This window comes from Shimia biformata (assembly GCF_016888515.1).
Lineage (GTDB): Bacteria > Pseudomonadota > Alphaproteobacteria > Rhodobacterales > Rhodobacteraceae > Shimia_A > Shimia_A biformata.
In genome coordinates this window covers 903,501-1,016,965 of record NZ_JAFEJK010000001.1, presented here as the reverse complement: position 1 = coordinate 1,016,965, position 113,465 = coordinate 903,501, and the positions used below count along the sequence as shown (strand labels likewise).

Annotated in this window: 111 protein-coding genes and 2 tRNA genes (2 of these 113 cut by a window edge); 46 read left to right on the top strand and 67 right to left on the bottom strand. The window is 60.4% G+C overall.

Features of this window, described 5'->3' with window-relative positions:
- From rpoC to rplJ, 4 genes are all read right to left on the bottom strand, one after another.
- Window positions 1-2,320 carry the 5' portion of a DNA-directed RNA polymerase subunit beta' gene (gene rpoC, locus JQ863_RS04910; protein WP_204113199.1) on the bottom strand. Its footprint begins 1,925 nt before the window's first position, so only the first 2,320 of its 4,245 coding nucleotides appear in the window; the start codon lies at window positions 2,318-2,320; its stop codon lies off the left edge, out of view.
- Window positions 2,321-2,374: 54 nt separating this feature from the next.
- Window positions 2,375-6,511, bottom strand: coding sequence for a DNA-directed RNA polymerase subunit beta (gene rpoB / locus JQ863_RS04905; protein ID WP_204113198.1), 4,137 nt, complete (start codon window positions 6,509-6,511; stop codon window positions 2,375-2,377).
- Window positions 6,512-6,756: 245 nt separating this feature from the next.
- Window positions 6,757-7,140 carry a 50S ribosomal protein L7/L12 gene (gene rplL, locus JQ863_RS04900; protein WP_204113197.1) on the bottom strand — a complete coding sequence of 128 codons (384 nt, stop codon included), beginning with the start codon at window positions 7,138-7,140 and terminating at the stop codon, window positions 6,757-6,759.
- Window positions 7,141-7,212: 72 nt separating this feature from the next.
- Window positions 7,213-7,731, bottom strand: coding sequence for a 50S ribosomal protein L10 (rplJ, locus tag JQ863_RS04895; RefSeq protein WP_204113196.1), 519 nt, complete (start codon window positions 7,729-7,731; stop codon window positions 7,213-7,215).
- 458 nt (window positions 7,732-8,189) lie between these two features.
- Here rplJ and JQ863_RS04890 point away from each other — a divergent pair, with 458 nt between their 5' ends.
- The 3 genes from JQ863_RS04890 to JQ863_RS04880 all read left to right on the top strand — a co-directional run bounded on the left by JQ863_RS04890 (window position 8,190) and on the right by JQ863_RS04880 (window position 10,484).
- Window positions 8,190-9,512, top strand: a complete 1,323-nt coding sequence (locus JQ863_RS04890; RefSeq protein WP_204113195.1) for a metal-dependent hydrolase family protein — start codon at window positions 8,190-8,192, stop codon at window positions 9,510-9,512.
- A 9-nt stretch (window positions 9,513-9,521) separates the two neighbouring features.
- Window positions 9,522-9,920 carry a hypothetical protein gene (locus JQ863_RS04885; RefSeq protein ID WP_204113194.1) on the top strand — a complete coding sequence of 133 codons (399 nt, stop codon included), beginning with the start codon at window positions 9,522-9,524 and terminating at the stop codon, window positions 9,918-9,920.
- A 192-nt stretch (window positions 9,921-10,112) separates the two neighbouring features.
- Window positions 10,113-10,484, top strand: coding sequence for a VOC family protein (locus JQ863_RS04880; RefSeq protein ID WP_204113193.1), 372 nt, complete (start codon window positions 10,113-10,115; stop codon window positions 10,482-10,484).
- A 96-nt stretch (window positions 10,485-10,580) separates the two neighbouring features.
- Here the strand turns inward: JQ863_RS04880 and rplA are convergent, their stop codons facing one another.
- Both rplA and rplK read right to left on the bottom strand, forming a co-directional pair.
- Window positions 10,581-11,279: a 50S ribosomal protein L1 gene (gene rplA / locus JQ863_RS04875; protein WP_204113192.1), complete on the bottom strand. Its 699-nt coding sequence runs from the start codon at window positions 11,277-11,279 to the stop codon at window positions 10,581-10,583.
- Between the two features lies 1 nt (window position 11,280).
- A complete protein-coding gene (rplK, locus tag JQ863_RS04870; RefSeq protein WP_204113191.1) occupies window positions 11,281-11,706 on the bottom strand; it encodes a 50S ribosomal protein L11 in 426 nt (141 codons plus the stop codon).
- A gap of 233 nt (window positions 11,707-11,939) precedes the next feature.
- Here rplK and JQ863_RS04865 point away from each other — a divergent pair, with 233 nt between their 5' ends.
- Window positions 11,940-12,674, top strand: coding sequence for a hypothetical protein (locus JQ863_RS04865; protein ID WP_204113190.1), 735 nt, complete (start codon window positions 11,940-11,942; stop codon window positions 12,672-12,674).
- Between the two features lie 277 nt (window positions 12,675-12,951).
- Here JQ863_RS04865 and JQ863_RS04860 read toward each other — a convergent pair whose 3' ends face one another.
- Window positions 12,952-13,539 carry a methyltransferase family protein gene (locus JQ863_RS04860; protein WP_204113189.1) on the bottom strand — a complete coding sequence of 196 codons (588 nt, stop codon included), beginning with the start codon at window positions 13,537-13,539 and terminating at the stop codon, window positions 12,952-12,954.
- A 204-nt stretch (window positions 13,540-13,743) separates the two neighbouring features.
- Window positions 13,744-14,277, bottom strand: coding sequence for a transcription termination/antitermination protein NusG (gene nusG / locus JQ863_RS04855; RefSeq protein WP_204113188.1), 534 nt, complete (start codon window positions 14,275-14,277; stop codon window positions 13,744-13,746).
- A 273-nt stretch (window positions 14,278-14,550) separates the two neighbouring features.
- Here nusG and JQ863_RS04850 point away from each other — a divergent pair, with 273 nt between their 5' ends.
- A complete protein-coding gene (locus tag JQ863_RS04850; RefSeq protein ID WP_204113187.1) occupies window positions 14,551-15,384 on the top strand; it encodes a glycosyltransferase family A protein in 834 nt (277 codons plus the stop codon).
- A 63-nt stretch (window positions 15,385-15,447) separates the two neighbouring features.
- Here JQ863_RS04850 and secE read toward each other — a convergent pair whose 3' ends face one another.
- The 7 genes from secE to JQ863_RS04815 form a co-directional block, all read right to left on the bottom strand.
- Complete coding sequence (gene secE / locus JQ863_RS04845; protein ID WP_204113186.1) at window positions 15,448-15,645, bottom strand: preprotein translocase subunit SecE; 198 nt, start codon at window positions 15,643-15,645, stop codon at window positions 15,448-15,450.
- 95 nt (window positions 15,646-15,740) lie between these two features.
- Complete coding sequence (locus JQ863_RS04840; protein ID WP_204113185.1) at window positions 15,741-16,196, bottom strand: YolD-like family protein; 456 nt, start codon at window positions 16,194-16,196, stop codon at window positions 15,741-15,743.
- Between the two features lie 266 nt (window positions 16,197-16,462).
- Window positions 16,463-16,954, bottom strand: coding sequence for a hypothetical protein (locus JQ863_RS04835; protein WP_204113184.1), 492 nt, complete (start codon window positions 16,952-16,954; stop codon window positions 16,463-16,465).
- 191 nt (window positions 16,955-17,145) lie between these two features.
- A tRNA-Trp gene (locus JQ863_RS04830) sits at window positions 17,146-17,221 on the bottom strand.
- 79 nt (window positions 17,222-17,300) lie between these two features.
- Entirely contained in the window at window positions 17,301-18,275 is a 975-nt protein-coding gene (locus JQ863_RS04825) for a zinc transporter ZntB (protein ID WP_204113183.1), read from the bottom strand.
- A gap of 87 nt (window positions 18,276-18,362) precedes the next feature.
- A complete protein-coding gene (gene tuf / locus JQ863_RS04820) occupies window positions 18,363-19,538 on the bottom strand; it encodes an elongation factor Tu (RefSeq protein ID WP_204113182.1) in 1,176 nt (391 codons plus the stop codon).
- 193 nt (window positions 19,539-19,731) lie between these two features.
- Window positions 19,732-20,340: a hypothetical protein gene (locus JQ863_RS04815; RefSeq protein ID WP_204113181.1), complete on the bottom strand. Its 609-nt coding sequence runs from the start codon at window positions 20,338-20,340 to the stop codon at window positions 19,732-19,734.
- 108 nt (window positions 20,341-20,448) lie between these two features.
- Between JQ863_RS04815 and JQ863_RS04810 the strand changes: the two genes are divergently transcribed.
- The 5 genes from JQ863_RS04810 to JQ863_RS04790 all read left to right on the top strand — a co-directional run bounded on the left by JQ863_RS04810 (window position 20,449) and on the right by JQ863_RS04790 (window position 24,528).
- Window positions 20,449-21,816, top strand: coding sequence for a cytochrome P450 (locus JQ863_RS04810; protein WP_204113180.1), 1,368 nt, complete (start codon window positions 20,449-20,451; stop codon window positions 21,814-21,816).
- A 68-nt stretch (window positions 21,817-21,884) separates the two neighbouring features.
- A complete protein-coding gene (gene ispH / locus JQ863_RS04805) occupies window positions 21,885-22,844 on the top strand; it encodes a 4-hydroxy-3-methylbut-2-enyl diphosphate reductase (protein ID WP_204113179.1) in 960 nt (319 codons plus the stop codon).
- 10 nt (window positions 22,845-22,854) lie between these two features.
- Window positions 22,855-23,442 carry a class I SAM-dependent DNA methyltransferase gene (locus tag JQ863_RS04800; RefSeq protein WP_204113178.1) on the top strand — a complete coding sequence of 196 codons (588 nt, stop codon included), beginning with the start codon at window positions 22,855-22,857 and terminating at the stop codon, window positions 23,440-23,442.
- Entirely contained in the window at window positions 23,435-23,908 is a 474-nt protein-coding gene (gene rnhA / locus JQ863_RS04795; protein ID WP_204113177.1) for a ribonuclease HI, read from the top strand. The genes JQ863_RS04800 and rnhA overlap by 8 nt, the downstream gene beginning before the upstream one ends.
- Window positions 23,905-24,528 (top strand): trimeric intracellular cation channel family protein, encoded by a 624-nt coding sequence (locus JQ863_RS04790; RefSeq protein ID WP_204113176.1) that lies wholly within the window; start codon window positions 23,905-23,907, stop codon window positions 24,526-24,528. Before rnhA ends, JQ863_RS04790 begins: the two co-directional genes overlap by 4 nt.
- 13 nt (window positions 24,529-24,541) lie before the next feature.
- Here JQ863_RS04790 and JQ863_RS04785 read toward each other — a convergent pair whose 3' ends face one another.
- The 7 genes from JQ863_RS04785 to def (JQ863_RS04755) all read right to left on the bottom strand — a co-directional run bounded on the left by JQ863_RS04785 (window position 24,542) and on the right by def (JQ863_RS04755) (window position 28,645).
- Window positions 24,542-25,531, bottom strand: coding sequence for a glycosyltransferase family 2 protein (locus JQ863_RS04785; protein ID WP_204113175.1), 990 nt, complete (start codon window positions 25,529-25,531; stop codon window positions 24,542-24,544).
- Between the two features lie 214 nt (window positions 25,532-25,745).
- Complete coding sequence (locus JQ863_RS04780) at window positions 25,746-25,982, bottom strand: GlsB/YeaQ/YmgE family stress response membrane protein (protein ID WP_204113174.1); 237 nt, start codon at window positions 25,980-25,982, stop codon at window positions 25,746-25,748.
- Between the two features lie 10 nt (window positions 25,983-25,992).
- On the bottom strand, window positions 25,993-26,229 hold the full coding sequence (locus tag JQ863_RS04775; RefSeq protein WP_204113173.1) for a hypothetical protein: 237 nt from the start codon (window positions 26,227-26,229) through the stop codon (window positions 25,993-25,995).
- Between the two features lie 16 nt (window positions 26,230-26,245).
- Window positions 26,246-27,151 carry a methionyl-tRNA formyltransferase gene (fmt, locus tag JQ863_RS04770; RefSeq protein WP_204113172.1) on the bottom strand — a complete coding sequence of 302 codons (906 nt, stop codon included), beginning with the start codon at window positions 27,149-27,151 and terminating at the stop codon, window positions 26,246-26,248.
- Window positions 27,148-27,642 carry a peptide deformylase gene (gene def / locus JQ863_RS04765; protein WP_204113171.1) on the bottom strand — a complete coding sequence of 165 codons (495 nt, stop codon included), beginning with the start codon at window positions 27,640-27,642 and terminating at the stop codon, window positions 27,148-27,150. The genes fmt and def (JQ863_RS04765) overlap by 4 nt, the downstream gene beginning before the upstream one ends.
- Window positions 27,639-28,136: a peptide deformylase gene (gene def, locus JQ863_RS04760; RefSeq protein WP_204113170.1), complete on the bottom strand. Its 498-nt coding sequence runs from the start codon at window positions 28,134-28,136 to the stop codon at window positions 27,639-27,641. Before def (JQ863_RS04760) ends, def (JQ863_RS04765) begins: the two co-directional genes overlap by 4 nt.
- Entirely contained in the window at window positions 28,133-28,645 is a 513-nt protein-coding gene (def, locus tag JQ863_RS04755; RefSeq protein ID WP_204113169.1) for a peptide deformylase, read from the bottom strand. The genes def (JQ863_RS04760) and def (JQ863_RS04755) overlap by 4 nt, the downstream gene beginning before the upstream one ends.
- 123 nt (window positions 28,646-28,768) lie before the next feature.
- On the opposite strand from def (JQ863_RS04755), the gene JQ863_RS04750 reads away from it, so the two are divergent.
- Window positions 28,769-29,944: a MalY/PatB family protein gene (locus JQ863_RS04750; RefSeq protein WP_204113168.1), complete on the top strand. Its 1,176-nt coding sequence runs from the start codon at window positions 28,769-28,771 to the stop codon at window positions 29,942-29,944.
- A gap of 7 nt (window positions 29,945-29,951) precedes the next feature.
- On the opposite strand, the gene JQ863_RS04745 is transcribed toward JQ863_RS04750, so the two are convergent.
- From JQ863_RS04745 to JQ863_RS04730, 4 genes are read right to left on the bottom strand one after another with little or no spacing between them, the layout of a single operon-like run.
- Window positions 29,952-31,994, bottom strand: a complete 2,043-nt coding sequence (locus JQ863_RS04745) for a glutamine amidotransferase (protein WP_204113167.1) — start codon at window positions 31,992-31,994, stop codon at window positions 29,952-29,954.
- On the bottom strand, window positions 31,991-34,735 hold the full coding sequence (locus tag JQ863_RS04740; protein ID WP_204113166.1) for a DUF4159 domain-containing protein: 2,745 nt from the start codon (window positions 34,733-34,735) through the stop codon (window positions 31,991-31,993). Before JQ863_RS04740 ends, JQ863_RS04745 begins: the two co-directional genes overlap by 4 nt.
- Window positions 34,735-35,607: a DUF58 domain-containing protein gene (locus tag JQ863_RS04735; protein WP_204113165.1), complete on the bottom strand. Its 873-nt coding sequence runs from the start codon at window positions 35,605-35,607 to the stop codon at window positions 34,735-34,737. The genes JQ863_RS04740 and JQ863_RS04735 overlap by 1 nt, the downstream gene beginning before the upstream one ends.
- A complete protein-coding gene (locus tag JQ863_RS04730; protein WP_204113164.1) occupies window positions 35,604-36,611 on the bottom strand; it encodes an AAA family ATPase in 1,008 nt (335 codons plus the stop codon). Before JQ863_RS04730 ends, JQ863_RS04735 begins: the two co-directional genes overlap by 4 nt.
- A 66-nt stretch (window positions 36,612-36,677) precedes the next feature.
- Here JQ863_RS04730 and JQ863_RS04725 point away from each other — a divergent pair, with 66 nt between their 5' ends.
- The 3 genes from JQ863_RS04725 to JQ863_RS04715 all read left to right on the top strand — a co-directional run bounded on the left by JQ863_RS04725 (window position 36,678) and on the right by JQ863_RS04715 (window position 38,441).
- On the top strand, window positions 36,678-37,268 hold the full coding sequence (locus tag JQ863_RS04725; RefSeq protein ID WP_204113163.1) for a DUF1285 domain-containing protein: 591 nt from the start codon (window positions 36,678-36,680) through the stop codon (window positions 37,266-37,268).
- 111 nt (window positions 37,269-37,379) lie between these two features.
- Window positions 37,380-38,129 (top strand): hydroxypyruvate isomerase family protein, encoded by a 750-nt coding sequence (locus JQ863_RS04720; RefSeq protein ID WP_239113209.1) that lies wholly within the window; start codon window positions 37,380-37,382, stop codon window positions 38,127-38,129.
- Between the two features lie 66 nt (window positions 38,130-38,195).
- Window positions 38,196-38,441 carry a DUF2798 domain-containing protein gene (locus JQ863_RS04715; protein WP_420826221.1) on the top strand — a complete coding sequence of 82 codons (246 nt, stop codon included), beginning with the start codon at window positions 38,196-38,198 and terminating at the stop codon, window positions 38,439-38,441.
- A gap of 51 nt (window positions 38,442-38,492) precedes the next feature.
- Here the strand turns inward: JQ863_RS04715 and JQ863_RS04710 are convergent, their stop codons facing one another.
- The 8 genes from JQ863_RS04710 to JQ863_RS04675 all read right to left on the bottom strand — a co-directional run bounded on the left by JQ863_RS04710 (window position 38,493) and on the right by JQ863_RS04675 (window position 46,595).
- Window positions 38,493-39,158 (bottom strand): hypothetical protein, encoded by a 666-nt coding sequence (locus tag JQ863_RS04710; protein WP_204113162.1) that lies wholly within the window; start codon window positions 39,156-39,158, stop codon window positions 38,493-38,495.
- Window positions 39,155-39,808: a DUF1523 family protein gene (locus JQ863_RS04705; RefSeq protein ID WP_204113161.1), complete on the bottom strand. Its 654-nt coding sequence runs from the start codon at window positions 39,806-39,808 to the stop codon at window positions 39,155-39,157. The genes JQ863_RS04710 and JQ863_RS04705 overlap by 4 nt, the downstream gene beginning before the upstream one ends.
- Window positions 39,809-39,819: 11 nt before the next feature.
- On the bottom strand, window positions 39,820-40,086 hold the full coding sequence (locus tag JQ863_RS04700) for a hypothetical protein (RefSeq protein WP_204113160.1): 267 nt from the start codon (window positions 40,084-40,086) through the stop codon (window positions 39,820-39,822).
- Between the two features lie 3 nt (window positions 40,087-40,089).
- Window positions 40,090-41,433, bottom strand: a complete 1,344-nt coding sequence (locus JQ863_RS04695) for a DUF6638 family protein (protein ID WP_204113159.1) — start codon at window positions 41,431-41,433, stop codon at window positions 40,090-40,092.
- Between the two features lie 118 nt (window positions 41,434-41,551).
- Window positions 41,552-42,166, bottom strand: coding sequence for a hypothetical protein (locus JQ863_RS04690; protein ID WP_204113158.1), 615 nt, complete (start codon window positions 42,164-42,166; stop codon window positions 41,552-41,554).
- Between the two features lie 95 nt (window positions 42,167-42,261).
- A complete protein-coding gene (locus JQ863_RS04685; RefSeq protein WP_204113157.1) occupies window positions 42,262-44,196 on the bottom strand; it encodes an AAA family ATPase in 1,935 nt (644 codons plus the stop codon).
- A 75-nt stretch (window positions 44,197-44,271) separates the two neighbouring features.
- The gene (locus JQ863_RS04680) at window positions 44,272-45,396 is read right to left on the bottom strand and encodes a hypothetical protein (protein WP_204113156.1); all 1,125 of its coding nucleotides are present in this window, start codon (window positions 45,394-45,396) and stop codon (window positions 44,272-44,274) included.
- Between the two features lie 122 nt (window positions 45,397-45,518).
- Window positions 45,519-46,595: a coiled-coil domain-containing protein gene (locus JQ863_RS04675; RefSeq protein ID WP_204113155.1), complete on the bottom strand. Its 1,077-nt coding sequence runs from the start codon at window positions 46,593-46,595 to the stop codon at window positions 45,519-45,521.
- 223 nt (window positions 46,596-46,818) lie between these two features.
- Between JQ863_RS04675 and JQ863_RS04670 the strand changes: the two genes are divergently transcribed.
- Window positions 46,819-47,601, top strand: a complete 783-nt coding sequence (locus JQ863_RS04670; RefSeq protein WP_204113154.1) for an ion transporter — start codon at window positions 46,819-46,821, stop codon at window positions 47,599-47,601.
- Window positions 47,598-47,948 (top strand): cupin domain-containing protein, encoded by a 351-nt coding sequence (locus tag JQ863_RS04665; protein ID WP_204113153.1) that lies wholly within the window; start codon window positions 47,598-47,600, stop codon window positions 47,946-47,948. The genes JQ863_RS04670 and JQ863_RS04665 overlap by 4 nt, the downstream gene beginning before the upstream one ends.
- A 115-nt stretch (window positions 47,949-48,063) precedes the next feature.
- On the opposite strand, the gene JQ863_RS04660 is transcribed toward JQ863_RS04665, so the two are convergent.
- On the bottom strand, window positions 48,064-49,272 hold the full coding sequence (locus tag JQ863_RS04660) for an aminopeptidase P family protein (RefSeq protein WP_204113152.1): 1,209 nt from the start codon (window positions 49,270-49,272) through the stop codon (window positions 48,064-48,066).
- A gap of 189 nt (window positions 49,273-49,461) precedes the next feature.
- Between JQ863_RS04660 and JQ863_RS04655 the strand changes: the two genes are divergently transcribed.
- On the top strand, window positions 49,462-50,439 hold the full coding sequence (locus tag JQ863_RS04655) for a P1 family peptidase (RefSeq protein ID WP_204113151.1): 978 nt from the start codon (window positions 49,462-49,464) through the stop codon (window positions 50,437-50,439).
- A gap of 14 nt (window positions 50,440-50,453) precedes the next feature.
- On the opposite strand, the gene JQ863_RS04650 is transcribed toward JQ863_RS04655, so the two are convergent.
- A complete protein-coding gene (locus JQ863_RS04650; protein ID WP_204113150.1) occupies window positions 50,454-51,233 on the bottom strand; it encodes an alpha/beta hydrolase in 780 nt (259 codons plus the stop codon).
- A 154-nt stretch (window positions 51,234-51,387) separates the two neighbouring features.
- Between JQ863_RS04650 and JQ863_RS04645 the strand changes: the two genes are divergently transcribed.
- Window positions 51,388-53,559, top strand: a complete 2,172-nt coding sequence (locus tag JQ863_RS04645; protein WP_204113149.1) for an esterase-like activity of phytase family protein — start codon at window positions 51,388-51,390, stop codon at window positions 53,557-53,559.
- A 109-nt stretch (window positions 53,560-53,668) separates the two neighbouring features.
- Here JQ863_RS04645 and JQ863_RS04640 read toward each other — a convergent pair whose 3' ends face one another.
- The 5 genes from JQ863_RS04640 to JQ863_RS04620 form a co-directional block, all read right to left on the bottom strand.
- Window positions 53,669-54,145, bottom strand: coding sequence for an Hsp20 family protein (locus JQ863_RS04640; RefSeq protein WP_204113148.1), 477 nt, complete (start codon window positions 54,143-54,145; stop codon window positions 53,669-53,671).
- A 119-nt stretch (window positions 54,146-54,264) separates the two neighbouring features.
- A complete protein-coding gene (locus JQ863_RS04635) occupies window positions 54,265-54,975 on the bottom strand; it encodes a trypsin-like serine peptidase (protein WP_204113147.1) in 711 nt (236 codons plus the stop codon).
- A 135-nt stretch (window positions 54,976-55,110) separates the two neighbouring features.
- A complete protein-coding gene (gene glcF, locus JQ863_RS04630) occupies window positions 55,111-56,433 on the bottom strand; it encodes a glycolate oxidase subunit GlcF (RefSeq protein WP_204113146.1) in 1,323 nt (440 codons plus the stop codon).
- Between the two features lie 5 nt (window positions 56,434-56,438).
- On the bottom strand, window positions 56,439-57,560 hold the full coding sequence (locus JQ863_RS04625; RefSeq protein ID WP_204115056.1) for an FAD-binding protein: 1,122 nt from the start codon (window positions 57,558-57,560) through the stop codon (window positions 56,439-56,441).
- Between the two features lie 73 nt (window positions 57,561-57,633).
- A complete protein-coding gene (locus JQ863_RS04620; protein WP_204113145.1) occupies window positions 57,634-59,073 on the bottom strand; it encodes an FAD-linked oxidase C-terminal domain-containing protein in 1,440 nt (479 codons plus the stop codon).
- An 85-nt stretch (window positions 59,074-59,158) separates the two neighbouring features.
- On the opposite strand from JQ863_RS04620, the gene JQ863_RS04615 reads away from it, so the two are divergent.
- Complete coding sequence (locus JQ863_RS04615) at window positions 59,159-59,872, top strand: DUF599 domain-containing protein (protein WP_204113144.1); 714 nt, start codon at window positions 59,159-59,161, stop codon at window positions 59,870-59,872.
- A gap of 58 nt (window positions 59,873-59,930) precedes the next feature.
- On the opposite strand, the gene rlmH is transcribed toward JQ863_RS04615, so the two are convergent.
- Together rlmH and rsfS are read right to left on the bottom strand one after the other, a co-directional pair.
- The gene (rlmH, locus tag JQ863_RS04610) at window positions 59,931-60,401 is read right to left on the bottom strand and encodes a 23S rRNA (pseudouridine(1915)-N(3))-methyltransferase RlmH (RefSeq protein WP_204115055.1); all 471 of its coding nucleotides are present in this window, start codon (window positions 60,399-60,401) and stop codon (window positions 59,931-59,933) included.
- A 47-nt stretch (window positions 60,402-60,448) separates the two neighbouring features.
- Window positions 60,449-60,802 (bottom strand): ribosome silencing factor, encoded by a 354-nt coding sequence (gene rsfS, locus JQ863_RS04605; RefSeq protein WP_420826220.1) that lies wholly within the window; start codon window positions 60,800-60,802, stop codon window positions 60,449-60,451.
- Between the two features lie 300 nt (window positions 60,803-61,102).
- Here rsfS and JQ863_RS04600 point away from each other — a divergent pair, with 300 nt between their 5' ends.
- The gene (locus JQ863_RS04600) at window positions 61,103-61,633 is read left to right on the top strand and encodes a hypothetical protein (RefSeq protein WP_204113142.1); all 531 of its coding nucleotides are present in this window, start codon (window positions 61,103-61,105) and stop codon (window positions 61,631-61,633) included.
- Complete coding sequence (locus tag JQ863_RS04595) at window positions 61,633-61,845, top strand: helix-turn-helix domain-containing protein (RefSeq protein WP_204113141.1); 213 nt, start codon at window positions 61,633-61,635, stop codon at window positions 61,843-61,845. Before JQ863_RS04600 ends, JQ863_RS04595 begins: the two co-directional genes overlap by 1 nt.
- Here JQ863_RS04595 and JQ863_RS04590 read toward each other — a convergent pair.
- Window positions 61,836-63,242 (bottom strand): mechanosensitive ion channel family protein, encoded by a 1,407-nt coding sequence (locus JQ863_RS04590; RefSeq protein ID WP_204113140.1) that lies wholly within the window; start codon window positions 63,240-63,242, stop codon window positions 61,836-61,838. The two genes, JQ863_RS04595 and JQ863_RS04590, sit on opposite strands and share 10 nt — an antisense overlap.
- A gap of 290 nt (window positions 63,243-63,532) precedes the next feature.
- On the opposite strand from JQ863_RS04590, the gene leuC reads away from it, so the two are divergent.
- The 4 genes from leuC to JQ863_RS04570 all read left to right on the top strand — a co-directional run bounded on the left by leuC (window position 63,533) and on the right by JQ863_RS04570 (window position 67,775).
- Window positions 63,533-64,939, top strand: coding sequence for a 3-isopropylmalate dehydratase large subunit (leuC, locus tag JQ863_RS04585; protein ID WP_204113139.1), 1,407 nt, complete (start codon window positions 63,533-63,535; stop codon window positions 64,937-64,939).
- 11 nt (window positions 64,940-64,950) lie between these two features.
- Entirely contained in the window at window positions 64,951-65,556 is a 606-nt protein-coding gene (gene leuD, locus JQ863_RS04580; RefSeq protein ID WP_204113138.1) for a 3-isopropylmalate dehydratase small subunit, read from the top strand.
- A 447-nt stretch (window positions 65,557-66,003) separates the two neighbouring features.
- A complete protein-coding gene (locus JQ863_RS04575; protein ID WP_338055485.1) occupies window positions 66,004-66,762 on the top strand; it encodes a hypothetical protein in 759 nt (252 codons plus the stop codon).
- A 59-nt stretch (window positions 66,763-66,821) separates the two neighbouring features.
- A complete protein-coding gene (locus JQ863_RS04570) occupies window positions 66,822-67,775 on the top strand; it encodes an endonuclease/exonuclease/phosphatase family protein (RefSeq protein WP_204115182.1) in 954 nt (317 codons plus the stop codon).
- A gap of 15 nt (window positions 67,776-67,790) precedes the next feature.
- Here the strand turns inward: JQ863_RS04570 and JQ863_RS04565 are convergent, their stop codons facing one another.
- Window positions 67,791-68,693 carry an NAD-dependent epimerase/dehydratase family protein gene (locus JQ863_RS04565; protein WP_204113136.1) on the bottom strand — a complete coding sequence of 301 codons (903 nt, stop codon included), beginning with the start codon at window positions 68,691-68,693 and terminating at the stop codon, window positions 67,791-67,793.
- A 105-nt stretch (window positions 68,694-68,798) separates the two neighbouring features.
- On the opposite strand from JQ863_RS04565, the gene JQ863_RS04560 reads away from it, so the two are divergent.
- The 4 genes from JQ863_RS04560 (at window position 68,799) to JQ863_RS04545 (ending at window position 72,105) form a co-directional block, all read left to right on the top strand.
- Window positions 68,799-69,683 (top strand): LysR family transcriptional regulator, encoded by an 885-nt coding sequence (locus JQ863_RS04560; protein ID WP_204113135.1) that lies wholly within the window; start codon window positions 68,799-68,801, stop codon window positions 69,681-69,683.
- 55 nt (window positions 69,684-69,738) lie between these two features.
- Window positions 69,739-70,845, top strand: coding sequence for a 3-isopropylmalate dehydrogenase (leuB, locus tag JQ863_RS04555; protein ID WP_204113134.1), 1,107 nt, complete (start codon window positions 69,739-69,741; stop codon window positions 70,843-70,845).
- A 137-nt stretch (window positions 70,846-70,982) separates the two neighbouring features.
- A complete protein-coding gene (locus JQ863_RS04550) occupies window positions 70,983-71,960 on the top strand; it encodes a DMT family transporter (protein WP_204113133.1) in 978 nt (325 codons plus the stop codon).
- A 68-nt stretch (window positions 71,961-72,028) separates the two neighbouring features.
- Window positions 72,029-72,105: transfer RNA gene (locus JQ863_RS04545), tRNA-Pro, on the top strand.
- Between the two features lie 178 nt (window positions 72,106-72,283).
- On the opposite strand, the gene JQ863_RS04540 is transcribed toward JQ863_RS04545, so the two are convergent.
- From JQ863_RS04540 to JQ863_RS04520, 5 genes are read right to left on the bottom strand one after another with little or no spacing between them, the layout of a single operon-like run.
- Window positions 72,284-73,030, bottom strand: coding sequence for a sulfite exporter TauE/SafE family protein (locus JQ863_RS04540; protein ID WP_204113132.1), 747 nt, complete (start codon window positions 73,028-73,030; stop codon window positions 72,284-72,286).
- Window positions 73,031-73,042: 12 nt separating this feature from the next.
- Window positions 73,043-74,458, bottom strand: a complete 1,416-nt coding sequence (locus tag JQ863_RS04535; RefSeq protein ID WP_204113131.1) for an aldehyde dehydrogenase family protein — start codon at window positions 74,456-74,458, stop codon at window positions 73,043-73,045.
- A 1-nt stretch (window position 74,459) separates the two neighbouring features.
- Entirely contained in the window at window positions 74,460-75,800 is a 1,341-nt protein-coding gene (locus JQ863_RS04530; protein WP_204113130.1) for a hypothetical protein, read from the bottom strand.
- Entirely contained in the window at window positions 75,797-76,033 is a 237-nt protein-coding gene (locus JQ863_RS04525; protein ID WP_204113129.1) for a hypothetical protein, read from the bottom strand. Before JQ863_RS04525 ends, JQ863_RS04530 begins: the two co-directional genes overlap by 4 nt.
- 22 nt (window positions 76,034-76,055) lie before the next feature.
- Complete coding sequence (locus JQ863_RS04520) at window positions 76,056-76,658, bottom strand: nuclear transport factor 2 family protein (protein ID WP_204113128.1); 603 nt, start codon at window positions 76,656-76,658, stop codon at window positions 76,056-76,058.
- 358 nt (window positions 76,659-77,016) lie between these two features.
- On the opposite strand from JQ863_RS04520, the gene JQ863_RS04515 reads away from it, so the two are divergent.
- The 4 genes from JQ863_RS04515 to JQ863_RS04500 are packed head-to-tail and all read left to right on the top strand — an operon-like array spanning window position 77,017 to window position 80,503.
- Window positions 77,017-78,000, top strand: a complete 984-nt coding sequence (locus tag JQ863_RS04515; protein WP_204113127.1) for a TRAP transporter substrate-binding protein — start codon at window positions 77,017-77,019, stop codon at window positions 77,998-78,000.
- Window positions 78,001-78,007: 7 nt separating this feature from the next.
- Window positions 78,008-78,499: a TRAP transporter small permease gene (locus JQ863_RS04510; RefSeq protein ID WP_204113126.1), complete on the top strand. Its 492-nt coding sequence runs from the start codon at window positions 78,008-78,010 to the stop codon at window positions 78,497-78,499.
- A 4-nt stretch (window positions 78,500-78,503) separates the two neighbouring features.
- On the top strand, window positions 78,504-79,763 hold the full coding sequence (locus JQ863_RS04505; protein WP_239113208.1) for a TRAP transporter large permease: 1,260 nt from the start codon (window positions 78,504-78,506) through the stop codon (window positions 79,761-79,763).
- Between the two features lie 50 nt (window positions 79,764-79,813).
- Window positions 79,814-80,503: a TetR family transcriptional regulator gene (locus JQ863_RS04500; RefSeq protein ID WP_204113125.1), complete on the top strand. Its 690-nt coding sequence runs from the start codon at window positions 79,814-79,816 to the stop codon at window positions 80,501-80,503.
- 52 nt (window positions 80,504-80,555) lie between these two features.
- Here JQ863_RS04500 and JQ863_RS04495 read toward each other — a convergent pair whose 3' ends face one another.
- From JQ863_RS04495 to JQ863_RS04460, 8 genes are all read right to left on the bottom strand, one after another.
- The gene (locus tag JQ863_RS04495) at window positions 80,556-81,482 is read right to left on the bottom strand and encodes a carbohydrate kinase family protein (RefSeq protein ID WP_204113124.1); all 927 of its coding nucleotides are present in this window, start codon (window positions 81,480-81,482) and stop codon (window positions 80,556-80,558) included.
- A gap of 71 nt (window positions 81,483-81,553) precedes the next feature.
- Window positions 81,554-83,023: a mannitol dehydrogenase family protein gene (locus JQ863_RS04490; RefSeq protein ID WP_204113123.1), complete on the bottom strand. Its 1,470-nt coding sequence runs from the start codon at window positions 83,021-83,023 to the stop codon at window positions 81,554-81,556.
- Between the two features lie 23 nt (window positions 83,024-83,046).
- Complete coding sequence (locus JQ863_RS04485) at window positions 83,047-83,817, bottom strand: L-iditol 2-dehydrogenase (RefSeq protein WP_204113122.1); 771 nt, start codon at window positions 83,815-83,817, stop codon at window positions 83,047-83,049.
- On the bottom strand, window positions 83,814-84,818 hold the full coding sequence (locus JQ863_RS04480) for an ABC transporter ATP-binding protein (RefSeq protein ID WP_204113121.1): 1,005 nt from the start codon (window positions 84,816-84,818) through the stop codon (window positions 83,814-83,816). Before JQ863_RS04480 ends, JQ863_RS04485 begins: the two co-directional genes overlap by 4 nt.
- A gap of 11 nt (window positions 84,819-84,829) precedes the next feature.
- Window positions 84,830-85,660, bottom strand: a complete 831-nt coding sequence (locus JQ863_RS04475) for a carbohydrate ABC transporter permease (RefSeq protein WP_204113120.1) — start codon at window positions 85,658-85,660, stop codon at window positions 84,830-84,832.
- A gap of 12 nt (window positions 85,661-85,672) precedes the next feature.
- Entirely contained in the window at window positions 85,673-86,539 is an 867-nt protein-coding gene (locus JQ863_RS04470) for a carbohydrate ABC transporter permease (RefSeq protein ID WP_204113119.1), read from the bottom strand.
- Between the two features lie 118 nt (window positions 86,540-86,657).
- Window positions 86,658-87,962 carry an ABC transporter substrate-binding protein gene (locus tag JQ863_RS04465; RefSeq protein ID WP_204113118.1) on the bottom strand — a complete coding sequence of 435 codons (1,305 nt, stop codon included), beginning with the start codon at window positions 87,960-87,962 and terminating at the stop codon, window positions 86,658-86,660.
- 120 nt (window positions 87,963-88,082) lie between these two features.
- Window positions 88,083-89,114, bottom strand: a complete 1,032-nt coding sequence (locus tag JQ863_RS04460; RefSeq protein WP_204115053.1) for a LacI family DNA-binding transcriptional regulator — start codon at window positions 89,112-89,114, stop codon at window positions 88,083-88,085.
- A 163-nt stretch (window positions 89,115-89,277) separates the two neighbouring features.
- On the opposite strand from JQ863_RS04460, the gene rimM reads away from it, so the two are divergent.
- From rimM to JQ863_RS04435, 5 genes are all read left to right on the top strand, one after another.
- Window positions 89,278-89,781 (top strand): ribosome maturation factor RimM, encoded by a 504-nt coding sequence (gene rimM / locus JQ863_RS04455; protein WP_204113117.1) that lies wholly within the window; start codon window positions 89,278-89,280, stop codon window positions 89,779-89,781.
- A 1-nt stretch (window position 89,782) separates the two neighbouring features.
- Entirely contained in the window at window positions 89,783-90,553 is a 771-nt protein-coding gene (locus JQ863_RS04450; RefSeq protein WP_204113116.1) for a hypothetical protein, read from the top strand.
- Complete coding sequence (locus JQ863_RS04445) at window positions 90,550-91,350, top strand: hypothetical protein (protein ID WP_204113115.1); 801 nt, start codon at window positions 90,550-90,552, stop codon at window positions 91,348-91,350. Before JQ863_RS04450 ends, JQ863_RS04445 begins: the two co-directional genes overlap by 4 nt.
- A 43-nt stretch (window positions 91,351-91,393) precedes the next feature.
- Entirely contained in the window at window positions 91,394-92,209 is an 816-nt protein-coding gene (gene trmD, locus JQ863_RS04440) for a tRNA (guanosine(37)-N1)-methyltransferase TrmD (RefSeq protein WP_204113114.1), read from the top strand.
- A gap of 132 nt (window positions 92,210-92,341) precedes the next feature.
- Window positions 92,342-94,402 carry a cache domain-containing protein gene (locus JQ863_RS04435; RefSeq protein WP_204113113.1) on the top strand — a complete coding sequence of 687 codons (2,061 nt, stop codon included), beginning with the start codon at window positions 92,342-92,344 and terminating at the stop codon, window positions 94,400-94,402.
- 31 nt (window positions 94,403-94,433) lie between these two features.
- Here the strand turns inward: JQ863_RS04435 and JQ863_RS04430 are convergent, their stop codons facing one another.
- Window positions 94,434-95,018: an NAD(P)H-dependent oxidoreductase gene (locus tag JQ863_RS04430; RefSeq protein WP_204113112.1), complete on the bottom strand. Its 585-nt coding sequence runs from the start codon at window positions 95,016-95,018 to the stop codon at window positions 94,434-94,436.
- A gap of 102 nt (window positions 95,019-95,120) precedes the next feature.
- On the opposite strand from JQ863_RS04430, the gene JQ863_RS04425 reads away from it, so the two are divergent.
- The 5 genes from JQ863_RS04425 (at window position 95,121) to JQ863_RS04405 (ending at window position 99,212) form a co-directional block, all read left to right on the top strand.
- Window positions 95,121-95,696, top strand: a complete 576-nt coding sequence (locus JQ863_RS04425) for a TetR/AcrR family transcriptional regulator (protein ID WP_204113111.1) — start codon at window positions 95,121-95,123, stop codon at window positions 95,694-95,696.
- 259 nt (window positions 95,697-95,955) lie between these two features.
- Window positions 95,956-96,330 (top strand): 50S ribosomal protein L19, encoded by a 375-nt coding sequence (rplS, locus tag JQ863_RS04420; protein WP_204113110.1) that lies wholly within the window; start codon window positions 95,956-95,958, stop codon window positions 96,328-96,330.
- A gap of 11 nt (window positions 96,331-96,341) precedes the next feature.
- Window positions 96,342-96,563 carry a 50S ribosomal protein L31 gene (rpmE, locus tag JQ863_RS04415; RefSeq protein ID WP_204113109.1) on the top strand — a complete coding sequence of 74 codons (222 nt, stop codon included), beginning with the start codon at window positions 96,342-96,344 and terminating at the stop codon, window positions 96,561-96,563.
- Window positions 96,564-96,763: 200 nt separating this feature from the next.
- Window positions 96,764-98,038 carry a serine hydrolase domain-containing protein gene (locus tag JQ863_RS04410; RefSeq protein WP_204113108.1) on the top strand — a complete coding sequence of 425 codons (1,275 nt, stop codon included), beginning with the start codon at window positions 96,764-96,766 and terminating at the stop codon, window positions 98,036-98,038.
- A gap of 310 nt (window positions 98,039-98,348) precedes the next feature.
- Window positions 98,349-99,212 (top strand): hypothetical protein, encoded by an 864-nt coding sequence (locus tag JQ863_RS04405; protein ID WP_204113107.1) that lies wholly within the window; start codon window positions 98,349-98,351, stop codon window positions 99,210-99,212.
- Window positions 99,213-99,321: 109 nt separating this feature from the next.
- Here JQ863_RS04405 and JQ863_RS04400 read toward each other — a convergent pair whose 3' ends face one another.
- The 7 genes from JQ863_RS04400 to JQ863_RS04370 form a co-directional block, all read right to left on the bottom strand.
- Window positions 99,322-99,927, bottom strand: coding sequence for an NYN domain-containing protein (locus tag JQ863_RS04400; RefSeq protein WP_204113106.1), 606 nt, complete (start codon window positions 99,925-99,927; stop codon window positions 99,322-99,324).
- 44 nt (window positions 99,928-99,971) lie between these two features.
- Window positions 99,972-101,201, bottom strand: coding sequence for an MFS transporter (locus JQ863_RS04395; RefSeq protein ID WP_204113105.1), 1,230 nt, complete (start codon window positions 101,199-101,201; stop codon window positions 99,972-99,974).
- A 154-nt stretch (window positions 101,202-101,355) separates the two neighbouring features.
- Window positions 101,356-102,762, bottom strand: a complete 1,407-nt coding sequence (locus tag JQ863_RS04390) for a patatin-like phospholipase family protein (RefSeq protein ID WP_204113104.1) — start codon at window positions 102,760-102,762, stop codon at window positions 101,356-101,358.
- A gap of 194 nt (window positions 102,763-102,956) precedes the next feature.
- A complete protein-coding gene (locus JQ863_RS04385) occupies window positions 102,957-103,202 on the bottom strand; it encodes a MoaD/ThiS family protein (RefSeq protein WP_204113103.1) in 246 nt (81 codons plus the stop codon).
- Entirely contained in the window at window positions 103,195-105,495 is a 2,301-nt protein-coding gene (locus JQ863_RS04380) for a xanthine dehydrogenase family protein molybdopterin-binding subunit (protein ID WP_204113102.1), read from the bottom strand. Before JQ863_RS04380 ends, JQ863_RS04385 begins: the two co-directional genes overlap by 8 nt.
- Window positions 105,495-105,974: a (2Fe-2S)-binding protein gene (locus JQ863_RS04375; RefSeq protein WP_204113101.1), complete on the bottom strand. Its 480-nt coding sequence runs from the start codon at window positions 105,972-105,974 to the stop codon at window positions 105,495-105,497. The genes JQ863_RS04380 and JQ863_RS04375 overlap by 1 nt, the downstream gene beginning before the upstream one ends.
- Window positions 105,975-105,978: 4 nt before the next feature.
- On the bottom strand, window positions 105,979-106,836 hold the full coding sequence (locus JQ863_RS04370) for an FAD binding domain-containing protein (RefSeq protein WP_204113100.1): 858 nt from the start codon (window positions 106,834-106,836) through the stop codon (window positions 105,979-105,981).
- Between the two features lie 383 nt (window positions 106,837-107,219).
- Here JQ863_RS04370 and JQ863_RS04365 point away from each other — a divergent pair, with 383 nt between their 5' ends.
- The 3 genes from JQ863_RS04365 (at window position 107,220) to JQ863_RS04355 (ending at window position 113,015) form a co-directional block, all read left to right on the top strand.
- The gene (locus JQ863_RS04365) at window positions 107,220-108,965 is read left to right on the top strand and encodes an autotransporter assembly complex protein TamA (RefSeq protein ID WP_204113099.1); all 1,746 of its coding nucleotides are present in this window, start codon (window positions 107,220-107,222) and stop codon (window positions 108,963-108,965) included.
- The gene (locus JQ863_RS04360) at window positions 108,965-112,489 is read left to right on the top strand and encodes a translocation/assembly module TamB domain-containing protein (RefSeq protein ID WP_204113098.1); all 3,525 of its coding nucleotides are present in this window, start codon (window positions 108,965-108,967) and stop codon (window positions 112,487-112,489) included. Before JQ863_RS04365 ends, JQ863_RS04360 begins: the two co-directional genes overlap by 1 nt.
- A 145-nt stretch (window positions 112,490-112,634) precedes the next feature.
- Window positions 112,635-113,015, top strand: a complete 381-nt coding sequence (locus JQ863_RS04355; RefSeq protein ID WP_239113341.1) for a c-type cytochrome — start codon at window positions 112,635-112,637, stop codon at window positions 113,013-113,015.
- 60 nt (window positions 113,016-113,075) lie between these two features.
- On the opposite strand, the gene JQ863_RS04350 is transcribed toward JQ863_RS04355, so the two are convergent.
- Window positions 113,076-113,465: the 3' portion of a ChrR family anti-sigma-E factor gene (locus tag JQ863_RS04350; protein WP_204113096.1), read on the bottom strand. 249 nt of this gene lie beyond the right edge of the window; only the last 390 of its 639 coding nucleotides appear in the window; its start codon lies beyond the right edge, outside the window — the gene reads right to left on this strand; it ends in the stop codon at window positions 113,076-113,078.

Here is a 113,465-nt window from a genome sequence, read left to right as displayed (position 1 = left end):
GGGTCGAGTTGAAGTATTCAAGAACGGTCAGACCTTCCTTGAAGTTCGAGATGATCGGCGTTTCGATGATGTCGCCGTTCGGCTTCGCCATCAGGCCGCGCATCCCGCCCAGCTGCTTCATCTGCGTGACCGAGCCACGCGCACCGGAGTGAGCCATCATGTAAACCGAGTTCGGCTCCATGACTGCACCATTTTCATCACGGCGGTCCGCCGAAATGGTCGACATCATCGCGTCGGTGACCTTGTCGTTGCACTTCGACCATGCATCGACGACCTTGTTGTATTTTTCACCTTGGGTGATCAGGCCGTCCATGTATTGCTGTTCGAAATCCTTGACCAGGTCGCGGGTCTCATCGACGATCGACCACTTGTTGTCGGGGATCACCATGTCGTCCTTGCCGAACGAGATGCCGGCCTTGAACGCTTCCTTGAAGCCCATGCCCATGATCTGGTCGCAGAAGATGACCGACTCTTTCTGACCGCAGTAGCGATAGACGGTGTCGATGACGTTCTGGACTTCCTTCTTGCGCAGAAGCTTGTTCACCAGTTCGAACGGCGCCTTGGCGTTCTGCGGCAGCAGCGCACCCAGCTTGACGCGGCCCGGCGTGGTCTCGAAGCGCTTGATCACCTCGTTGCCTTCCTCATCAATCTGGGGAATGCGGGCGGTGATCTTGGCATGCAGGTGAACCTCTCCGGCGTTCAGCGCGTGCTCGACCTCTTCGATCGACGAGAACGCCATGCCTTCGCCCTTCATGCCTTCACGCTCGATGGTCACATAGTAGAGACCAAGGATCATGTCCTGCGAAGGAACGATGATCGGCGCGCCGTTGGCGGGCGACAGAACGTTGTTCGTCGACATCATCAACACACGCGCTTCAAGCTGGGCTTCCAGCGAAAGCGGCACGTGCACCGCCATCTGGTCACCGTCAAAGTCGGCGTTAAACGCCGAGCAGACCAGCGGGTGAAGCTGGATCGCTTTGCCTTCGATCAGAACCGGCTCGAATGCCTGGATGCCAAGGCGGTGCAGCGTGGGCGCACGGTTCAGCATCACGGGATGTTCGCGGATCACCTCGTCGAGGATATCCCAAACCTCGGGACGCTCTTTCTCGACCAGTTTCTTCGCCTGCTTGACGGTGCTGGACAGACCCTTGGCCTCAAGCCGCGAGTAGATGAACGGCTTGAAAAGCTCGAGCGCCATCTTCTTGGGCAGACCGCACTGGTGCAACTTCAGCTCAGGACCAGTCACGATGACCGAACGGCCCGAGAAGTCGACGCGCTTACCCAGAAGGTTCTGACGGAAGCGGCCCTGCTTGCCTTTCAGCATGTCGCTGAGCGATTTCAGCGGACGCTTGTTGGCACCGGTGATGACGCGGCCACGGCGACCGTTGTCAAACAGCGCGTCCACCGACTCTTGCAGCATCCGCTTTTCGTTGCGGACGATGATGTCGGGCGCGCGCAGTTCAATCAGGCGCTTCAGACGGTTGTTCCGGTTGATCACACGGCGATAGAGGTCGTTCAGGTCCGAGGTCGCGAACCGGCCGCCATCCAGCGGCACCAGCGGGCGCAGTTCCGGCGGGATCACGGGGATCACGGTCAGAACCATCCACTCGGGACGGTTGCCCGACTCGATGAAGCTTTCGACCACTTTCAGCCGCTTGATGATCTTCTTCGGCTTCAACTCGCCAGTGGCTTCGGCCAGATCCGCGCGCAGCTGTTCGGCTTCCGCCTCAAGGTCGATCTGGGACAGCATCTCGCGGATCGCCTCGGCGCCGATATTGGCGGTGAAGGCGTCCATGCCATAGGCGTCCTGCGCGTCCATATACTCTTCTTCAGTGAGCATCTGGCCATATTGCAGGTCGGTCAGACCGGGTTCGATCACGACGTAGTTTTCGAAATACAGCACGCGTTCCAGATCGCGCAGGGTCATGTCCAGCATCAGGCCGATGCGCGACGGCAGCGACTTGAGGAACCAGATATGCGCGACCGGCGCGGCCAGTTCGATATGGCCCATACGCTCGCGGCGGACCTTTTGCAGCGTGACTTCAACGCCGCATTTTTCGCAGACAACACCGCGATATTTCATGCGCTTGTATTTGCCGCAAAGGCATTCGTAGTCCTTGATCGGGCCAAAGATACGGGCGCAGAACAGGCCGTCACGCTCGGGTTTGAACGTGCGGTAGTTGATGGTCTCGGGCTTCTTGATCTCGCCATAGGACCACGAGAGAATCCGTTCGGGCGATGCCAGCGACACCTTGATCTCGTCAAAGACCTTCGGCGGGGTCATCGGGTTGAACGGGTTGTTTGTCAGTTCCTGGTTCATTTGTGTGTCCTCAAATTCGTGCGGAAGGGATGATGGGGTAAGGGCACAAGGCCCTTACTCGTCCACCTCCGCATCCAGGAGTTCCATGTTCAGGCCGAGGCCGCGGACTTCCTTCACAAGAACGTTGAAGGATTCCGGCACGCCCGCTTCGAAGTTGTCATCGCCCTTGACGATCGACTCATAGACCTTGGTCCGGCCTGCGACGTCGTCCGACTTGACGGTGAGCATCTCTTGCAGCGTGTAGGCCGCGCCATATGCTTCCAGAGCCCAGACTTCCATCTCACCGAAGCGCTGACCACCAAACTGCGCCTTACCACCCAGCGGCTGCTGCGTGACAAGCGAGTAGGGTCCGGTCGAACGCGCGTGGATCTTGTCGTCGACCAGATGGTGCAGTTTCAGCAGGTACTTGATGCCCACGGTGACAGGACGCGCGAATTGCTCACCTGTGCGACCGTCGAACAGAACCGACTGGCCGCTTGTGTCGAACCCGGCACGCACCAGCGCGTCGTTGACATCGGCCTCTTTCGCACCGTCGAAGACCGGGGTTGCAATCGGCACGCCACGGGTGACGTTCGATGCGGCCTCGATCAGGCGGTCCTCGTCCATGTTCGAGATGCCTTCGTCATAGACATCCTCACCATACGCATGGGCCATCGCCTCGCGTACCGGGGTCAGGTCGCCCGAGCGACGGTATTCACCCAGAGCATCGTCGATCTTGATGCCCAGACCGCGTGCGGCCCAACCCATATGGGTTTCAAGGATCTGACCGACGTTCATGCGCGACGGCACGCCCAGCGGGTTCAGACAGAAATCGACCGGGGTCCCGTCGGCGAGGAACGGCATGTCCTCCATCGGCACCACTTTCGAGATCACACCCTTGTTCCCGTGACGACCGGCCATCTTGTCGCCCGGCTGCAGCTTGCGCTTCACGGCGATGAAGACCTTGACCATCTTCATCACGCCCGGCGGCAGGTCGTCGCCGCGGCGGACCTTCTCGACCTTGTCTTCGAAACGATGCTCAAGCGCGCGTTTCTGGACCTCGTACTGTTCGTGCAGGGCCTCGACAATCTGCGCGTCTGCGTCGTCTTCCAGCGCCAGCTGCCACCATTGGCTACGGGGCAGACCGCCCAGTAGTTCCTCGGTGATCTCCGACTTGGCCTTGACGCCTTTCGGACCTTTCGCAGCCACTTTGCCCAGGATCAGACCCTTGAGGCGGGCATAGATGTTGCGGTCAAGGATCGCCAGCTCGTCGTCCCGGTCACGGGCCAGACGTTCGACTTCCTCACGCTCGATCTGCAGCGCACGTTCGTCCTTCTCTACACCGTGACGGTTAAAGACGCGGACCTCGACAACGGTGCCGAAATCTCCCGGCTTGACGCGCAGAGAGGTGTCGCGCACATCCGATGCCTTTTCGCCGAAGATGGCGCGCAGAAGTTTCTCTTCCGGCGTCATCGGGCTTTCGCCCTTCGGAGTGATCTTGCCGACCAGAATGTCGCCCGGCTCAACATCGGCACCGATATAAACGATGCCCGCCTCGTCGAGGTTGCGCAGGGCTTCCTCGCCGACGTTGGGGATGTCGCGGGTGATCTCTTCCGGTCCCAGCTTGGTGTCACGGGCGGCGACTTCGAATTCCTCGATGTGGATCGAGGTAAAGACGTCGTCACGCGCGATACGTTCCGAGATCAGGATCGAGTCTTCGTAGTTGTAGCCGTTCCACGGCATGAAGGCGACGACCACGTTCTTGCCAAGCGCCAGTTCACCCAAATCAGTCGACGGACCATCTGCGATGACCTCGCCTTTCTGGACCGTGTCACCCACCTTCACCAGCGGACGCTGGTTGATACAGGTGTTCTGGTTCGAACGCTGGAACTTGCGCATGCGGTAGATGTCCACACCCGCGTCACCCAGTTCCAGATCTTCGGTTGCCCGGATCACGATACGCTGCGCATCGACCTGGTCGATGATACCAGCGCGTTTTGCCATGATCGCCGCGCCCGAGTCGCGAGCCACGATTTCCTCGATCCCGGTGCCGACCAGCGGCGCCTCGGCCCGCAGAAGCGGAACCGCCTGACGTTGCATGTTCGAGCCCATCAGCGCGCGGTTGGCGTCGTCGTTTTCAAGGAACGGAATGAGCGAAGCCGCAACCGACACCAACTGCTTGGGCGACACGTCGATCAGGTCGACGCTTTCGCGAGGTGCCATGGTGTAGTCACCGGCCTGGCGGGTGTTCACCAGCTCGTTCTCGAAGCGGCCATCGGCATCAAGATGCGCGTTTGCCTGCGCCACGGTGTGACGCATTTCCTCGGTGGCGGACATGTAGTTGACCTCGTCGGTCACCTGGCCGTCCACAACCTTGCGATAAGGAGTTTCGATGAAGCCGTATTTGTTCACGCGGGCAAAGGTCGCCAGCGAGTTGATCAGGCCGATGTTCGGACCTTCCGGCGTTTCAATCGGGCACATCCGGCCATAGTGGGTCGGGTGCACGTCGCGGACCTCAAAACCCGCACGCTCGCGCGTCAGACCGCCCGGCCCAAGCGCCGACAGGCGGCGTTTGTGGGTGACTTCCGACAGCGGGTTGGTCTGGTCCATGAACTGGCTGAGCTGCGACGAGCCGAAGAACTCGCGCACGGCGGCCGCGGCCGGTTTCGCGTTGATCAGGTCCTGCGGCATGACGGTGTCGATTTCGACCGACGACATGCGTTCCTTGATTGCGCGTTCCATGCGCAAGAGACCGACACGGTACTGGTTTTCCATCAACTCACCGACCGAGCGGACACGGCGGTTGCCGAGGTGGTCGATATCGTCCACGTCGCCCTTGCCGTCGCGCAACTCAACCAGCGCCTTGATGCAGGCAATGATGTCTTCCTTGCGCAGGGTGCGCATGGTGTCTTCTGCATCCAGCGCCAAACGCATGTTCATCTTAACCCGGCCAACGGCCGACAGGTCATAGCGTTCGCTGTCAAAGAACAGCGTGTCGAACAGCGCCGAGGCTGCCTCTACGGTGGGCGGTTCACCCGGACGCATGACACGATAGATGTCCATCAACGCGCTTTCGCGGTTGACGTTCTTGTCCGCCGCCATCGTATTGCGGATGTAGGCGCCGACATTGATGTTATCGATATCAAGAACCGGGATGTCGGTGATGCCGGCATCCATCAGCTCTTTCAGCGAACCACCGATGACTTCGCCATCCTTGTCGTATTCCATCGTCAGCTCGTCGCCGGCTTCGACATAGATCGCGCCGGTTTCCTCGTTGATGATGTCCTTGGCGACAAACTTGCCGACGATGTGATCGAACGGCACCAAGAGATCCTTGACCTTGCCCTCGTCGATCAGCGCCTTGACCGCGCGCGGGGTAACCTTCTTGCCCGCCTCGGCAATCACTTCGCCGGTCTTGGCGTCGACCAGATCAAAGGTCGGGCGAGTGCCGCGCACACGCTCGGGGAAGAACTTGGTGACCCAGCCCTTGTTCTTCTTCAGCTTGAAATCGACGGTGTCGTAATAGGCATCCATGATGCCTTCCTGGTCCAGTCCCAGCGCATAAAGCAGGGTGGTCACAGGCAACTTGCGGCGACGGTCGATACGGGCAAAGACGATGTCCTTGGCGTCGAACTCGAAGTCAAGCCACGATCCGCGATAGGGAATGATGCGGCAGGCGAACAGCAGTTTACCGGACGAATGGGTCTTGCCCTTGTCGTGGTCGAAGAACACGCCGGGCGAGCGGTGCATCTGGGACACGATCACGCGCTCGGTGCCGTTCACGACAAAGGTGCCGTTCGGAGTCATCAGGGGCATGTCGCCCATGAACACGTCCTGTTCCTTGATGTCCTTCACGGACTTTGCGCCGGTGTCTTCGTCGACATCGAACACGATCAGGCGCAGGGTCACCTTCAGCGGCGCCGAATAGGTCATGTCGCGCTGTTGGCATTCCTCGACGTCGTATTTCGGCTTTTCAAGCTCGTAGCCGACAAATTCCAGAACACTGGTTTCGTTGAAATCCTTGATCGGGAAGACCGACTGGAACACGCCCTGAATACCTTCGCCATCCGTCGGGACGGTCTGGTCGCCGGATTTCAGGAACAGGTCATAGGACGATTTTTGAACCTCGATGAGGTTCGGCATATCCAGCACTTCACGGATCTTGCCGTAATATTTGCGAAGACGTTTCTGGCCAAGGAAGGTCTGAGCCATGGTCGGTGTCACCTTTCGTTTCTCTTGCGAATGCAAACGCCGTTGGGTCACCGGCCCCGCATCCATTCGAGACGGTCGTGGTTCGATCAATTCCTGGCCACCGTCCCAAGGGTGGCCTCCCGATCCTTGAACCTCGCCTTAGGCAGAGCTTTGATGAAAAGCCCTCTCTGAGACAGGTTCGGCTGGACCCGGTAAAAACCGGATCCAGCCTGATTTTTCCGTCCGGGGACAGTCCCCGGCGACGATTACTTGAGCTCGACTTCGGCGCCAGCTGCTTCCAGCTTGCCTTTGATCTCTTCTGCTTCGTCTTTCGAAACGCCTTCTTTGACAGCCTTGCCGCCGGCTTCGACCAGCTCTTTGGCTTCTTTGAGGCCCAGGCCGGTGATGCCGCGGACTTCTTTGATGACGTTGATTTTCGAAGCGCCAGCCGATTTCAGGATGACGTCAAACTCGGATTTTTCTTCTTCGGCTGCACCGCCGGCGTCACCGCCTGCTGCGCCTGCAACCATGACAGCACCGCCGGCGGCGGGCTCGATGCCATACTCGTCTTTGAGGATGGTTTTCAGTTCTTGTGCTTCCAGCAGGGTCAGACCAACGATCTCTTCTGCCAGTTTTTTCAGATCAGCCATTTTAGACTCTTTCCGTTTTACAAAGTGTGTTCCAACGTCGGGCGTTCACCCATGACGCGGTTCCAGGGTTGCTTACGCAGCCTCTGCCTTTTCCTCGATGGTAGACAGGATGGATGCGATGTTCGAAGCAGGTGCGCCAATGGCGCCAGCGATGTTCGAAGCAGGTGCGCCGATGCAGCCGACGATCGAGGCAATGAGTTCCTCGCGCGAAGGCATTTTCGACACGGCTTCGACGCCGGCACGGTCAAGAGCGTTCTCGCCCATTGCACCGCCAAGGATTTCAAACTTCTTGTTTTCCTTGGCGAAGTCCTCGGCGACCTTGGCTGCTGCCACAGGGTCCTCGGAATAGGTCAGAACGGTCATGCCCGAGAGGTATTGAGCCACACTTTCGCAGGGCTTGCCCTCAAGGGCGATCTTGGCGAGCCTGTTCTTGGCGACGCGAACCGATGCTTCCGCGCCACGGGCGCGGGCGCGAAGGTCCTGCATCTCTGCAACCGTGAGACCGGCGTAGTGGGCTACCACAACGACGCCAGAGCTTTCGAAGATCTGGCCGAGTTCCTCGACCACTTTCTCTTTCTGGGCTCTATCCACAGTTTCACTCCAAATTTGGGAAGCTCACGCCCCCCGGCTCTTATTCACCGGTTTCCCGGCATGAAGTCCGTTTACGGGGCATCGCCAATATCACCCGAGAGCCGAAGCCCGCGGTAAAATCTGGGTCTTTCCCGTCTCAGGCAGGAGATTAAGGGGCAAGCCCCACCCACCGTCTTGGACGAAACGAAACAAAGCGCACGACGAATCGCACGCTTTGCTTCGAGGGTTATTTAGGCGATGGAACACAGGTTTCCAAGGGGTAAAACGACCGCACCAGAATTTTACCGCCCGACGGCGCGCACAGTAAGGAATACACGACCCCGATGTCCAGAGTTTCGACTTGGACACATGCGCCCGAAACGCTAGCTTTGGGCCACCGTCACTTTGCGACACATAAACAGACAGACCATTTGCTGCGACTGCGGGCAAAAAAACGCTTTGTATCACGAGGTATTGATATGAAAACTCTGCTTCTCTCATCGGCTCTGGCACTTCTGGGCCTGTCAGCCTGGGCGGAAGACGCCACATTGATCACGGGGGCCCGCATTTTTGACGGCGTCAACCCCGACCTGATCGAAGGGCAGGACATCCTGATCGAAGATGGGATGATTGCCGCCATCGGCGCGAACCTGGACGTTCCCGCTGACGCGGTCACCATCGACGCCGAAGGCCGGGTGATGACGCCGGGCTTCATCGACATGCACTATCACCTCAGCCTGTGTTCCGTCCCGGTCATGGACATGGCCGGCTCTTACGCACCGGACCTCGACTATATCGGGATCAAGGCCGCCCAGGCCGCAGAGGATGCGCTGATGCGCGGTTTTACCAGCCTTCGTGATGTGGGCGGTGCGTCCTGGGGGGCGAAACTGGCCGCCGACCGCGGCGAGATCGCCGGGCCCCGCGTCTGGCCGTCGCTGCGTGCGATTTCGCAGTTCGGCGGACATGGCGACGCTAACCCCCGCTTCATGAATCCGCGTGAATTCGGCGGGCCGGAAAACAACCTGGAACGGCTGCAATACAGCCGCATCGTCAATGGCCGCGACGACGTTCTGGCCGCGGCGCGGGAAAACCTGAAACGCGGCGCGAGCCAGATCAAGATGCACCTTGCGGGGGGCGTCGGGACCGAGTTTGACCCGATTGACGGACGTCAGTTCATCAAGGAAGAGATCGAAGCCGCCGTCGAGGTCGCCGCCGGATTCGGCACCTATGTCACCGCCCATGTCTACACCGTGGATGGCATCAAACAGGCAATCGAGGCCGGTGTCCGTTCGATCGAACATGGCAACCTGATCGACGAGGAAATCGCGGTCATGATGGCCGAGAATGACATCTGGCTCAGCCCGCAGGTTCTGGTCTATCGCACCTTCTCGCCCGACCTGGGCCCGGTGCGCCTGGCCAAGGGCAAGATGGTCGAGGCCGGGCTGGACAGCATGTTCTCGCTGGCCAAGAAGCACGGGATCAAGATCGCCTTCGGCACGGATGTCGTGGTCAACCCGCAGGCCTGCGCCGATCAGAACAAGGAATTCGCAGCGCGGCTTGACTGGTTCACCCCTGCCGAGATCCTGACCCAGGCCACCGCCAATTCGGGCGAGTTGCTTCAACTGTCCGGGGACCGCAGCCCCTATCCCGGCGTCGTGGGCCAGTTGGTCGAAGGTGCGCATGCCGACCTTTTGCTGATCGACGGCAACCCGCTGGACGACATCTCGATCCTGGAAGACCACGCCAACGTGCTGGATCTGATCATGAAGGGCGGTGTGATTTACAAGAACACGCTGAACTGAAGCTGACCGATGCTTGAACTGCGCACATTGCTGCGTCTGCAAACCGTGTTTGCGGCGCTGTCGCTGGGCTACCTCGTCATCAGCCTGCTGCGGCGGGAAATGACCGGCGAGGCACTCAGCGCCGCGGCCATCGGCCCGTCGATCGCCATGTTCATCGCCTATCTCGGCGTGCTTTACATAGGCAAGATCGGCAAGGTCGACTGGTATCGGTTGGGCATGATCCCGGCGTTGGTGCTGTTTGGCGGCGGCGGCGTGATCGCCAATGTCCTACGCTTCATGGACAGCGGGCTTGAGAACTACGCCTCGAACTCGGCCTTTGCCGTCGCGGTCGCGATCAACGGGTTCGGGACTGTACTGAACTTCATCGCGTTGCTGGGGCTGTTTCGAACCGCCCCCTCCACCGACTGAACACGCGACGGGAAGCTGAAAACCAAAAGGGGGCGCTGACGGGCGCCCCCTTTTTTTTGCACGCGCAGCTCGTATGAGTTTCGCCCCCCCAACCTCTTATGAGAAGCCCATGCCAAGCAAAATGTGCATGACCTTGTGTTTTGACACTCATGCAGCCATTTTGCGCCTTTGTTTGTTTTTTGGGATCAAAACATGATCGGATACACAACCGTTGGAACCAATGATTTCGAACGCGCCCTTCTATTCTATGACGGTCTGTTTGCCGAAATGGATGTGCCGCGTCTTTGGCTGCATGGGGATATGGCCGCTTGGGGCAAGTCGCACAGCGAACTATCTTTCTGCATTACGAGGCCCTTTGACAAAAAGAGCGCCGCGCCGGGCAACGGCACTATGATCGCCCTGCGGATGCCGGATCGGGAAACCGTGATCCGAGTTCACGCAAAGGCCATTGAGTTGGGTGGCACCTGCGAAGGGGCGCCGGGGCCGCGCGGGGAACATGGGTTCTTTGCCGGGTATTTTCGCGATCTCGACGGCAACAAGTTAAATGCCTACGTCCCCGGCTAATCTGACCGCAAAACAAGACCGGAAAACAAAACAAGACCGGAAAACAAAGAGGGCGCCCCAATCGGGACGCCCCTGATTCTTTGCCTGAAACGCAGATTACTGCGCAGCGGCGTTGTCAACCGAGATCGTGACGCCCGGGCCCATGGTCGAGCTCAGCGCGATCTTCTTGACATAGGCGCCTTTTGCACCGGTCGGCTTGGCTTTCAGAACTGCGTCCATAAAGGCGCGCACGTTCTCGACCAGCTTGGCTTCGTCGAACGAGGCCTTGCCGACACCGGCGTGAACCACGCCAGCTTTTTCGACTTTGAACTGGACTTCACCGCCCTTGGCGTTCTGCACGGCTTGCGCCACATCCATGGTCACGGTGCCAACCTTCGGGTTCGGCATCAGGTTGCGGGGACCAAGCACCTTACCTAGACGACCGACGACGGGCATCATGTCCGGGGTCGCGATGCAGCGATCAAACTCGATCTTGCCGCCCTGGACGGTTTCCATCAGATCCTCGGCACCAACGATGTCGGCACCTGCGGCCTGGGCTTCTTCGGCTTTCGGGCCACGGGCGAAAACGGCGACGCGAACGGTCTTGCCGGTGCCGTTGGGCAGACCGACCACACCACGGACCATCTGGTCTGCGTGGCGCGGGTCAACACCCAGTTGCACGGCGATTTCGACGGTCTCATCGAACTTCGCGGTGGCGTTTGCCTTCACCAGTGCGACGGCTTCCTCGACGGTGACGTTTTCCTTGCCGGCGACGGCTTCGCGGGCTGCGGCGGTGCGCTTACCAAGTTTTGCCATCTTACTTCACCTCGATGCCCATGGAACGCGCCGAGCCGACGATGATCTGCATTGCAGCGTCGATGTCGTTTGCATTCAGGTCTTTCATTTTCGCTTCGGCGATCTCTTTCACCTGCGCGGCGGTCACCGACCCCACGGTCTCGCGACCTGGGTTGTTGGCGCCCGACTTCAGCTTGGCGGCCTTTTTCAGGTAGTAAGACGCGGGCGGCGTCTTGATGTCCATGGTGAAGGACTTGTCCTGATAATAGGTGATCACGGTCGGGCACGGCGCGCCGGGCTCCATGTCCTGCGTCTTGGCGTTGAACGCCTTGCAGAATTCCATGATGTTGATGCCGCGCTGACCCAGCGCAGGGCCGACGGGCGGCGACGGGTTGGCCTGACCTGCAGGAACCTGCAGCTTCATCGTACCAGCAAGCTTCTTAGCCATTTGGTTTTCCTTTCAACGTAGACGGAACGCGTTCCGCCCGGTTTATGTTGCGTGGTCCGATCCGGGGTCGCGACCCCTGGGATCTCCCACGAGAGAATCTCGCCCGAAGACGATCCGCGCCGTTTACGCGGGTTTGCGGGGGTTGGCAAGGGGCAAGAACTGTCGGTATCAACACTGCTGTCGCGTACAGGAAACTGCCGGAACAGCGTTCAAGAAAGCAAGTCAGCGCGTAGATGTTTCCACTCAATCCACAAACGGTTTTGCTTTTGGTGTTGATCGGCGTTGCCTTATCCGCGTCTTTGGCCGTGCTGTCTGGTTGGCGCGGACGCTTCGGGTTTCTAATACTTGCCGTCGCCCTGCCTTATGGCTTTTTGTCCAGCAACACTCCTGAAGGCGAATATGCCTTTCTCGGCTATTTATTTGTTGCTGGCCCCGCAATCATCGCCTTTGTCATTGGGGCGTCTGTCGCTGGTCTTTCACTTTGGGTCGGCCTTCCTCCTCGCAGGTTTATTGCCGCTGCCATTTGTGCAGCATTTGCGGGTGCGGGGCCTGTTCTCTGGCACCAATACGCACCCGAAGCATGCAGGACAGCGACTCTTCAAATCCAAGTAAGCGGTGAAAAACTGCACGTGCCGGTCGACATGCAACCGAGGCTCGACAAGGGTGATGATACAGTGATTTTTGGCAACCTGGACAGAAAGACCGGATTTGCCAAATACTGTCGACTGAGCGGCAGTGGCGCACGACCGGTCGACGTGGACTCAATTCGGATTAATCTGAAGGAATTGAACAGAGACATGCACGACATCTGTCGTGCAGGCGGACCGGACAGCTGGTGTCAGATATACTCCAGCGATACACACCGCCATGCCCTAAGGGTCATGATCGCCCCACAATCGCGCCTGCTTTTCCTTCAAGCTACTGGCAAGAGGAAAGCTCCATCGAGAAGGATCGAGAGGGCGATCTGAATGAAGGTTCGGTTTGTCTTTTAAATGGCCCAGGTCGCGCAAGGGAATGCTGGTCTTGGCAACCATTTGGAAACGACGCACGCATGACGATGGAGTGGGATAGTTTTTATCGCGAAAATGGGCCTGTACCAGTTGACATGGTGCGCATGTACCTGCGGGAAGCACGCCAAAGAGTTTTGAACAAAATCTCCACCGCCCAGCGCTGATTGCTGAACTTGTAGCAAACACTCGCTTGTTCTGGACCGGCTTTCTCAAGGCAGGTCCGGCCAATACCCGCTCAAACCCACCGCCTGACATTTCGCCTGTACTGCGCATACCCGTCACCCAGCGTCTCTTCCAGGAACCGTTCCTCTGCCATCGCCTGCCTAACAACCGCCACCACGCCGACAACCAAACATACACTCGAAAACAGTGTCGGCAGCGCCAGCCAAAACCCGACCTGCGCTACGATCACACCGAGAAAGGCGGGGTTGCGTGAGTATCGGTAAGGGCCACGGATGCAAAGTGTGGTGGGCCCGACTTCGTCAAATCCCGACTGCCAGCCGCGACCCAGTGCAAAGTGGCTGACCAGAGCCAGCCCGAAACCCGCAGTCAGCAGCGCAGCGCCAAACAGGATCACGCCATCTTTTTGCAGCGGGGCAATTGGCCCAAGGTACAGATCGACGGACGGAACGAACACACGCAGCACACACGTACCCCAGATCAGCCCCCGGAAGAAACGGAACACCATATGATTCCACCATGTCCCGCTGAATCTCGATCCGGGATGCACGACCTCGGTCCTCCCCTTTTGTTTGAGCAGGAAGATCCGAGTCGTGTAGAACACCGCGACAAAGGTGAAAAATACCGCCAGGTACAGGCGCATTGCGTCAGAAACTGTGGTCAAATGATCCATTGCGAGGTCAACGCCATATCTGCAGCCAGCTAGACTACGGGCTGGTTTTGGGTCCACGACCACTGTAACCGCGCCAGAAGTTGAAACAAGCCAATAACTTAGCCACGTCACCCGCAGGAAAAGAAAACGCCGCCCCAATGGGACGGCGCTCTGGACTCTTAAGTTGAAGCAGGCTCAGGCCTGTTTGGTGACCTGCGTATATTCCAGTTCGACCGGGGTTTCGCGGCCAAAGATCGACACCGACACCTTCAGGCGCTGGTTGTCTTCGTCGACTTCCTCGATCATGCCGTCGAAATCCTCGAACGGGCCGTCGTTGACCTTGACCTTTTCGCCCACTTCGAACGAGATCATCAGCTTCGGCGCTTCCTCGCCTTCCTGGACGCGGCCCAGGATGCCCTGGACCTCGGCGTCGCGCATCGGCATCGGGCGACCTTGCGGGCCAAGGAAGCCGGTAACGCGGTTGATCGAGTTGATCAGGTGATAGCCCTGGTCCGACATCTCCATCCGCACCAGAACATAGCCCGGCATGAAGCGGCGTTCGGTCGTGACCTTCTTGCCGCGACGCACCTCGATCACTTCTTCGGTCGGCACCAGAACTTCTTCGATCTGGTCCTCAAGGCCATTTTCAATGACCGAGGTCCGGATCTGTTCGGCGACCTTCTTCTCGAAATTCGAGAGAACACTGACCGAGTACCACCGTTTCGCCATAGAGCCGTTTTTCCCGTTCCTGCCGGCGTTGCGCCGGGTCTTTAATTCCATTGCCCGGATCGGGCGCTTCCGAAACAAAAAATCGGCGCGCAACTCGAATCGCCGCACGCCATGTATGGAAGTAGGCTGTCGTCTAACGGTGAACGGATGCGAATTCAAGGGGGCCGGGCAAGTTTGTGCCGGATCGACTTGACTATCAGCGCGCGCCAACTGACGTGTGGACCAACGGGAATCGCATGCTAAGGTCGCGGCAATTGCTGCCAATCCCGACGGGTGCCTGACAACGTGCGCTATTCGATCTCGCTCACTTCGATCCCGACCCGGTTCGCGTATCTGCCTCAGACCGTGGCAAGCCTCTTGGCGCAGGATCCTGCCCCCGACACGGTGACCGTTTACCTTCCGCGTCACTATCGTCGTTTCCCAGATTACGACGGCACCTTGCCGGATTTGCCCGAGGGCGCCAGCGTCACGGTTATTGAAGAGGATTTGGGCCCGGCGACGAAACTTCTTCCAGCCCTGGCCGAAAGGCGTGGCACCAGGTCGGAAATCCTGTTCTGCGACGACGATCGGATTTACCCGCCTGGATGGTCCGCCCGGTTTGCCAAAGCGCGCAGGGCGCATCCAGATGCCGCCATTGCACTTGCCGGGCGTCGGTTCGCGTCGCGATCGCTGGCCAATGGCCACCGCACCCCGACCCCTTGTGCAAAATGGCGCAAACGCTGGCAGGATCCGCACTACCTGTTCACAGATCTGCGCTGGCATTTGTCAGGCAAACCTGGCCCCGAACCCACAAGACGGGAGGTCAGCCGCGCCGGGTATTGCGATATCTTCCTGGGGTATGGCGGCGTGCTGGTGCGGCCAGAGTTCTTTGGCGACCTCAGCGGCGGCGCGCCTGCCCCCTGTTTCGTGGTCGATGACATCTGGCTTTCAGCCGAACTGACCCGCGCCGGCACGCCGATCTGGGTCTTCGACAATGCCTATGAGCCAGTCCACACCTCAGCGCACCGTACCGACGCATTGTTCCTGTCGCGCTTCATGGGAATGGCCCGACCGGACAGCAACATGGCCTGCGTTCGTCACTATCAAGACACCTATGGCATCTGGTGACGACGCAAATCTGGTCAGGTAACATGTTCAGGCGGCCAAACGGACCGTCCGCAATTGGTCCGGTTAGCCGAACAGCCCAAGAATGCCCTGAAGCCCCGAACGGATCAGGATATCCACCAGCGCAAAGAAAGTGGCAGTCAGCGCGGCCATGATGAACACCATGACGGTGGTCAGGAACACTTCGCGGCGGGTCGGCCAGACAACTTTCGAAACTTCTGCACGGACCTGCTGGAGAAATGTAAGCGGATTGGTTTTGGCCATGACTTTCGTCTTCTTTGGGATCGATCAGACGCTGACATACGCGGGGACGCGGGCGAATTCAAGCCCGCGTGTCCTGCTGTCGTGTCCTGCCAGCTTCAATAGATGAAATAGAGGTAGTAGACCACCCAGAGGACCAGGATCGTCAAAGCACCGTATCGGGTCTTTCTGCTTTTCTGACGCCGTGGCGCCAGATGTGACAGGTCCATGCCGTGATATTGGTGCCACGTGCCCTGCCCTGCAGGAGCATAGGACGGCGTATCATAATAACGCACGCGAACCGGCTCGGGCGCTTTGCGGAACCTCTCAAGCCACCCCATCAAAGAAAACGAACGCCATTTCTTTCTTCGGGGTCTCTGTTGTTCGTCCAATTCATCCGCCAAAACCCGCCGGTGTTCCGGCGGTTTGGGAGGGTTCTTGCGGTCCTGTTCGATCAATTCGCGGATCGCGTCCATCGTCTCGGGTGACACGTCCTGATCGGACGGAAGAAAGTCCTTACCGTATTCACGGGCAGGTTTTCCGTCGACGCCGACTACACCTTGCCGTTTACTCATCTCCAAAACCTCCACACTCCTGTCACCTGACAGGTATGATCCCCCAATAGGTCCTGAATGATCATGGCAGCGATCGGACCCATCTGCGATTTTGCAAGATGGCATTTTCTGGGAAAATTCTGGGTTTTTGATGGCTTTTGTGGGGCGGAAACAGGGCGGACTTGGCAGCCCGCTAATCGGCCGGATTCAGAAATCCCAACAAAAACAGGGGCCAGCGCACGTCACGTGCTGGCCCCCAAACTAAGTTAGGCGGAATCTCGCGTGTCTCAGTCGCGGATTTTCATCGGGAAACCGATCAATCTCCGAAACACGGCGATCTCGTGCTTCCAGAGTCTCAGGAAGCGTCGCCACAAGAACAGGCCCCCATCGCGCGCGCGCTCCGGCCCCAGAAGCGTTGCCGTGATCAGAAACAGGAAAAGGCCAATCACGGCGAACTGAACCGTGACCTCGGGTGCGCGGGCCGCCAGGTAGATCAAAAGCACCAATGCGGCTAGCCGCGGCCGAGGCGCGCGCGCCTCCAGATGTGCCCAGCGCCGACGTTCGGCCGCCTCGATTTCGGCGTCCGAGGCACCTGCCAGGTCGGGTGCGTTGCGTCTCATCACCCGCTCGACCTTGGACAGTTCCGACTCTTCGGGCGGCTCGTTCGAAATACCATGCTGCAATCGCAGCTCGGCCTGCAACAAAAGTGCCCGGTCATCCGGTTCTGGTGGCAGCTTTGGCCGTCCACGCGACATCAGTTGCGACGCCGCGCGTTGCATTTTGAAAGCGGATGGTTTCCAGCTTTGACCCATTTCATATCCCTCGCATCCACTCGCGCGAGGCGCGATTGGTTAAGGAAGGATTAAAAAACGGGGATTTGGACAGCTTTTCGAAGCAACCGCGGCGGAACCAAGATTGTTTTGCGGCAATTCCCGGTCAAGGGCTGCAAGACTACAGGAATTTTGGTAATTGGCAGGGGCAGCAGGGTTCGAACCCGCGACCTACGGTTTTGGAGACCGTCGCTCTACCAGCTGAGCTATACCCCTAAGGCCGGTGCATCAGATACGACGATGGCTGTTGGGTTGCAAGATGCATTTTGCCTGAATTTCACGCCTTCCAACCGCGTCAATTGCGCCACAGCCTTCGAAGTAAGAAAAGCTGCAGCCCGACCAATACCAGCAGCCCAACACAGAGGGCAGCAAACCCCCAAGGGTGGCTTGCGCCGGGAATACCGGCCAGGTTCACGCCGAAAAGCCCGGTCAGGAAGCCCAGCGGCAGGAACACGGTGGAGATCACGGACAAAAGCATCATCGTGCGGTTCATTCGCTCTGATTGTTGACCGGCGATTTCTTCGCGCAGCACAGTCAGACGCTCGCGCATCAGGTCCAGTTCCTCGACCGCCCGCGCAGTCCGGTCCTGTGCCTCATGCAGCCGCCGGGCTTCGACCTTGGCGATGAAGCCATGATCCGGCTTGGCAAGTGCCGCCAGCGCATCCCGTTGTGGGGACAGATGACGGCGCAGACTGACAACCGACATGCGTGCCTCAGACATCGCCTGCCGCTCTGCATCGGCGATTGGCGCGGTGAACACGTCTTCCTCAATTCGGTCCACCTGCTCTGCAACTGTTCCAACAAATGGCTCGATTCGGGCGTTCAGCAGGTCCGCCAGGGTCCCCAGCCAGCCGCCAGCGGTCCTGGGCCCCTTTCCCGAGACAAACAGGTCGGACAGGTCTTGCACCGCTGCGACCCGACGCATCGAAAGGCTGACAATCCGGTGCGGATCAACCCAGGCCCGAAGCGAGACCATGTCCACCGGGTCATCCCCCTCATTCACGTTCACACCGCGCAGAACGATCAGCACGCCCTCACCGATCACGGTCGCACGCGGACGGGTCTCTTCGGCCAGCAGCGCGGCGATGGCAGGCGGGTCAAGGTAAGTAAGGTTCTGCATGATCCAGTCCCGACTCTCGGGCAGGCGACCGTCAAGATGCACCCAAGCCAGATCGTCGGCCCGCAGGGTCTCGACAAGAGCCGCACCCGTCAGGGGATGACCCGCACTGGGACCTCCAAGGCCAAAAGCACATTGAATGAAACTGTCCATATCAAGACTTTCGCATCCGCACCCCGTTCGTCCAAGGAAAAAGGGCGCCCACTGGGCGCCCTTCCATTTGACCATCAGCGGAGCTGATTACTCGATGATCTTCGAGACGACGCCCGAACCGACGGTGCGGCCGCCTTCGCGGATGGCGAAGCGCAGGCCGTCTTCCATCGCGATCGGTGCGATCAGCTCGACCGAGAACTTCAGGTTGTCGCCCGGCATCACCATCTCGGTGCCTTCCGGCAGGATCACGGTGCCGGTCACGTCGGTGGTGCGGAAGTAGAACTGCGGACGGTAGTTCGCGAAGAACGGGGTGTGGCGGCCGCCTTCTTCCTTGGTCAGGATATAGGCTTCTGCCTCGAACTTCGTGTGCGGGGTCACAGAACCCGGCTTACACAGAACCTGGCCACGCTCGACGCCTTCACGGTCAACACCACGCAGCAGTGCGCCGATGTTGTCGCCCGCTTCACCGCGGTCCAGCAGTTTGCGGAACATTTCCACGCCGGTGCAGGTGGTTTTCGAGGTGTCGCGGATGCCCACGATCTCGATCTCGTCACCAACGTTGATCACGCCACGCTCGACACGGCCGGTCACAACCGTACCACGACCCGAGATCGAGAACACGTCTTCGATCGGCATCAGGAACGGCTGGTCAACCGCACGTGCGGGCTGCGGGATGTACTCGTCGACAGCGGCCATCAGCTCGGCGATCTTCTCTTCACCGATGTTGGCGTCGCGGCCTTCCAGCGCGGCCAGAGCCGAACCTGCGATGATCGGGATATCGTCGCCCGGGAAGTCGTACTCGGACAGAAGTTCGCGGACTTCCATCTCGACCAGCTCCAGCAGCTCTTCGTCGTCGACCTGGTCAACCTTGTTCAGGAACACGACCAGCGCCGGAACGCCAACCTGACGCGCCAGCAGGATGTGCTCGCGGGTCTGCGGCATCGGGCCGTCAGCAGCGTTCACCACCAGGATTGCGCCGTCCATCTGCGCCGCACCGGTGATCATGTTCTTGACGTAGTCGGCGTGGCCGGGGCAGTCGACGTGCGCATAGTGACGCGCGGGGGTCTCATACTCGACGTGCGCGGTCGAGATGGTGATGCCGCGTGCCTTCTCTTCCGGCGCCGCGTCGATCTGGTCATAGTCCTTGAACTCGCCGAACTGCTTCGTGATCGCAGCCGTCAGAGTCGTCTTGCCGTGGTCAACGTGACCAATCGTGCCGATGTTGCAGTGCGGTTTGCTCCGCTCAAACTTTTCCTTTGCCATAGCTGTGGCGCCTCATGAATTGGGGGACCGGACCGGCCCGATTACTCTCCGCGGGCGACATATTGGGTTGGCAGGGAAAAATCAAGCCGCAGTCAACCGGAATACGCGTTCTTTCCAGAGGTCTGGCGATTGCACATCTTTTCACGGTATCCAATCGCCCTTCGGCGGGTCATCACCCCCACTAAGAGCCGGATCACTGCCCGCTGTTGCGACGGTCGCGGATCTCTTTATCGACGCGCGTCCAGCAGGCGCGGGCGGCCTCGCCGCGCGTGTCGTCGCGCATGCATTCCGCATGTTGCGAAAGCCAAATCTCGATCTGTTCCGCTGCAACCTTGCTTAGATTTGCCATCTGTTCTTCGGCGCTTTGCGTATTGCCCGACCCAAGCATACCCTTCGCCGAGAACGCCTCGGTCACGGACAGCTGATAGGGTTTGTCGTGGAATTTGCCGCCCGCTTCATCGTCCCAGGCGGTCACCAGCAGAACCAGTGCCGATTTCGGGGCAAAGACAAGCGGGATGCCCGGCTGCGCCAGGACATAGCCGCCGACATTGATGCCAAGATGCACCATACGGTCGCCATCATAGCGCCCGACCCGCTTCTGCACCTCACCTTTGACCGAAGCGATCCAATCATCCGTCGACGCCTCACGCGACAGCGGCCCTTTCACGATCTCGGGCGCCACCACGATGTTATGGCCCAGCACGAAATCGCCAAGGTCACGCTTGTTGCCATCTGAGACATCCGTGCTGCAGGCGGCCAGTCCCAGGACAAGCGCAAGGAGTGAGAGGATACGAGGGGTCATTCGACGTTTCCTTTGTCTTGGTCCGGTCTTCGATAGCCTAAGCCCCCCGAAGGCGCAATCACACCGCGGCAATTGCCCGCCGCCACACCGCGCCCTATCTATAAAAACATGTCAAAGACGTCTCTGATCTCGCCGGACGTTCCGGTTCATGCACCGCTTGTCACCCAGCCTCTGGGCATATGGGGCAGCCTCAAAGCCGCGCGCAGCAATCTTTTGTCGATCCTGCCGGCGATCGCCTTCCGGCAACCCATGGTGTCGGGCAAGACCGGACTGCGATGGCACATGATCATGGACCCGTCCGCGATTCGGCGGGTGCTGCTGGAGAAGGTCGAGGACTATCCGAAATCCAGCGCCACCAAGAACATCCTGCGCCCCGCCATCGGCAATTCGCTTTTCATTGCCGAAGGAGCGCATTGGCGCTGGCAGCGCCGCGCCGCCGCCCCGGTCTTTTCCCATCGCAACATCGCCGCATTGTCACCGATCATGGCCGCCGCCGCGCGCCGGTCCGTCGAGCGGATTGCCAGGTCCGAAGGCCGCGCTGTCGATGTCATGGACGAAATGGTCAGGACCACGTTCGACGTGATTTCTGACGTGACCTTTTCCGGCGAGAACGTCTTTGATTCGGGCGCCGTGCATCGCGCCATTGACGCGTATATTTCCGAGGCCGGGAAGATCTCGCTATTCGATATGATCGGAGTGCCGGACTGGGTCCCGCGACCGGGGCGGATGTTTGCCGAAAACGGCGTGGCGCAGATGAAGTCAATCGCTGATGACGCGATCGAAGTGCGGAGGCGGGACGGCGCCGGTGATATCCCAGACCTGCTGGATCTACTGCTGGCAGGCGTCGATCCCGAGACCGGGCGCAAAATGGACACGCCCGAATTGCGCGACAACCTGCTGACCTTCATCGTCGCCGGGCATGAAACAACGGCGCTGACCTTGTCCTGGGCCTTGTATCTCTGCGCCTTCGACCCGGCAGTTCAGGACCGCGCCGCAGCCGAGGCGCGGACGGCGCTGAACGGTGGTGACGCGGATGCCAGCCACCTGGACAGCCTGCCCTTCATCCGCCAGATCATTGACGAAACTTTGCGTCTTTATCCACCTGCAGGCATCCTGTCGCGCACCGCGCAGAAACCTGACGAGCTTTGCGGACGCGAGATTCGGCCTGGCGACACGGTCATGATCCCGATCTACACGCTGCACCGCCATTACGACCTTTGGGAGGATCCCAATGCGTTCAGGCCGGACCGGTTCAATGGCGGCCACAAGGGAGACCGCTACGCCTATATCCCATTTGGCGACGGGCCTCGCATCTGCATCGGCGCCAGCTTTGCAATTCAAGAGGCAGTTCTGGTGCTGGCAACGCTTCTGTCGCGGTTCAGGTTTGATCTGGTGCCGGGGCGTGCGCCCGAGCCGGTGATGATCCTGACACTGAGGCCGCAGAATGGTGTCTGGCTGACCGTAACACCTAGGTGAAAAGTGGGTGACGGCTTTACCCGGCGCGCCCAAACGACTACCTCTCGGACGACAACGACGAGGCGGCAATGACCAAACCGAACCTGACCCTCTACCTTGCCGCACCGCGCGGCTTCTGCGCCGGCGTAGACCGGGCTATCAAGATCGTGGAGATGGCGCTTGAGAAATGGGGGGCGCCGGTCTTTGTCCGCCATGAGATCGTGCATAACAAATTCGTCGTGGACGGGTTGCGCGACAAGGGCGCGATATTTGTCGAAGAACTGTCGGACTGCCCCGACGACCGCCCCGTTATCTTTTCGGCCCATGGCGTCGCCAAGGTGGTCCCGGCCGAGGCAGAGCGGCGGCAGATGATCTATGTCGATGCCACCTGCCCGCTGGTCTCGAAGGTTCATATCGAAGCCGAACGCCATTACGAAAATGGCCTCCAGATCATCATGATCGGTCACGCCGGGCACCCCGAAACCATCGGCACCATGGGACAACTTCCCGACGGCGAGGTGCTTCTGGTTGAAACGGTCGACGATGTTGCGACCGTTGACGTGCGTGACCCCGGCAAGCTGGCCTTCGTGACCCAGACCACACTGTCGGTCGATGACACAAAGGATATTGTCGCGGCGCTTCAGGCACGGTTCCCGGCAATCGTCGGCCCTCACAAGGAAGACATCTGCTATGCCACCACGAACCGCCAGGAAGCCGTCAAAGCCGTAGCAGGCAAGGTCGAGGCGATGCTTGTCGTGGGCGCGCCAAATTCGTCTAACTCGCGTCGGCTGGTTGAAGTTGGCGCCAAGGCAGGCTGCGCCTATGCGCAGCTTGTGCAACGCGCAGACAATATTGACTGGCGGGCGCTGGACGGGATTTCTTCGGTGGCGATCACGGCCGGGGCTTCGGCCCCCGAAGTGCTTGTGACCGAGGTGATCGACGCCTTCCGCGCGCGCTTCAACGTCACGGTCGAGCAGGTCGAAACCGCGGTGGAACGGGTGAATTTCAAGGTTCCGCGCGTCTTGCGCGATGTCGAGACGGAAAACTGAGGTCGGGAAGATGAGCGATCCCGACACGCTGAAGTTCTATGACACCCAGACTGATGCCTACCAGAAGCTGGCGGCAGGGTTTGAAAATGCCGCGCTACGCGACTTCGCGGAGCAACTGCCTGCGGGTGGTCACATTCTCGATTTGGGCTGCGGACCGGGACTGGATTCCGCGCTTCTGGTCAAAGCTGGCTTTGTCGTGACAGCAATGGACGCCAGCGCGGTAATGCTGCGTCAGGCCGGTATGAACCCCGGCGTTCAGACCCGGCTGGCAACGTTTTCCGACCTCGACGATGTAGATGTGTTCGACGGCATCTGGGCGCATTTCTCGCTTCTGCATGCGCCCAAGACCGACCTCCCCGCCCACCTTGCCGCGATCCACCTCGCGCTGAAACCGGGAGGGTCTCTTGGGCTAGCGCTGAAGATCGGCACCGGCGAGGCGCGGGACAAGCTTGGTTGTTTCTTTGCCTATTACCAAGAGGACGAGCTTTTGGCGCTTCTGGAGTCAAACGGCTTCACCGTTATCAACATCGCGCGCGGCTCCTCGGTCGGAATGGCCGGGACCAATGACCCTTTCTTGATGGTGACTGCCCATGCCTGACCTCTTTGCCTTTACCGATGGTGCCTGTTCCGGCAATCCCGGCCCTGGTGGATGGGGCGTGTTGATGCAGGCCAAGGACGGAGACGCTGTCCTAAAAGAGCGCGAACTCAGCGGCGGTGAGGGTGAAACCACCAATAACCGCATGGAACTGATGGCCGCGATCATGGCGCTGGAAACGCTCGAGCGCCCCAGCCGGATCACCGTCGTCACTGACTCGGCCTATGTAAAAAACGGGGTGACGGGCTGGATTTTCGGCTGGAAACGCAACGGATGGCGCACGTCGAGCAAGAAGCCCGTGAAGAATGTCGAATTGTGGCAGCGGCTTGACTCGGCGCAAGCCCGCCATGATGTGACGTGGGAATGGGTCAAGGGGCACGCCGGGCACCCCGAGAACGAAAAGGCCGACGAACTGGCTCGCGCGGGCATGGCGCCGTTCAAGCCGCCCAAGGGTGGAAACGGGTCATGACCTTTCTGACGGCACTCGACTTTGCTTCGGTCTTTGTGTTTGCCCTGACCGGGGCGCTGGCGGCTAGCCGGGCGCAACTGGATATCGTCGGCTTTGCTTTTCTTGCCTGCCTGACCGCGGTCGGCGGTGGCACGGTGCGCGATCTTTTTCTGGATCGGCACCCGGTATTCTGGATCGAGCAGCCGGGTTTCGTGCTGACTGCCTCGGTCGCTGCGCTGATCGTTTTTTTCACCGCCCATCTCGTGGAAAGCCGCTATCGCGCACTTCTGTGGTTTGACAGCCTCGCACTTGCCGTTGCGGTGCCAGCCGGGATCGCAGCGGCGCTGGCCACCGGTCAAGGTCCGATTGTCACGGTCCTAATGGGCATGACCACGGGTTGCCTTGGCGGATTGATGCGCGACGTCGTCTGCAACGAGCCCCCTGCACTTTTGAAGCAAGGCGAGCTCTACGCCACCGCCGCTTTTGCCGGAGGCGTGACGGCCCTTCTTGCCCTTTCCATTGGCATGCCGGAAACCGTCGCGCTTGTCGCTGCGGCTGTGTCGACCTGGGCGCTGCGGGCGGGGTCGCTGGGGTTTGGCTGGCGGCTTCCGGTTTACAAAAGCCGCCCACCCCGACAATAGCCCCGGTTTGATATCAGGCTGCGTTGCGGGCGTTGTCTGTCGCGGCCTCTCCCACCTCAGGCTCTTGCGACGACAGCCTCTGAATGGCCTTCAGCATAGCCTTGATGTCGTCGTTGCGCCGCTTGATGCGCATGGCACGGCGTCGATGGGTGTCGATGGCCTCGGCCTGAAGCTTGACCAACCTCTCGCTCTGTTCGAACAGCCGATCACGATAGGCTTCGGCTGTTCCAAAGGCTTGGGCCAGCTTCAGATCGACCTCGTCATTCTTGTCGAACTTGGACCAATAGCCCAGTTCGATCTTGCCGTTCTGGTGGTTGGCACGCCCGCGTTTCTGCTTGATGACGAAAGAATTGAGCGACCGCAGGGCATAGTGGTTCAGCTGCGCCGCCTCATATCCATATGTGTCGTGAACAAACAGTGCCTTGCGGGTTTGATCCTCGGTCAACCGCGTCCCGTCGGGTGTAATCCATTTCAGCGGTCCCGGCTCAGCGGTCAGGAAGGGGCGGTGGACGCCCATCCGGTCGAAATCCTTTGAGTTGCGATACATCGTCTTGAAAAAGCGATGCTCGCCGGGTTGCCCCTTGGCCGGCTGGCAGCGCGTGAACTGGCGCGGCACCGGGCGGTCCGAGATGTCCTCTACCCCCATGCTGCCAAATATCTTCCAGACAAAAGAGATCGCGTCGACATCGGGGTGCATGTTGATCAATCCCGGCAGCGTACCGTCGCCCACATTGATTTGCAGATACTCATCCACATCCGCGACCAGGATCCAGTCTGCTTCGGCCACAACTGGTTCATATTGCGCCCACATCAGCGCCGATTTGTGCGGCCCGCGCTTCATGACCCGGCTGAACCGATGATGCACTTCGCCAAGGCGGTTCAATTCGCGCAGGATGTGGTCGGTCGGATCATTGCAGTCGTTGGTGAATACAACGATGTCCGTCACGCCGATCGACTTGTAATGCGCCACCCAGTCAAGGATATACGGCGCCTCGTCCTTCATGGTGGTGACAAGGGTTATTCGCGGCGCGGAATCATCCCGCCGAAAGCTGAAGAAAGCCACTGCTCGCTGCCTCACGATATGTATGCGGCTCATTTGACGGCCGCGTTTTGCTCTACCTGTGAGTGTAGCCCGACAAGGGGACTCCGTCCAGAAATTTAAATGGAGTCAATCCATTGGGTTGGCGCAGGCCGCATCGTCGTAACGGGCTGGATCGCTATTTGCGCAGATATGTCTGCCAGAGCCAAATCAACAGCAGGGCCCCCAGAACCGCACCGATGAAGCCAGCGGCAAAGCCCATCACCGCCAGCAACGTGCGCAGCACCAGCCCGCCGACCAACGCCCCGGCCATGCCGATGACGATGGTCGTGACGATATCCGCTTCGATTTTCATCAACCGGGTCGCAAGGAACCCCGCCGCAGCACCGATGATAACCAAAAAGAGAATGCCCATGAATTCGCCCTTAACGCCGCCAATGTGTCGGCACGATGATAAGCGCCCCAATGGAAGAGACAATGGCATTCACCCCCGGAGAGCCGAAACCGATGTGAAACAGGCGCGTGACCATGAAGAAAAGGAAGGCGCCACCGATGCAGATGATGATCGACGGCAAGTATCCATTGCGGGTGAAGCCGGTTTTCTCGGCGCCATAGCCGATGATGCCGGCAATGATCACGGTTCCGAAAAAGGTAAAGAGCATTCCGGTCCCCCTTGGGCTAAATCACAGATCCCTTCGCCACCGGAAACCCCCGCAGGAAGGTTTCGGCATCCTGCGCGCCCTTGCCCGCTCTTTGCAAGCGCAACAGCCGCACCGCGCCCCGCCCGCAGGCTATGGTCAGCACGTCGTCCAGAACCTCGCCCGGTTTGCCCTGCCCTTCGGCGCGCTCGGAGCCAAGGAACTTGACCCGCTCACCGCCGATCTCTGCCCATGCACCGGGGAATGGCGACAGACCCCGGATCTTGGCGTCGACCTCTTGTGCCGGGGCGGTCCAGTCGACCTGAGCCTCGGCCTTGTCGATCTTCTTGGCGTAGGTGACACCCATCTCGGATTGAGGCTCAAGGGCAAGCTCGTCAATCCGGCTCAACGCTTCGACGATCAGGTCCGCGCCCATTGCAGAAAGCCGGTCATGCAATGCGCCCGTCGTTTCTGTCATGCCGATCGGAGTGGCACGACGCAGCAGCACATCGCCGGTATCCAGCCCCGCATCCATCTGCATGATGCAGATGCCTGTTTCCGCATCGCCTGCCATGATCGCCCGATGGATCGGCGCCGCACCACGCCAGCGCGGAAGCAACGAGGCATGGATGTTCAGACAGCCCCGGCGCGGCGCATCAAGGATCGCCTGCGGCAGGATCAGCCCATAGGCGACAACCACCGCGATCTCGGCGCCAAGCGCGGTAAAGGCGGCCTGTTCGTCCGCGGTCTTTAGCGACACTGGATGGCGCACTTCAAGCCCAAGTTCCAGCGCGCGGGCATGAACCGGAGTGGGGCGTTCTTTCTTGCCGCGACCGGCGCGGCGCGGCGGCTGGCAATAGACGGCAGCGATGTCATGGCCCGCCTCGACCAGCGCCTCAAGAACCGGGACCGAGAAATCGGGCGTGCCCATGAAGATCACTCTCATGCCAGCTTCCTCGCCTTCTTGATCAGCATGTCGCGCTTGGTGCGGCTGAGGTGGTCGAAATACATCCGGCCATTGATATGGTCGATCTGGTGCTGCACCGAGGTCGCCCAAAGGCCGACGAAATCCTTGCGCGCGATGCGTCCCTGTTCATCAAGATAGCGGACTGTCACTGCCCGGGGACGTTTGATCACCGCCGAGACACCGGGCAGGTTGGGGCTGGCTTCCTCGTGCTCGCGCAGTTCGATCGAGGCGTGCAGCACTTCCGGGTTGCCCATCTTGACCGCCTGCCCCCGTTCCGAGCTTGCATCTACGACGATCAACCGCCGCATCACGCCGATCTGGTTGGCCCCCATGCCGACACCGGGCATCGCCTCCATCGTGTCAATCAGGTCCACCCATGTCTGGTGGTCCGCGTCGGTCAGTTCGACAATCGGTTCAGCGGGGGTGCGCAGCCGTTTGTCGGGCCAGTGCAGGCAGGGGCGCACGGTCATGCCAACCTCTCGTATTCAGCTAGTTTCTCGTCGCGGGTTGCGGCGTCCAACCGATCAAAGATCACCACGCCATCCAGATGATCCATCTCGTGCTGGGCGCAAATTGCGGCGAACCCTTCCAGCCGCTCGGTCACCTCATCACCATTGGGCAGGTTCCACCGCATCTGGATCCAGTCGTGTCGCGCCACATCCGCCGCGACACCGGGAATAGACAAGCAGGCCTCCTCGCCAATCACCTTGTTGTCAGAGGCCGCAACGATCCTGGGGTTGATACAAATAAAGGGCGTCTTCGCCCCCTCTTTCCACGTCACGTCCATCACGAAAATACGTTGCATCACCCCGATCTGGGGACCGGCCAGACCACGCCCCGGTGCAGCATACATGATTTCCAGCATGCCCCGGCCCAGCGCCTCCATGCCCGCGAAATCGGTGACCTTGGCACAGGGTTCAGACAGCCGCGGATCAGGCCAGGTCAGGATCGGCGGCAGATTCACGCGCGGGCCTTGTCGCGCTTCATCTTGGCAGATTTGCGCGTCATCATCTGACGTTTCATCGGCCCGAGATAGTCGATGAACAGCTTGCCATTCAGGTGGTCGATCTCATGCTGGACACAAGTGGCCCACAGCCCGTCGAAATCCTTTTCCTGAGGATTGCCTTCGAGGTCGAGCCAGCCGACCCGCACCTCGGCGGGACGGGTCACATCGGCAAACTGCTCGGGGATCGACAGGCAGCCCTCTTCATAGGTGTTGAGGTCGTCGGAGGACAACAGGACCTGCGGGTTGACCATGACGATCGGCTCCGGATCGCCATCCTTGACGCAATCCATCACGATCAGCCTTTGCAAGACGCCAACCTGCGGCGCGGCGAGACCAATGCCGGGCGCGTCATACATGGTTTCCAGCATGTCATCGGCCAGCGCGCGCAGCTCGTCACTGATATCGGCGACGGGGTCACACAGCTTTTTCAACCGCGGATCGGGGTGGATCAGGATATTGCGTTTCATGCCGCTTCATCTAGGCGATGGCGGCCATTTGCGCAACGCCCCTTGCGCTGTCGCGATTCTGCCCCTCTTGCACCCGGCGAACAATCGGGTAGCGTCGCGCACAAGACAAGACAGGACGAGACTATGAATTTCGACAAGCTGATCGACCGGCGCGGCACGGAGTCCGCGAAATGGGACCTGATGGAAAAATCGTTTGGCGTGTCCCCCGACGACGGGTTGGCCATGTGGGTGGCGGACATGGATTTCGAAGCGCCCGACTTCCTTCAGAAAGCCGTCAGGGGTCTGATCGACAAGGCGAATTATGGTTACTTTGCCGGTATCGAAGGCCTGGAAACCGCGCTGACGTGGTGGCTTGAAACCCGACACGACTGGAAAATCGACCCGACCTGGATCACGCTGACGGGTGGCCTTGGCAACGGCATCGCCATGGCGCTTCAGACCTTCACCCAACCAGATGACGTCGTTGTGACCTTCACACCGGTTTATCACGAGTTTGAGGTCAAGATCGGCAAGACCGGGCGCAAGAACCTGCAACTGCCGCTGGTTCAGGATGAACACGGGCTCTACCGGATGGACTTCGCCGCCTATGAGTCCCAGATGACCGGCGCGGAAAAACTGGTCCTGATCTCGCACCCCCACAACCCCGCCGGGCGCGTCTGGTCTGTCGAGGAATTGAAGGAACTCGCCGAATTCTGCGTCCGCCACGACCTGCTGCTAATCTCGGACGAGATTCACAGCGATCTGATCCTTCCCGGTCACAAGCATATGCCAATGCATATAGTCGCCCCCGAGATCGAGAACAGGTTGATCGCGATGACTTCGGCGTCCAAGACCTTCAACATCGCTGGCGGGCGCACCGGGTTTGTCATCATTCCCGACGCGGACCTGCGCAACCGTTTCAGGGCGTTTCATCGTTCGCTGGACCTCAGTCCTAACCTGTTGGGGGTGGTCCTGTCGCGGGCTGCGTTCAGCCCCGAAGGCGCGGCCTGGGTCGATGCGCTGTGCGGCTACCTCGATGGCAATGCGGCATTGTTCAACGAACAGGTCTCGGCAATTCCGGGGTTGAAGGCGATGCCGATGCAGTCGACCTACCTTGCTTGGGTTGATTTCGCGGGCACAGGCATGTCACGCGACGAGTTTCATGATCGGGTCTATCGCAAAGCCCGGATTGCGGCGACGCCCGGCCACACGCTGGGCAAAGGCGGCGAGAGCTTCCTGCGCTTTAACCTTGGCACCCAGCGCGTGCGGGTGGAGGAAGCCGCCGCGCGACTGGCCGAAGCGTTTTCCGACTTGCAATAGGGGCGGCTTAGCGCCGCCCTTCGCGCATCCAACCCGCGGTGATCAGCCCGGCCACGATCAGCAGGACCACCCAGGCAGGTAACAATGGGGTTCGGACAACGTCCAGCGTTTCATAAGCGCCGCGCGGAGTCAGACCCAGCCACCCCCGTCCCGCCGCCGGCCGCCCTTCGCGCACGTCACGCAGACGCGGCAACCCGTCCTCAAGTGCGACCGCGCCACCGCGCATGGACGCGAGAACCGGCTTTACAATTTCATCCGTGGCAATGGTCTGTTCAAACTCGCGCGGCGCGGCTGGCCCAAGGCCGATGACCGCCGTCTTGCCCCCATTCTCCAGCCGATAGAGACCGATCTCGGCCCCTTCAAAAACCGTTTCGTAGTGCCCCGGCGACACCTCGTTCATCGGCAGGTTCACCACCGCCCCTGAAGGGGAAGTCACCGTGACGTCTCCGACCGTGTCGTCCAGCGTGCGCCGGATGATCCGCATCGTCTGGCCGGTCGGTTCGGCCCAAAGCATGTCTTCTTCCAGTTCCGGCTCTGCCATCATCCAATGTGCCAACCGCCGCAGGATTTCCAGCTGCGGGCCACCGCCTTCGAACCCGCGCGCCCAGAGCCAGGCGTGATCCGAAGCAAGAAGCGCCACCCGCCCCTCGTCCACCCGGTCAAGGATCAGCAACGGACGGTCTTCGGCCCCGGTCATAACCACGTGACCCGACTGCGGCTCTACCTCGATCTGGCGCAGCCAGCGCCCCCAGGACCCGGCGTCCGGCAAGCCCGACGTCACCGGATGGCGTTCGCCAAGTTCAGACACTTTGGGGGTAAAACCCTCGGCCACGATCCGAGCCGTGGGTCGGGCGGGCAAGATGTCAGCCAGGGGCGTGCGATAGATGCTTGCGGCAGTGGCGAAATCCGGCCCCGCTGCAACCAGCAGCGCCCCACCCTCGCGCACATAGTTTACAACGTTGTCGAGATACAGCGACGGCAAGATGCCACGCCGCTTGTAGCGGTCAAAGATAATCAGGTCGAAATCTGTGATCTTGTCCATGAACAGTTCACGGGTCGGAAAAGCGATCAGCGACAGTTCCGTCACCGGCACCCCGTCCTGTTTCTCGGGCGGGCGCAGGATAGTGAAATGTACGAGATCGACCGAGGCGTCGGATTTCAGAAGGTTGCGCCATGTGCGCCCACCGGGGTGCGGTTCGCCCGATACCAGAAGCACGCGCAGGCGGTCGCGCACCCCGTTGATCTGGATCAGCGCGGAATTGTTGCGGTCGGTCAGTTCCCCTTCGGCCTCGGGGGTCGAAAACTCGATGACATTGCGCCCGCCATGGTTCAGGGAAAGGGGCACGTCAATTTCTTCTCCGGTCGGCACTTCGAAACGCACCGGCTCATCACCGTCGACCGACACCAGAAGCGTGGCACGGTCGGCGCCAGCGGGTACCGCCCCGCTGTCCTCGATGCTCAGGGTCAAAGTCACAGGCTCGCCCAGTATGGCGAAGGCTGGCGCGTTCTTGACCAAGAGCCGACGATCCCAGTCGCGTTCACGTCCGGTGTGCAACAGGTGCAAAGGTGCCGGCAGGTCCGGGGCGCGGTCGATGTCGTGGACCCGCCCGTCAGAAATCAGAAAAACCCCGGCAATACGTCCGCGCGGCTCCTGCGCCATGGCTTCGGCAAGCGCAGCCATGGCAAGGGTGCCGGTGTCGCCCTCGCCATCGCCGATGTCGATGCGGCGCAATTCGGTGTTGGGACGCACGGAAATACGCGCGGCCAGCTCTGTTGCCGCGGCCTCGGTGTCTGTGGCGCGACTCGCGAGCTGCTGACTGGCGCTCTGATCCACCAGCATCAGGACTATGTCCGAAAGCGGCGCACGGTTTTCCCGTTGCAGGACAGGCCCGCAAAGCGCGGCGATCACTGCGGCGGCGGCCAAGCCACGCAACCACCAGCCCGGCAAACCGCGCCAAAGCGCGATGCCGACCCCAAGCGCAGACATCGCCGCCAGAACCGCGATGGTCCAAAGCGGCAGGATCGGGTCGAACATCACCGTACCCGTCATTGCCCCAGCCTTTCCAGAAGCGCAGGCACATGCACCTGGTCGGATTTATAGTTCCCCGTCAGCACATGCATCACCAGATTGACCCCGAAGCGATAGGCCAGTTCGCGCTGCCGCTCTCCGCCGCGCCCGTGACCCACAGGGTACACAAAGCGACCATTGTCATCGATCGCCCAGGCCGCAGCCCAGTCGTTTCCGCCGATCACCACTGGCGAAACGCCGTCATTGAGGTTGCGGAATGGCATCCCCTCGATCTGTTCTGCATCGGGTGGCGCGGCCTCGACCCACAGGTCGCGGCCCGCATATCGACCCGGAAAATCCTGTAGCAGGTAGAACGTGCGAGTCAGAACGTGGTCCTGGGGCACGGGTTCCAACGCCGGAATGTCCAGCGGCAGCGCCAGCCGCTGCAGTTTGCGCCCGTTCGGACTGGCCGCGCCAAACCCGGCCACATCCGCGTCGCGTGTATCAAACAGGATCATGCCGCCCGAGCGCAGATAGGTGTTGAGCCGGGCATAGGCTTCGTCCGACGGGATCGGCTGATCAGGTGAGATCGGCCAATAAAGCAACGGGTAAAGTGCAAGCTCGTCGCGTTCCAAATCCACGCCCCGCGGCGTTGCAGGTTCAATCGACGTGCGAAACGTCAGAACGCGTGACAACCCCTGAAGCCCACGGAATGCGGCCTGGTCGACCTGTCCATCCCCTGTCAGCACATGGCCAAACACAACCTCGGCCGCGATCTCGACGGCAGTGTCCTCTTGTGCGTCTGCAGGATAAGGCGGCAAGGCAAGGGCGAGTGCCAGTACTGCCACTACCCGGCTGCCCCACAATCGCCCCGACACCAACAGCGAGGCGGCGATATCCGCCAAAAGCAGCGCCAGCGCGAGCCCCAGAATCAGCCCGCCCAGTTCTCGTGCGGGCGGCGCGGCGCTGCCTTCGACAGGGACATCGGCCGGCCATGCAAACGGGCGAAGTTCAGCATCCGGCCCATTGGCGTTGACGGCCAGCCGCTGCGCATCCGAGATATAGAGGCCCGGGCGCAGTTGTGGCCCGATCTGCCCCGCCAAAATGCTTTCGCCGGACACACCCGCCAGCGACTGGCCATCCTGCAGTGCGCCAAAACCGTCCAGTACTTTCTGAGGCTGCCAGGTGGTGCCTTCCATGTTCGCCGCGCTAGTGCGATCGGCGATTCCAAGCGCAGCAAGGCGGTCCAGCATCTGCACAAACAGCCCCGACAGCGGCAGGCCAGACCATTCCGCATTGGCTGTGACATGGAACAGGACCACCTGCCCGTCTCCAAGAGGCTTGCGGGTGACAAGTGGCGTGCCATCCGACAGGGCCGCAATCACCCGGTCGGCCAGTGTCGGGTCAGGTTGCGCCATGACCTGTGCCGTCACGCGCACTTCGTCCGGCACCGAAAGTCCGGCAAAGGGGCCATTGTCGTCAAAGGGCGCCAGCGCCTTGGGTTCGCCCCAGGACATCGCTCCGCCGACGCTGCGGCCACCCGCCCGAAGACGCACCGGCATAAGGGGATCTTCTTCTTTGCGGCTGACGCCCGACGCGGCCAGCTTCGGCCCGGCGAAGCGCAAAAGCAGCCCACCCGCTTCGGCCCAGTCCAGAAGGGCTGCCGATTCCGCATCAGACAAAACAGCTACATCGGCCAGAACGATGACCTGGGGGTTCGCCAGCAGGACATCTTCGAGCGGGCCCTCGATCACATCCGCCGTTGGCACAAGCGCCTGTCGCAGATAGTGCAGTGGCGACAACAGTTGCAACCCCTCACGGTCTTGCCGACCTGCCACCAGCGCGATCTCGCGTCTTTGCAATGCGTCATCGGCCAGAACGACTGTCCCGGCAGACCGGATGCCGGCAAGTTCGAACCGCGTGATCCGCGCCCGCAGTTCGGATGGAAGTACCAGGTCAACTCCGGCCTCGGCCGCACCGTCATCGAACACGAACCGGGACGTGGCAAGCACGGTCTCATTCCCGCCCGGATCGCGACCAATGGCATTCAAACCGACGTCTCGACCTCCCACAGCCATGGCCCGGACGGCGGCAAGGCGGATATGGCCGTCTTCGAATTTGGGTGGCAACAGAGCAATTGCTCCTGTGCCGGGCTGGAAAACGCGCACGACACCGCGCGATCTGAGGTCACCGAGAATGTCGCTGCGGCCAGCAAACTCAAGCCCCGAGGATAACCAGAAAGTTTCAACTGCACCGTCTCCAAGCGCGTCCGCCACCTCTGCCAGGCGTTCTGCCCGTGGTAGCCACGGTAGGGGTTGCAGCCCCGCCAGTCGTGTCCGCCAGATGTCGGCAGTCAGGAACTGCACCTCAACGGGGTCAGCAAGGTTGATCACCGCCGCCTCGCGCCCCTGACGCGCGGCCTTGGCAAGCTCGGCCTCGGCCGCCGAGACATGCGCATCCCACTGATCCGCCGACGCCCAGCCGCCATCAAAAACGATCAGAAGCGGCCCATCGCCATCCCCTGCGGGATCAGGGTTCAGGATCGGGCCGGCCAGTCCGACAATCACCGCCGCCACAGTCATCATCCGCAACAATAGCAGCCACCACGGGGTACGGTCAGTGACGGTATCTTCATCCTGAAGCCCCAACAGCAAAGCAACACCGGGAAACCGGCGGCGCACCGGCGCAGGCGGGATTGCCCTCAGGATCAGCCACAGCACGGGCAACGCAATCAGTGCAGTTAGCAGCCAGGGCGCTGAAAAGGCGATGGGAAGTCCGAACATCAGCCCCTCCGCTCCAAAGCGCGATAAAGCCACTGCAACGCGACCTGCGCCGGGGCATCGGTCCGATGTGACGTAAACTGCCACCCCGTAGCCCGCGCCAGCTGCGTCAGCCGCGCCTTGCGTTCGGCCAGGCGATCCAGGTAACGCGCCTTCAGGTCATCGGCCTTCTTGGTCTCGTGCCTGAGCGTCGCGCCCATGCTTTCAAAAAGCGCCCGCCCCCGGAACGGGAAGCTTTCTTCGGCCGGATCAAGCACCTGCATCAGGACACCCCTTACCCCTCGGTCCGCTGCTTTCGTCAGCGCCGCCTCGACTGCATCGGTCTTGCCAAGGAAATCCGACAGGAACACCGCGCGGGCGTGGGGCAACATGGCGCGCGCTTCGGGTGAGCCATAGTCCTCATCCTCCGGCTGCAAAAGCCGATCCGTCAGGCGCAGAATCTGGCCCTCGCCCCGGCGCGGAGGAAGGCTGATTCCGGTCAGGCCCACTCGTTCCCCGCCTCGGATCAGAAGAATAGACACCGCCAGCGCGATCACGCGCGCGCGGTCGCATTTCGTGTCAGCACCCTTGACCGATCCGAACCCCATCGACGCCGACTGGTCGACCCAGAGCATCACCGATTGCGCCACCTGCCATTCGCGTTCGCGCACGAATTGCCCGTCGGACTTTGCCGAGCGCCGCCAATCCACCATACGCATGGAGTCGCCGGGACGCACCGGGCGGTATTGCCAGAAATCATCCCCCAACCCCGAACGCCGCCGCCCGTGATCCCCCAAGAGGACCGTGCCCGCGAGATGCTCGGCCCGCGCCAGGAGTGGCGGCAAGCGCGCAGCTTCGGTTTCCGACCGCGTTCTGAGTTGGGTGGGAAGTGTCACGCCGCCGCCTCGGACCCGTCCAGTCGAGCAAGCGTTTCGTCGATCAGACCGGTCAGCGTGTCGCCACGGGCACGGGCAGCGAAGTTCAACGCCATACGGTGACTAAGAACAGGCGCCGCCATGTCGATCACATCTTGCGCCGATGGCGCCAGACGGCCATGCAATAGCGCCTGCGCCCTTACCGTCATCATCAGGGCCTGCGCCGCACGGGGGCCCGGCCCCCAGGCAATTTTCTCGCGCACTTGCTCTGTCGCGGTGTCGTCCTCGGGGCGAAACGCGCGGACCAGGTCGAGGATGCGCTCCATCACCGCTTCGCCCACGGGCATGCGGCGCAGCAGCTGTTGGGCCGCAATCAGCTCTTCACCGGTGAACACCTGATGCGCCTCGTCCTCGTCGGCGCCGGTGGTGGCAAGCAGAATATCACGTTCGGTGTCGCGGGTCGGATAGGGCACATCGATCTGCACCAGAAAGCGGTCAAGCTGCGCCTCGGGCAATGGGTATGTGCCTTCCTGTTCAATCGGGTTCTGGGTCGCCAGAACGTGGAACGGCGCCGACAGCGGGCGGTCCTGTCCGGCAACGGTAACTTTCTTTTCCTGCATCGCCTGCAAAAGAGCAGACTGAGTCCGCGGGCTGGCACGGTTGATCTCATCCGCCATCAGGAGCTGGCAGAATATCGGGCCCGGCACGAATCGGAACTCGCGCGTTCCGCCTTTGCCTTTCTCCAAAACCTCCGACCCAAGAATGTCAGCCGGCATCAGGTCGGGCGTGAACTGAACGCGGTTTGCATCAAGGCCCATCACCGTCGACAAGGTCTCGACCAGCCGGGTCTTGCCCAGACCCGGCAACCCGACAAGCAGGCCATGGCCGCCGCACAGAAGCGCGGACAGTGTCAGGTCCACCACCCGTTCCTGACCGATGAATCGCCGGGTGATCGCGGACTTGGCCGCAACCAGTTTTTCGCCCAATGCCTCGATCTCGTCGATCAGTTCGGCGTGTTCGGCCATGACATTTCTCCTGTTTCGACCTAGCTTGTTGAGAGTCTATCGTGCGCGAGGGAAATGGCAAAAGATATGAGCGGACAAATTCCCGTGAAACCGACCGCCGACGGCATCGCCGCCGCTGCCAAAGCCGCGACCAAGGGTAAGGGATTGCCACCGGTACATCTGTGGAACCCGCCATTCTGCGGCGATCTGGACATGCGCATCGCACGGGACGGCACCTGGTTTTACCTCGGCACCCCGATCGGCCGGAAGGAACTCGTCAGGCTGTTTTCCTCCATATTGCGTAAGGACGGCGACAAGTATTTCCTTGTCACCCCGGTCGAAAAAGTCGGGATAACTGTCGACGACGCTCCTTTCGTGGCTGTTGATTTTGACGTGACAGGCTCTGGGCAGGATCAGGTGCTGACCTTTGAGACCCATGTCGGGGACTTCACCACGGCCGGTCCAGCCAATCCGATCCGGGTCGAACGCGACCCTGAGACCGGGGAACCATCGCCCTATGTGTTGGTACGGACCAACCTGGAAGCCCTGATAGACCGCAAAAGCTTTTATCGTCTGGTCGAGATCGGCAGCCATCACGAAATTGACGGCAAAAGCTGGTTCGGCCTGTGGTCCAGCGGAGCCTTTTTCCAAGTGATCCCATCCAGCGAAATGCCCTGACGTAAACAAACTGTCACCAAATCAGCAACAATCTGGGCACCTTGGGATGAGTTTGCCCACTTGCACGACGTCGGAGTCTGCGGCAAGACATCACAGGAATGTGAGGTAATCATGCGTTTTGTTGCAAACTTGTCGATGCTCTTCCAAGAGCTTCCGTTTCTCGACCGTTTTCAAGCTGCCGCAGATGCGGGTTTTACGGGCGTAGAGGTTCTGTTTCCCTATGACATTGCCGCCAAGGACATCCTGCACGAATTGAACAGGACAAACTTGACGCTGGCGCTGATCAACACACCGCCCCCGAACTGGGCAGGGGGCGAGCGTGGGTTTGCCGCAACGCCAGGAGGGCAGGAACGGTTCCGCCACGATCTGAAGCGGGCCCTGCGCTATGCCGAGGTTCTGGGCGCTGAAATGGTGCATATCATGTCCGGCGCTGCCGATGGGCCCGAGGCTCGCCAAACCATGATCGATAACCTGAACTGGGCGGTCGAACACGCGCCAAAACAGCGGCTGACCATCGAGCCAATCAACCGGACGGATATGCCCGGCTATTTCCTGTCCGACTTTGATCTTGCCGCCGAGATCATTACCGAGATCTCGGCCCCGAACCTGGCGCTTCAATTCGATGCCTATCATGCCTTTATGATTACGGGCGACGTGATGGGCACATGGGAAAAGCACAAGTCTCTTGTGGGTCACATCCAGATCGCCGGCGCACCCGGCCGGCACGAACCCGTCGGGGGAGAGATCGACTATCCTGGTTTCTTCGCAAAGATTGACCAGGACGGGTACCGGGGCTGGGTCAGCGCCGAGTATCGCCCCGCCAAGTCGACCGAGGCCGGGCTGGGCTGGTTGCCGCGCTGACAGGATGCGGCCTTCTGGCAGCTGGACATTCATTCCAAAGTCAGCATGTGTATCGACATCCAATCGATGAAACATGCCAAGAGGTATTACATGTTCCCGGCCAAATTTGCCCCTGTCCTGTTTGGATTTATCGTCTCAGGGCTGATGTCCTGCATTGTCTCGTGCATTGCCACCATGAAGGCGGTCGGGCTGGTTGACGGTTTTGTCGGCACATGGATGTCGGGGTGGGTATCCAGCTGGGCTGTCGCCTTTCCCGTGATCCTGTTCGTCGCACCGCTCGCGCGCAGGCTGGTTGCGCGCTTGACGATTTGAAACACAAGTTCGCCGGGTTCGATGCGGGCCACCAGTCCGCGCCTCCCGGCCTCAGAACTTGTGGACATAGGCCACATACGGACCTTCTAGGGTGAAGGACGAAACAAACGTGCTTTTGTCGAGATCCACGAATACATGCCGATAGCCCAGTTGGACCGATGACGACCTGCCGGTTTTGAATCCGACACCCGCGCGCAGGTCCGAATAGAAATCGGCACCTCGACCCAGACCGCCAATCCCAAGAGATCCTTCGACCGACATGTGTTTGCCCAGATCGTACCGCCCTCGAACGCCAATAAACGGCGTGAGAAGCAGCTTGTCGGCGCGCAGGTTCCCCGATGGGGTGCGTAGCTTGATGGCAAGATCAAAGTGGCGCAGCCCGATTCCGGCTGTCATCACATGCATCGGGCCATTGGAGATTTCCCTCAGAACACCGACAGCCGCACTTGCCCCTGTGACTTCAAGCTCTGACGCGCCAAATACCTGGTCGACCGCCCGCAAATAGTTGATGTCTCCAACCAGCGACCAGTCTCCGTTCGATGCAACGGCCTCAAGCTGTGTCACCGTCTGAAGCCGGACATCGCTGCCGGACTCGGCCAGAACGGTCTTGGCAGACGGCATCTCGAGCCAAAGGTATGGCGCAAGCGTAATGTCCCACTGGCCTGCCTCAACAGAAGTCGTGGCCAGCAGCGCCAATGCCAGGGATGATGCCTTCATTTCCTTGGTTTTTCCCGCCACGTGTCCAGCCAGCGCGCAAAGCGGTTGCGCTTGTCGGCAAGGTTGTCGCCGGCCGCGTCGAAGCTGTCACCGACGTCCTGAAGCACAGGATCGATCCGGCGCGCGCGGAAACGCTTCCAGCGCACCCAGACCGCCCAGAAAACGGCAAAGAAAACGATCAGGATACCAATTGAAATCCAGGGGATAATCAGGACATCCGGCCCCTCGACCTGCCAGACATTGGTGGCATTAGGATAGATCGACATGAACTCGTTACGCCAGCCATAGTGTTTCACGGCCACCCACTTCGGGTTCTCCTTGGTCGATTTGAGGTCCGTCGCCTTGGCCTGCAGGTTCGACGTGTCAAATTTGAAATAGGGCGGCCAGCTCCAACCGGTGTCCTCGTTGCGATAGACCATGGGCCGTTCGTTCGCGCGAAACGTCTGGATGAAAAAGACGTCGCGGTTGATCGTCCCGGTCGCCTCGCCTGCATGTTCGCGCGCCCAGAAGATCGAGTTCTCGCCGAAATCGACCCGTTTTTCATAGGTGTCGGCGATCCGAACCACGTCATACTGCGGCAGCGTGTAATGGAAAAACGCGGCGATCAGCACCCAGAACAGGATGCGAAATCCCCATTTGACATAGACCATTTCCGGCCCCCTTACATGAAATTCGTCACATAGACGATGGTGACGACCAGAACTGTCGGCACGATATAGACCCCCCAGATCAGCTTTCGCCGAAGCGATCCATCATATTCCTTCAGACCTTGCTCGACATAGGTCTCAAGGTCGCCGGGCCTGCCTTCTTCCTCCCACCACGTCTTCAGCTTGCCCCGCCTAACCGAGCGTGACCAGGCCGATACGATCACATAGACGATCGTCAGGAAGATGAACCCGAAAAAGATCAGTCGCAACAGTCCCAGCATCGCCTATCTCCTTACCGCACCCCAAGGTCCGACCCGCGCGATCAAATCGTCACGGGGCGGCGGGGGCGGTTCCTGCATGGGGGCATCATGGCCGAAAAGCGCGGCGCGCGCACCTGCCTTGTCGACCTGGTATTCGCGGGTCAGGAAATCGGCAACATAGGACCGCTTGGTGTCCGACCAGGTGCGATACGCGCGATAGAACGCTTCCTTGTGACAGATGAACAGCTGTCGCACATCCTTGGGTGCCAGTTCCGCCAACAGCATATTGACCAGCGCCGCATCCGGCGTATCCGCCGCCCGCAGCGTATAGAAATAGGCCGGGTGATCGCTGGTGATGCGCGGCCACGGCCCGTCATCCTCGGCCCAGTTCACCAGTGCGCGCAGGGCGTGAAACTCTTCCGGCAGGTCGTCGGCATGGGCCCGCGCCAGCGCGCGGATATCGCGCCGGGTGGCGCCGGTCAGGTCGACCCCGGCATCCTGCGCCGCATCCACCACGATGAAATCCATCTTCTGGCGCAGGATCGCGGCGGCATCGATGCCGCGTGCTTTCACGATCGGCTCGACCAGCTTGTCATAGTCGAAGAACTTGGCAATGCGGTTCCGGTCGGTTGGGTCAAAGACGTACTTGATCGGCAGGTCCTCAAGCCCCTGTTTGCCGCTCATTGCGATCACGGCGGGATGGTCGACCTCTTTGAAAATGTAAAGCCCGCCGAAATGCGCGGTCCAGAAATTAGCCTGAGCGAACTCCATTTGCTCAAGCCGCACTGGGTTGCGTGTCACATCGCCCGTCTCCTTGGCGACCGAGATCATGTCGGCAATCAGCACGTCATCGAACCAGGCGTCCTCTTCCTGTTTGAAGCGGTCGACCATCCGTCCCAGTTTTTCAGCATTCTGCACCGTGCCCGTGGTGGTATCCGCCTCGACCCGGATCTTGCGGATATCGAACAGGCGCACGGGATCGGCGACCGAATAGACCGAGTTCACAAGCTCACCCGCCACCGCATCCCGCGCGGTCAGCGCAAAAAGCTGGGGTTCGTTGCGGGTGATGAAGGATTTCAGAATGTCGCGGCTGGTCGAGAATTGAACGTTGAGCAGCGGCGCGGTCTTCTGCTCGGTCGTGAGCAGGATGAACTGCCGGTTGCAACCGCCGTGGTTGAGGTAAAGGTGATCGTCCAACTCATCCCCGATCTCAGGCGAATAGCCCGAGATGTCGATGTGAAAATCGGTGAGGCTGGTGGTCTTGCCGGTCAGATGTTTCAGCGCACGGTTATACCGCTCGACCAAGGCGGGCGAGGACACCTCGACTAGGTTGCCGAACATCAGGCCGCGTTGGATTAATCGGTGCATTTATCCCTCCGTTCGCCAAAGGCCAGCGACGCACCCGGCCCGAGGGTGAGTGCAGAATGCGCCCGCCCTGTGGGGCGGGTCGGGCGCATCGCGGCTGCGCCGGGGGATAGGTCGTTGGTCATGTGGACAAATCCCTGATCTTCTCTAACAACCTATCCATTCGCGCAAAAACTTCGTCAGAAATGGCCTCTTCTGGGTCTCTGCCGCCGTGAACAACCGTGTTTCTAAGTGACCGAAGTTGCGAGTACTCATCGTAGTCTTTGGACTCGTAGCCTTGTCGCGACGACAAAATGGCCAAAGCGCGCCTATTGAAGTCTCTTTTGGTTGAGCCTCCGTCACCAGAAACAAGCTTTTCAAGCTCAATCCATTTTTCCAAAAATGCACCTAACCTCAAAGCTGAGGAGGTTTGCTTGAATACCAGTGTCACCCCGAACAACGCTCGGTACATCTCCAAAGCTATCTGTGAATAGGCCTCTGCTTTCGCTCTTTCAACAGTCAAGCCATTTCCTTGATGATAAAGCTCGTTCCGCAACCTATGGAACCACTCTACCTCACCTAGATTGATGCCAACCAACCGCTCAGAAGCGTGCTCTTCCAAACCATCAAGCAATGAAACGAAACTCGAACAGATATCGTCTCTCTGACGTCTACTAACCTCCACTCCAGTTAGTCGCTTTGGCAAAGAAATGTATGTTTGCATCGCCAACTCAACAGCATTGTCGATGCATATCATTGCAAGTCGCCTTTTGCTGTCGGAGTCCACCTCCAACAATTCGAATGCATGTCCAAGAATTTCCGCAGGCCCAGTAGCCCAAAGAGGAACCGAATTCACCCCTTCCCCTCCAAATACCGCTTCTTCGCCTCTTCCTGACGGCCAAAGTCCCGCACCATCGCCTCAATCGCGACCTCGTCCGACTTATCGGCATAGCGGAACTCGCTATCGGCGTAGCGGTTGATTTCCTGGATCACCATGTCCGTGGTGATCGGCACGCGCAACTCGGCGATCATGTCACGTTTGGTGTCATAGTCCTTGAACAGGAACAGGTCAGGGTTTTCCATCCATTCGTCGGGCAGTTCAAAGTCCATCGCGCGGACCTTGACCGCATCCGTGATGTTCTTGATCGCGCGGCCTGTGAACCGTTCATCCGCCTCCTGAATGGCCTTCAGATAGGTGCCCATCTTGGCGATGGTATCCAGCTCACCGACCGAGGAATGCACCCTGTCAAAGACCTTCATCAACCCCTCTTCATGCGGGCGCGAGTGGCTTTCAAACGACGCCGCCACCGCCTTCTGGATCGCCTGCGCCTCGAACAGATCATGTTCTCCCAACGGGATCGAATGGTTCTTGCCCATCAACAGCGCAAGGATGTCGATATAGTCCTCTCGCGTCTGTGGCCCGTCGACCAGGAACCGCGCCCCGGCCCGCTGGCGCAGGGCATCGTCGACGTTTTCGGGATAGTTCGAGAACATGCCGAAGGTGCAATTCCCGCGCACAACCGTATTGGCCCCGGCAAAGCTCTCCATCAGCACCGCCGTAATCTCCAGCTGCCCCGCCGAAGACTGCCGATCCCCTCGCTTGCCTGCCAGCTGGTCGATATCGTCGATGGTGCCAAAACCGATCACCATGGGATCGATGATGCTGTTGATGAACGCCTTGGCATTCTGGCCCGACTTGCCCTGATAGCTGTCGATATTATCCGTCGACAGGTTCTGATAGCGGAATGGATAGCCCGCGACTTGACAATAGTCGTTGATCAGCCCCGCCATCATCTGGATCAGCGTCGTCTTGCCCGTCCCCGGCTTGCCGTCGCCCATGAAGGTAAAGATGAAGCCCCCCAGTTCCGCAAACGGGTTCAGCCGCCGGTCGAAATCATAGGCCATCAGCATCTTTGAAAGCTTCATGGCCTGATATTTGGCGATGTGGTTGCCGACCACCTCGTTCGGCTTCTTGAAGGTCATTGTCAGGGTCGAGCCCTTGGCGGCGCGCGCCGGGGTGAACCCCTGAAGCGTCAGATCGTCCGCCTCGACCCGCCAGCTTGCGCTGGCAAAGGCCTCAAGCCGCCCGGCGGTCTGGGCACGCAGGGCGACCTTTTCCATCACCTGTTCGGCAAAGGCACAGACACAGGACACCAGCTTGCCATCATCCGTCGCCAGCGCCGCAATGTCCTGATCCAGTTCCCAAAGCACTCCATGCAGGGCAAGCTGGGCATTGTCGGTCAAAACCTCTTCGACCTCTCCCACCTCAACGCTGTCCTCGCCCTGATGCGCGGCCAGAAGAAATGCCGTAGCATTGCCAAAGACATAGAGAACCACCAGCGCCTCGGCAGTCAGCAACTCGGAAAACGTCGCGCGCTTGTCGTCACCCAGCGACCCGGCAAGATTGGCGCGCTTCAGATCGGACAGCCCGGTAGCCTCGGCAAACTGCTCTCCCATCGCCAGCGCAATTGCAAGCGCACGGCGCAACCCGTGCATCACATTCGCCTGTGCCGGGCTGACCAGCGGGTCATCGCCATCCGCGCCTTCGATCCGGTCGACCAGATGCACCCCTTCGGGACGCGCGGTCGAGCGTGTCACCAGCCCCGGCGTCGTCGATCGGAACCGCCGCCGCGTGGCCAATCCGGATGACCGCTCGGGCGCCGCCATCTCGCGGCCCTTGGCAATCCTTGGCGTGTGGTCGAACCCGTCGAGCATCGCAACCGCCGCCGGGTAGTGCTTGCGGATATCTTCTTCACGCAATTCCATCTGGTCGATTGGCAAGCTCATCTGGTTCTCAACTTTCTTTCTTGTTCAAATACTCGTGCCGCAGGCATGGCCCCAAGGGCCATTCCGGTGAGCCACTCAATAGCTCAACACCCGCCCCTGCGGACTGACGACAAACTTCTGCACGGCGCCAAACCCCGGCGGGTTCAGTTCTTCCAGTGTCTGGAACGGGCGTTGCGGCAGGATGATCGACCGCTCCATCCGCGTCGCCCCGGTATCCACGCCGCGTCCGCCAAACGGGTCCAACGCGAAAACCTCACGCTCGACCGTGCCGAACCAGCCCGAGCGTTCCTCGATCACCTTCTCGCTAATCAGGTCCTCGACGGTCCAGGCAAGGGCCCAATCTTCGCCCTCAGGCGCGCGAGCGGTGGCCAGGACCTCGCGCAGCGGCCCGGATTGAGAGGTGTATTCATGGGAATACATCGGACCGATGTGGATACGGCGCAGGCGTTTGGGGTGCAGGTCGTCAAAGGTTTCATCAAACCCCTTGGCGATGGTAATCAGCTTCAGCCCCCCCAAGCTTTGCGCCATCAGATGGGCCTGCGCCTCGGGCCAGCGTTTTTCATCCTTGGCCAGTGCCGTTCGTCCAGTGTCCTCAACCTCCATCAAGTAGATGGTGGGCAGGTTGATCTGGCTGTCATAGACAGCCCAATGCACAAGATAGCGGCGACGATCCTCGACCCCGGACAGCCAGATGGCAACCGGGTGGTTCTGCGCCCAGAACAGGCTGCCGCGCATCAATTCTTCGTAATAGAGCCGCTGCGACAGTGCGAATTGCAGCTTGGTCGGGATTTCTCGGTCGCCAACGATCTGACGAACCATTTCGTCCTTGAGAGCGTCAACAGAGGGCATGTTGCGCAGGTGGCTTTCGGCCTGCTGCGCGTCATTGGCCATCATCAGGATTTCGTTGAAGACGGGGAACCCGCTTTCGACCGTGTCCATCTGGAGCGAACCGAAAAACCGGCCCGTATCCCGCCCAACCAGCAGGTATTTCATGCTCAGCGCGTGAAAAGTGTAGTTGATCGCCACAAGATAGCGGGTGATGACCTCGGCCTCTTCCTCGGTCAGCCGATCCTCGGCCTGCATGGTCGCCGCTACGCGGGTCAGGTGGTCGGTGATAACCTCGAACTTGCGGAAATAGCGGCGTGACGCGAAAGTGTCGGTCAGCGCGGCATGGTCCTTGTTGGGAGTGTGGTCAGCCATCATCGGCCCTCGGACCGCCTGCGATCCGGATCACGCCCATCCCCGCCCCGAAGGGCGGGCACGATACGCTCACCTTCGGTTCCGGGCGCGATCCCTTGGCTATCGCGCTTTTCGTCAAAAGATTACGCCCCATAAAGGTTCTTGTCGTGTTTCTCGACGATCTTCTCGAAGCGGCGGGCAAAACGTTCGTCGGCCTTCGCCTTGGCTTCAAGCACTTCGCGGGCAAAGACCATGTGGCCTTCGTGCGCTTCCATCATGTCGGCCATGCGCTGATTGGTGGCAGTGCCGATGGCAGCCATGGACGCCTGGGCTTCCTTGTCGGTCTCAACTCCGATCTCGTTGATACGGTGGGCGACATCCTGCTGCTGCGCGGTCTTCAGCGATTTGGTCAACGCATCATAAAGCACCACGCGCTGCTTGGTGTCCGTCTGAAGCTTGTTGATCAGCACCATCTGCGTCGCCGCCTGGTTCTGCAAACTGTCGATCCAGGTCTTGCCCTTTTCTATATAGCGCTCCAGCGTCTGCGATTTCGCCAGCTTCACCTGCTCTTGCTGCACCAGCTCATTGTATTTCGCATTCAGCGCCGCCAGTTCCGATTCGAGCGTGGTCCGAGCAGCCGCGTCCTGCTCAACTGAAATCTTGTTTTCCAGTTCGATGATCTTCGGGTCCATTCCCTTGATCTCGTCCCGCAACGCTTCAAGCTCACCCACCGTCACCTCGCGGTCGTCCAGCGTCTCGGTCAGGTTGGCCTCGACCCGCTCCTTCTGGTCATTCAGCACCTCAAGCTGGCCTTCCAGAAGTTTGGTGATGACATCGGATTTCGAGATCAGGTCCTGCAGCTTGTCGTCGATATTCGCGGTGCGGATCCGATCCTGGCGCAACGATTCTGATTTGGCACGGCTGAAGATGCCAACAAAGGACTCCCATCCCGTCTTGTCGCGCATCTCACTGAAATCCTTGGAAAATGCTGCCGTCACGTCGTCCAACCCCATGATCAGCTCTGCGATATTGGCATTCATCACGTCGGTATGGGCGTGGACGTCCTCGAGCGTCGCATTCTCGATATCGATCGAGATGTCGTCACCGCTTCTCAGTTTGGACCGTGCGGTTTCGATCCGGCTGGTCAGTTCGGCAATCTTTGCCTGTGCCGAGGCAACCTGCTCCTGCGACTCGCGCACCTGCGCGTCAAAATCGGCCATCAAACTCTCCCTGTGCAATCAATCCTATGCCGCGACATGAGACCGATATGGGCAATGTAATGCCCATTTACATCGGGGAGTCGCATCAATCGCATAAACTGTTGCAAAACCACACAGAGTTGAAAAGGGGGAACCGCGCCGCAATTGAGGGGATTTGCATACTGCCCTCTTGCAGGGCAATCCGTCAGGGCGCATATCGCCGTGGACCTAAAGGAAAACCAACATGCGTGCCCAACTGGAAGCCTTTCTCGACCGTGATCTGACCCAACGTGTCATCCTCGGAGTGATCATCTTCAACGCCATGCTGCTGGGACTGGAAACATCGCCCAGCATCATGGCTGCCGCCGGTCCGCTGATCGTCACGCTGGACACGATCTGCCTTGCCATTTTCGTGGTCGAGATCGTAGCCAAAATCTATGCCCGCGGCTGGCGGTTCTTCCAATCTGGCTGGGGTCTGTTCGATTTGATCGTGGTGGGGGTCGCGCTGATCCCGTCGGGCTCGGGCATCTCGGTCCTGCGAACCCTGCGGGTGTTGCGGGTTCTTCGCGTGGTTTCGGTCGCGCCACGACTGCGAAGGGTGGTCGAGGGCTTTATCTCGGCCCTGCCCGGCATGGCTTCTGTTTTCCTGTTAATGGCGATGATTTTTTATGTCGGCGCAGTGATGGCGACAAAACTGTTTTCGGACACTTTCCCGCAATGGTTCGGCGACCTTGGCATGTCGGCCTATACCCTGTTCCAGATCATGACGCTGGAAAGCTGGTCGATGGGCATCGTACGCCCGGTCATGGAAGTGCATCCCTTTGCCTGGGTCTTTTTCGTGCCATTCATCCTGATCACCACTTTCGCGGTGGTGAACCTTGTGGTCGGCCTGATCGTGAACTCGATGCAGGACGCCCACCACGAAGAAGACGTGATCAAGACCGACAATTACCGGGACGAGGTGTTGCACCGCCTTGAAGCGATGGACGCACGGATCGCCGAAATTCAGAAAGAGGTGAAGAAATGACCGATGCCCAGAAGCTGTCCCTGCCTGTTACTATCTCTGGCGAAGGCGAAACCGACAGTCCCGCCCCCGACCGCCTGATCGCAGGGAACCCGGTCTTCACCACCTGGAACCTGGAAGAGCGCGACGGCCTTTATGCCGGAATATGGCGTTCGACCCCCGGTAAATGGCGTGTGATCTACGACGAGTGGGAGTATTTCCGCATCCTCGACGGTGTCTCTGTCCTGACAGGTGACGACGGGTCTTCGGTGACATTGAAGGCCGGAGATGCCCATATTCTGCGCCCCGGGTTTGCCGGCACTTGGGAAGTTGTCGAGACCACAACCAAGGATTACGTGATCCGCCTTTGACGCGGCACTCCCGCCCGGTCTGCATGCAGCAAAGCTGCCAGCACACCGATTTGGGCGTGGCCCGGACGCTGCGCGTCCAGGCTTTGGGTATTTTCGACCAGAAAAAAGCAGTCGGTCAGCCGACCAGGTTGAACTCCGGCCCATAGGGGTATCCGGTGATATTCTCGTTCCCGTCTTCAGTGATAATGAGGATGTCATGTTCGCGGTAGCCGCCCGCACCGGGCTGTCCGTCGGGAATGGTCAGCATCGGTTCCATCGAGATCACCATTCCCGGCTCCAGCACCGTGTCGATATCCTCGCGCAGTTCGAGGCCCGCCTCGCGTCCATAGAAATGACTGAGAACGCCAAACGAATGGCCATAGCCGAAGCTGCGGTATTGCAGGAGGTCGCGCTCGGCGAAGAAAGCGTTGATGCCGTGGGTGACTTCGGCGCAGGTCGCACCGGGTTTCAACAGCGACATGCCCAGTTCGTGCGCCTCGATGTTGGCCTGCCAAAGGGCCAGGCTATCGGCGTCCACCTCTTGGACAAACATCGTCCGTTCCAGCGCGGTGTAATAGCCCGAGATCATCGGAAACGTGTTCAGTGACAGGATATCGCCGCGCTCCAGCACTCGCCCCGTAACCGGATTATGGGCGCCGTCTGTGTTGAGCCCGGACTGGAACCAGACCCATGTGTCGCGATACTCGGCCTCTGGGAAACGGGACGCGATTTCCAACTCCATCGCGTCGCGCCCGGCCATGGCGACGTCGATCTCTCGGACACCCGCCTTCACCGCGTCGCGGATGGCATAGCCGCCAACATCGGCAACGGCGGCTCCTGCGCGGATCAAATCAATCTCGGCAGGTGACTTGTGCATCCGCTGCACCATCGTGGCGGGGGCAATATCGGTGCTGTGTGAGGGGGAAAGGAACCCATCCAGCCGCGCCATTTGTGCCAATGTCAGGTGATCGCCCTCATAACCGATCCGCGCGCCTTCTCCGGTCACAGACCGCACCGCGCGCCAGAAATTGTCGCGTTGCCAGTCGGTGTAGGTGATGTTGTCACCGACCGACCGGCGCCAAGGTTGCCCAGCGTCAATCCCGGCGGAAATTGTGACGCACTCCGTGGCCGTCACGACAACCGCATAAGGCCGACCGAAACTGCAGTAAAGAAAGCCAGAATAGTAGGCGACGTTGTGCATAGACGTCAGCACGGCCGCCTGCAGCCCCTCGCGCGACAGGATTGCACGAAGACCGGCAAGGCGTTGGTGATATTCGGCTTCGGCAAAGGGCAGCGTGGCCTTTTCGCCGTTGTGGAAACGAAAGAATTCAGGACGGGCTGTCATGTCGACCTCCTTGCAAGAGGTCCCGGCGTTCAGGACAGGGGAACGGGCGCAGGGGCATGCCCTGTGGCGACGCCATCGCCAGTGCCTTGGTGATTTGTGGCGCAGATGATGGAGAGGATCAAGCCTGTTGGCGACATGCAAAAGCGCGGTTAGGTTCAACCGCGACATGTCGGCAAGAAGGAAGAAAGCATGCACCCCGGAGAGATGAACCTGATTACCGATGTCGCTGGGCTGAAGGTCGGAAATGCCTCGGATGCGGGGCTGAAATCCGGAGTCACGGTCCTGACCGCCGACCGCCCGTTTACCGCCGGTGTGCATGTCATGGGCGGCGCGCCGGGGACGCGCGAGACGGACCTTCTGGCGCCAGACAAGACGGTGCAGCAGGTTGATGCCCTGGTCCTGTCGGGGGGATCGGCACTGGGTCTGGACGCCGCCTCGGGTGTCGCGGACGGGTTGCGCGCGATGGGGCGCGGTTTTGCGGTGGGCGACCAGCATGTGCCAATTGTCCCAGCTGCGATCCTGTTCGACCTGTTGAACGGCGGCGACAAAAACTGGACCGAGAACCCATATAATGCGCTTGGCCGCGCAGCGCTCGCGGCGGCAGCGGAGCGCTTTGACCTTGGTAGTCATGGCGCAGGCACGGGCGGCACGCTGGCGTCACTCAAGGGCGGACTGGGCTCGGCCTCGGCGGTGCTTGCTTCAGGCCATACCGTCGGCGCACTGGTCGCGGTCAATGCGCTGGGGGACGCCACAGTGCCGGGCAGCCGTCATTTCTGGGCCGCCCCTTGGGAACAGGGGGACGAATTCGGCGGTCTCGGCACCGCCCCGGACTACCCCAAGTCCATGCCCGATACCAAGTTCTCGATGCACAACACGACAATTGCGATTGTCGCCACGGATGCCGTTCTGGATCAGGCGCAATGCACCCGCATGGCCACCGCGACCCATGACGGCATGGCGCGCGCGCTGGTGCCCGCGCACACTCCGATGGACGGAGACCTAGTCTTTGCCGCCTCCACTGGTGCGAAACCACTTGCCGACCCGGTGGGCGATCCCCTGATTCTGGGTCATGCCGCGGCAACCTGTCTTGCGCGCGCGATTGCCCGTGCGGTGTTCCTTGCCACGCCGGCCGCGGGCGACACCCACCCCTGCTGGTCGTCTCTGTGACGGTTTGTTGAACGTCACCCAAGAAGGCAGCGCATCATCAGGCTGTCCTTGTCCTCCAGCGCCTCGATAACATCGAAATGGTGCCTGCCCCCGGCGATCAACAGGTCCACGCCCCAGGCATCGGCCAGCCACCTGGCCTGATCCAGAAACACGGGCCGCTCTTTCGCGCCCACCCAGACCGTGACCTCAAGTCCGCCGCGCGGTTGATGCAGGTGAGGGCTTTCGGCTGCGGCCTCTGCTGCATCAAGCCGCAGATCGGCGTTCATTGATGTCTTCATAATCTCGCGCAGATCGGTGACCGGTGAGATCGGCACCACGCGCGTCACACGCGCCGCGACATCGTCCGGCAGGACTCCTTCGCATGCCATGCGCGCCACCAGTTGCCCCCCAGCGGAATGCCCTGTCAGCACGATTGGCCCCGCCACACATCCCGCCGCCGCAGTCACCGCCGCGGCGATCTGGCGGGTTATCGTTGCGATCCGTGCAGTCGGGGCAAGGTCATATGACGGTATCGCCACCGCCCAGCCGCACGCCACCGCACCCGCGGCTAGATGCGACCAGTGGTGTCGGTGAAACTTTAGCCAGTATCCGCCATGGACAAAGACCAGCAACCCTTTGGCGTCACCGCTTGGCAAAAACAGGTCAAACGCCTCTCGCCGGCCCGCGCCATATGAAATCCCGGCTTCACTCCTGCTGGATGCCCGAAACGCGGCGGCGTCCCGTTCCCATCTGGGCGGGTAATCCTCGGCCCCGGGGATATAGGCGGCATTTGCGTAGGCATCATCGTAGTCCATCTGCGTCCCTTCTGATCGAGTGCCGGCATCAGACCACATCCGTTCTGGCGGACAAGCGCTTTTTCGGGCTGTCAGGAAATTGACACCTGTTTGTCATCCACCTGTAACGCGCCACCGCCATGCCCGGGCAGCACATTCCAAAACGGAGTTCCCCATGTCTTTCCGAACCATCTGCCTGACCTCGTCCCTGGCGCTTGCCGCCAACGGCGCATTGGCCGAGATGAATTTCAACCGTATCGCCAGTTTTGCCACCCCGCGCAACATGTCGCAGGACGCCGACACCAGCCGCGAATCCTCGGCCGAGATCATTGCGGCCAGCGATGACGGCCTGACACTGGTCTATACCGACAGTCCGCTTTCGGCCCTTGGCCTGATCGACATCACCGATGCCCATGACCCGAAACCACTGGGCAATATCGCGCTGGATGGTGAACCGACCAGCGTCGGCATGGTGGGTCGCACGGCATTTGTCGGCGTGAATACCTCGGACAGCTTTGTCGCGCCTTCCGGTCACCTCGCCGCAATTGACATCGACACCAAGGCCGAACTCGGGCGCTGCGACCTGGGTGGTCAGCCGGATTCCATTGCCATTGCCCCGGACCAGAGCTTTGTTGCCGTCGCAATCGAAAACGAACGTGACGAAGACCTGAATGATGGCGGTCTCCCGCAATTGCCCGCAGGCCACTTGGCTCTGGTCGGCCTGAAGGCAGGCGCATTGGACTGCGGATCCATGCAGATGGTCGGCCTGCAGGGGCTTGCCGAGATCGCCCCTTCCGATCCCGAACCCGAATTTGTGTCAATCAATTCTCTGGGCGAAACCGTGGTTACGCTGCAGGAAAACAATCATATCGTGATTGTCGGCAAGGACGGTTTGGTGAAGTCGCATTTCCCTGCCGGGAGCGTTGACCTTGAAGGGATCGACACACAGCGCGAACGTGCATTGGCTTTCACCGACAGCGCCACGGGCGTGGCCCGCGAACCCGACGCAGTCACCTGGATCGACGACATGCATTTCGCGACGGCCAACGAAGGCGATTACAAAGGCGGCAGCCGGGGCTGGTCGATCTTCAAGAAGGACGGCACGCTGGTCTATGACAGCGGCGCCAGCTTTGAACATGCTATCGTGGAAATTGGCCACTACCCCGAGAAACGCTCGAACAAGAAGGGCGTCGAACCGGAATCGGTGACCTTTGCCCGCTTCGGCGACACGCCTTACGTCTTTGTTGGATCCGAGCGCGGCTCGATCGTCGGCGTTTATGACGTCACGGATCCTGCCGCGCCCGTCCTGAAACAGCTTTTGCCCTCGGGTGTTGGCCCCGAGGGTTATGTCGCGCTCCCCGAACGTAATCTGCTGATCTCAGCCAACGAAAAGGACCTGATCGAAGACGGCGGCGCGCGCGCCCATGTTATGTTGTTCGAATACCAGGACGCGCCGACCAGTTACCCTATGCTGACATCGAATGGTATGGACCAACTGACCGGCTGGGGTGCGATCTCGGGTATGGTCGCCGACAAGGGCGACATCATCTGGGCGGTGAATGACAGCTTCTATGCCATGCAGCCAACCATCTTCAAAATCGACGTTTCACATCAGCCCGCTCGTATCGTCGATGTCATCCGTGTCACCCGCGCCGGCCAGCCCGCACAGAAGCTTGACATGGAAGGTATCACGCTGGACGGAAATGGCGGGTTCTGGGTCGCATCCGAAGGTCGCACCGACCGGGTTGTGCCGCACGCCCTCTACCAGGTCGCGCCCAACGGTGAAATCGTGAAAGAAATTGGCCTGCCGCCGGCACTGATGGCGGTCGAGAAGCGCTTTGGTTTCGAAGGCGTGACCATGATCGGCGACACGCTCTGGATGGCTGTCCAGCGCGAGTGGAAAGACGACCCAGCAAATCACGTCAAGCTTGTTGCCTACAATACCAAAACCGGGGAATGGGGCGCGGTGGCCTATGAAAAGGCTCAGCCTGATACCGGCTGGGTCGGTCTGTCCGAGATCACCCGCTTTGGCGAATACGTCTATGTCGTCGAACGCGACAACCAGCATGACCACCGGGCGGTGACCAAAAAGATCTATCGCATTCCGCTGGCCGAGATGACCCCTGCCCCGCTTGGCGGCGATCTGCCCGTCGTGTCCAAAGAACTTGTGCGCGACCTCATCCCCGAGATGCTGTCGACAGGCGGATACGTGCTGGACAAGGTCGAAGGACTGGCAATCACCGAGGACGGGCGCATCTTCGTATCAACCGACAACGACGGTGTCGACGACCATTCGGGCGAGACCCTGTTCTGGCAGTCCGGCACAGTGTCGGGTGCCTTGAACTAAGCTTGGGTACATCAGAAATGCACAAAGGGGGACGCCACGCGCCCCCCTTCTTTCTTGTCAATACGCTCCGGGATTCGGGCTAGGACCCGAGCCGGTGGACCAATCGCGATCAGTTGACGGTTTCAGCGTCCACAACGTCCTTCTTGGACGAAATCGCAGGTTTGGCGCTGGTGATCTCGATCCGGCGCGGTTTCAACGCTTCGGGAATCTCGCGTTCCAGATCGATGTGCAGCATACCATCGGCATGGCTTGCCCCGGTAACGCGCACATGGTCGGCCAGCTGGAAGCGGCGTTCAAATGCACGGGTGGCAATGCCGCGATGCAGATAGGTGCGCTCGGTGTCGTCCTCGGCTTTGCGCGCGGTAACGATCAGCGCGTGTTCCTTCACCTCGATCGACAATTCATCCGCCGAAAACCCGGCCACCGCGATAGAAATGCGATAGTGGTCATCGTCGGTTTTTTCGATGTTGTAGGGTGGATAGCTGGATTGTCCTGCATCATTGGACAGAACTCGGTCCATCATGCTGGCAAGCTGGTCGAACCCGACCGTGGACCGGTAAAGCGGTGCGAAATCATAAGTCCGCATGTGTCATCCTCCTTCTTGAGCGACAACTGATATGTGATGCCTTCCCTCATGGGACAGGCGGAAGCACAGGACCCGATTGGCGTCCTGCCTCCCTGATTTAGGTATCTGAATTTGCCGGTTCAACCCCCGCTGGCGCGCAGAAATTTTGCCCCTGTGACTGTACGGTTATCGACACCAGCACGATCCAACTCTCGTTTCAGCCGATCCACGACCCCCTGTGTCAGCATCGGCGCCAGCGCCACGTTCTGCCCGTCCATCTCCGCCTTGGCGGAAATGACCGAAACGATGCGCGGACGCCCGCCTTCCATGCTGAACACCGGCGCGCCGCTCGATCCGAAATCGACGTCGCATTCCAGCACATAGACCGTCGACTGCCGCCCCAGAATTTTACAGGCACGCTCGAGGCTGGGGGCGTTCTCGCGGCCTTTCGCATAGGACACGACGGCCACGGACTGGTTCCGGCGGGTCAGCTTGCCGCCAATCTCGAACGGCTCGACCACGCGCCCCATTGGTCGACGCAAACGAAGAAGGGCAAAATCATTCTTGACCCGGTCGCCGGGGTTCTTGGCGCGGAAATTATAGCCTGGGAAGGTTACGGCGCCGCGCACCTCGCCGATGGCCTTGGCCCGGCCATTGCGCAGCCCGGCCCGAAATACAATCTGGTCCGCCCGCACGCGCTTTCCGGTCTTCTGGTCAAACAGGCAGTGCGCGGCCGTCAGGACAAGGTTTGACGCGATCAATGCCCCAGTGCAGAATCCGTGCCCTCCGATTTCGAGCCGTCCAACCGCTTCCAGCCCCCGCGCATCATGGCCGGTTTGAAGTGATTTCAACCCTTGTTGCGCCGCTAGGGGCTGCGCAAGGGCAACACAAAGCCAAATGATGATCGCCAAAAACCGCATGAAACCTCCTGCAATGACAGGGGCACCGTAGTCACGGGTTAAGGCAAAAATCGGGCGTTTCGCGGGTTATCTGAGGATCGGGATCTCTGGCACATGCTTACCCTCGGCCGTCAGTGCCGGCGGCTGCGGGCCGCCTGTGGCCCAGTCCAGCAATTCGACCGTATGCACGATCGGCACCTCGGTTCCGCCACCGATCTGCATCATGCAGCCGATATTTCCCGCCGCAATGATGTCCGGATTCTTCGCCTCCAGCGTCCGCACTTTCCGCGCCTTCAGCTGTTTCGAAATCTCGGGCTGCATCAGGTTGTAAGTTCCCGCCGATCCACAGCAAAGGTGGCTGTCGGCCGGTTCGACCACCGTGAACCCGGCCCGTTTCAAAAGGTCTTTGGGAAAGGTCTTGATCTTCTGGCCGTGCTGCAGTGAACAGGCCGCGTGATAGGCCACCACGGTTGCCTTGTCGTCGCCTTCGGGCAGGTCAAGCTGCATCAGAAGCTCGGACACGTCCATCGCGATATCGCTGACCCGCTTGGCATCCGCCGCCAGCGGTTCGTTTCGGAACATGAAGCCGTAGTCCTTGACCGTGGTGCCGCAACCGCTGGTGTTTATCACGATGGCGTCAAGCCCTGCACCGTCCATCTCGTGGCACCACGCGCGGATGTTCCTGGCCGCGGTGCCGTGGCTTTCCTCGGTCTTGCCCATGTGGTGGGTCAGCGCCCCGCAACAGCCCGCACCCTCGGCTACCACGACCTCGCAACCCAGCCGGGTCAGCAGCCGGATGGTCGCGTCATTGATATCGGTGTTCAACGCCTTCTGCGCACAACCTGTCATCAGCGCAACGCGCATCTTCCTTGGCCCGACGGGAGCAAAGCTTTGTGGGTCATCGTTGCGACTGACCGGAGGAATGTGCTTCGGCGCCATTTCAAGCATGGCTTTCAAACGCGCGTCCGGCATGAGGAACGCAAAGGGCCGCCCGATCTTGGCCCCAAGCAGCGCCAATCGGAACCGTGTCGGATAGGGCAGAATGCGCACCAGCGTCCAGCGCAACAGCCGATCCATGAATGGGCGCTTGTATCTGCCCTCGATGTACTCTCTGGCATGGTCAACAAGGTGCATGTAATGCACCCCCGACGGGCAGGTCGTCATGCAGGCCAGGCAAGACAGGCACCGGTCGATGTGCATCACCGTCTTGGGGTCAGGATCACGCTCGTTTTCAAGCATGTCCTTGATCTGGTAGATTCGCCCGCGCGGGGAATCCAACTCGTCCCCCAGCACCTGGTATGTCGGGCAGGTCGCGGTGCAGAACCCGCAATGGACGCAGGCGCGCAGGATTTCATTTGCGCGCTGGATACCCGGATCCTGAAGCTGTTGTTCCGTAAAATTCGTCTGCATGTTGCCTACCCCATCAGTCCCGGATTGAGGATGCCACGCGGGTCGAACTGCGCCCGCAATCCTGCCGTGATCCGGGCCACCCCCGCTTCTTCGGGCTGAAACACCGACACCGCACGCCGCGTTTCCGCGCTGCCCCGAACAAGCGTCGCGTGCCCACCAAGCCGTGCAACCGCGCCCCGAACCGCCGCCGCGCCCCCATCGCCGCCTTCTGGCATCAGCAGCCACACAAGCCCACCGCCCCAGTCGCAGATCGCCTGCGGATCACCCAATGCGTTCAGCAAGGCTGGCGCATCTGTCGGTTTCACAGACACCCGCCACACTGTCCCTGCCTGTCCCGACAATGGCGTCACGTCCCGCACCTCTTGCCACAAAGCGGCACTTGCCACGCCTTCGTAAACGTCCCAACCCGCGCAGATTTCCGCGCCCATCTGCTTCAGGCGATAGGCTACCGATGCTGCCAGCCCCTCAATCCGCACCCGTGCCTCCCCGGTGTCGGACAGCCACGCTGCCCCGGTCACGTCAAAGGGCGAGCCCAGCGCCGCAGAAAGTGCCGCGACCCCATCCTGTGCCGAAAGTCCTTGCGCGACCAGCGTCGCCTCGGTCTCGGGGATAGCCTGCACTTTCAGGGACACTTCGCTTAACACGCCCAGCGTTCCCCAGGATCCCGCCAACAGCTTCACCAGGTCATAGCCGGTGACATTCTTCATCACCCGCCCGCCGTTTTTCAGGACCCGGCCGCGACCATCCACGAACCGCACCCCAAGCGCGGAATCGCGGCACGCCCCCGCCTGGATACGGCGCGGCCCCGATACGTTGGCCGCAACCACGCCTCCGATGGTCGGCACGCCGGTGGTTCCCAGAAGCCCGCGATGGTCCATGGGTTCAAACGCCAGCCGCTGGCCCTCCGAAGCCAACGCCGCCTCGATATCCGCCAAAGGCGTCCCCGCCGCAGCAACCAAAGTCAATGCGCCTGGCTCATAAAGCGATATCCCCGACAGCCCAGCCGCCGAAAGCACGTCCCCGTCCACCGGCGCGCCAATGTCCCGCGTGCCACCACCGATCACCCGCAAAGGCCCCGTCGCCCCCGCCACCGCATCGGCCAATTCCGCCTCGCTTCCCGGTCGCATCATCTTTCTCTTTCCTCAAATACCTTGGGGTGAGCGTGGAAAGCCCGGGCTTTCCGCGCGAGGGGCTACGCCCCTATTCCGCCGCGATCCGCCGCGTTTCACTCGATTGCAAGGGGAATACCTTGGCCGGATTCAACAACCATTTGGGATCAAACACGTCCTTGACCGCCATCTGGATATCAAGGTCATCGGCCTCGTATTGCGTCACCATCAAGTCTCGTTTCTCGATCCCGACGCCATGCTCACCGGTCAGACAACCGCCAACCTCGACGCAAAGTTTCAGTATCTCGGCGCCAAACGCCTCGCATTTCTCAAGATCTCCGGGCTTGTTGGCGTCAAACAGGATCAGCGGATGCATGTTACCGTCGCCAGCATGAAATACGTTGCCGACATCCAGCCCGAACTCCTTTGACATCTCACCAATCCGCCGCAGCACCAGCGGCAACTGGCTGACCGGGATCGTACCGTCGAGGCACATGTAATCGTTGATCTGCCCCATCGCGCCAAAGGCCGACTTGCGACCCAGCCAGATCTTGGCGCTTTCCTCAGGTGATCCGCTTTCGCGCAACTCCACCGGGTTGTGAGTCTTCGCGATGGCCACGATCCGTTCAAGCTGCGCTGCGATCTCTTCCTCGCTGCCCTCGACCTCGACGATCAACAGTGCCTCGCAGTCGGGATAGCCCGCACCGGCGAAGGCTTCCGTGGCACGGATACAGGGGCGGTCCATGAATTCGATCGCAACGGGAAGGATGCCGGATTTGATGATGTCGCTGACACATTCCCCCGCCACGACAATGTCGTCATACCCGATCAGGACAGGCCGCGCGCCTTCAGGCTTGCGCAGGATCCGCAATGTCGCCTCGGTGACCACACCCAACTGTCCTTCCGAGCCGCAGATCAGCCCCAACAGGTCCAATCCGCCGGCGTCGAGATGCGCGCCGCCGATCTCGACCACCTCTCCTTCCATCGTGACCAAGGTCACGCCCAAAAGGTTGTTGGTGGTCACGCCGTATTTCAGACAATGCGCCCCGCCCGAATTCATGGCGATATTGCCTGCGATCGCACAAGCCAGTTGTGACGATGGGTCGGGTGCATAGAAGAAATCCATCTCTTCGACCGCACCGGTGACACTCAGGTTGGTGCGCCCGGTCTGCACTCGGACGAACCGGTTTTCGTAATCGGTTTCCAACACCGCGTTCATCCGCGCCACGCCCAGGATCACGCTGTCGGCAGTCGGCAGCGCACCGCCAGCAAGCGACGTCCCGGCCCCACGCGGCACCACAGGCACGTTTTCCTCGTGGCATATCTTCAGGACGGCGGCGACTTCATTCGTCGACGCCGGCAGCACGGCCGCCAGCGGCGGACAACGGTAAGCGGTCAGGGCATCGCACTCATAAGCGCGGGTCTCGGCCTCGTCCCCGATCACCGCATCGGCCGGCAAGACGGTGCGCAGGCGATCCAAAATCCTTGCTTTCTTGGCCAGAACGGTCGGGCTGGGGGGGGGCATGTCCATTTGAATCACCTCTGAAACATTGGTAAAGAAATATAACCAATTTTCCGATCTGGCAACCACCCTTCCCGCGCGCTAGTGTCGCGCCATGAACTGGAGCGACCGCATCACCTTATTCGACCCGCTGGATGCAGCGGCGCTGGCAACGCTGTTTGTCGCGTGGCTTGCCATCGGCCACCTGATCGAGAACCCACCCCGATCGCGTCCTTCGGTTTCTTCGATCATGGTCTATTACCGGCGCGAATGGTTCCGCCACTTTGTGGAACGCAACCCGCGCGTCTTTGACGCCCAGATTCTCGGCAACCTGCGGCAGGGCACGGCGTTCTTCGCATCAGCCACGATGATCGCCATTGGCGGTGGGCTGGCGCTGATCGGCAATACCGAGCGGTTGGCCGGGGTTGCGACCGACCTCAGCCTGTCCCGCGACCCAGCCATTGTTCTGGAAATCAAGCTGGTGGTAATGATCTTCTTCATCGCCAACGCGTTTTTGAAATTCGTCTGGGCGCACCGGCTGTTCGGCTACTGCTCGGTCGTGATGTCGGCGGTGCCCAATGACGTCACCGATCCCGCCGCCCTGCCCCGCAGCGCCAAGGCTGCCGAGATCAATATTACCGCCGCGCGCAGCTTCAACCGCGCCATGCGTTCCGTCTATTTCGGACTGGCGGCGGCAGCGTGGCTGTTCGGTGGCAGTGCGCTTCTTATGGGCAGCATTGTCACCGTGATTGTGCTGTGGCGGCGCGAGTTCGCCTCGTCCAGCCGCGCCGCACTGTTGGAAACCACGGACGGCTATCCTGCGCCCTGATCTTCCTCTTGCCTGAAATACCTCGGGGTGAATGCATCAGCAGAGGGGCAGCGCCCCTTCAAACCCGGTGATAGGGCGCGCCCGCCAAAATTGACGCAGCACGATAAAGCTGCTCGCTCAGCATCACCCGCGCCAGCATATGCGGCCAGACCATCTTGCCGAAAGACAGCTTCATGTCTGCCGCCCCGCGCAACCCCGGATCGATGCCGTCCGCGCCACCGATCACGAAGGCCAGGTCGCTGACTCCGGTGTCGCGCAACCGTGCCAGCGCGTCTGCAAAATCGGGGGATGTCATCAACTTGCCACGCTCATCCAGCGCGCAGATCGTGGCACCTTTTGGGATCGCGCCGCGCAGCAGATCTGCCTCAGCCCCCATGCCCCCGCCTTTCTTGTCCTCAACTTCGATCAGCGACAGCGGCCCAAGCCCAAGGGCCCGGCCGGTCCGGTCAAAGCGGGTCACGTAATCGTCGATGAGGTCGCGCTCGGGACCGGACCGCAGCCGGCCGACGGCGCAAATGTGCATGCGCAGGGGCAATAGAGGTCTCCGGGGGCCAAACGGCCCCGCCTGTCAGCCGGTCACGCGGCGCCCGTGGGCAGCCACATCTTCTCCAGCTGGTAGAATTCGCGCACTTCCGGGCGGAAAACATGAACAATCACGTCACCCGTGTCGATCAGCACCCAGTCACCGGCATCCTTGCCTTCGACCTTGGACAGGCGGCCGAACTCGGCCTTCAGCCGCTCAACCAGCTTTTCCGAGATCGCGGCAACCTGGCGGGACGAGCGCCCCGAGCAGACCACCATGTAATCGCCAATCGCCGACTTGCCACGCAAGTCGATCTCGACGATGTCCTCGGCCTTGTCTTCGGAAAGTGAGGTCAGGATGCGCGCAAGCAGTGCCTCGCTTGTCGCGTCTGTCGGAACGGCCATCATGGGCGCTCCATCGTCGGCGGCTTTGGCCGCGTCCATTGAGAGAGACAGGACAGTGTCCTCCTTCGCTGCACGCCGCAAATCCCCGGCGCCGGGATAGGTGAAAGGTAACAACAGGGGGGTGACAATTCAATGAACCGAACGCAGCGGAAGACGAAAGTGTCACCGATCTGCATCCGCAGGCTTCCGCTCGAGAGCCGGTTCTGCGGACGGCCGACATTGGCCTGTTGACAAACGCCGCAAGATGAATTGATAATTTATTATCGTTTTACATTAAAAATTGATCCAACGAGAGAAAACCCCATGTCTCCATTATCCCTTCGCTTCCGCCGTGTCGCCACCATTTTGCGGGCGATCTGCATTGCTGGCATCGTCGCGTTCATCCTGATGGGTGCGCACGTCCTTTTGGAGTCCTTGCTCCGCGGGGATGTGAACGGCGCAGGAGGGGCCTCAGACGCAACCGCCAGCACTTCGGGTCTGATCCTGCTCACGGTCTGGACCCTTGTCGCGACCGGAGCCAATATCGCCGTTCTGTGGTTCACTGCACGTCTCTTTGGCGTCTACGCTACAGCCGACCCCTTGTCCGAGACCGCCGCCCGCCTGATCCGCTCTATCGCACTCGCACTTTTTGCAAAGGGAGTGATCTCGATCCTGTCGCCCACTGTGTTCAGCTTGATCGAAAGCCTGTCCGCCACCCCCGGCACCAGGCGCCTGGTGATCTCATTCGGCGACATGCAGGCGGGTTTCCTGCTGGCGGCAGCGTTGATATGGGTCATCGGTACCGCGATGTCCGAAGCTGCCCGCGCAGCGGCCGAGAACAGGGGGTTCGTCTGATGCAAATCGTGGTGCGCCTGGACGTGATGCTGGCCCTGCGCAAGATGCGCTCTCGCGAACTGGCGGATCGCATTGGCATTACCGAACAAAATCTGAGCCTTTTGAAATCAGGCCGCGTCAAAGGGGTGCGATTCGAGACATTGGCGCGTATCTGCGAGGTGCTTGAGTGCCAGCCCGGAGACCTGCTGGAGGCAGTGCCCGATCAATCCTGAGCGTCGCCTTCCGGCATCAGGTCCAGCCCCGCTTGCCGCGTTTCCAACCGTGACCCTTCCAGCATCTTGACCTCGCGTTGCGGGAAGGGGATCGAGATGCCGCTTTCCTGAAACGCATCCCACAGCGCCAGATAGACATTTCCGCGGATATTGGTCAGCCCCTGGGTTGGGTCTTCGATCCAGAACCGCAGCACGTAGTCCACACTTGAATCGCCGAACCCGACGATATGGCAAACCGGGGCCAATGGCGCGGTCAGGACACGGTTTACCCCCGCCGCCGCATTGATCGCGATTTTTCTGACAGCATGGGGATCGTCGTCGTAAGCCGTGCCGAAGAAGATATCGAGCCGCACGAATGAGTTTGAGTGCGACCAGTTTACCACCTGACCGGTAATCAGGTCTTCATTCGGGATCAGGTATTCCCGCCCGTCCCGCGTAACCACCGAAACATATCGGGCACCAAGCGAGTTGATCCAGCCAAAGGTCTCGCCCAGCGAAATGACGTCGCCGGGTTTGATCGACTTGTCCAGAAGAATAATGATGCCCGAGACAAGGTTCGACACGACTTTCTGAAAGCCGAAACCGATACCGACGCCGATGGCACCAGACAGGAAGGCGATACCGGTCAGGTCGAAGCCGACGAATTTCAGGCTGATGAAGAAGGCCAGACCATAAAACACCACCTGCGCGGTCTTGCTGGCCAACACCTGCATCGAAGGTGACAGGGATTCGTTTTTCTTCAAGCCGCTGGACGCCTGGTTCGACAGGAACCGCGCCGCGGCAAACGCGAGGCCCAGAACCACCCCGGCTTGCACCACCATCCAGAGCGAGATCCGCATGTCGCCGATTTCGACCGCGGCGCTGTCCATGACCTGGCTGGCCTCGTCGGACAGACCTAAGAGGTTCAGCGTGACCCAGATCCAAGCGCCATAGCGCAGAACGGTGCGCAGAAAGGCGTTCTGTACCAGCCGCGTGACCAGAACCACGATCAGCCACGCGGTGGCGAGGTTGGCCAGGGCAGCCAGCAGATAGGACCGGCTGGGCCAGGTGATTTCGCGCATCAGGAACACGGTCAGCCAGATCAGCACGACAAAGAAGATCAGCGCCATACGGCGATGCACCATCACCAGATAACGGTATCTCCACTTCGGCCAGCCTTCGCGTTCGCGCAGCCACTCATAGAACCGTGGTTTGACCAACCGCGCAATCAGCAGGGATATCGCCAACAGACCCAGGGCGATGGCGACCTGGTAGGCATTCCAGGGTCGCAGCAGATCCAGCGCAAACGCCTGTGCCTGCCCCCAGACTCCGATAGCGATTTCCTGCGGGTTCTGCTGAACGGTTTCGGTGGCCGCTGCCGCGACCTCTTCGACTGTCTTGGTTTGCTCGTCCGCCATGCCGTTCCTTCTCTAACTGAAAGGTGACACGACCGATTGTGCGTCGGCAAGGATAATCCAGCGACGGCCAGCCGTGTCACCCGAGATCACATTTTCCAGACTTGCGCGCTTTCCCTTGCGAGACTCGGGCCAAAGCGGTAATTGACCCGGCATGACACGGATTTTCGACATGGATGACCGCGCCCGGCTGCGCGAACGCTTCTTCGGCGAGTCCCGCTCGGTGCTTGCCCGCCTATAAGCGCGCCCAATCCTGTCACCCTGCCAACCGAATTAGCTACGGGAGAGGACACATGTCCCCCAAAACACTCTATGACAAAATCTGGGATGCCCATGTCGCGCATGAAGCCGATGATGGCACCTGCCTTCTTTATATCGACCGCCACCTCGTTCACGAGGTGACCAGCCCGCAGGCCTTCGAAGGTCTGCGCATGGCGGGCCGCAAGGTGCGGGCACCGGAAAAGACCATCGCGGTACCGGATCACAACGTGCCCACAACCGCGGGCCGTGAAGACCCCGCGCAGATGACCGAGGAAAGCCGCATCCAGGTCGAGGCGCTGGACAAGAACGCCAAGGAGTTTGGCGTGCATTACTACCCGGTCTCTGACGTCCGTCAGGGTATCGTGCATATCGTCGGCCCGGAACAGGGCTGGACCCTGCCCGGCATGACCGTCGTGTGCGGTGACAGCCACACCGCCACCCACGGCGCATTCGGCGCACTGGCGCACGGGATCGGAACCTCGGAAGTTGAACATGTTCTGGCGACCCAGACTCTGATCCAGAAGAAATCGAAGAACATGAAGGTCGAGATCACCGGCAAGCTGAAGCCCGGCGTCACGGCAAAAGACATCACCCTTGCCGTGATCGGCAAGACCGGGACCGCAGGCGGCACCGGCTATGTCATCGAATATTGCGGCGAAGCGATCCGTGACCTGTCGATGGAAGGCCGCATGACCGTCTGTAACATGGCGATCGAAGGCGGCGCACGTGCCGGTCTGATCGCGCCGGACGAGACCACCTTCGAATACGTCAAGGGCCGCCCGCATGCTCCGAAAGGTGCGGCATGGGAACAGGCGCTTGAGTATTGGAAGACACTCTACACCGACGAAGGCGCGCATTTCGACAAGGTCGTCAGCCTGCGCGGCGAAGATATTGAGCCGGTCGTCACCTGGGGCACCAGCCCGGAAGACGTGCTGCCGATCACCGGCGTCGTTCCGAACCCCGAGGACTTCACCGGCGGCAAGGTCGACGCAGCCCGCCGTTCGATTGAATACATGGGCCTGACTCCGGGTCAGAAACTGTCGGATATCGAGATCGACACCGTTTTTATCGGCTCCTGCACCAACGGCCGGATCGAAGACCTGCGTGCCGTGGCCGAGGTGGTCAAAGGCAAGAAGATCAAGGACGGCATGCGTGCCATGATCGTTCCCGGCTCCGGCCTTGTGCGCGCACAGGCCGAGGAAGAAGGCCTGGCCGACATCTTCAAGGAGGCCGGTTTCGAATGGCGTCTGGCTGGATGCTCGATGTGCCTTGCCATGAACCCCGACCAGTTGGCCGAGGGTGAGCGCTGCGCCTCAACCTCGAACCGCAACTTCGAGGGGCGTCAGGGCTACAAGGGCCGGACGCATCTTGTTTCCCCCGCCATGGCTGCCGCCGCCGCGCTGACCGGCAAGCTGACCGACGTGCGTGAGTTGATGTAAGGAATAGACCCATGGAAAAGTTCGAAAAACTGCACGGAATCGCGGCCCCCATGCCGCTGGTCAACATCGACACCGACATGATCATCCCCAAGGTGTTCCTGAAGTCGATCCAGCGCACCGGGTTCGGCAAGAACCTGTTTGACGAGATGCGCTATAACCGCGACGGCACCGAGATCGAGGATTTCGTGCTGAACAAGCCGCAATACCGCGACGCCGAGATCCTGATCGCGGGCGACAATTTCGGTTGCGGCTCCAGCCGCGAGCACGCGCCTTGGGCGATCGCTGATTTCGGCATCAAGTGCATCGTGTCGACCTCGTTTGCCGATATCTTCTTCAACAACTGCTTCAAGAACGGCATCCTGCCGGTGGTTCTGCCTCAGGAACAGGTCGACATCCTGATGAAAGATGCCGAGAAGGGGGCGAACGCCCGCATGACGGTGGACCTGGAAGCGCAGGAAATCACCACGTCGGACGGCGAAGTGATCTCTTTCGAAGTGGATGCCTTTAAGAAACACTGCCTGCTTGAGGGGCTCGACGATATCGGACTGACGATGGAAAAATCCGCGTCAATCGACGCCTTTGAAGCCAAGGCCGCAGCCGAGCGCCCCTGGGCCTGAGGCGGAAATAAGGCGGAAATATGACGGGTCGCCGGGTGATCGGTGGCCCGTTTTCTGTTGTCTGACGCGCGGTCGCAGAATGCTGTCAAAGTGTTTCGCCGACACTAGTCACAGCGCAACCGCACCACACCATATCTGGTAGAGACATGGAAAATAGGCGCTTTTTTGGCCTTACTCGTGATGCAATCGCGCACCACTTTTGGCGCCTCGACCCCGCTTTTTGGGGCACGCACGCAACAACCTCTTGAGCGCTTGGGTCAAAGCGGGCAGGATTAAGGCAAGAATGAGGCAGCCCCGATAACATTCGGGATCAAGTTGGGACACGCTCGCGGCAACGTATCGCGGGGGACCAGGTTGAGGGAAAACGAGCAAGTGTTTGCAAAACTGACAAGCGCCCTGACACGGGCGATTCTGGTGGCCCTTTTGTTGGCCATACCTGCGATTTTGTTGCCCAGCGTCAGTCCGGATGCAGTGCAGATCGTTCTGTTCTTTGCAGTCTTCGCCTCTGTTCTGGTCTTCATCGAGTATTTCTCGACCTATCCGTCCATCGTTGAGTTTCGCTTTGCACCGCCGTTCAATCGCATTCGCTTCATCGCGATTTTCCTGTGCGTCTTCACCCTGTCGCTGATTGCGCGCGGAGAAATGGCCCCCAGCACGATCACGGGATTTCTGACCCGGCTTGGTATCGTGGTCGGCAACCTGATCGATATTCCCTATTCGCCAGTCCACCTTATGGTAATCATGCTGCCCGACAACGCCTCGCCCGAGCTGGTCCAATCAGTCAGGGTCGCGTCCGGGATCAGCTATTTCGTGTCGCTTGCAGCGCTGGCAGTGTTCTTTTTCTATGTCCGGATCCTGGGCTGGCCCGCCCGCAATGGCGCGTTCAATGTCTGGGTCAACCTGCCACTTTTTGATCCCACCGCAGGCGGCGATGTACTGCCGCGGCTGCAACGCGATGCACGTCTTAACATTGCGTTAGGGTTTCTCATGCCATTCCTGATCCCGGCGGTCATCCAGATGATGTCGGACCTTATCAATCCGATCTACCTGGACGATCCGATGACACTGATCTGGACGATAAGCGCATGGGCCTTCATTCCCGTCAGCATGATCATGCGCGGCATCGCGATGGGGCGCGTGGCCGAACTGATCGACGAAAACCGCCGTCGCGCCTATGCCGCAGCGCAGGCATTGCAACTGGTCTGATACCCGTTGTCCTGACAGCTCTGTGGGCGCTGATCGCCGCCCCGGTTGCTGCACAGTCATTGCGCATCGCCACTTTCGACACCGAGCTTTATGCCAAGGGCCCGGGTCAGATGCTGGCCGCGATCAACAAGCGCGCGCCTCAGGTGATGAATGTCGCCCGCCGCATCGCCGCCAACCGCCCCGACGTTATCCTTGTCCTAGGCATCGATCTGGACGCCGAAAGACACGGCATTCACGCGCTGGCAAACCTCATTGGCGCCGAAGGTCATGATTTGCCTCACCGCATCGTCGCCGGGTCGAACCGTGGGCTGGCCTCTGGCGGCGACCTCGACGACGACGGACGCACCGACGGCCCAGGCGACAATCAGGGTTTCGCGCGATTTCGAGGGCAGAACGGCATGGCGATCCTGTCGCGGTATCCGCTGGCGGGCGCGATCACCGATCACAGCGGACTTTTGTGGAACGCCATGCCCGGCGATGGCGCAACAGTTCTGCCACAGGCGGCGCGGGCTGTGCAGCGGCTGGCTTCAAACGGGTTCTGGCAGGTGCCCATATCCTTGCCGTGGGGCGACAAGTTGACACTTTTGACATTGGATGCCTCTCCCCCTGTGTTTGACGGCCCCGAGGATCGGAACGGATTGCGCAATGCAGATGAGGTGCGGTTCTGGCGGCTTGTACTGGACGGTGCCATTGCCCCGCCACCAGATGGTCCGTTTGTCATCCTCGGCAACGCAAACCTCGACCCCCGGAAGGGCGAAGGAAGAAGAGAGGCGATTGAGGCTCTGCTGGAAGATCCCCGGCTCACCGACCCTCTTCCGCAAAACGACAAGGGCGGTCTTGATACGGTGAACTGGCCTTCGCCCGGTCCGGGACCGATGCGCGTCGACTATGTGTTGCCCTCACGCGACTTGCTGGTCGTAGCAAGCGGCCAAGACACACCCGATGAACGCCCCAAACCCGGTGAAAGGGCCACGCGACACCGCCTTGTGTGGGTGGATGTCACGTGGCCCTGAACCAACGTTGGGTTTTCAGGCACGTGCCGGGTCGCCCGAAGGCAATGTCCCTTTGGGCAACTCTGCCGTCACCACCTGATCGAGCGGTGTCGAGCGGAACCCCGGAATCAGACGATCGAATTTCGCCGCCGACAAGCTGTGGTCCAGATCACTGAGATAACGCATCTCCCAGATCTCGCGCCCCAGCCGCCAGAACGGACGCACCACACCCACTGCCCACCAAGGAAAGGCAGACACCCGCATCGCCCGCCCCAGGCGGCGTGACATCACGTCCCGCAACTCATTCGGGGTGAAGGTATGGCCGGGAAAGGGCACATCTTCGAAAGGGGCAAGCTCGGCGCGTTTCTCAGCCAGCATCACCATCGCCTGCGCGACATCCGGCAGGTAGGCATAGGCGTGGCGCTTGTCAGCGCCGCCTAACCGCGTCAGTCGCCCCTTGTGCGCTTTTCCTGCAACCAGGATGCCGAACAGCGTGGTGCCCAGCGCATCGGGATCGATGAAATCTCCGGCACGCAACAGGATCGTGCGAACGCCGTCCCGTGCTGCCGCACGATAGGCCGATTCCATTTCGATCCGAACGCGCCCCTTCTTGGTGCTGGCACGATGAGGGGTGGTCTCATCCCAGACCCCGGGGTGATCGCCGAAGACATAGACATTTCCCGGTACGATCACAGTTGCACCGCTGGCCTTTGCTGCGGCGATCACCTGATCGGTGATACGGGGAATCTGGACCTCCCACCGGTCGTAATTCGGCGGGTTCAGACCATTCACGATGACATCCACGCCTGTCGCGTCCTGCACCAGGTTGCCCGCTTCGCGGTCGAAAAGACGCACCTGCCACCCTGCCGCACGAAAGGCCCGCGCCGCATGGCGCCCGACGTTTCCACTGGCGCCCAAGATCAGAACCGTTCCCGTCATGTCACATCCTCCGTTGATCGTGATGCCACAACGCTACCCCATTCACATTTGTTGCAATATTCGTCAAAATCCTTGATCGAACATTCATTTATTTAGAGGCAAATCATGGCATCCCCTGATTGGTCCCTGATCCGCAGCTTTCTTGCTGTCGCCGAACACGGCTCGTTCTCGGCCGCTGCACGAGACATCGGGATCAGCCAGCCAACCATCGGCCGCCACATCCGCGAATTGGAAGCGGTGCTGGGTCTCGATCTGTTTCAGCGCGAAAGCCACGGCCAAAGCCTGACACCGGAAGGGATCACACTGCTGGACAAGGCGCGCGACATGCAGACCGCGGCCAAGGCGCTGGAACTTGCCGCGGAAGGCCAAAGCGCGGGCACCACGGGCACCGTACGTATTACCGCCTCGGTGGTGGTGTCGCATTTCCTTCTGCCGCCTATCCTGGCGCGGCTGCGCACCACACATCCCGGCATCCAGATCGAGCTTGTGCCCTCGGATCTGCCCGAGAACCTGCTGTTCCGTGAAGCGGACATCGCCATACGTATGTTCCGTCCGACCCAGCTGGACATTGTCACAGCCCATGTCGCCGACCAGGAAATCGGGCTTTATGCATCGCATGACTATCTGGCACGCCGGGGAACACCGCAAACCCTGACGGATTTCATGGATCACGAGATCGTCGGCTTCGACCGCAGCGCGTTGATGATCCGTACGATGAAAGAGGTCGGCCTTGAGGTCACGCGCGACTTCTTCCCCGTGCGCTGCGACGATCAGGCAGCATTCTGGCACCTTGTCGTTGCGGGCTGTGGCATCGGAGGGATGCAGACCGCCATTGGCGACGCAGAACCGCGTGTTGTCCGCATCCTGCGCGACTTTCCCCTGCCGTCGCTGCCGCTTTGGTTGGCCGCGCCGCAAGCAATCCGCCACAGCCCCCGCATTCAGCTTGTCTGGGACGCTCTGACCGCCGGATTCCGTGCGCCACTTCCTTGATCTTTCCTGATCCTAACGCTAGGGCAGAGCCAAGCAATCAAACGAGGACATCCGCATGAGCAACCCTTCGCTTCTCATCCTGCCCGGTGACGGGATCGGCCCAGAGGTCATGGCCGAGGTGCGCCGTGTCATTGACTGGTTCGGCGACAAGCGCGGCCTGAAATTTGACGTGAGCGAAGACCTTGTCGGCGGCTGCGCTTATGACAAGCACGGCACACCCCTGCATGACGACACGATGGCCAAGGCGCTGTCTGTCGACGCGGTGCTTCTGGGGGCCGTTGGCGGCCCGAAATACGATCAGCTTGATTTCTCGGTCAAACCCGAACGCGGCCTGCTGCGCCTGCGCAAGGAAATGGACCTTTACGCCAACCTGCGTCCCGCCCAATGTTTTGACGCGCTGGCCGACTTCTCGTCCCTGAAAAAGGATGTGGTCGCCGGGCTGGACATCGTGATCGTCCGCGAACTGACCTCGGGTATCTATTTCGGAGAACCGCGCGGCATCATCGAGGAAGGCAACGAACGCGTGGGCATCAACACCCAGCGTTATACCGAGTCCGAGATCGCCCGCGTTGCACGTTCTGCATTCGAACTGGCCCGCCGCCGTGGCAACAAGGTCTGCTCGATGGAGAAGGCCAACGTCATGGAGTCGGGCATCCTGTGGCGCGATGTCGTGACCGAGGTGCATCAGGCCGAATACCCGGATGTAGAACTCAGCCACATGTATGCCGATGCCGGTGCGATGCAGCTGTGCCGCTGGCCCAAGCAGTTCGACGTGATCGTCACCGACAACCTGTTCGGCGATCTTCTGTCGGATGCCGCGGCGATGCTGACAGGTTCGCTTGGCATGCTGCCTTCGGCCAGCCTTGGTGCGCCGCGCGAAAACGGCCGCCCGATGGCGCTTTATGAGCCCGTGCATGGCTCGGCGCCCGACATTGCCGGTCAAGGCAAGGCGAACCCGATCGCCTGTATCCTCAGCTTCGCCATGGCGCTGCGCTATTCCTTCGATGCCGGCGACGAGGCGACACGTCTTGAACAGGCCATCGAAGCGGTGCTGGCCGATGGCTATCGCACCGCCGACCTTCTAGGCGAAGAAGGGGTTGAACCAGTCTCGACCTCGGGCATGGGCGACGCGATCCTGAAAGCACTTGACGCCAGCCTCTGAGCGCCCCGTCACAGCAATCGGAAAAAGGCGCGAGGCTTCGACCCTCGCGCCTTTTTTGTCCCACCAGCCCGTCCCTGCCCTTTACCTGCCCAAAAAATTGCGGAAGGGTCGCCTCATTGCATTGAAAGTGATCTCGCATGACAGCCAGCACCGCAAAAGGAAACAGCCAGGGCGCGCTTTTTGCGCTGCTCGCCTTTGGCATTTTCTCGGCCCATGACGTGTTCATCAAGACGCTGGGCGGGTCTTACGCGCCGATGCAAATTCTGTTCTTCTCGGGCCTTCTCAGCTTCCCGCTGATGACATTGATGCTGATCGGGGACTCGACAAAGGACCACGTGCGCCCCGCCCATCCCTGGTGGCTGGCCTTGCGGTGCCTGGCGATGCTGGTGTCTGCAACTGCGGGTTTCTACGCGGTGGCCAACCTGCCACTTGCGCAGTTTTACGCCATCATCTTCGCCACGCCGCTTCTGATCACCGTCCTGTCGATCCCGATCCTGGGTGAAACGGTGCGCCTGCGCCGCTGGGCTGCGGTCATCGTCGGTCTTTGCGGCGTGATGATCGTCCTGCGCCCCGGCTCCGCGGAACTGGGGGCGGGGCACCTTGCCGCGCTGTTCTGTGCCATGGGTGGGGCGACGAATTCGGTCGTGGTGCGCAAGATCGGCCGGGACGAACGCGCCGTGGTGCTGATGCTTTACCCGATGCTGGTCAGTTTCCTGGTCCTCGGCGCGACATTGCCCTTTGTCTACAAACCCATGCCGATCCAGCATCTTGGCCTGATGGCGCTGATCGCGGCGTTTTCCTTCGTCGCCATGCTGTGCCTGATCCGCGCCTACCGGTTCGGAGAGGCGGTCATCGTCGCGCCCATGCAGTATTCCCAGATCCTCTGGGCCATCCTCTATGGCGCGCTATTTTTCGGCGAAACACTGGACCCCGCTACCATCGTTGGCGCGTCTGTGGTGATCGCGAGTGGTCTCTATATCCTGTTCCGCGAAAGTCAGGGCAGTTCGTCGGCGAACAAGCCCGTCCTGCGCTCGCGATCGCGCGAGGCAACGGGATCTTCCCTGCGCGTCAGCTCGATGCTGCGACGCGGGGGCTATGAAACGATGGACGACTGACGTCGCAAATATTTGCCACAAACATCTTGCCAATCCCCGCCGCACCAGCTAATCCCGCGCCACACGGTCGGAGTGTAGCTCAGCCTGGTAGAGCACTGTCTTCGGGAGGCAGGGGCCGGAGGTTCGAATCCTCTCACTCCGACCAATGAAACAAGGCGCCCGCGGGCGCCTTTGTTGTTTGTAAGACAGTGATCCGAGGTTTGTTGAATACACTGTTCGCTGAGACTGTTCCTTTCACTGACAGCGGCCCCCCCCCGAACACGGGAGGAAGATGCCGGATTGTCTAAATAACTAGGAGCAAAAGCTACGCCGCGATGGTCGTTCTATTTCATGACCAGCATGAGAGTGCTGATCATGAGGAACAAGACCGTCAACCACTTGAGATGCCGCGCCCTCAGTATCCGAGCCATGATGACGCCGGACAGCGTTCCGCCCACCGTCGGCAGCGCCAAGGCCGTGACTGTTGGCGCCAGCGTATCCGACACGCCAACGAACAGCGCCTGAAATCCAAGCGCGATTGGATAGGACAAAAGGAATGTCACCAGGGTTGTGGCGCGCACGATGTTCGGGTCGCTCTTGATGGCGGTCACATAAGCCGCAACCGGGGGCCCGGGCATCGCCAGCGCCGCGTTGAGAACTCCACAGAAGACGCCGACGACGCCACGACGTCGCGCCGAGTCGGTCTGGAAGAACGGGTAGCGTGCCAGAACGCCGGTCGCGATGACCGTCATCGCACCAACAACCACCGCCGCGAATAGTTTGAGGTTGTCCAGCGTCAGGTTGAGGTAGGCCAAGGCACCAATTGGGGTTCCAAGACAGACCCCTGCAAAAAGCGGGCGCAGCAGCCGCCAGTTCACAAGTGGCAGGGTGATCGGCGCAAGCAGCAGAGCGATCAGGAAGCTCAGGACAATGGACACCTGGATCGCCCCGGCGCTGGCCATGGTAACAAGCAGGATCGGCCCGGCGATCACGCCGAAACCGATACCTGTCACCGCCTGCAAAAGCGATGCGGCAAACACCGCGCCAACCAGAAGGGGCGGCACGATGCCGGGATCAAGAAAACTCAGCATGACTAGAGCTGATCAGGAAAACACGACCTGAACGTCGGTATATTCCTCAAGCCCTTCCTGGCCGAATTCGACACCAACGCCGGATTGCTTGACTCCGCCAAATGGGGCGTTGGGCTGGATCGCACCGTGCTTGTTGATCCAGACCGAGCCGCACTCCATGCGAGAAGCAACCTGACGGGCGGTGGTGACATCGCGGCTCCAGACTGATCCACCCAACCCATTGGGGTTGTCATTGGCCTTTTCGATCACCTCGTCGATGTCGCGGAAGCGGATGATCGGCAGGGCGGGGCCGAATTGTTCCTCGTCGACCAGCCGGTCGCCATTGTCGAGATCGGCAATGATGGTGAGCGGGAAGAAATAGCCCTTTTTCTTGCCGCCCCGCACAGGCGCATCACCTCCCAGAAGCACCCGCCCTTTGCCACGCGCATCGGCAACAAGGTCGCTGACGATCTCGTATTGGCGCAGGTTCTGCACCGGCCCCAGCATGGCCGCCTCGTCGGTGCCGACCCCCATGGGCATCTTGCGGGCGAACTTGACCAGCTCCTCGCAGACGTCCTCGTAGACATCGTCATGCACATAGAGCCGTTTCAGCGCCGCGCAGGTCTGGCCGCCATTGATGAAAGCACCCCAGAACAGCCCTTCGGCGATCTGTTTCGGATCCACGTCGGGCAGGACGATACCGGCATCGTTGCCGCCCAGTTCCAGCGTCATTCGCTTCATGGTGTCGGCTGCGGACGCATAGATTTTCTTACCCGTTGAGCAGGAGCCGGTGAAAACGATCTTGCCGATGTCCGGGTGGCTGGTCATCTGCGGGCCAAGATCATCGTCGCCGGTGATGCAATTGACCACGCCGCGTGGCAGAACCTCGTTCATCAGTTCGACCAGCCGTAGTGTCGTGAGTGGTGTATAGGGCGAGGGTTTGCAGACCACCGCATTGCCCGCCAGAACCGCTGGCACGATATGCCAGATGGCGATCATGACGGGGAAGTTCCATGGCAGGATCGAACCGACGACGCCAATCGGCTTGCGGAACAGCTCGACCCGGCCCTCGTTGTTGTCCTGCAAAACCTTGGGCGGCATCGACAGGCTGGCGGTGTATTGCGTCCAGGCGATTGCCCCGCCGATTTCCCAGCGTGAGCCAAGCCCGCCTAGGGGCTTGCCCTGTTCGGCGGTCAGAAGCTGGGCCAGTTCCTCGGCATGGGTCTCGATCCGCTCAGCGATACGGCGGCAGGCGGTCTGACGTTTGCGTTCGATTTCCTTTTCCCAGCTTTTCTGCGCGACGCGGGCGGCACGCACCGCGTCTTCAAGCTGGTCCTTGGTGGCCAGCGGGGCCAGCCCGGCAACCTTTTCCGTGGCCGGGTTCAGCACCTCGAAACATTGTTTTGTGGGCACTTTCTTGCCGTCGATAATCAGGCGAAACGGGTCCATGTCAGGTCTCCTTGCTGCGCTTCTTGGGGCCGTCGTTGCCGTGCCAGTCGCGGAAGTGGTTCTTGTGGGTGTCAAGGTAGGACCCCGGCTTCATATGCTTGTCGTAGAAGTCGAGATCGAGGTGATGCGCCTGAATGAACAGGGTCATCTGGATCGGGTCCACCGTCGCCGGGAACTTGCCATAGGTATCAAAGATATACTGGCACATGTCCTTGACGCACTGGATGCCTTCGGGACTGGCCGGGATAGTAGCGGCGTCAAATTCGGCGTTGGGCGCCGTATGGGGTTTGACCATGCCCTTGGCTTCCCACTCGTCCATGGTCTGAAGCGCGCCTTCAAGCGCCGCATCAACCGCATCGGACATGTTGGCATAGTATGGCGGGCAATAGGCTTCGAACACGCCGTCGCGCCCGACCGGGATCGGGAACGGGTCGGACTTGGACTGGATGAAGCGGAAGCCAAGGCCGCGACAGGCAGGTGTCCCGCCCAGCACCACAGTCGAGGAAAACCCACCATAGACCCAGCCGCCCAAGCCCGTCGCCTGAAGTGTCAGCGCCATGAGCTGCCCCATGAAAGCACCCTCGGCGAGCATCCCGTCCGACAACAGCTTTTCCAGCCGAGACAGGGTCATGACCTTGCGTTTGTTCAACAGGCCATTGTCGACCCATTTCTGGTTTCCGCAGGGCCGCATGCCGTTGCGGTCATCAACGATGTAATAGCCACCAGTGTTCTGAGCATAGCGCCCGGCCTTGCCGTCACACAGGTTGATCATCAGCTTGATGATATCCTTGGTCACGTCGATCACAGGCATGAAGATCGTGGTGCCGGGCATATTCGTAACCCATTGGTTATGCGGCCATATACCAGGCTCAGAAGGCGGCAGGTCCATGCGCCCATCGTCGATCTTCTCGACGAACTCGTCGTAAAACCCCAACAGCTTGTTGCGGTCATCGGCGTTTTCGTATTCGCGCATCTTGCTCATCTTGGCCTGATCCGCCTTGACCACGAACACGCCGTCGTCATTTGTGAAAAACAACCGCGAGCGGTGTGACCCCATTGCCGAGGGGTAAGGTTTGCCGATGGTTTTCACCATCGCGCCGGGCAGATTGGTTTCGGCCAGGATGGGGCCGGTTGTGGCGGTGGCGGCGCCGACCAGCATGGCGGTTTCCAGATCACTGAGGGGATAGGGATCGTATTCAGATTTGTGCTGAAACGGGCCGGACGTCATCTCCATGCCCAGCCCGAACCGCCGGGACCGCCGCCCCATGATGGCGTCAAACAGCGGAAAATCCCACGCCGCCTGCGCCTGCGGCGGCAGGCCCTCGGGTTTGCGGGCGCTCATTGCCCGCCCCCCCGCGCCACGTCACGGCGCACACTGAACAAAAGGCCAAACAGATAGCCCCACGCACCGGGTTTGCGCAGGACCATACCCACGATCCGGCGCAAGTCGGCGTCCGTCATGGTGGTCTCGGCTTCCCAGACACCCATCTTGCCGGTCAGCACGATACCGTCTTCCCGCAAATCCAATTTTTCCAGGTCGAACGAGAACTCGCCCGCAGCTGAATCGATTTTCATGTCGTCCTCCCACCCCTGTTTGTCAGGGGATCATCTTCCAGTAAGCATCTTTCAGGGTGATCAGCCCGTCGCCGATCTCGTAAAGGTCAAACCCCTGGGACTGGCGCCAGCGACCGTCTGGGCCGCAGTATTCCACATCATAGGTTTGCAGCACTGTGTTGCCGCGAAACCGCCAGACCGAGGCAGAGAATTTCGGGCCGTTCGGCATGGCAAAACGGCGCTCCATCTCATTCAGAGCGGCGTCTCGACCATAGACCACCTGACCGTTTGGCAGTTTCCAGGTAAACGCAGGTGACAGGCAGTCCCGAAGGGCCGCAATGTCGCGCGTGGTGAACGCCTCTTCGAAACGGGTAAACAATTTCTTGTGTCCCATCTCGTCGTCCGCCGGCACCGTCAACGGTGCGCGCGCGATTTTCTGTTTGCGCTGGTAGGCACGATTTTCGACGATCTTGAACCCGTTGGCCAGGCGCGGAGCGTTGCCAGAGGCGCCGGTCGGCCGGATGTCTTCCGCCGCCTGTTCAATCGGATTTGCAACGACCCGCGACCTGACAGCCGTCATGGGGTGCGGCTCGGGCGCTGGCACCTGCGCGATATCATCGGCTTCTTGCGAGGTGGCATTATCCAACACACGCAACCCGCCGGGAACAGTCGCGGATTTGGCTTTCTTCCTCGATCTGGGATTCGAACCGGTGCCTGGCATATGCGCTGTCATCCTCTGTTTCGCCTTCCTCCGATCTGCGATGCGAGTCGCTTTTGCAGATTGGGGATTTGCCTAGAAAGTTAGTCAGTCACAGCGACAGGTGTCAAGCAAAATGAATTTGAGTTCATTTTTGGAGCGTGAAAACGATCCATTACCATGATGTTATTAATGGTTATTTTCAGAAAATAGTGAACCTCTATTCATTTTATTTGACAGAATCGGCACCACCCCCTTAGCCTTGAGACAGTTTTTGGCACCGCGAGACGACAGGGAGGAACTCGCCATGAAACTCACAGCCATTGCCGCTGCACTGGTCGTTGCAGGCAGCATCACCGCCGACGCCAAGGAATTGCGCCTCAGCGCTGCACCACCTCCGAACTCGCCCTGGGGCGCGATCACGATGAAATTTGTCGACAAGCTGGCCGAGGTTTCAGGGGGCGAATTGACGGTCAAACCTTTCCTCGGCTCAAAACTGGGTGGCGAGCAGGACGTGGTGAAGCAAATCGCCCGTGGTCGGATCGACATGGGGGTGATGTCCAATACCGCAGTGTCACTTCTGGTGCCCGAATTCGGGCTTCTGGCATCGCCCTACGCTTTCGACAGCGCCGAGCAATTCGACTGCGTCGCTGACAATCACCTGCTGGACACCTACGGGGCCGAATTTGACGCGGCGAAAGTTCATGCTCTCAGCTGGATGGAAGTCGGCTATCAGGTGATTTTCTCCAAAGACGTTATCCGAACACCAGCGGACCTGTCCGGCATCAAGATCCGCACCGCGCCATCGGCAACCGATACACTGTTCATCCAGGCCGCCGGGGGCACGCCGGTGCCGTTGGCCCCGAGCGAGGCCGTGCCCGCACTGAAAACCGGTCAGGTCAGCGCCGCGACCCAGCTTTCCGTTTTTGGGGTGGCCACCGGCTATGACAAAGTCGCGCCGCAGATCACCCTTACCCGCCACCAGCATCAGGTTGGCGCCGTGATCATGTCGCAGAAAACCTGGAACGGTCTGAGCGACCAGGAAAAGGCCTGGATCAACGAAGCCGCGCCGACCTTCCTGGAACTGCGTGCCGCGATCCGCGGGGCCGAAGGTGCCCTGCTGAAAAAGGCGGCCTCGGAAGGGGCGACCGTAATTGAACCCAACGCCGAGGAACTGGGCGCATGGAAAGCGCTGGCGCCGGCCGCGCAGGACGCAATCCTTGACGAGCTGGGCGACAGCGCCAAGGCCAAATGGGACGCGATCCTGGCCGCCAAGCAAGCCTGTTCGTGAGCTGACGATGCTGCGGACGGTTCTCAAGGGACTGACGCTCTCTGAATCCATCGTGGCAACGGCGGCTTACGCCCTCGTTGCCGCGCTCTTGATGGTGGATGTCATCGGGCGGGAGGTCTTCTCCACTGCATTCCTGGGCTTGCAACAGCTTGCTGTCTATGGCGCCATCGTCGCCGGGTTCCTCGGGCTGACGCTTGCAACCTCGGACAACTCGCACCTACGGCCTGAGTTTCTGGATTTCATTGCCGGGCGGCACGGAGCGATCGTCACGCGGATCGGTGATGTCTTTTCGGCGGTGTTCTTTTTTGCCGGTGCCTATATCGCCTGGACCTTCGTTCAGATCTCGATGGACAGCGGCGACAAGGCCCCGGTGCTTTATTTCCTGCTCTGGCCGCTGCAACTGATCATCCCCTACGCCTTCGCTTCAGCGGGGCTGAAACACTTGATCTTCGCGCTGCGCCCAGCGCTCAAAGTCTATTCCGACAAACCTGCAGGGTGACATCATGTATGCTGTGCTTCTTCTTGCGATGGTTCTGAGTCTTCTGGCGCTGCGCCAGAACATCATCGTCATCCTGTTGGCTTCTGCGGCCTATGTGCATCTGGTCTGGGGCGACGGGCACCTTGAATATCTGGCCGAAGATATCTGGATCAGCCTCGACAACGCGCTTCTTCTGGCAATCCCGATGTTCCTTCTTGCGGGGTCGATCATGACGCGGGGCTCGATCGCGCGCCGCCTGATCGACCTGGCCATCAGCGTCACGCGCCCCATCCCCGGCGGGCTGGCCGTGGCCACGATCCTCAGCTGCGCCATCTTCGCTGCCATATCCGGCTCTTCGCCGGTCACGCTTCTGGCCGTGGGCACGATCCTCTACCCTGCGCTTTTGGAAAACGGCTATTCCAAGCGCTTCTCGCTTGGCGCGCTGACATCGGGCGGCACCCTGGGCATCATCATCCCACCGTCGATCCCGTTGATCCTCTATGGCATCGTCAATGAACAAAGCATTGCCGACCTGTTCCTGGCAGGGATAATTCCGGGCCTGATGATCGCGGGCGTGCTGGCGGGGTACTCCTATTGGGTCAACCGCAAGATGCCCGCGCAGCCCTTTAACCTGACCGAATTTTCGACCGCACTGAAGCGTGGCGGCTGGTCTGCCTTGCTGCCGGTAATCCTGTTGGGGGGCATCTATTCCGGCTATTTCTCGGCGACCGAGGCCGCAGCCGTGGCGCTGGTCTACGCGCTCTTTGTCGAGATATTCATTCACCGCGAACTCAGGCCCATCGACTTCTACTATACCTGCGTCGACACGGCGAAACTGCTGGGGATGCTGTTTCCCATCGTCGCCGTGGCTCTTAGCCTCAAGACGATCCTGACGATCGAGGAAATCCCCGATGCCCTGGCGTTGTGGATCACATCGGTAACCGACAACAAGATTGCCTTCCTGCTGGCGGTTAACGTGTTGTTGCTGATTGTGGGCTGCCTGTTCGACGTGATCTCGGCCATCCTGATCCTTGGCCCCCTGTTGATGATCCCGGCGATGGCCTATGGCATTGATCCGATCCACTTTGGCGTCATCATGGTCATCAACCTTGAGATCGGGTTCCTGACGCCCCCGCTCGGGCTGAACCTGATCGTTGCAATGACCGCGTTCCGCGAGAGCTTTGTCGAAATCTGCCGCGCGGTTCTGCCTTTCATCGCCCTGATCCTCGTGGTGCTGCTGGTGGTGACGTTTGTTCCCCAGACAGCCTTGTTCTTTGTCCGATAGCGGACAGCGCGCCGCTTTGACAGGGGAACGCGGCGCGCTTACATCATGGAGTGACCGACCTCACAAATAGGAATGGCATGGAAATCGACACGCTACTGATGGATGAACACATCCCCGGCGTTCTCCCGGCCAGGCAAGCCCGCAGCCGTCGCATCCGGGACGCGTATATCGAGGCCGGGATCAAGCTGTTGAACAGCAACCGGTTCAACGACTTGAAAGTTTCTGATCTGGCAAAGGAATGTGGCCAGTCGGTGGGAAGCTTCTACACCCGGTTTGAGGACAAAGAGGCCTATTTCCGCGCCTTACGCGCCGCCGCGATCCAATTCTGCAACTCAGAGATCCACGCACGCGTCAGCATGGATCAGCTTTATGAAATGGACCCCAGCGAGGCACTTGATGCGCTGGTCGACCTGATGGCAGACCTTTTCACCGGGCCGGTCCGCGGGGTCTTGCGAGAGTCACTGCTTCGCATACTTGAGCCAGACGACCCCTGGGCGCCAATGCGAGACAGCGCGCGCGAGATCATGCGCAACTACCGCCGCGCCTGCGCAACCCTTTTTCCCGCCTTCTCACCGGAAGAGACCAAGGAACGACTGAGCTTTTGCTTTCAGCTGATCGTCGGGGCGCTGCAAAACGACCTAGTCAACGACTACCACGTTTTTTCCACACGAGATCAGTCACTTAGAGATGGCCTGAAAGAAGCAACGCATCGCTACATGCTGCTCAAGGAATCGGGCTGACGGGTCATTCACGCGCGCCCCGACGGGCGACACAAGCGGTCACAAGAAGGGTTTACAGTTCGCGCGCCCAAGGCGGGTTTGCGCCCGCCCGTGAAACGGTCACCGACGCGACCTTTGCCCCGAAAGCCAACGCTTCGGCTGCCGTCTTCGAAGACAGTGCCGGAAGATTTGATTTGACCAACGCTCCGGCCGCATTCAGCGAAGCCAGAACACCGGCGTTGAACGTATCTCCTGCGCCAACCGTATCGACCACTTCTGTCGGCACAGACGGAACCCGGACGACATCGCCGCCGCGCAGGACTCCCACGGCGCCATCCGCGCCCTTGGTCAGGATCACAAACGACGGACCCTGCGCCTGCAGCTCACGGGCCTTTTCGATGTGGTCTGCGCCGCCGGGTATCAGCCAATCCAGATCCTCGTCCGAAATCTTGATGATATCGGCCTTCGCGATCATGCCACCCAGACGACTGCGATAGCGCGCCTCATCCTCGATGAAACCGGGCCGGATATTCGGGTCAAGCATGACAACGCGTGTTGCCCCGTCGCGGGCAAGCAGAGCGGCATAGGTATCCGAGCAGGGTTCCGCCGCCAAGCTGATTCCACCAAAGAACAGTGTTCCAACCTCACCGGGCAACGGCGGAATATCGGAAATCGAGATCATGCGACCGGCGGAATTTTCGTCAAAGAAGCTGTATGTTGCGTGCCCACCTTCAAGATGAACAAAGGCCAGCGTCGTTGGGCGTTCGGTCGTGACAACGTGGGACATGTCGACATGCGATGCCTTCAACCCATCGCGCAACTGTCCCCCGAACCGATCCGACGACATGCCTGTCAAAAGGCCCACAGGCTGGCCCAGCCGACCCAGCGCAATTGCAGTGTTGAAAACCGCGCCGCCATTGTGGGGCACAAATCCCTGGGCCCCGGAACCCATCGTCTCGGGGATCATGTCGATCAATGCTTCACCACAACACAGGATCATCCCGCCCCCTTTTCTCACTTGCTTTCGGCCCTCTTAGTCCGATCACTTATGGACGCCATTCAACGGGAAAATCAATTCTCGAGGAATTCGCGAATTGCCTCGGCCGCCCCATGTGCCCAGATCGCGTCGAACCAGCGAACAAATTGGGCGGTGAACCGGTCGTCAGACGCGAGATCGCCATAATACGCCGTCTGAGCAAGCCAGGCTGAAGGATCAGTTTTTGCGGCCATGGCTGCCGCATTCAGCGCGCCCCACTGGGGATCGTTGGCTGCTATCCGGCTGCCGTCCTCGCGCGTACCCTCACACATCCGCGCCCAAAGTGCCTCGACAAGCGCAAGCCCGGACACCGACGTGCCGCGCGCCAGCCCGTCGCGGACTGAGGGCATCACGAAGCCGGGGTGCCTTGCCGATCCGTCAAACGCCACCCGCCGGGTCGTATCGACGATGCGCGGATTGGAAAAACGGGTTTCGATAAGATCGACATAAGCTTGGGCGGACATGCCCGGTACCGGGTCGACATGGGGCGCAATCTCTTGCCGCGCAACCTTGGCAAACAGCGCGCCGATCATTGGATGCGCCATACAGTCGGCGATGGTCGGCACCGACAGGATCTCACCGGCGTTTGCGATTACCTGGTGGCCACCGTTCAGGATGCGGATCTTCATTGCCTCGTAGACGTGAACGTGATCGGAAAACACCGCGCCCGCCTTGTCCCAATCCGGGCGTCCGGCGCAGAAATCGTCCTCGATCACCCATTGGCGGAAATTCTCATGCGTCACCGGCACAGCGTCGTTGATGCCGAAACCGCGCGCCAGCGCCAGTTCGGTTTCACCTGTCGCAGGCACAATGCAATCAACCATCGCATTGGGAAAACTGCAGTTCGCATTGATCCAGTCGGCAAGCGCCGGGTCCGAAAGGCGCGCCAGCGACACCAGCGTCTGGCGCAAAATGCGGCCGTTGCCTTGCAGGTTGTCACAACTCATTCCGGTGAACGGACCCAGCCCCCGGTCACGGCGTAGCCTGAGGGCGGCCACCATCGCACCAAACGCTGTCCGCGGTCTCAACGGGTGCGCCGCGTCGTGGACAATGTCGGGATGGCTGAAATCAAAGCCCTTGGTCGCCGGGGCGGTGTAATACCCGCCCTCGGTCACGGTCAGGGCGACAATGCGGATGTCCGGCTGTGCCATACGCTCGATCAACGCGGCATTGCCGTCTTCCACCGGGACATAATCGATCATTGCGCCGACAACCTCGGCCGAGCTGCCTGACGGGTCCAGTTCGATCAGCGTTGTCAGGAAATCCTGCCCAGCCAGTTTCAGGCGCTGGAGTTCGTCATAAGGACGCACGCCCGCGCCGATGATCGCCCAATCCAGATTGCGCCCCTGCTGGAACAGACGGTGCAAATACCAGGCCTGGTGTGCGCGGTGGAAATTCCCAACTCCGATATGCAGGATTCCTGGTGTCAATTCAGCACGCGCATAGCTGGGGCGCGCCACGTCTTCCGGCAGATCCGCCAGTGTATCATAGGAAAGGTCAATCATTCCCACACCCTCGATCCCGTCTCTCATGCCAACCAGTTGCCGCCGTCAACGCCAAAGGTCTGGCCCACGATGTAGTCGGACTCATTGGACGCCAGGAAAACCGCCATGCCCGTCAGATCCGATGCCAGCCCCATGCGTCCAAAGGGCACCGCGCCGCCGACTTCTTGCTTCTTCTGACCGGGGGGTTTGCCTTCGTACCGGGCAAACAGCGCGTCCACCCCGTCCCAGTGTTCACCATCCACCACGCCGGGCGCGATTGCGTTGACATTGATCCCGTCTGAAATCAGGTTCAGCCCCGCCGATTGCGTCAGGCTGATCACCGCCGCCTTCGACGCGCAATAGACGGCGACCAGCGGCTCTCCCCGGCGACCGGCCTGGCTTGCCAAATTGATGATCTTGCCACCTTTGCCACGCTCGACCATGTGACGTGCGGCCGCCTGCATAGTGAACAGAACTCCGGCGACATTGACGGAAAAAACGCGATCAAAATCGCGGCGTTCGATCTCGGCGATCGGCGCGGCGGTGAACAGGGCCGCATTATTGACCAGAATGTCGATCCCGCCAAGCTGCCGCACCGTTTCCGCAACCGCGCTGTCGATGCTGTCCTGCTTGCTGACGTCCATCTGCACAGCAATCGCCGCGTCCAGTTCTGCCGCGGCATCCCCGGCCCGCTCAATGTCTATATCGGCGATGGCCACGCGCGCGCCCTCGGCGGCAAAAGTGCGGGCGAACTCAAGCCCGATACCGCGCGCCGCCCCGGTGATCAGCGCCGTTTTCCCCGCCAACCGTTTCATCCCAGCCGCAACCCCTTGTCGTCGAACCGATGCAAATGCGCAGGATCGGGCGTCAGGAAGACCTTGGCGCCATATTTGAGGTCAATCTCGCCGCTGGCGCGCACGGTCAGCGGCTCGGCAAATGCCGGGCAGTTGACGTGGAAGAACGTGTCCGATCCCAGGTGTTCCGAGACCCCGACAACGCCTTCCCAATCGCCGCTTTCTGACGAGATCGCGATATGTTCGGGCCGGATACCGATGGTCCGGGCATCGTGTTTTGCCGCTTCGGTCCCTCCCAGAAGGTTCATCTTCGGGCTGCCGATGAAGCCCGCAACAAAGGTGTTGCGCGGACTGCGATATAGCTCGAGCGGGCTGCCGACCTGTTCGATCACACCGGCCTGAAGCACCACGATCTTGTCGGCCATGGTCATCGCCTCCACCTGATCGTGGGTGACATAGATCATTGTCGTTGCAAGACGCTTGTGCAGTTCGGAAATCTCAAGACGCATCCCGACACGTAGCGCGGCATCAAGGTTCGAAAGCGGCTCGTCAAACAGGAAGGCGGCGGGTTCGCGCACGATGGCGCGGCCAATGGCGACACGCTGGCGCTGGCCGCCTGACAGCTGACCGGGACGGCGGTCCAGGTAGTCCGTCAGGTTCAGGACATCGGCGGCCTGCGCCACCCGGCGATCCTGTTCCGCCTTGTCTAGCCCCGCCATGCGCAGCGGAAATGCGATATTCTTGCGAACCGACATATGAGGGTAAAGCGCATATGACTGGAACACCATCGCCAGACCGCGTTTCGCAGGCGGCATCGTGGTAGCGTCCTGCCCGTCGATCATTACCTGACCGCCCGTCACATCCTCAAGTCCCGCGATCAGGCGCAGCAATGTGGACTTGCCGCAGCCGGAAGGGCCGACGAAGACAACGAACTCGCCTTCGTCGATCTGAAGGTCCAGGGGCGGGATGACCTCGACGTCGCCGAAGCTCTTGGTGACTTTGCTGAGATGAATTTGTCCCATTTTGCTTTTCCTTATTTCACGGCGCCGAAGGTCAGACCCCGGACAAGCTGTTTCTGGCTGAACCAACCCATGATCAGGATCGGCGCGATGGCCATGACCGAGGCGGCGCTGAGCTTGGCGTAGAACAGACCTTCGGGGCTGGAGTAGCTGGCGATGAAAGCCGTCAGCGGCGCGGCCTTGGCCGCAGTGAGGTTGAGCGTCCAGAACGCCTCGTTCCAGGCAAGGATGACGTTCAACAGGATGGTGGATGCGATGCCGGGAACGGCCATCGGCGTCAGCACATAGAGCAATTCGGCGCGAAGATTGGCCCCGTCCATCCGCGCGGCTTCCAGGATCTCGCCCGGAATTTCGCGGAAATAGGTGTATAGCATCCAGACGATGATCGGCAGGTTGATCAGCATCAGCACGATCACCAGGCCGAACGTGGTATCAAGAAGCCCAAGCCGGATGAACAGCAGGTAGATCGGATAAAGAACGCCGACGGCTGGCAGCATCTTGGTCGACAGCATCCACATCAGGATGTCCCGGGTCCGCTTCGATGGCACGAAGGCCATCGACCAGGCGGCAGGCACCGCAATCAGGATGCCCAGAAGGGTCGACCCGACGGCGATGGTGACCGAGTTGAAGAAATGCTTGAAATAGTCCGACCGTTCCTGGACGACAAAATAGCTCTCAAGGGTCCAGGCCGACCCCAGCACCTGAAGCGGGGTCTTGATCGCGTCGCCCTCGGATTTGAACGACAAGACGATGATCCACAGGATCGGGAAGAAGATCAGCAAGCCGATGGTCCATGCTGCGATGGTGTTTATCGTCTTGCGGCGGTTGGTTACTGCGCGGGCCATATCGGTTCCTCCTCACGCGTCCAGGTTCTTGCCGACGATGCGCATCAGGAAGATGGCGACGATATTGGCAAGTATGATGGCATAGACACCGCCCGCTGAGCCAAGGCCGACATTCTGGCTTTCCAGAACGCGCTGGTAGATCAGGTAGGTCAGCGTCTTGGTGCCGAAAGCGCCTGCGGTGGTCACGAAAATCTCGGCGAAGATCGACAGAAGAAAGATCGTCTGGATCAGCACCACGACAGTTATCGCGCGGGCAAGGTGCGGCAGGATGATAAAGCCAAACCGGTTCAGCCAGTTGGCCCCATCCATTTCCGATGCCTCAAGCTGTTCACTGTCCAGCGATTGAATCGCAGTCAAAAGGATCAGCGTGGCAAAGGGCAGCCATTGCCATGAAATGATCATGATGAGAGACGGCAAGGATGCCTGGCTAAGCCACTGCACCGGCTCAGCGCCAAAGGCGCGCCAGAGATGAGCAAGGAACCCGTTGTTGGAGTCCATGAACATGTTTTTCCAGACCAGACCGGACACCGTGGGCATCACGAAGAACGGCGCGATCACCAGGATGCGCACGACCCCCTGCCCCCACATCGGCTGGTCCAGCAGTAGTGCCAGCAGGACTCCGAGGATCAGGGTGATGAACAGGACACCGCCAACGATGATCAGCGTCGTTGCCACGGCTGGCCAGAACGAACTGGACGAAACGAACCGGACATAGTTGTCGAACCCAACCCATCCCAGATCGCCGCCACGCAGGGGCAGGTATTTCTTGAACGAAAAGTAGAGAGTCATTGTCAGCGGGATAAGCATCCAGCCCAGGAGCAGGATCACGGCCGGGGCCATCATCAAGCGGGCGGCGGATCGGGAATGCTGGGTCGCCATTGGCACGCCTCCTCTGTTGGCGGTCAGGCCGCCTTGTTGCGATGGGTCAAGTGTACGAGGTGTCGGTCGTTGTGTGCAGGGGGCGATCCGGCCGCCCCCTGCCAGGGGAGGATGGCCGTCAGCGGTAACCGGCGGCTTCCATTGCGTCGTTGGTCAGCGCCTGCGCTTTGGCCAGAGCTTCGTCCACAGTTTGCTGACCGGCATACACAGCCGAGAACTCCTGGCTGACGTCCGTCGCGATGCCCGCGAATTCCGGGATGGCGGCGAACTGGACCCCGACGTAGGGCGAAGGCTCAACCGTCGAGTTGTTCGGGTCTGCCGACAGGATGGACTGCAGCGTCATTTTCGCAAACGGAACCGCCTGGTAGTTCGGGTTTTCATAAAGCGAGATACGCGCACCCGGCGGGACATTGGCCCAACCTTCATTCGCGGCAACAAGCTCGATGTATTCTTTTGACGTGGCCCACTCGATAAAGGCTTTGGCGGCCTCGGCTTTCTGGGTGCCTGCCGGGATCGCCAGCGCCCAGGCCCAAAGCCAGTTCGCACGCTTGCCCAGACCGTTGTCCGGCGCCAGCGCAAAGCCGACCTTGTCCGCAACGGTCGAGTCCTCGGGATTGGTCACGAAGGACGCGGCCACGGTCGCATCGATCCACATGCCGCATTTGCCCTGTTGGAACAGCGACAGGTTCTCGTTGAAGCCATTGGTGGCATAGCCCGCCGGGCCGCTTTCGTTCATCATGCCGACGAAGAATTCCAACGTGTCTTTCCAGGGCTGGGTATCGAACTGGGCATTCCAGTCCATATCGAACCAACGCGCACCGAACGAATTGGACATCGCGGTGATGAGCGCACCGCCCTCGCCCCAACCGGCCTTACCGCGCAGGCAGATGCCGTTGATGTCGTTGTCGCGGTCGGTCATGGCTGCTGCGGCCTCACGGATGAAGGTCCACGTCGGCGCGTCGGGCATCTCCAGACCTGCCTTTTCCATCAGGTCGGTCCGATACATGATCATCGAGCTTTCGCCGTAGAACGGTGCCGCATAAAGCGTCCCGTCGTGGCTGAGACCGCCTGCCATCGCGGGCAGGATGTCGGCGGCGTCGTACTCGGCGGAAAGATCGTTCAGCGGAACCAGCCAGCCGTTTGCGCCCCAGATCGGGGTTTCATACATGCCGATTGTCATGATGTCGAAAGCACCGCCCTTGGTGGTGATGTCGGTGGTCACACGCTGACGCAGAACGTTTTCTTCCAATGTCACCCACTCGACCTCGTGTCCGGTCTTTGCGGTGAAATCGTCGGTGTAACCCTGCATTCGGATCATGTCGCCATTGTTGACGGTGGCGATGGTGATGGTTTCAGCAGATGCGGCTGCTCCTATGAGCAATGTAACCGCGGTTGCCGCGCGAAGCGCATTTCGGATGTGCATACGAGTCTCCTCCCCTCGTGTTGAAAATTGCCCATTCACGCTACGCCTCTATATTACCCCTCGTCAATCCTATTCTTTACTCGCGTAAACTTTATTATTTCCCCAAACCAATACAGTCACTTACGCCGAAGCCCGCATGATCAACTCGCCATCAAACAGAACCATTTGACGCGATTCGGCATGTGCCCCCGAATCAATCAGGGACAAAACAGTCTCGACTCCACGGGTCGCGATCGCCGAGTAGTCGTGACTGATCGTCGTCAATGTCGGGCAGGTGAACCGTGAAAACGGGTGGTTGTCATGGCCCGCAACCCGCAGCGAGCAGTCATCCCCAATCCCAACTCTGTGCCCGGCCTCGTAAGCCGCGGCAAGAAAGCCGATTGCCAGCCGGTCATTGGAACAGAAGATCGTTTTGCTGGGCAAGTCAGACTTGGACAATACGTTTTTGCCTCCCCGAAAACCAATATCCTCGAAATCCCACCCTTCGCCTTTGACCTGGATAATATGAGGACTAAGGCCAAGCCGTTCCATCGTCTCGATATAAGCCAAGCGGCGCTTGTTGGCATTGGGGTTGGGCGGGGTGCGCATTTCAAAAAACGCGGGCGGTTCACCGCTGCGGACAAGATACTGAATCATGACTTCAGTAGCCTGAGCATTGTTGTGGCCGACAAACACCTCTCCAATGCCGTCGATATTGGCATCGAAATTCACGGTCGGGAAATCGGCGCAGAATGCCTCGAGAATGTCGCGATCCGATATCCGTCCCAGCGGCGCCAACAGCACCCCGGCAGGCTTGATCGCGCGCAGAGAATTCAGGTTTTCCGCTTCAAGCGCAGGATCACCATGGGAACTCAGCAAGATGGGAGTATAGCCGGACCCGATCACTAGTGTCTCGATACGGCGGGCGATTTCGGCAAAGAAGGGATCGGCCAGGTAGGGTACAACGATACCGATATTCTTGGTCAATTTCCTGTTCTGGTTCACCGCAAAGAAATTCGGGCGATAGTCGCACTCCTCCAGCGCCTTTTCGATTTTTTCGCGAGTCGTGCGGCGCACGCTTTTGGGATCATTGAAGTATTTTGACACGGTCGGACGCGAAATCCCGCTGAAGGCGGCGAATTCTTCCATATTGCGGATTTTTGGCGAATCCATCTGACCTGTCCTCTGCAAACTTTCCCGAAACTTACGTTTTCTTATCGCGCGGCAAATGGCAACCTTCATGCGCAAATAACCGCGATACCCCGTGCCGCTTGCCTATTGCCATGCGATGAAGGACAACAGGGCGTTGGGATCAATGGCAGCAAGAGAAGACAACATGACGGACATGGTTTGTGTTGGGGCCATCGCGGGATCTTTCGGGGTACGGGGCGAAGTGCGTCTGAAAAGTTTTACCGCCGACGCCGAGGCGATTGCCGACTATTCGCCGCTTGCCACCGAGGATGGCAGCCAGACCTTTACCGTGACTTTGACGCGGGTGATCAAAAATGGACTGGCGGCGCGGCTTTCGGGAATCGAGACCAAGGAGCAGGCCGACGAAATGAAAGGCATGAAGCTTTTTGTGCCGCGTGACCGCCTGCCGGATCCCGACGAGGACGAATTCTATCATGCCGACCTGATCGGTCTTGAGGTCCGCGACACCGGCGGTACCTTGCTGGGTCGGGTCAAGTCGGTGCAGAATCACGGTGCGGGTGACCTGCTGGAACTGCATGGGCCGGGGTTGAAGAACACAGTGTTACTGCCCTTCACCAAAGAGATCGTGCCAACCGTGGACCTGGCGTCCGGGCGGTTGGTGGTGGACCCGCCAGAGGGTCTGCTCTGAGATGGGACCGGGCCGCTATTCCGGCCTGGGGATCGCGTTGTTTGCGGTGCCCTTCTATGCCGGACCGGTTCTGGCAGGGGCCGCGCGCGCCCCGCTTGCGGTGATCCCGGTCTTTGCGGTGTTGTTTCTCGGCTACCTTGTTGCGGTCGGTCGGGTGACCCTGTCGCGGACCGCCCTGCCCATCTTCCTGCTAACCGCCGTGATTCAGGTGATCCTGGCCTCGTTCGCTTATGCGTCGGGCGTGGCGCTCGCGATACCTCTCCCCCCGGTCACCGTCCCACTTTGGTGTCCTTTGCTGCTGACTACTGCCGCTGCCGTCTGGGGGGCGTGGCGTTATCGTGACGCGATCGAAGTCAACGCGATGTTGAACGACATAACCTCGACGCTGGACGCCGCAGACATGGAATTCGGCCTGCCTGACAACGACCCGCTTGTTGCGCGGCTTGACGCCTTGACCGACGATCAAGTGCCCGAGATGGTGAATGCGGTCCTGCGTCATGGCCGGATTCAGGCTGCGGTCGAAACTGCGCTGATGCGCACCCATGACAATCGCGCCACGACCAGGCTGGCACTTGCGCTGATGGCCGACCCACGCTTTCCATCCGGTCTGATGAACTATCTCGTGATCGACAATATCCTGGAAGAGATCAGAACCAACCAGGACCGCCAACTGGCGCGGCTGGCGGTGCCGATGGTGGAAAATCTCGACTACCCGGACCCGGGACCGTTCCGGGACGAACTCTATCGGATTGCCGGACACCGATCGCCATGACCAGTCCACCCATTCTGATTCACGCTGGGTTTCACAAGACCGGGACAAGCACTGTTCAGGGTGTCCTGCGCGAGAACAAGGCGGCGCTGCGCAAGCTCGGCTTTCCTGTTCTGCTGCGCTGGAAGCTGCGGCCGGCGGTGGATGCTGCGCGGGGCTATTCCGCTTCGGCTGATCCTGTCGGGCTGGCCAAGTTCGGTGACAGGGTGCACCGGATCGTTGCCGATCTTCCGCCGCTGGAAAGGCGTGGCCTGATCGTCTCGGCCGAGGAATTGTCAGGCCACCTTCCCGGCCGCGACGGGATAGTCGACTACCGCGCGGCTGTGCCATTGGTTCAGGAAATCGTGGCGGCATTCGGGGCACGGTATGGCGCGGAACGGCTGCGGTTTGTCTATACCACCCGCGCCCGCGATACGTGGATCGACAGCGCCTATTGGGAACATGTCAAAGCGGGGGCGATGACCGATGACCTGGAGGCATTCCGTAACCAGATGTCAGGATGGGGCGGGTTTCCCAAAGAGCTGGACCGGATCGCAGATGCCGTGGCCCCGGTGCCCGTAACGGCGCTGGCGCTTGAGGCAACAGCCGACGAGCGGCTTGGCCCCGCCGCCCCGATCTTGCGACTGGCCGGACTGGGGAACGATGCGCTGGCAGGGTTGACGGCCGTCGGGCGCGCGAACACCCGGCTGGATGCAGAGACCCGTGCCGCGTTTCTGGCGATCAACCGCGCCGAACCTGACCGCGATCGTCGCGCCGCGGCCAAACGCGCCTTGCTGGAAAAGCGGACGTCCCAAGCCTGAGCAGGGCTTTTGCCCCAACCCTTTTCAGGCTAAGGAACGCTCTATGAGCGACGACACAAAACCTCTGCGCAGCCACGGCCGCAAATCCATCACCGCCAGCCTGAAGCCGCGCGATCTGATGGAACAGAACCCGCGCCTTGCCGGGGTCTGGACCGCGCGTATCATCACCTTGTTTCCCGACGCCTTTCCCGGCGTCCTAGGTGAAAGTCTGACCGGGAAAGCGCTGAAGGACGGCAAGTGGCAGATCGAGACCACGGACCTGCGCAGCTTTGGCGAAGGCAAACATCGCAACGTCGATGATACCCCTGCGGGGGGCGGCGCTGGAATGGTGCTGCGCCCTGATGTACTTGGCAACGCCATCGACCACACGATGCGCGGCGTGCGCGGCAATATTCCAATGGTCTATCTCAGCCCGCGCGGACGCCGTTTTGATCAGGTCACAGCCCGCCACTGGGCGCGGGCGGATGGGGTCATGCTGCTATGTGGCCGCTTCGAGGGCGTCGACCAGAGGGTTCTCGACCATTACAACATCGAAGAAGTCAGCCTTGGCGATTTCGTCCTGACCGGGGGCGAGATCGCGGCGCAAGCGATGATTGACGCCACGGTGCGGCTGTTGCCCGGGGTTCTCGGCAATGAAGAGTCAATTGCCGAGGAAAGTCACTCGAACGGGTTGCTGGAACATCCGCAATACACCCGTCCCGCCGAATGGCGCGGCCATGCTATTCCTGAGGTGCTGATGTCGGGGCATCACGGCAGGATCGCCGAATGGCGCCGCGCACAGTCCGAAGAACTGACCCGCACCCGCCGCCCCGACATGTGGCGAGCGCAGAAAGGCGACGACGGCGGCAGCGACGACTGATTTCCTGCGCCCAAGTTTCGCAAGACTTTGGCGCACAGGACACGCTATGGTCGACACGATCTGATGGAAACCACCGCGTAGGGTGGGATGAATTGGCGCGGCGGGGGTAAGTCCGCCATCAAGGAGTGCGTGATGCGGGCAAGGATCAGGCTGCATGTGGGGCTGGCCACGGCCTATTCCATCGCCACTCTTCTGCTGATCGCGGGCATCGTCGGCTACCTGTTCTACAGCGCCTCTCAGCTGGCCGTCGCGACAGCCACCAAGTCGATGGAGGATGTCGCAGCCGATGTCGAGCGCAGCGTCACCACATTGTTTGCCCCCGTCGGCCGCTCGGTCAGGACCACGGCGTTTCTTGTTCAGGACGGGCATATTGACTTCACCGCAGACGAAGGACGCCTTCACCTATTTCGCCTTTTGCGGGCAATGCCAGAAGTCACCAGCATCTATGTCGCCTTTGCCCATCATGGCCAGTTCAGCCAGGTCGCGCGCAACCCTTTGGCCGAAGGTGACAACCCGGAACGCCTTGGCACTTATCTGGTACGCAAGATCGACATCGCACCGGCGGCATTCCGCGAGCGTCAGTTTTCGATCTGGCACTATTTCTCGGAAACCGAGATCAAAGGGAAACCGTTCGATCCCCGGCAGCGGCCCTGGTATGCCCGGGCGGTAGAGCGAACGGGCCTGGCACTGTCTGACCCATATGTCTTTGCGTCCACGGGACGCACCGGGTTGACCGTGTCGCAGCGGGTGCGCAACGACAATGACGAAGTGATCGCGGTGGTCGGCGCCGACATCACGCTGGACGGGTTGTCCCATTACCTTGCCGAAAAGACTGTCGGCGCAAACGGTCGGGTGTTCATCATCGACCACAGCGGTGAAGTCATTGTCGGCGCCGAGACCGAGGCAGGCGATGATGACGGTGACCTTGCGGCGGGTGTGGATGGCGCAATCCGGCATTATCTTGAAACGCGCGACGAAAGCTTCAGGGTCGGGGGCGACCGCACGTTCCTTGCCTCGTTCCGCCCCTTCCCGCGCGAGTTTGGCCAAGCCTGGAGCATCGGCGTTCTTGCCGACCGTGCCGAACTGATCGGCGGCATTCGGCAATCGACGATCAAGACGGTCGGGTTTTCATTGCTTTACGCGCTGATCGCCATCGCAGGCATGGCGGTACTGTCCCAACGCATCACCGCGCCCCTGCGCCGGGTAATCTCGGAAACCCGCCGCATCCGCCAATTCGAATTGGACGGCGAATTCTCTCTTCGGTCTCCGATTGCCGAGATCGACAACCTCGCCCAGTCAGTTGCAAACATGAAAAGCGGGCTGCGCAGTTTCAAGGCGTTTGTGCCTGTGGATCTGGTGCAGTCGATCCTGTCCTCGGGCAAGAGCATGGAAATCGGCGGCGAGATGCGCGCAGCGACACTGATGTTCACCGATATCGAAGGCTTCTCGTCAAAATCCGAGGCCCTGCCCGCCGATGTCGTGTTCAAGGACCTATCGACCTATTTCGGCGCCATGTCCCAATGCGTGACCGAGACTGGCGGCACGGTGGACAAGTTCATTGGCGACGCGGTGATGGCCTTCTGGAACGCCCCACAGCGTGACCCTGACCACACACTGCATGCCTGCCGCGCGGCACTGGCCTGCGCCACTTGGGAGAACGGTCAAACCGGCGATGCACAGGGCAATCCGTCGCTATTCCCGACCTATACTCGTTTTGGCATCCATGTCGGTCAGGTCTTTGTCGGCAATGTCGGTTCGGACAGCAGGATGCAATACACGGCGCTTGGGACGGATGTAAACCTGGCGTCGCGGCTGGAGGGGCTGAACAAGAAATACGGCACCCGCATCCTCGTGACCGACCCCGTGGCCGAACGGGTGCAAGAACAATTTCACTTGCGCCTTGTCGACGTCACCGTGCCTGCGGGCACCTCGACCCAGCTTCGCATCCACGAGCTGATCGCAGAGAAAGGGTCGGATGACCCGGCGCTGATGGCGAGGCTTGCGGACTGGCAGCAGGTGATGACCCTGTACCTTGCCCGAGACTGGCCCGCCGCAAGGGACGCGGTCACGTCCTTCGTGGCGAATTGGCCCGACGATCCTGTTGCCGTGCGGTATCAGGAGCGGATCGAGACTTTTGTCGCCAATCCGCCGCCCGAGGACTGGGACGGCAGCTTTGTGCAGACGGACAAATAACCGACACCCTCGCCGAGTTGTATCAATGCCGTCAGGCCACTGCCGCCCCTGACCGGCCGACCTTTTCCAGCCAGCTGTCGACGGTCTTCGGGTCAGGATGACTGGCCTGCGCGAAATGCTGGAAGGTCACCGGCTTGAAGCCGACAAACTCCAGAATCTGGCGCTTGATCTGCCAGAACAGCGGCCGGTGCAGCAGGAAACGGAAATACCACCACGGGCTGTCCGAGGTCAGGATCACATGCGCGCTGCGTCCTTTGAGAAGCGGCTCGGGCAAGCCGTTACCGCGAGAGTTGAACGTGCGCCCCGGCATAAAGGCCCGGTCGATCAACCCCTTCAGCTTGGCTGGCAAACCACCCCACCACATGGGCGCGGCCATCACGAAATGCTGGCACCACTCCAGGTCGTTCAGGAAGCTCTCAAGGTCCGGTTCAAGCGGCTTTGACGTCTTGAACCCGCCGAAGCCGAAATCCGGGTCGAAATCCATATCGCGCAGATGCAGGACACGCACATCATGCCCCTGATCTGCGGCACCTTTGGCATAGGCCAACACCATCTGCCGCGATAGCGAGGTTTCGGCAGGGTGTCCGTTCAACACCAGTATGCGTTTTCGAGGCATGAGTTCACTCCATAATTGACCACGGTCATTTTATTTGCGCAAAAATTGACCGCGGTCAACTTACTTTTTTGACCGCGGTCACAAACCATGCGACAAAGCGGTATGAAAGAAGCGATCCAACCCCGCACCCTGAAAACCCGCGCACGTCTGATCGATGCGGCGCGGCAGGTGATTTCCGAAACCGGATATGGCGCTTTGCGCGTGGAAGAGGTCGTGCAGCGCGCGGGTGTGGCCAAGGGAACGTTCTTTGCCCATTTCCGCGACAAAGACGCACTGATGGATCACCTGATCGGGGTAAGGATCGATGCCTGCCTTGATGACCTTGCCGCTGCTCCCGCGCCTGCCACGGTTGCCGACATGGTAGCAACGCTTGATCCTTTGATGCAGCTGATGACATGTGAACGCTACGTGTTTGACGTGATCGTCCGCCATTCCGGGGCCGCCGCCATCGAAGAAATAGGTCCGATCGCAATGACCTTTCACAAGTTGCAGCACGTTCTGGAAAACTGGGTCGACAGCGCCAGCTTCCGACGCGATGCATCTCCGCAGATACTGGCCGAGGGCGTCCAGGCCTTCATGGTGAACGCGATGGCGCTGAATTTCTGCGCCCTCAGCAACACCACGCCCCTGTCCCAGCGCCTTGAACCCTATCTTTCACTATGGCTGAAACCCGATTGAGGGGTTGCGCGACCGCGCCGATCGGCCTATAGACCGCCCGTTCCCGATCGGTAACCCGACTCGGGTCGTTTTGGCGTTTTTGCCGGGGAATGGAAACGGGCCTTCTTCCGCCCTGACCCACCGGTTCGGACCGCCGGGACAACAAAAGGAACGACGACCTGATCTCTGGCGGGCGCAACATGCGGACCCGGACGAAGACCAAGAGCTCTGAGGCGGCACAAACTTCGTGGATCAACCACGAGCAGTTAGGAGAAATGCGATGGACCTGATCGCACAGATCGAGGCGGAACAGATTGCCGCCCTGGGGAAAGACATCCCCGATTTCAAAGCCGGTGACACCATCCGCGTCGGCTACAAGGTGACCGAAGGCTCGCGTTCGCGCGTGCAGAACTATGAAGGTGTCTGCATCAGCCGCAAAAACGGCGAAGGCATCGCCGGTTCGTTCACCGTCCGCAAGATTTCCTTTGGCGAAGGCGTGGAGCGTGTGTTCCCGCTGCACTCGACCAACATCGAAAGCATCGAAGTTGTCCGTCGTGGCCGCGTCCGCCGCGCCAAACTGTACTATCTGCGTTCGCGCCGTGGTAAATCGGCCCGTATCGCGGAAGACGCCCACTACAAGCCCAAAAAAGCCTAAGGAGTGGTATCATGAAAAAAGACACCCATCCCGATTACCACTTCATCGACGTCAAGATGACCGATGGCACCATCATCAAGATGCGTTCGACCTGGGGCAAGGAAGGCGACACGCTGTCGCTTGATATCGACCCCACCGTTCACCCGGCATGGACCGGCGGCAACACCCGCCTGATGGACGCCGGTGGCCGCGTGTCGAAATTCAAAAAGAAATACGAAGGCCTGGGCTTCTAAGACCCGCTTTCGCCGTTTCGACGAAAACGCCGCTCTGGAAACAGAGCGGCGTTTTTTGTTCTGGTTCGCAAGAAAATTCAATTGAGATCACAAAAACCTGGATGAAGACTTTAACCGTCGATGATGCAAGCCTAGATTGCACGAAGGGTTGGAGACGCGCCAGAAACCTCGCATTTCAAATTTCTTGAAGGACCTATTCGATGAAGTCTTCCATGCTTGCCCTAGCGCTTTTGTCGCTAACTCAACCCGCAATTGCAAATGACCTGCGCCCCGTCGATTCAGATTTTCTGGCACAGGTGGAACCGTTCGGGATTTCACAGGCAAACTGGGACAATGGTGAACATGCTGCCACCACATTTCCAAATGCCTACCGGTTCACAAGGCACTATGAAATTTCACCAGGTAGCAATCTTGCGCCGGAGTCTTGGCAAGACGCAACCGGATCAATCGATCTTGGGTCATTGATAGCGCATGATGCAGATGGCGCGATCAACCTTGAAACGTTGCTGCGAGATCGATTGAAAAACCATACCATGGTGATTTTGAAAGGTGACCGCCTTCTTCACCAGCATTTCTGGAACGGCATGACCGCCTCCTCAACCCATTTGGACATGTCGGTCACGAAATCCTTTACGGCAACGCTGGCTGGAATCGCCGCAAGCGAAGGGCTTCTTGACATGAGCCAACCGGTGCAAACTTATCTGCCGGCATTTGCAGGAACAGCCTTTGAAGGCGTATCAATTCAGGATGTCGCCGACATGAATTCCGGCCTGAACATCAAGACCCCGCCGTTCAAGTCTTGGGATCCGCGTTTCACTCAATCGCAGGAATGGAATGGCCCCAATGACAGTGGCCTGCACGGAATCACCGATTACCTTGTCACCATTGATAGCCGGAAGTTCGAGCCGGGCACCCATTTCCAGTATCAAGACCCGAACACCGAAGTCCTCGGCCTAGTTACCGAGGCAGTGACGGGTGTCGGACTGGCCGAGTACATGCACGATCGACTCTGGTCGCGAATCGGCGCCGAAGGCCCAGCCTACTGGATGGCGGACGCAGAGGGGAATACCGTGGCATCAGGTGGGTTGAACATGCGGACCCGCGATCTGGCACGCGTTGGTAGAGTGTTTCTGAATGGTGGACGCAATTATCTGGGCGAACAGGTTGTGCCCGAAGAGTTCATTACAGCCATCTTCGAGGGGAACGACCGCGTCCGCGCTGCATGGACGCCGGGCAAGGAAGCGGCGCTTGCACCCGACGGGTGGTACAAGGATCAGATCCGCGTCCTAAACATCAAGGGACACAAGATCATAGCATTTGTCGGAATCCATGGGCAGACCTTGGTGATGGAGCCTGCCACCGATACGGTGATCGCAATGAACAGTGGGTACCCACAAACCGAATCCGAGCGGATGAACACGCTCCTATTCCTAGAGGCAGTTCCTACGCTTCTGGACGCCGCCGCGAACCAATAGCGGCAGGTTCAACGGCAAGCTTGTTGCCAAAAACTGAGCGTTCAATCGAGACCCCGAGGGGCATGGCTCCCAAGGTCACCGCATTTTCAAGAACGCCGCTCTGGAAACTGGGCGGCGTTTTTCTTTGTGACTGCGAATCCTTTCGCCGCCCGGAAAAAGGGAAACAGAGTGTTTCTCCAGAGACGAGGAAATGTGGCGAAAAGGTGGCGATATTTGGTCGCTGCTGCCGTAGGCTGCCCAAATCCACGACGGTCGTATGTGTGTGGGGGCACATACAAATCCTATCCGATTGCGAGCAGAGGAAGCAGACATGCCATCAAAGATCTTCACCTATGAGGTGGACGGCCTTTCCTACACAGTCACCGTCTATGAAGAAAGCGGTGCAATTTATGCCGACATTACCGTCGTCGAAGGCGCAATGGACGTAAACGCGATCTTTTTCGGCGACGACGATTTTTCCGGCGGCGGCGCGGCACTTCGCGGGCCGCTGAATATGAACGGTGCCCGTCTGGACGGGCAGGACATCCAGTGGGATGAAGCCGTCGAACTCAGCCGGCCCGGTCTGGGACGTGCGGGCACGGACAAAGAAACCTATGTCGGCGAAGGGGATACGCTGACAGTTGAACTGGATATCGACGGCCTTGACGATATCGACGTCTTCGGCATCCGGGCCACGTCAACCACTACCGAGTCCGGCTCGATCAAGGCCGTTTCGGACGATCCCGAAGAACCCGACGCCCCGGAAGACCCCGAGGAACCCATGTTCGAAAAGGTCGGCTTTGGCTACGAGACCAACGAGGACGGGATCATCACGGATGGCCTGTATATCGGTGAGGGCGATCTTGGTGAGGGCGAAGATGACACGTTTGACTCATTCCTTGCTGCCTTTGAAGATGACCCCTATGGCGACATTGCCGAACTGGAAACCGTTGTGTTCTATGAGTTCGGTCCGCAGGGCTATCCCATAGAACTGTTCCGCATCGACGCGCCGGAAGGCGGCTTCGAAAACGCCGAGGACGTGCTGGCCGCCTATGATGAGGCGATTGAGAACGGTGTCCTTGACGCCGCCGAGGATCCGTCCGCGCTGATCGCCTCTCTCGCGTTGAACGATCCCATCCTTGATGAGCCTGAGTCCGCGGAAGACCTGATCGACGACGGGATAGAGTTCGCCTGACGATACCCGGTTGGGCATGTGTGGTCAGAACCAACAATGGGCGCCGCAGGGTCGAACCGGGCGTCCGAATGCCCGTTTGGTTTAGTGGGATTCTCGTTCCTTTGGCCCACTATGGCGCGTCGGATGTGCCGTCCAGATCCAGCCAAAGCCTGCCGTTGTCATAACCACCCCGGATCAGAAAGCCGGGGCGGGTTATGTCGGGGAATTGGCTATGCCAGTCCCTGAAACGGTCATTGCTGACCACGCGCCCATCCATTTCGATCGCAGCCTGCAAGACGAGCGGGTCCGCCGGCGTGCCCTTCTGGACGACCATGACCTCATTCACGTTCATTCCCAGATGCCGCGCAAAGCCCCGGTCGTGTACATATTTTCCGAAGATCAGATGCCCGGCATTGGCATCAAACATCACCCCCGGTGTCAGCCCGCGTGATTTCAGTTCTTTCACCACCTCTCGGACGGCTGACAAGTCTGGCGTATTGTCCTTCCAATACATCACGTTTGATCCATCGACGATGATCCGGCCCGTCTTGGATCTTGCCTTGTCACGGCCGGGGCGTGTCTCTGGCTTGGGGCGCTGCCACGCGCGGATGACAAGAAACAGGCTGGCCAGGGCAGAGGCCCCACCGACAAGTTGGATGTCCTCCCAGCCCGAGACAAAGAACCCGTAATAAACAGCAATGCTCGAAAGGAGAAAAAGAATAACGGGCACAATCATGGCAAGAGAGTGCCAGCGCACGGGGCGTCGATCAAGTCAAACCGTCAATTCGTGACCTGCTGGACTTGCCGACGCCCACGCATCAGGATCATCGCCATGATGGCGATATTCAGCAGGTTCCAGCCGATCCCATTCAAAAACGCCCATTGATAGCTGCCGGTCAGGTCATAGATCCATCCCGACATCCAGCCTCCCAGAGCCATGCCCACGATCGTCGCTATCAACACGAAACCGACCCGGGCGCCCGCTTCTCTTGCCGGCATGTATTCCCGCACGATGATGGCATAGGACGGTACAATTCCCCCCTGGCTAAGCCCGAACACAAGGCTGACGACATAAAGCGACACCAACCCGTCAAACGGCAAGTAGAGGAAAAGCGCGATGCATTGCAGCGTCGACCCGATGAGCAATGTCATCACCCCGCCCAGCCGGTCAGCCACAAGTCCCGAGATCAACCGGGACACCACCCCGCCCAGCAACATCAACGACAGCATCTCGGCCCCGACCGCCGGGCCATAGCCTAGATCCACGCAAAAGGCGACGATGTGAACCTGCGGCATGGACATGGCCATGCAGCACCCGACCCCGGCCAGCCCAAGAAGCCACATTAGCACGCGGGGCGAAAATGTCGTGGCGCGCACCCGGTGCCCCGAAGCCGCGTCCGACGCTTCCGTTGCCTCAAGCGGCACCCGGCGTCGCAGCGCCAGCGCGACCGGGATCACCACAACAACCGTCACAGCCGCCAACACCGTATAGACAGTCCGCCACCCGTGATCCGCAAGCACGCCACTCAGAAGGATTGGCCAAATTGCCCCCGACAAATAGTTTCCGCTGGCTGCTATCGCCACCGCAATTCCCCGCCTGCGGAGAAACCAGAGCGAGATATCGGCGATGAGCGGCCCGAAACTCGCCGCCGTGCCAAATCCGATGAACAGCTGCACCAGACTTAAGACCCACAAGGACGGCGACAGCGCAGCCAGCCCGTAGCCACCGGAAATCAACAGCGCCGCGCCGATCATTGCTGGGGTGATGCCAAACCGATCCACCGCACGACCGATCAATAGATTGCCCAGCGCAAACCCCACCATCGTCGCAGTATAAGGCAACGATGCATCCGCGCGGGCGATGGCGAACTCTGCCTGCACCGCTGGCAGGATCACGATGATCGCCCACATGCCGACATTGCCCACTACCGCGATGGCCAGGGTAAGCCCCAGCCTGAGCCAGCTATAGCGGCTGTCCAAAACCGCTTCGGTTTCGTAATGAGGGTCCATGCGCAACTCCAGCCGGGCAACCCTGCGCTAATCGCGCGTCTGTCGGCAAGCGCAAATGGCGCTTTTGCTCTTGGAACAAGTACTGCCTCTCACCCTACGAAGGCCGCGCCCCACCGTTGGCGGCACCGCAACGCGGCCTTTGCAGGGAAGCGTATCAGTTGCTGACCGGAGTGATCCGCCGCGCGCCTGCAGGCGGGCTCGGCGCCTCTTTCAGGCTGGCAAGAAAGCCGTTGAACTCGGCATTGCGGCCCAGCGATTGGCGGGCAGCAGCGATCGCTGTGTCCACCTGTTCGGGCTCAAGCCGCAGCCGTGTCGGGATCTCGTTCAGCTTGTTGCGCATCGCCGGATCCAGTGCATCGGCCGAGACTTCGCCGACGAAAAGCTTGATGTCCTGGCAATCCCAGCCCTCGACCGATCCGCGCAATTCGGCAACTTCGTCCATGGACAGGTCGCAGCGGAACTTGATCAGGTCCTCATGCCACTGGTCGAGCGACAGGCGCATGACGTCATAGCCCACGCGGGTCGCCGATCCCATAGACGAGTTGACAATGGACATGGCAAGTTCCATTGCACCCGGCCCCTTGACCTGCTGCGTCCAGCCGTAATCCTTGCTGACCCCTGCATTGGCGACAAGAAACAGCATGCGCCGGATTCGCACGGCCTCTTTCTTCGAAAGCGGCCCATACGGCGTCTGTGCCTTGGCCCGCGCCACTGCCATACCGGTCGTCCCGAAATTGTCGGTAATTCCGCCGTCCAGCAGTTTCACATACTGTACCCGCGACGGATCGCGATAGCTTTCCAATGTCGCGGCATAGGCCCGCATCGCCGAGGTCGCCTCGGGGTTGTTCTTGGCCGCTACCAACCAGTCGGGGGGGCGATAATTGCAGTCCTGATGCGCCTTTAGGACAATTGGCGAGAACACCAGCGGGAAGGCCGCCGAGGCCGCGACCGCTTCTGAAATCGGCAGTTTCGACAGGTCGCTGCAAAGTGCATTGAAGGTCTCCGGCGAGAACAGGAACGGCGTGTTGTTTGCCACATCAGAGGCGTTGATCCAGGTCGCGATCCGTGACTTGCGATGCAGATCGCCATAGGTCGCGCCTTTGAACAGGGTCTCGTCCAGGAAACGGGCAAAGGTGTTGCGGTCATTGGCGCCACCTGACAGCCCCTTGACGATGGTCACCGGGTTGAAGGCGGAATTGGCCATATGGACCTCGCCATCCTTCAACAGATAGTTCTCGCGATAGCCTTTCAGGCCGGCAGGGCCCTTGTAGCCGAACCAGGCCGCAGTGACCGACCCGCCCGAAACCCCGGAAACCAGCCGCACATCCGTCAGCACGCCATAGGGGTTGGCGCTGTTCCCGGTGCGGCGCTGCAATTCGTCCAGCATGCCATAGGCAAAGGCCGACGCCCGTGTGCCTCCGCCCGAGAAGGCAAGTCCGACAAAGACATCGTCGCGATTCCCCGCCCCGGCCCCGGCAATGCTGACAGTGCCATCCGCGCTTTGGCCAGGCGCGTTGATCGGTTCATTCACGGCGGCGCAGGCGGTCAGAAAAAACCCCATCGCGGCGGCGGCCAATCCTGACCTGTTGATTGAAATCACGTCCTGCCTCAAATCCAACCCGAGTCAATTTGGACCCAAGTCTAGGACAAGGTCGGGCATGCGCAAAGCCCACAGTGGCGGGTGAGGCGTTGCATCCGCCGCCGTTGCGCCGCGATGTGCCCGAAAGCACATCAAATCCGGCAAAAAGGGGCGGTTCAGCCCCCTTTCAACCGTTGCATCAGATAGATCTCGTTTTCCGGCGCAACAGCCTCGGTCAATCCCGCAGCGATGATGCGACCGTCGATCGAGACGGAAACCCCCGCCTCGATCGCGTCTTCCAGACCCGGATGCGCCGCGACCAGCGCATCCAGCATTTCGCCAATGGTCGTGGCCTCGACCTCGACCACCTCAGCCCCGCCCGCAAAGGCGCGCAGGCCGGACCAGAGATGGACCTTAACCATTGGCCTGTTTTTCGAGCGCCGCCAGAATGCGCGGTGGCGACATCGGAAGTTCGCGCAGGCGTGCACCGGCAGCGGCCGAGACTGCATTGGCAATCGCGGCCAGCGGCGGGCAGATCGAGGTTTCGCCAACACCGCGCACACCATATGGGTGGCCCGGGTTCGGCACTTCGACGATCACCGTGTCGATCATTGGCAGGTCCGAAGCGACGGGAATACGATAATCCAGGAAGACGCTGTTTTGCAGCCGCCCGTCCTCGCCATAGATGTACTCCTCGTTCAGCGCCCAGCCGATGCCCTGCGCCGCGCCGCCCTGATACTGGCCCTCAACATAGGTCGGATGGATGGCCTTGCCCGCATCCTGCACCACGGTATAGCGCACAACGGATGTCTTGCCGGTTTCGGGATCAACCTCCGCATCGACGATATGGGTGGCAAAGCTGACGCCTGCACCTTCCGGCGTGGCCTCGTAATGGCCGACGATCGGACCACCGGTCGCCCCCATCTTGGCGCAGATTTTCGAGATATGCATCGGCTCGAACTCACCCGCATTGGGGCCTGACGGCTTGGCATATCCGTCTTCCCAATAGACCGCATCCTCATCGATACCCCATTTGTCAGCGGCGCGTTTTTTCAGCTTGCGCACAGTGTCGCGCGCCGCCTGAATGGTTGCCAGACCGCTGGCATAGGTCACGCGGCTGCCGTGAGAGACCTCGTTATACCCAAGCGATGCGGTGTCAGCGATGGTCACACGGATGTTTTCGTATGGGATACCCAGTTCTTCCGCCGCCATCAGCGCCATCGACGCACGGCTGCCGCCGATATCGGGCGTACCAACCATCAACTGCGCCGACCCGTCTTCCGACATGGCCAGCGTGACCGACGTCTCGCCACCATGGTTGAACCAGAAACCACAGGAAATCCCGCGCCCCTGACCCGGTTTCAGCGGGGCCGAGTAATGTGGATGCGCCTTCGCCGCCTCAAGCGTTTCGACAAGGCCGATACGCTGGAAGCGCGGGCCATAGCTGGCCTTGGTGCCTTCCTTCGATGCGTTCTTAAGCCTCACCTCGATCGGGTCCAGGTCCAGCTGCTTGCACAATTCGTCAATGACAGACTCCACCGCGAAGGCCGCCATAGGCGAACCCGGCGCGCGATAAGCCGCCTGTTTCGGGCGGTTGGTCATCACGTCATAGCCAACCTGATGCACGTTCTCCAAAGCATATGGCGCGAAAGCGCACATGGCGGTGAATTCGCACGGCGCGCCGGGGAATGCGCCCCCCTGCAGGCGGAACGTGCCTTGGGCGGCGGTGATGGTGCCGTCCTTCTTCATGCCGATCTTGATATCCATCGAGGTCGACGCGGTCGGGCCGGTCGCGCGGAATACTTCGGACCGTGACATGACCAGTTTCACCGGGCGGTTGGCCTTGCGCGACAGAGCCAGTGCAACGGGTTCGATGAACACGGCTGTCTTGCCACCGAAGCCACCACCGATTTCCGAGGCGGTGACGCGCAGCTGGCTCTGCTCGATTCCGACCAGCGCGGCGCAAAGTTTCTGCACGTTCCAGTGACCTTGGGTGCAGCACCACAATTCGCCCTTGCCGTCGTTGCCCAGCATCGCAAGGCAGGCATGCGGCTCGATGTAACCCTGATGCGTAGCCTCGGTCTTGAAATGGTCCTCGATGACAAGGTCGGCCTCGGCAAAACCGCTTTCGACGTCGCCGTGACCGCTTTCGTGATAGCGGACGACGTTTTCGTTGAACCCTTCGGGAACCGACCGGTCGCGGGTGCCGGCGCGGATCACGGGAGCATCCGGCGCCATTGCCTTGTCGACATCCGTGACATGCGGCAGGACTTCGTATTCCACTTCGATCAGCTTGGCAGCATCGCGCGCCTCAAGTGCAGACGTCGCGGCAACGGCAGCCACGGCATGACCGTCATAAAGCGCCTTCTCGCCCGCCATGACGTTTTCCAGCACGTTCCAAAGCTCGCCACCCATGCCCGGTTTGAACGGGATGTCGTCGGCGAAATCTGCACGGGTGACGACGGCTTTCACACCCTTCATCGCCTCGGCCTTCGAGGTGTCGATCTTAACGATGCGCGCATGGGCGTGCGGACTGCGCACGATGGCGGCATGAAGCATCCCTGGCGCCGACATGTCCGCGCCGAACTTGGCGCGCCCGGTCACCTTGTCCAATCCGTCCGGGCGGTCTGGACGGGTGCCGACAAAGGTGAACTCGGTCTTCTCGGGATCGTATTCGGTGCCGCCTTTTTGCGGCTTGTATTCGTCCAGAGCCATTACGATGCCTCCCGCATATCTTTGGCCGTGTCCATCACGGCGCGAATGATTTTGTCATACCCGGTACAACGGCAGAGGTTGCCCGCCAGCCAATAGCGGACCTCGGTCTCGGTCGGGTCAGGGTTCCGTTCCAGAAGGTTCTTGGCCGCGACAAGGATACCCGGCGTACAGATGCCGCATTGCAGGGCCGCATACTCGATAAACTTCTTCTGAAGCGGGTGCAGTTCTTCACCCTCGGCGATGCCCTCGACCGTGGCAATCGACTTGCCTTCGGCCTCGGCCCCCAGCATCAGGCAGGAACAGACCAGACGGCCGTCGACCTCGACCGAGCAGGCCCCGCAGTCGCCGGTGCCGCAGCCCTCTTTCGCGCCGGTCAGGTTCAGGCGGTCACGCAGGACATCGAGCAGGGTTTCGCGGCTGTCGCAGAGGAACTCGACCTCGTCGCCGTTGACGGTGGTGGTTACATGGATCTTGCTCATCGTCTTATCCTTTCGCGCGCTTGTAGGCGGTCAACGCCACCCGGCGGGCCAGAACGCCCGCGACATGGGTGCGGAACTCGACCGTGCCGCGCTTGTCATTGATCGGTTTGCAGGCGGCGCTGGTGGCTGCGGCCAGCTTGTCCAGCGCGGCGTCGTCCAGCGTGGTTCCGATGATCGCGTCTGCGGCCTCTTGCACGAGCAAAGCGGTCGGCGCCACTGCCCCAAGCCCAACACGGGCCTCAGTCACAGTGTCGCCATCAAGACGCAGGTTGATGCCAACGCCAACCACCGCGATGTCCATTTCCGTGCGCGGAATGAAGCGTTCATAGGCATCGCCGCCATGGTCGCCGCGCGCAGGAATATTCACTGCCGAAATCAGTTCACCCCGCGCCAAAGCGGTCTTGCCCGGCCCCGTCGGAATGTCTTCGACCGCAACTTCGCGGCTGCCGTTCGGCCCGGTCACCGTGACCGTCACCCCGGCGGCGATCATCGCCGGCACGCTGTCAGCCGCGGGCGAGGCGTTGCACAGGTTGCCAACCAGCGTGGCCCGGCCCTGCACCTGGGTCGAACCGATCAGGTCCATCGCCTCGACAAGGCCCGGCCACTCTGCATGCAGGTCGGCATGTTCGCTCATCTCGGCGCCAGACACTGCAATGCCGATGGTCCAGCCGCCATCCGCGCGGCGAGTGATGTCCTTGACGCCCGGAATATGCTTCAGGTCGATGATTTCATCGGGTGTGAAAACGTCTGCGCGCATCTGCACCAACACATCGGTACCCCCGGCAAGGAACCGCGTGGCACCTTTGGCACCTGCGGCAAGACGCGACGCCTCGTCGAAATCCTGCGGTTTGTGGTATTTCATGGTCTCTCCTGATCCGCCCTGTTGGTCGGGCTTTGACATGTCTCGTGACCTTGGTCATTCGGCAATAGTTGGAACGCCCCGCCGGACAAGAGTCAAGCGATCCCCAGCCCGTTGCCGGGTCGTGCCAGCGACGTCACTGTGACGCTTTCGACGGCAAGATGGTATAAACCAATTCATCTAGTCGCCTTGGGTCACGTCGATCCGACCTGTGGCAAAAAACAGCACAATTCGGCAATCGCGTCATGGAAACGGCCTTGGGCTTGCGCTACCATCCAGAGAATTGAAAAAAGCATTATCCCCGAGGCGGCGGGCACGTGATGAAGCGATCAGGGAAAGGGACCCTCTCAAGACCGTTGAGGACTTTGGCGGCCACTCTGCTGACTTTGGCATTCTCAACTTCGGCCCAGGCGTTTGAGATCACATTGCAGACCGACGAAGGCGCCGAGGCGCTTGAGCGTCGGATCAAGGGCGCGTCACTGGTTTACGACGCCAGACGCTCGGACATCACCGACGCCGACGACATCATCGCTGCCGCGCAGTCTGACTATGGGCGGCTGATCGGCATTCTCTATGAGGCAGGGCATTATGGCCCGATCATCCAGATCAAGGTTGACGGGCGCGAAGCGGCGGACATTCCTCCCGGTTCTGGTATCCGCTCGGTCAACATGGTCACACTCGACATCACGGCAGGACCGGTATTCCAACTGGGCACCGTACAAGTTGCGCCGCTTTCGCCGGGTGTTGCCCTGCCACCAGAGTTTGCCAAGGGCCAGACCGCGCATCTTTCATCCATCCAGAAAGCCGTCAGCACGGCACGTGATGGTTGGCGCAACGAAGGTCACGCCAAGGCCGCCGTTGCGCAGGACCGAGTGACCGCCAATCACAATCGGCGGGAACTGGATGTCGATGTCGAAATGGACCCCGGCCCGCGCCTGAGCTTCGGGGCTCTTCTTGTCACAGGTTCAAGCCGCATAAGCGAGGACCGCCTGCGCGAGATTGTATCCCTGCCGACAGGCAAGCAGTTCCACCCCGACGAGGTCGAGCGCATCCAGCGGCGGCTGCGACGCACCGGCACATTCTCGGTGGCCACGCTGACCGAGGCCGCAACACCAAATCCCGACGATACGCTCGACATGGTTCTGGAAACCAGCGATGCAAAACCGCGGCGCATCGGGTTTGGCCTTGAACTGGAATCCGACGAGGGATTGACCCTCAACGGGTTCTGGGTCCACCGCAACCTGTTTGGTGGCGCTGAACGGTTGCGCATCGAGGGTGAGATCAAGGGGCTTGGAGGAACCGGCAGCGGGAACGACTACCGCCTGAAAACCGAATTCAGCCGCCCGGCTACTTTCCACCCCGACACTGATCTGTCGGCGCTTCTCGAATTGCGGCGTCTGGATGAACGGCTGTATCTTGTTGATCAGGCCACCGCGTCGGTTGGGCTGCGCCGCTATTTCTCAAAAACGCTGCAAGGTGCGATCGACCTGGGTTTCGTGCACTCGCGGGCGGATGACGATTTCGGGAAGCGGACCATGAACAACGTGATCCTGCCTGTCTCGATGACGTGGAACCGCAGAAACGACGATCTCAACCCGACCTCGGGCACCTACCTGCGTGGCACGGTTGCACCTTTCCTTGGTTTTGGGGCAAGTGCCAACGGGGCCCGGATCACGGCGGATGGCCGCGGCTATTTCCCGCTGGGAACCGAGTCGCGCGTGGTCTTGGCGGGGCGCGTTCAGCTGGGGTCCATTGTCGGAACGTCTATCCAGGAAACGCCTCCGAACTGGCTGTTCCTGTCCGGCGGAGGCGGCACCGTGCGGGGCACCGGATACCAATCGAACTCAGTGTTTACCGGACCCGCGGAAAGCGGCGGCCGTTCATTCGTCGGCTTTCAGGGCGAAGCGCGCATCCGCATTACCAACACGATCTCGACGGTTCTGTTCTATGACATTGGATACGTCGGCGCAGAAAGCTTTTATGACGGGTCCGGTTCATGGCAGTCGGGTGCCGGGATCGGGGTACGCTATGACACAGGGATCGGACCCATTCGCCTTGACCTGGCCGGACCGGTTTCAGGCCCGGGTGCGGATGGACTTCAGGTTTATGTCGGTATCGGGCAGGCTTTCTGATGTTTGGTAGTTATTCTCGCCGCGCTCCCCTGCCTGCCGCGCTTGTGGTGGCCGGTGGCCTTGCCCTGACACCCATCGCGACCGCGCAGGAGCAGGCCGAGGAAAAGGACTTCCTGACCAGCTTCTTGCAGGATTCCCTCAGCGGAGACGGACGCATCGTCGAAATTGAGGGCTTTCGCGGCGCGCTCAGTTCGACTGCTTCGCTGGACAGCCTGACAATCGCGGATACGGATGGCATCTGGCTGTCCCTTTCCGATGTTGAACTGACCTGGGACCGGCTGGCCACTCTTGCTGGACGGATCGAGATCGAGAGCCTTTCAGCCGCAGAAATCACCCTGACCCGCCTGCCCCAAAGTGAAAGCAAACCGCCAGCGGCAGAAGCCACGGAATTTGCTCTGCCGGAGCTTCCCGTCAGCATCAATATCGGGTCGATTTCGGCACCGATGGTGGCGCTTGGTGCGCCGGTGCTTGGCCAAGAAGCCACGCTCTCCTTGGAAGGAGATATGCGACTGGCCGGAGGCGAAGGGCGCGCGGGGCTGGACATTACCCGGCTCGACGGCCCCGAGGGGCGCATCCTGATGGATGTCTCATACGCCAATGCGACAGGCATCCTGCAAACCCGGCTGGACGCGAAAGAGGCGGAAAACGGCATCATCGCCACCCTGATGAAGCTGCCCGGCGCCCCGGCAATCGGCCTTCAGGTACAAGGCGAAGGTCCCCTCAGCAATTTCGCCGCGACAATTGCCCTCAGCAGCGCCGGAGAGCCACGCCTTCAGGGTGTCGTCACCGTGGTTGACCAGAAGGACGACGGGCAAGTCGTGCTTGAGGACGCGCCCGCCGATGACCCTGACAAGGATGGCACCGAAGTCGTTCAGAAACCCGTGCGCGACATCAACCTGACAGTCGCGGGCGACCTGACGCCTTTGTTCGCGCCGGAGTATCGCGATTTCTTTGGTACCGACCTGTCGCTTTCCGGCAAAGTCAGACTGCACCCTGACGGCCGCAAGGATGTCGAGCGACTGCACCTGCGATCTGCCTCGCTGAACCTGACTGGAAACCTCGCGCTGGCGGCGAACAACATGCCCGACCGCTTTGCGCTTGATCTGGCGATGAAGGACCCCGACGGCAGTCTTGTCCTCCTGCCGGTAGCGGGGCCGAAGATGTTTGTGCGCCACGCCGACCTTGTACTGGGTTACGACAAGGACAAAGGCGAAGGCTGGTCACTTCAGGGAGAGCTTGCGGGATTTGCCCGCGATGCGATGAAGCTTGATCAGACCGTGATTTCCGGCACCGGAACCATCCGCCGGAACGCCCCGGTAGCCGTGGATGGAGAGGTCTCGGTCGTTGTAAACGGGCTGGAAACCGGCGACCCCTCCCTGACCGAGGCCCTGGGCACCTTTGCACGGCTCACTGTCGCCGCGAACTGGGTCAAGGACACCCCCCTGATAATCCGCGATTTCGCCTTCAGCGCTGATGACCTCGTGGTTTCGGGTTCGGCTGAGGTTTCGGGGCTTGAAAGCCAGATTGAACTATCCGCCGACATCACGGCCCAGACACGGGACATCAGCCGTTTTCAGACATTGGCGGGGCGACCGTTGGGGGGCGGGATCATGGCCGAGGTCAAAGCCACCTATGCCGCCCTTTCAGGTGAGTTCGACATTGATGCCACCGCTACAGGATCGGACCTGAGCATCGGGGACACACGTGTCGACCCGATGCTGGAAGGCCAATCGAAGGTCATCCTGTCAGCCGCGCGCACCACTGAGGGAACCGAACTTCGCCGACTTGCCATCGACACCAGGGCGGTGACCGTGGAAGGACAGGCAAGCGTCACTGACGACGCAGGCACCCTGCAGGTTAAAGCCGACCTTGATGACATGGGCAGGTTCGTCAGCAAAATGGACGGGCCGGTCTCGATGACCCTGACTGGACAGGGCACGTCAAAGGGCTGGGCCCTCACTACCAACGCGCAGGGGCCCCGCGACCTGAATGTCGAGGGTCAGCTTGATCTGCCCAAGGGTGGACCCGCGGCAGCGCAGATCGCCGCCGGGATCGGGACGCTGGAATGGCTCGCCCCGGAACTGGCGGGGCCCTCGTCCGTGGTTGCCGAGATTGCCGAACTGCCGGAGGGCTATGGCATCACGGCTGATGCCACCGGGCCGCTTGGAACACAGGCATCGGTCAGCGGCACAGTCGCGGCGGATGGCTCTCGGGCGAACCTGACAGCCAAAGGCAATGCCGAACTTGCCGTTGCCAACCGGCGGGTGCAGCCAAACGCGCTGCGCGGTCCGGTGACCTTCGACCTTGTGCTGGACGGCCCACTTGCGGTCTCGTCGGTGACGGGAAAAGTCACCGCTTCGAACGCGCGTCTGACCATTCCCGCGCTGCAAATTGCGCTGACCGAAATCAATGCGGGCGTGCAGTTGAATGGCACATCCGCGGCACTTGATCTGACGACCAACCTTTCGAACGGCGGCAGCCTGACTGTGGTCGGCAACGTCGACACATCCGCACCTTTCAACGCCGACCTGACAACGACGCTGAATGGCGCTGTGTTCCGCTATACGCGCATTCTGCACACCATCCTTGACGGCCAGGTTCGCGTCAGTGGTCCACTGACCGGTGGGGGCACGATTTCCGGCGACATTGCTCTTGGCCCGACCGAAATCAACCTGCAAGCCGCCAGCGGCGCGGCGGCGGCAAATGTCCCCGAGATCACCCATTTCGGCGAGTCCGGTGCTGTCCGGCAGACCCGAAAACGTGCGGGGCTGGTGCAGGAAACCCGCACTTCGGGCGGCGGTGGCGGGCCGGTCTTTGATCTGGACCTCTCAGTCGTGGCCAACAACCAGATCTTCGTGCGCGGCATGGGCGTTGATGCCGAGTACAAGGGCCGTATTGAGCTGGGCGGCACCACCAACAACGTGCTGCCATCTGGCCGGTTCGAGATGATCCGGGGACGGCTTGGGTTGGTCGGAAAACGGTTCGAGTTTACCGATGGCGACGTCACCATGCAGGGCAGCTTCATTCCAACGCTTTACATGGTGGCCGAAGAGGACAGCGACGAAGGCAAGCTGCGTATCATCCTGGAAGGCCCCGCTACAGAGCCCGTGTTCCGCTTCGAAAGCGAACCCTCGCGCCCGCAGGACGAGGTCCTAGCCCTGATCCTGTTTGGCCGCGACCTGACGGAGATTTCGGCGGTTCAGGCGGCGCAACTTGCCTCAACCGCGGCGACGCTGTCGGGGCGGGGCGGCGGCGGCTTCATGCAACGCCTGCGCCAGTCGACGGGGATTGACGACATCGACATCACAACTGACAGCGACGGTGAAACCGGCCTGCGGCTGGGCAAGTACATTAACGACCGGCTTTACACCAATGTCGAGATCGACAGTCGCGGCGACTCGACCATCAACCTGAATTATGACGTGACCAACCAGATCAAGCTAAAGGGGCACTACGGTACTGACAGCCGTGAAGGGAACAAGACCCAGACCGGGATCGGGATCTACTTCCAGAAAGACTATTGAACGCACCGATACGGTCCTTTTTCGTTTCACGCGGATGTGACGGAACCACGAGTTGACCTTCCAGCGCCGGAACTTGCTAGGTCGTTGGAAACCAGACCCAAAGGGACCGTTTCGAATGATCAGGACAATCGTCTTTGCCACCGCAATGACCGCACTTTCCGGGCCGGGGCTCGCGGCACCGGACGGAGAGGCGCTTTATGCCGAAAACTGCGCGTCATGCCACGGCGAAAACCTGGAAGGGCAACCGGACTGGCGCTCGCCGGATGAGAACGGCGTGCTGCCGGCACCACCGCATGACAAGACCGGCCACACCTGGCACCATGGCGACAAGATGCTTTTTCTTTACACGAAATTCGGCGGGCAGGCCCTGATGGAAGCGCGCGGCATTTCCATGAACAGCGGCATGCCGGGGTTTCGTGAAACCCTGTCTGATGACGAGATCAACGCAATCCTCGATTACATCAAGTCGACCTGGCCAGAGCGGGAACGTGCGCTCCAAGCGCAGCGCACGAAAGACGAAAGATGAAAAAGCCCCGGCACAGGTGAACGTACCGGGGGCGCTGCTCAGGTCCACAAGTCGCGTAATTCAGATCTTGAGGATCGGCTGCATCAGACGCGGGATCATCGACGAGAATTTCAGCGGCGCGTCCGTGGCGGCAAGGCAGATGCACGGCGCTTCCGGCCCAGCCGTCGGGATATGCAGGTCGCTTTCGTCAGCGACTTCGAGATCACCAACCCCGAATGTGCCGCCCTCATCCGAGAAACTCCCCTGCAACACCAGCGTCAGTTCGATGCCGTTGTGACTGTGTTCAGGCACCGCCTGTCCAGCAGGAATGTAGAGCAGGCGCAAGCTGCCTTCCTCATCGTTCGACAGGATCGACTGGCGATTCCCCATGCCAACCTTGCGCCAGCGCGGGCCCTCCGGCCCCAGAAGCTGCGACAGTGGCGCAGGATAGATGCCCTGCTGCGTCGGCGC

Coding starts and splice junctions, on each gene's coding strand:
- rpoB (WP_204113198.1), bottom strand. CDS start 6,511: ATGGCTCAGACCTTCCTTGGCCAGAAACGTCTTCGCAAATATTACGGC.
- rplL (WP_204113197.1), bottom strand. CDS start 7,140: ATGGCTGATCTGAAAAAACTGGCAGAAGAGATCGTTGGTCTGACCCTG.
- JQ863_RS04890 (WP_204113195.1), top strand. CDS start 8,190: ATGAAAACTCTGCTTCTCTCATCGGCTCTGGCACTTCTGGGCCTGTCA.
- JQ863_RS04885 (WP_204113194.1), top strand. CDS start 9,522: ATGCTTGAACTGCGCACATTGCTGCGTCTGCAAACCGTGTTTGCGGCG.
- JQ863_RS04880 (WP_204113193.1), top strand. CDS start 10,113: ATGATCGGATACACAACCGTTGGAACCAATGATTTCGAACGCGCCCTT.
- rplA (WP_204113192.1), bottom strand. CDS start 11,279: ATGGCAAAACTTGGTAAGCGCACCGCCGCAGCCCGCGAAGCCGTCGCC.
- rplK (WP_204113191.1), bottom strand. CDS start 11,706: ATGGCTAAGAAGCTTGCTGGTACGATGAAGCTGCAGGTTCCTGCAGGT.
- JQ863_RS04865 (WP_204113190.1), top strand. CDS start 11,940: ATGTTTCCACTCAATCCACAAACGGTTTTGCTTTTGGTGTTGATCGGC.
- JQ863_RS04860 (WP_204113189.1), bottom strand. CDS start 13,539: ATGCGCCTGTACCTGGCGGTATTTTTCACCTTTGTCGCGGTGTTCTAC.
- nusG (WP_204113188.1), bottom strand. CDS start 14,277: ATGGCGAAACGGTGGTACTCGGTCAGTGTTCTCTCGAATTTCGAGAAG.
- secE (WP_204113186.1), bottom strand. CDS start 15,645: ATGGCCAAAACCAATCCGCTTACATTTCTCCAGCAGGTCCGTGCAGAA.
- JQ863_RS04840 (WP_204113185.1), bottom strand. CDS start 16,196: ATGAGTAAACGGCAAGGTGTAGTCGGCGTCGACGGAAAACCTGCCCGT.
- JQ863_RS04835 (WP_204113184.1), bottom strand. CDS start 16,954: ATGCAACGCGCGGCGTCGCAACTGATGTCGCGTGGACGGCCAAAGCTG.
- JQ863_RS04825 (WP_204113183.1), bottom strand. CDS start 18,275: ATGGACAGTTTCATTCAATGTGCTTTTGGCCTTGGAGGTCCCAGTGCG.
- tuf (WP_204113182.1), bottom strand. CDS start 19,538: ATGGCAAAGGAAAAGTTTGAGCGGAGCAAACCGCACTGCAACATCGGC.
- JQ863_RS04815 (WP_204113181.1), bottom strand. CDS start 20,340: ATGACCCCTCGTATCCTCTCACTCCTTGCGCTTGTCCTGGGACTGGCC.
- JQ863_RS04810 (WP_204113180.1), top strand. CDS start 20,449: ATGTCAAAGACGTCTCTGATCTCGCCGGACGTTCCGGTTCATGCACCG.
- ispH (WP_204113179.1), top strand. CDS start 21,885: ATGACCAAACCGAACCTGACCCTCTACCTTGCCGCACCGCGCGGCTTC.
- JQ863_RS04800 (WP_204113178.1), top strand. CDS start 22,855: ATGAGCGATCCCGACACGCTGAAGTTCTATGACACCCAGACTGATGCC.
- rnhA (WP_204113177.1), top strand. CDS start 23,435: ATGCCTGACCTCTTTGCCTTTACCGATGGTGCCTGTTCCGGCAATCCC.
- JQ863_RS04790 (WP_204113176.1), top strand. CDS start 23,905: ATGACCTTTCTGACGGCACTCGACTTTGCTTCGGTCTTTGTGTTTGCC.
- JQ863_RS04785 (WP_204113175.1), bottom strand. CDS start 25,531: ATGAAGGACGAGGCGCCGTATATCCTTGACTGGGTGGCGCATTACAAG.
- JQ863_RS04780 (WP_204113174.1), bottom strand. CDS start 25,982: ATGGGCATTCTCTTTTTGGTTATCATCGGTGCTGCGGCGGGGTTCCTT.
- JQ863_RS04775 (WP_204113173.1), bottom strand. CDS start 26,229: ATGCTCTTTACCTTTTTCGGAACCGTGATCATTGCCGGCATCATCGGC.
- fmt (WP_204113172.1), bottom strand. CDS start 27,151: ATGAGAGTGATCTTCATGGGCACGCCCGATTTCTCGGTCCCGGTTCTT.
- def (WP_204113171.1), bottom strand. CDS start 27,642: ATGACCGTGCGCCCCTGCCTGCACTGGCCCGACAAACGGCTGCGCACC.
- def (WP_204113169.1), bottom strand. CDS start 28,645: ATGAAACGCAATATCCTGATCCACCCCGATCCGCGGTTGAAAAAGCTG.
- JQ863_RS04750 (WP_204113168.1), top strand. CDS start 28,769: ATGAATTTCGACAAGCTGATCGACCGGCGCGGCACGGAGTCCGCGAAA.
- JQ863_RS04745 (WP_204113167.1), bottom strand. CDS start 31,994: ATGACGGGTACGGTGATGTTCGACCCGATCCTGCCGCTTTGGACCATC.
- JQ863_RS04740 (WP_204113166.1), bottom strand. CDS start 34,735: ATGTTCGGACTTCCCATCGCCTTTTCAGCGCCCTGGCTGCTAACTGCA.
- JQ863_RS04730 (WP_204113164.1), bottom strand. CDS start 36,611: ATGGCCGAACACGCCGAACTGATCGACGAGATCGAGGCATTGGGCGAA.
- JQ863_RS04725 (WP_204113163.1), top strand. CDS start 36,678: ATGAGCGGACAAATTCCCGTGAAACCGACCGCCGACGGCATCGCCGCC.
- JQ863_RS04720 (WP_239113209.1), top strand. CDS start 37,380: ATGCGTTTTGTTGCAAACTTGTCGATGCTCTTCCAAGAGCTTCCGTTT.
- JQ863_RS04715 (WP_420826221.1), top strand. CDS start 38,196: ATGAAACATGCCAAGAGGTATTACATGTTCCCGGCCAAATTTGCCCCT.
- JQ863_RS04710 (WP_204113162.1), bottom strand. CDS start 39,158: ATGAAGGCATCATCCCTGGCATTGGCGCTGCTGGCCACGACTTCTGTT.
- JQ863_RS04705 (WP_204113161.1), bottom strand. CDS start 39,808: ATGGTCTATGTCAAATGGGGATTTCGCATCCTGTTCTGGGTGCTGATC.
- JQ863_RS04700 (WP_204113160.1), bottom strand. CDS start 40,086: ATGCTGGGACTGTTGCGACTGATCTTTTTCGGGTTCATCTTCCTGACG.
- JQ863_RS04695 (WP_204113159.1), bottom strand. CDS start 41,433: ATGCACCGATTAATCCAACGCGGCCTGATGTTCGGCAACCTAGTCGAG.
- JQ863_RS04690 (WP_204113158.1), bottom strand. CDS start 42,166: ATGATATGCATCGACAATGCTGTTGAGTTGGCGATGCAAACATACATT.
- JQ863_RS04685 (WP_204113157.1), bottom strand. CDS start 44,196: ATGAGCTTGCCAATCGACCAGATGGAATTGCGTGAAGAAGATATCCGC.
- JQ863_RS04680 (WP_204113156.1), bottom strand. CDS start 45,396: ATGGCTGACCACACTCCCAACAAGGACCATGCCGCGCTGACCGACACT.
- JQ863_RS04675 (WP_204113155.1), bottom strand. CDS start 46,595: ATGGCCGATTTTGACGCGCAGGTGCGCGAGTCGCAGGAGCAGGTTGCC.
- JQ863_RS04670 (WP_204113154.1), top strand. CDS start 46,819: ATGCGTGCCCAACTGGAAGCCTTTCTCGACCGTGATCTGACCCAACGT.
- JQ863_RS04665 (WP_204113153.1), top strand. CDS start 47,598: ATGACCGATGCCCAGAAGCTGTCCCTGCCTGTTACTATCTCTGGCGAA.
- JQ863_RS04660 (WP_204113152.1), bottom strand. CDS start 49,272: ATGACAGCCCGTCCTGAATTCTTTCGTTTCCACAACGGCGAAAAGGCC.
- JQ863_RS04655 (WP_204113151.1), top strand. CDS start 49,462: ATGCACCCCGGAGAGATGAACCTGATTACCGATGTCGCTGGGCTGAAG.
- JQ863_RS04650 (WP_204113150.1), bottom strand. CDS start 51,233: ATGGACTACGATGATGCCTACGCAAATGCCGCCTATATCCCCGGGGCC.
- JQ863_RS04645 (WP_204113149.1), top strand. CDS start 51,388: ATGTCTTTCCGAACCATCTGCCTGACCTCGTCCCTGGCGCTTGCCGCC.
- JQ863_RS04640 (WP_204113148.1), bottom strand. CDS start 54,145: ATGCGGACTTATGATTTCGCACCGCTTTACCGGTCCACGGTCGGGTTC.
- glcF (WP_204113146.1), bottom strand. CDS start 56,433: ATGCAGACGAATTTTACGGAACAACAGCTTCAGGATCCGGGTATCCAG.
- JQ863_RS04625 (WP_204115056.1), bottom strand. CDS start 57,560: ATGCGACCGGGAAGCGAGGCGGAATTGGCCGATGCGGTGGCGGGGGCG.
- JQ863_RS04620 (WP_204113145.1), bottom strand. CDS start 59,073: ATGGACATGCCCCCCCCCAGCCCGACCGTTCTGGCCAAGAAAGCAAGG.
- JQ863_RS04615 (WP_204113144.1), top strand. CDS start 59,159: ATGAACTGGAGCGACCGCATCACCTTATTCGACCCGCTGGATGCAGCG.
- rsfS (WP_420826220.1), bottom strand. CDS start 60,802: ATGATGGCCGTTCCGACAGACGCGACAAGCGAGGCACTGCTTGCGCGC.
- JQ863_RS04600 (WP_204113142.1), top strand. CDS start 61,103: ATGTCTCCATTATCCCTTCGCTTCCGCCGTGTCGCCACCATTTTGCGG.
- JQ863_RS04595 (WP_204113141.1), top strand. CDS start 61,633: ATGCAAATCGTGGTGCGCCTGGACGTGATGCTGGCCCTGCGCAAGATG.
- JQ863_RS04590 (WP_204113140.1), bottom strand. CDS start 63,242: ATGGCGGACGAGCAAACCAAGACAGTCGAAGAGGTCGCGGCAGCGGCC.
- leuC (WP_204113139.1), top strand. CDS start 63,533: ATGTCCCCCAAAACACTCTATGACAAAATCTGGGATGCCCATGTCGCG.
- leuD (WP_204113138.1), top strand. CDS start 64,951: ATGGAAAAGTTCGAAAAACTGCACGGAATCGCGGCCCCCATGCCGCTG.
- JQ863_RS04565 (WP_204113136.1), bottom strand. CDS start 68,693: ATGACGGGAACGGTTCTGATCTTGGGCGCCAGTGGAAACGTCGGGCGC.
- JQ863_RS04560 (WP_204113135.1), top strand. CDS start 68,799: ATGGCATCCCCTGATTGGTCCCTGATCCGCAGCTTTCTTGCTGTCGCC.
- leuB (WP_204113134.1), top strand. CDS start 69,739: ATGAGCAACCCTTCGCTTCTCATCCTGCCCGGTGACGGGATCGGCCCA.
- JQ863_RS04550 (WP_204113133.1), top strand. CDS start 70,983: ATGACAGCCAGCACCGCAAAAGGAAACAGCCAGGGCGCGCTTTTTGCG.
- JQ863_RS04540 (WP_204113132.1), bottom strand. CDS start 73,030: ATGCTGAGTTTTCTTGATCCCGGCATCGTGCCGCCCCTTCTGGTTGGC.
- JQ863_RS04535 (WP_204113131.1), bottom strand. CDS start 74,458: ATGGACCCGTTTCGCCTGATTATCGACGGCAAGAAAGTGCCCACAAAA.
- JQ863_RS04530 (WP_204113130.1), bottom strand. CDS start 75,800: ATGAGCGCCCGCAAACCCGAGGGCCTGCCGCCGCAGGCGCAGGCGGCG.
- JQ863_RS04525 (WP_204113129.1), bottom strand. CDS start 76,033: ATGAAAATCGATTCAGCTGCGGGCGAGTTCTCGTTCGACCTGGAAAAA.
- JQ863_RS04515 (WP_204113127.1), top strand. CDS start 77,017: ATGAAACTCACAGCCATTGCCGCTGCACTGGTCGTTGCAGGCAGCATC.
- JQ863_RS04510 (WP_204113126.1), top strand. CDS start 78,008: ATGCTGCGGACGGTTCTCAAGGGACTGACGCTCTCTGAATCCATCGTG.
- JQ863_RS04505 (WP_239113208.1), top strand. CDS start 78,504: ATGTATGCTGTGCTTCTTCTTGCGATGGTTCTGAGTCTTCTGGCGCTG.
- JQ863_RS04495 (WP_204113124.1), bottom strand. CDS start 81,482: ATGATCCTGTGTTGTGGTGAAGCATTGATCGACATGATCCCCGAGACG.
- JQ863_RS04490 (WP_204113123.1), bottom strand. CDS start 83,023: ATGATTGACCTTTCCTATGATACACTGGCGGATCTGCCGGAAGACGTG.
- JQ863_RS04485 (WP_204113122.1), bottom strand. CDS start 83,817: ATGAAACGGTTGGCGGGGAAAACGGCGCTGATCACCGGGGCGGCGCGC.
- JQ863_RS04480 (WP_204113121.1), bottom strand. CDS start 84,818: ATGGGACAAATTCATCTCAGCAAAGTCACCAAGAGCTTCGGCGACGTC.
- JQ863_RS04475 (WP_204113120.1), bottom strand. CDS start 85,660: ATGGCCCGCGCAGTAACCAACCGCCGCAAGACGATAAACACCATCGCA.
- JQ863_RS04470 (WP_204113119.1), bottom strand. CDS start 86,539: ATGGCGACCCAGCATTCCCGATCCGCCGCCCGCTTGATGATGGCCCCG.
- JQ863_RS04465 (WP_204113118.1), bottom strand. CDS start 87,962: ATGCACATCCGAAATGCGCTTCGCGCGGCAACCGCGGTTACATTGCTC.
- JQ863_RS04460 (WP_204115053.1), bottom strand. CDS start 89,114: ATGGATTCGCCAAAAATCCGCAATATGGAAGAATTCGCCGCCTTCAGC.
- rimM (WP_204113117.1), top strand. CDS start 89,278: ATGACGGACATGGTTTGTGTTGGGGCCATCGCGGGATCTTTCGGGGTA.
- JQ863_RS04450 (WP_204113116.1), top strand. CDS start 89,783: ATGGGACCGGGCCGCTATTCCGGCCTGGGGATCGCGTTGTTTGCGGTG.
- JQ863_RS04445 (WP_204113115.1), top strand. CDS start 90,550: ATGACCAGTCCACCCATTCTGATTCACGCTGGGTTTCACAAGACCGGG.
- trmD (WP_204113114.1), top strand. CDS start 91,394: ATGAGCGACGACACAAAACCTCTGCGCAGCCACGGCCGCAAATCCATC.
- JQ863_RS04435 (WP_204113113.1), top strand. CDS start 92,342: ATGCGGGCAAGGATCAGGCTGCATGTGGGGCTGGCCACGGCCTATTCC.
- JQ863_RS04430 (WP_204113112.1), bottom strand. CDS start 95,018: ATGCCTCGAAAACGCATACTGGTGTTGAACGGACACCCTGCCGAAACC.
- JQ863_RS04425 (WP_204113111.1), top strand. CDS start 95,121: ATGAAAGAAGCGATCCAACCCCGCACCCTGAAAACCCGCGCACGTCTG.
- rplS (WP_204113110.1), top strand. CDS start 95,956: ATGGACCTGATCGCACAGATCGAGGCGGAACAGATTGCCGCCCTGGGG.
- rpmE (WP_204113109.1), top strand. CDS start 96,342: ATGAAAAAAGACACCCATCCCGATTACCACTTCATCGACGTCAAGATG.
- JQ863_RS04410 (WP_204113108.1), top strand. CDS start 96,764: ATGAAGTCTTCCATGCTTGCCCTAGCGCTTTTGTCGCTAACTCAACCC.
- JQ863_RS04405 (WP_204113107.1), top strand. CDS start 98,349: ATGCCATCAAAGATCTTCACCTATGAGGTGGACGGCCTTTCCTACACA.
- JQ863_RS04400 (WP_204113106.1), bottom strand. CDS start 99,927: ATGATTGTGCCCGTTATTCTTTTTCTCCTTTCGAGCATTGCTGTTTAT.
- JQ863_RS04395 (WP_204113105.1), bottom strand. CDS start 101,201: ATGGACCCTCATTACGAAACCGAAGCGGTTTTGGACAGCCGCTATAGC.
- JQ863_RS04390 (WP_204113104.1), bottom strand. CDS start 102,762: ATGGGGTTTTTTCTGACCGCCTGCGCCGCCGTGAATGAACCGATCAAC.
- JQ863_RS04385 (WP_204113103.1), bottom strand. CDS start 103,202: ATGGTTAAGGTCCATCTCTGGTCCGGCCTGCGCGCCTTTGCGGGCGGG.
- JQ863_RS04380 (WP_204113102.1), bottom strand. CDS start 105,495: ATGGCTCTGGACGAATACAAGCCGCAAAAAGGCGGCACCGAATACGAT.
- JQ863_RS04375 (WP_204113101.1), bottom strand. CDS start 105,974: ATGAGCAAGATCCATGTAACCACCACCGTCAACGGCGACGAGGTCGAG.
- JQ863_RS04370 (WP_204113100.1), bottom strand. CDS start 106,836: ATGAAATACCACAAACCGCAGGATTTCGACGAGGCGTCGCGTCTTGCC.
- JQ863_RS04360 (WP_204113098.1), top strand. CDS start 108,965: ATGTTTGGTAGTTATTCTCGCCGCGCTCCCCTGCCTGCCGCGCTTGTG.
- JQ863_RS04355 (WP_239113341.1), top strand. CDS start 112,635: ATGACCGCACTTTCCGGGCCGGGGCTCGCGGCACCGGACGGAGAGGCG.